The sequence below is a fragment of the Pseudoalteromonas sp. AS84 genome, assembly GCF_038900255.1.
Taxonomy (GTDB): Bacteria; Pseudomonadota; Gammaproteobacteria; order Enterobacterales; family Alteromonadaceae; genus Pseudoalteromonas.
Genome location: NZ_JBBMQY010000002.1, coordinates 286833 through 402175 on the forward strand (window position 1 = coordinate 286833; position 115343 = coordinate 402175).

The following is a 115343-nucleotide window of genomic DNA, read 5'->3' on the forward strand; positions in this document are numbered from 1 at the left end:
ATGGTGACTTTGATTTATACATAAGTCGTGCTAACCCATTACAAGCAGGGGATACGTTTTTTGATGCTAAAAGCCACACATTTGGTTTTTACACTAAGCGTGGGCCATTTAAATATGATGACTTACTTATTGGCGATACGCTCAATATAGTTAACTACCAATCACCTTATCCAGACCAAGATGTGTTTGTAGGTGAAGGCACTTATAAATATAAATTTGAAGGTGAAATACACAGCGGTCAAAACGTCAATATTGTTAGCAGTAATGGCCTAGGATGGGCCGACACTCAACCTAACAAAGGCTTGTATGTTGGTTATATGGGGAATAATAAATGGCGCATGGCGGGTAATACCTTTTCACCAACAACAGGTGTTGTAACCGGTGTTAAGCACTATACGGTTAATAAAAAACCAGTGGCACCATCGGATTTACTGCTCAAAAATGAAAGTGGAAAATTTGTTGATGTGAGTGGTGAAGCTGGCGTAAAAACAAATTTAAATACGACCGGCGTAAGCGTGGGAGATTTTAATAATAACGGCTATCAGGATTTGTTTGTTGTTAAACAAGGCAATTTGGTAACGCCTACATCGCAAATACTGTATTTAAATAATGGCGATAACACATTTAGCCAAGCTCCTCACTCGGGATTAATAACAAACACCTTAGGTACTATTGGCTCAGGCGCAAATGTATTTGATTACAACCTAGATGGCCAGATCGATATTATTATGAATAACGACAGAGGTCAGTGGCACTTATTTAGTAACCAAGCCAATCACAATAATCACTATGCATTACTGCGTATAAGTAATTCACTTAAGCATAATGCAAGCCCAATTGGTGCTATAGCGACACTTAAAGGCTGTGGTAAAACCCTAACAAGGCGAGTATCGCCTGATGCAGCACCTTATACACAATCATTTGATAACGTGGTGCATTTTGGTTTAGGTCAGTGCAATGAAATTGATAGCGTTAGTGTGCGTTACAGCAATGGCGAAGTAATCAGTAAATCTAAGATTGGGACAGATCAAGTAATCAATTTTTAATTTCAGCGTTTGATTACAACAGAGTTAACTATGAGAGGTAAAAAGCAAGGTTTGGTAACAAGCCTTGCTTTTTTTTCGCAAAAAATTAAGAGCAAAAGAGAGCAATAATGAATAAAAACAACATCACTCATCTTAAAAATAAATTAGCGGGTTTAGTGTGCTTTTTTACTGTGTTTGGTTGCAGTACTCAAATAAGTCAAACAACGCAAAACAATAATAAAAATATAAATAAAGAGGCAGCTAGTACATCTTTAGAGTTTGTAAAAACGCCTAATACAATGTTTGATAGTGCGAATTTATTTGCATTACTTCCTGATTATTGCCCAACCCCAGACGCTTTTGCTGTCTCTCCTACAGGTGAGCTTACTTTGTCATGCGTTAACTATGCTAATAAAGGGCTACAAGCAGGTGTATTAGTTAATATTAATGATGATAAAACGTTTACTAAAATAGCCCAGTTATCGGGGCCAAACAATAAAGGGAAGGGCCGCCCTATGGGGCTTGCCTATGCCCCCGATGGCTCGTTATTTGTAGCCGATAACCAAGGTGCTGGCAAAGCTCGATTACTTAAACTCACCTTAAAAGATAACAAAGTCATTAATACTCAAATAGTAGCAAAAGGCATGAGTTCGCCAAACGGTGTGCGCTATCAAAATGGCTATATTTACGTGACTCAATTGCGTGTGCCAAGTAAAAACAAGGCTGAGACTCTCAGCGGAATATATCGCTTTAAAGCAACCGATACTAATGTATTAGTAACTAACAGCACAGATGATTCGCATTTATTGTTTTTGGCTAAAACAATTAATAAGCAACGTAAATTTGGACTTGATGGCTTAGTGTTTGACGCACTAGGTAACTTGTTTGTAACCAACCTAGGTGACGACTTAATTTATAAATTAACGTTTGATACAAACAACAACCTGCTTAGCCAAAGTACCTATGCAACACTTCCAAAAGGAAGTGGACCTGATGGCTTAACTATAGACCCTCAAGGTAATTTATACGCCGCAGGCTTTTTAACTAATCAAGTTATAAAAATTGATACGAACCAAAATGTCACCGTTATTGCATCGTACCCCGATAACAATTCAGAAAATGGCGAATTAGACCAACCCGCCGATATTATTTATTATAAAGGTTCTTTGCTTATGTCGAATTTTGACCTGCTTACAGGCCCAGGCATTACCAATACTGGGCATGGCAAACCTTATACGGTAAGTGAAATTAAGTTACATAATAAGTAAGTGCTTAATTTAAGTTAAGCGCTTAAATTAAAATCGTGTGTATTGCCTTGTATGTTTGGGCTTTAGATTTATGGGCAATACATTTGGTTTACTGATTTCAAAACTGCTGATTGGCAGCTTTTGATAGCGGTAAATACTCTAATGAGCATAAATTAATATTATAAACCCTCGTAAATTTCTTTCTGAACAACTCAATTTTGGTCATTTTCAACATCATTTTTTTGTATAAAAAAATACCTATGTCACTTTCACTTAAATATTAATGCATTTAAATTTTTAAAAACAGCGTCTTAAATTACATCGACTGAAAAAGAAACAAAAATGTAAAAATCCAAGTAAACAGCTTGTAAATACAAACATCATATGTTTAACTTGGTCACAAGTTAAACAAAGCTCTGAAACGAAATTAGGATACCAGGACGTTCATTCATTATATCTGTGGCGCTTAACTAACAATAAAAACAGACAACATCATCACACACTGGCATTGGGGAAATCGATGCCGATAAACAGGAGAGCACACAATGCAGCATAACTTTAGGTTATCAGCAGTCTCTGCAGCTATTATTGCTTCGCTTATTTCATCATCTGCTTTTGCACAAGAAGATGAAGAAAAAGAGAAAATAAAACTACAAAAAGATATCGAAATAATTGAAGTCCAAGGGATCAAAAGTAGCTTACGAAAAGCGGTAAACGCAAAGCGCTTTTCCGACAATGTAAGTGACTCAATTCATGCTGAAGATGTAGGTAAATCAACAGATCAAAACATCGCTGATGCACTATCTAGAGTAACAGGGGTGAGTATTCAAGAAGAGGGCGGTGAAGGAACTCGTATATCAGTACGTGGTGCAGGGCCTTCTTTAAATCAAATATCAATGAACGGTGTAGCACTTACCGGTGGACTAAGTACCGATGGCTCTAGTGCGGGTGCTACTAACGATAACAGTGTTGATTTAAGCTCTTTTTCGTCAGATATATTGTCATCTATCGATGTAATTAAAACATCCTCTGCTGATAACGATGAAGGCTCACTCGGCGCAAGTGTTGTGCTTAGAACTGTAAAACCGCTAAATTTAAATAAACCACGCCGATCTTTTACAGTTGAAGGGCGCTACAACGAGTTTTCTGATGAAAGTGATTCACGCATTAATTTTAGCTTTTCTGATAAATACTTCGACGACACCTTTGGCTTTATTATAACCGCCTCTAAAGATACCCAAAAAACACGACAAGATCGCATCAATACCGATTGGGCTAACGGCGCAATTCCTATTGTTGATTTAGATGATGCGACTGGCCGTACAGCACATGACACCGTTACAGGCAAAGCAATCAGGGTACTTGGCAATCAACGTGATACTGATGGAAATAAGCTTTTTGGAGAAAATGGAGAAGCGTTATTAAATCCACTGAGTTCACTTAATAATTACGATCCTGAAACGCAAATATTACATGAAGGTGATTTATTTGTTTTAGCCCGTGAGGTTATTGACTTTACATTGAATAATGATCAACGAGATCGCTTGTCAGTGTCTACAGGTTTTCAATACCAACCAACAGAGTCACTCGATATTCAGCTAGATGTAACTCATACAGAGCAAGATGTATTAACCGACAGTCAACGACTGCGTTTAAATATGAGCCCTGTTGCACCTTTAATTTATGCAGGTGATGACAACACCGCACTAAATGGCGTTGATTTATCAACCAATACATTAGAGCAATCAAGTAGCCGCTCTACAGGTGGTAACTTTGTTCGCTCCTACGGACTTAGAGAAATTGATACTAATGTAGCGTCACTTGATATTGATTATCAGGTAACTGATTCATTAAATATGAATGTAAGAGCTGGTTTTTCTAAAACAACAGATGAAACACCAGACGATGATGAGAAAGATCGTTTTATCTCTATTAGTACAGCTACATGGGGCACGGCAGGCAGGCAAATAGTTGAATCAATGCCCGATGGTAGCCACGAAATGGTTGGCTACGACTGTGGCGGTAATGGAGAATGTAGTTACTCTACAGGGGTTACACCTGCTGAGTTTGATGCGTTTGATGGTACGTCTAATGCAGTATACAGCCGCTTTAATCCGTATGACATGCAGCACAATCACTTAGGTAGTTTAGTGCTTCGTAAAAATAAATTAGCGGATACAAACAAGTCGCTTTTTGTTGATTTTGACTATGCGCTTGAAGGCGATTTTATTAGATCGCTCGAGTTTGGAGTTAAGTGGTCAAATCGTAAAAAAGATGTCTCTATTCAAAATAGAGCAACTACAAATGGCAGTGATTTAATAGATTTAGAAGACCCAGATCAAGCGTTTGAAGTACGTGGCCTTGGTACAATTCGCTTAGCCGATATAGTGGCTGATAGTGCCTACCCTTACGATAACTTTGGTGAAGATATTCAATCAGACCGCTCTGCACAGTTTTTTAATGGCTGGCCGTTACTAGATGCCGAAAAAGCGCTTGAAATTGTTTCAGGTAAAGATGCAGGCGAAGTAGGTATACGCGAAACCATTACAGGCAGTCGTAATATTGAAACCGAAACAAAAGCCGCTTATTTTAAAGCAAACTTTGAGCTGATAGATGGCAAGCTAACAGGTAACTTAGGCCTTAGGTATGTAAAAGATGACACAACAGCAACAGGTGTAGGCGGTATTAACTATACGCGTTTTCCACAAATGGTTGATGCGTACAATTTGTTAGTTGAGCGTGGTTTAGCAAATACAAATTTAGATGCCTGCCCGGCAGCTGTTATGGGGATTTCTGACACGGGTCAGCCTGATCATCGTTACACTCCAGCAAATGATGCTGAGCTACAAAACTGTTGGGCATGGCAAATCACCCATGCGTATAACCGCTCAAACCCTGCTACTTTCCCTGTTGATCCGCAAACGGGTCAGTTTGTAATTCCTGGGGCTGATGGCAACACCGGGCTGGGTGTAAATCAGCAAGTGTTTGTAGATGAAAATGGCAACATTATAGCTAACAATGCACTACCTTCTCTAATCTACGACAGTAACGGAAATTTAGTTCCAACGTCAGCTAATGCGTGGGCACACTTTGCAAGTAACGGACAAATTTGGCCATTTTTAGACAGAACAACCTCATTTACAGGAACACAAGGTAGCGGACGTGAAGTACAAGACCGCATTGCATGGGTAACTAAAAAAGGCGGACACGATGCTTATTTACCTAGCTTAAACTTAAATTATGCAGTTAACGAAGAGATGATTGCACGTTTTGCCGTTAGTAGAACAATGACGCGTCCTCGTTTTGATTCATTAAACCCACGTACACAAATATTTGAGCAACAATGGGACTCTGCTAATGGCTCTGCAGGTAATGCAAATTTAAAACCGCTTAAATCAACCAATCTCGACTTGTCTTATGAGTGGTACTTTAGCGATTCTGGCTTGCTGTCGGCAGCGTTCTTTTACAAAGATATGAAAGACTTTGAAGAAACTGTTGTTGTTCCGTATCACTACAAAGACGTAAGAACTGAATACGATTTGCAAACAGCCGATTTATTACTTGATTACGATGAGAATAGAGCACCAGGTGGCGAAGAAGATTGTATGCCACTTAGGCAAGTTGCGGGCTTTTTTGACCAATGGCGCATTGAATGTGACGTTGTAAACGTAACCACAGTAACCAATGGTAAAGGCGCAGATATTAAAGGCGTTGAACTAGGTTACAACCAAAACTATGACTTTTTACCAAGTTATTGGGGTGGCTTAGGTTTAAACATGAATTATACCTACCAAGATTCAGAATCTGATCGTCAGCAGGTAGGTAATACCGATATATTTTTAAAACCACTACCACAACCTTACACTCCAAAGCATTCTCTAAATACAACACTGTATTGGGAACAAAAAGGGATTCAATTACGTTTAGCGAGTCGCTACACCGGGGAGCAATTAGTTAACCGAGGTTTAGTTGGCGGCGCTACATGGCAAGAGGCAACCCATCGTTTGGACTTTAGCTCAAGTTATCAAATTAATAAAAACTTTAGCTTAACTTTTCAGGCACTTAACTTAACGGATGAAACTAACCGAATTTATTACACCAGTTCATTTACGCGTAATGCGTTTGAAGCTAACTCGCAAGAGGTTGTGCTTGATGAAGGCAATGCAATTGAAGATGGCAGTGTAACTACTTCGCGTACAGCATCAGTTTGGAAAACAGGTCGTCAGTTCCGTGTTGGTCTTCGCGGTACCTTTTAATTGAGAAACTATTAGCAGCGGGCCATCTTAGGAGCGCTGCCTTACAAATTTTGGAGAGTAAGATGAAACATAACTTACTAATAAAAACAGCAATTAGCAGTGTTATATTTTCAGTATTAACAGGGTGCGGCGGAACGGATGAAGGTTATGATCCACAGTTCAAATCTGATTTAGCACTTGTAATCGATACCGCAGTGATCACGAGCACATTAAATGAAGAGTCCGGAGTTCAAGAAATTGATTTACTGCAAGGCGTAACAATCGACGGTAAACCAGTCTCTGAGTCAGGTGCAACCATAAACGTAAGTGAATTAGAGTATGTGGCTAATAATAATTTCACTACCCCACAAACAAGTGCTAATACCATTGCGTCACACCGAATTTCACCTTTCACGCAATCAAGTGATAGCACTAAATTAGTTGTAAATACCGATGCGTTTTCGGCGGCATTAAGACAATGCGACCAAACCGATATAAGAGGCGCTTTAGATGGCGATGGTAATCCTATTGCTGATGGTAACTTAGACTTTCCGAGCCAAGTTATTTATAACATTACATATTCTATCAATAATGGTGCAGCTATTGCTGCGGGCGGGGCACTACCTACACGCACATTACAATTAACTGTCAATGCGATTGATGATGTTGTAACTGAGGTCAGCGTTTCGCCGGTTGAAATCCCTGCCGGTGGTCAAGCAAGTGTATTCGCATCAGCGATACCAAGTTACGCGTGTAACCCCGCACTTATTTACTCAATTGCAGATGAAGATATTGCAACCATTGATGAAAATGGCCTTATTAGCGCTAAAAATACCGGTGAAACGACTATTACAGCCACAAGTGTTGATAACCCCGAAGCTTCAGCAAGCGCCACACTTACAGTGACAGGTGCTTTTAGTCTTGCAATAACAAACGACGATAAAAACGAGTTAGGCGCTTCTTCAGGTAACAAGGACGTTCCAATCTGTGTGGCCAGTGGTGTAGAAGTGCAGCCGGCTTTACTAAACGCAGAGTTAAGCGGCGAATATACTTTTGATTGGACACTTAACGATGAAGTTTCATTTACTAAAAGCTTAACCGCCAAAAGTGGCTTTGGGGAAGTACTTGCCGTTAAAGCACCTACAACAATAGACAACTCAAATACGGTAACGGTTGAACTTATTGATGGCGATACAGCAAGTACACCTTTATCACTTATTTCGCAAAAAAGTATTACGGTTAATACCGTTAATAACCAAATGTGTGAGCCGGGTGTGTCAGATCATGAAGCAGGCTTTAACACCGATTTTAATTTAGATGGCGAGGGCGCACCTTACCAAGGTAATGCCACTTATAGCGTATCGGCAACCTCTGTGTCGGGTAATGGTCGTTCGCTTGAAATTATAGCGGGCACTGCTACTCAAGGTGAAGCGAATACACCGTACTCTTTTGCAACTCAGCAAGTTTGGAATAAACAACGTAACTGGTATAGCGCCAACTATGGCCGTGGTGCCGAGTCTGTAGGTAAAACATACCGTTATGCCGTGTGGGTTAAGTTAAATCAAGTTCCAGTTGAACCCGTTACATTACGCCATGTTGTTGTACCGTGGGTTTATGACGGTATACCAGAGGATGCACAAGGCTTTACAGGGCGTTACTCAGAAGCTGGCTTATTTAGCGCAGCACTCGCAGCTACTACGCAGTGGCAATACATCGAGTTTGTAGAGGATTCAACTAATAAACGCGACTGGGCTATTCCAGCACCATGGAGCTCAATTACCGATGTGTTTACCCTTTGGGAAGTGTATGGACTGCCAACGGGTGATTCAATCTTGATTGACGATTACGCCGTTACACGTACCGATATTTAAGCGAGTACTAGACGCATAACATAATATTAATTAAAACGGCTTTAAACTAAATAGGTTTAAAGTCGTTTTGTTTGCTTATAAGCCACTAAAAATCTATAAGCCACTAAAAATCTATTTATTTACGTATTAATTTTTAACTTTCACACAAATTTACATACAAAATAATGAGACATCATGAACAACACACAAAAAAATATAAAAACACATAAATTGACGCTCACAGCAGCATTATTGTCGGTAATAACCATTGGCGGTTGTAGCAGCGATGCGACGACTAATATGCAAAAGCTTCCCCAAACTAAAAATAACCTACTGCCATTAACCGATCCGCAGAATACCGGTAAATGGGTTTTAAACACCCAAGTAAGTGATGAATTTGAAGCCAGCACTATTGATGAAGAACGTTGGTACATTGTGGGTAAACTAGAAAACGGTAAACCTGTTTATAAGCACCCAGATAAGCCAAATAAAAAAGTATGGAAAGGCCGCGCACCTTCGCAGTTTTCGGGTAATAACTACCGATTAGAAAATGGCAAACTAAAGCTAGAAACACGTTGGGAACCCGACTTTCCTTTTGAAGAAAAAATACATAAGCCTGTGTTTGGCGATGCACTTAAATACGAAAATCTTACAACAGCATGCTTTATTGGCAGAAAGTCATTTCAGTACGGATACATAGAAATTAAAAGCAAAGCGGCTGATGCACAAATAAGTAGTGCATTTTGGTCTATGGGTGAAAAGTTAGAAGTTGATTTTTTTGAACTGTTTGGTGATTCACTCGATCCTAAAAAAGACCACATTGACAGTGAATTATGGTGGTCAATACGCGATTGGAATAAAAAAGTAAAGGGTAAACCCACTTACACAGAGCGTAAAGACTTAGGTTTTAGAGTAGCCGATGACTTTCATGTGTATGGAATTGATTGGAGCGCTGATGGAATTAAATATTATGTTGATGGTAAGTTATTTAGCGAAGTATCTGCTGCACAAGCTGATGCCTGGGCTAAAGAGCACCGCGGGGTTGATAAAGGCTATGTGGCCACTAAGCCATTATTTTTATGGCTTGATCAGGAAACTTTTCCTTGGCATGGCGTACCAAAAAGTAAAGAAGATCTCGAACGTAATAGTCCAGAAGGTAAAAAAGATGATGGTGTAGTCGACTTTGAAATTGAATACATCCGTGTTTGGCAGAAAAAACCATTACAGTCGGTTAAGTAAGGAGTGGATTAAATGAAAAAAAATATTAAGCCATCAAGCACATTATTTTGTTTATCACTGATTGCTTCAAGTATTCTGCTTTATGGGTGTAACACTACTCAAAAGGTAAGTAATGAAACGCTAAGCGACAACAGTAGTAATAAAGTAATGTTTAGCGAAGCGCAAAATATTATCCCATTTGAGCCGCTATCGCGCCGTAAATGGGATAGTGCGCTGATTGCTGACTTTGATAAAGATGGCTACCAAGATGTGTTAATTACAGAGCATACAAAAGAAGTAAAAATATTTTGGAATAATAAAAATAATACTTACTCGGCTCCCCAAGTTATTAAAAAAGGGGATACACATGGAATAGCAGCGGCTGATTACGACTTAGATGGTCGAATAGATTTAATAATCGCCCAAGGCGGAGGTGGAGGGCTAAAACCGCGTTTACCTGTATCGTTTCAAATAAATCATGATCGCACTGTTGAAGGCGGAAAAACATTTGATGATTTTGAACGTACACGCGGACGTGCGGTTAAATTAGTTGATGGTAATAACAGCGGCGTTCTAGATTTAGTACTTTCTGCTTTTCCATTAAATAGGCAAAAAAAGGGAGCGAACCATATATATAAAAACGAAGGACATAATCATTTTAAGTTTGTCGATTACTTACCTAATGCTAAATGGCTTGGTTATAAAATCTTAGTTAGTGATTTTAATAATGACGGGCACGATGATTTATTTTTTTACGGTGGAGATGACATTATTGCAGTGCAGAGCAAATATGATTTAGGCTATAAAAATAAAAGTAAGGCTGTATTAGGAAATAACCGCAATATTAGTCATGTAAGTAGCATGACCGAAATCGACTTTGATAATGACGGTGATTTTGATTTATTTTTAACGCGCGCTAAACATCAATTTGAACAACACACCTTTTACGACGCTCAATCTCAAAACTTTGCTTTTTTTGCTCGTAACGAAGCATTTAAATTTGAAGACTTTAAAATTTCGGGTGACTTTGAAATAGAAAACCTGCAAATGGCTTATCCTCATTTTAATGTGTTTATTGGTAAAAATAGTGCGCCTTTAACATTAAAGGGGCACGGCGGCAGTGAACGTACGGTACATGTAACGAAAGAGCAAGCTGCTGGCTGGCCTAAAAAACTACATAAAAAAGGTTTATATATAGGTTACTTATGTAACGATACCTGGCGTGTCGCGGGGGATACTAAATCGCCTACAGCGGGTGTTATTAAAAGAGTGACTAATTCACCCAAAGTAAAAGGGCTTGAGCCATTACCAGCGGTATTATTAGAAAACCAGCATGGTAAATTTGTTGATGCAACAGCCAAGCTAAATATCGACCTTAGCGAACCTACAACAAGTGCTGTAGCTGGGGACTTTAACAACGATGGTTGGAGCGACTTATTTGTATTACGTTATGGTAACCCCGCAAAAGCCAACGAGCAGGTACTGTATTTAAATCAGCAAGGACAAGGGTTTGAGGCTTTACAAAATCATGGCCTTATTTCAACTGAGCTTGGAGCAACCGGGGGGAGTGCACAGGCCTTTGATTACGATAATGACGGTGACCTTGACTTAATCTACTCAAACGAGCGGGGCCGTTGGCACCTATTTACTAATAACAGCGTTTTAGACGCACAGCATAATTTTTTAGTCACTAATATTGGATACTCACCTAACGCTGGCGTGTCGGCATTGGGAGCTACTGCGACTATAAAAGCGTGTGGGCAAACTTATAAACGTGTTGTAGGCGCAACGAGTGCTGGGTTTTCTCAAAGTGAAAATAACAAGCTACACGTTGGTTTAGGTATGTGTACACAGATAAATAATGTATCGGTTCGTTGGAGTAATAATGAATATATAGATATTAGTAATGCGGTTATAAATGATGCTAACGGTGAGTTAATTGGAGGAAAAGAGCCGCTGTAAGTAATTAAATTTAAATAATAAATTACAGATATAAAAATAGCGCTTATTAAGCGCTATTTTTATATTGCTAGTTCAATTAAAAGCTATATTGAACGCTTGCACCCACATAACGACTCCAGTCACGAGGATAGAATGCTTCCCCAAAACCTTCAGAGTTTATACGTTGACGAGTAGTGTACGACTTATCAAATAAATTTTTAATGAATACACTAAACTGTAGGTTATCTTTGCTTACACTTAAATAACCATCCCATATGCTTGACGATGGATTTGCCGATTCGCCAAAGGCAAGTTCATTAATTGATTGCGTATGGCTACCATTATAACGCCAAACTGCACTAGTATTTGCTTTCCAGCCAGTATCAGCAATTTGCGTATTGTATGAAATAGTACTTAAAAATTGTTGCTCAGCATTATTAGGGAAAGATAAACCCGTTTGATCAAAGCTCTGACGACCTGTTGAATCAGTAGTACAGCGAGAAGCAAGTAAACCACCATCACCAGCAGGACAATTTATAGGTGTATCAGCAAAGTTTTCGAAGCGTGCATCAAAGTATGCGTAGTTAAATGACCACTTTAATTTATCTGATATTTTAACCACTACATCGGCTTCAATGCCGGTTGAGCGCGCTTCATTTGCGTTTACGTAGCCTGCAAAAACAATATTATTTTCTTCATCTATTGTGCGTGTTGCGCGTACTTGATAGTCGTCAACCCTCATATCAAAGTACGTAAAGTTGAACAATAAGTCATTATCGAAATAAGCAGATCGTAACCCCACTTCAAAATTTGATGAGTGTTCAGGATCGGTCGGGAAGTTGTCTACATCCGCAGGATCTGTATTTGTTGTTACAAAATAAGATGCGCCTTTATAGCCGGTAGAATAATTTACATAACCGCGAATATCAGCGGTAAAGTCATACCCAACAACTGCTTTATATATAAAGGCGGTATCTGAGTTGTCAAATTTTGTTGGCGCATCTTGGCGCAAAATAAGCGATGGATCAGTTTGAGCAAGTTCTAATACTTCATCAAACGTTTCCATTCCAACACCGGTAGAAGGTGTTGCCAGATCTGTACGGGCAAAGGTCGCATTACTTTTTTCGTGTAATAATCTAAAGCCAAAAGTAGCATCTAATTGCTCAGTTATTTGATATTCAAGTTGTCCAAAAATAGCGACGTTTTCAAAACCAGTTGTAAAATCACCACTATTTAGTAAACGAGAAGGCGTCAATAATGAGCGGTCGTCATCGCCAGTGGCTGCATAATTAGCTAAAAAAGCATCTGTTGACTGTCTTGAATAACAACCAGTTAATTCGCCTCCTTCAATAAATCCTCGATTACCTGCAATACAGCCATCGCGTACCTCTGAGCGTTGCCCGTCAGTATCATGGTAAAAAAGGCCTAATACCCAATCAAACTTTTCATTGTTAAACGATGAAATACGAAATTCTTGTTGAAGTACATCTACCGATTCGTTTCCACCAAAGGCGGTACGCTCTACAGGGAAATTAATAGTGAAAAATGCTGAACTGTTATATAAATCAAAATCTCTGTAGCTACCATTATAGCTAAGTGTAATCTCATCATTTAGGTAGTAATCAGCAGATATAGAAAAGCCAAAATTCTCTGTTCTACCAAAATTACCTTCAGCGTTTCGTGATGTAACTGGGCCGCCAGCTTCTTCAAAAGTAGACTCAGGATTAACACGGTTATAAGTGGTGCCTTCAATAGTGCCATCGTCTTTTACATTGACGATTGGGCGAGGACCAAAATCTGGATTTATTCCACCTAAGCGAGTAAGAGAGCAACAGTTTGTGTCTGTCTCTGAATATTCTAAGCGAAATAGAACGTTTAGTTCTTCACCGTTATCGTATAAAAGTTGGCCGCGACCAGCTTTCGTTGTTTTTGCGCCAATAGTGTAATCTTCTTCACCAGGCATGGTGTTTTTTATCCAACCATCAATATCACTGTATTGCGCGTTGAATCGAGCGGCCCAGTTTTCGTCAAGTGGTACATTTACAGTACCGCTAAAATCAGTGCCATCAAATTCAGTAACTTGTGCTCTAACCGTGCCTGAAATTCGGTCATCTAATTGCGGCTTTTTAGTTACATAATGTAATAGGCCTGTTGATGTGTTTTGGCCAAATAAAGTGCCTTGCGGCCCGCGCATCGCTTCTACACGCTTTACATCTGAAATTGGTAAATTAAGCATTGATTGACGTGGTAGCACTTCGCCATCTATAACGACTAAGTTTGAGGACTGTAAGCCAATGGAGTTTGTAAAAGTGCCTATACCACGTGTTTTTAATGTTGTAGTTCGTATTTCACTGCTGTCATCAATGCCAAAACCAGGTAAGTAGGTGACTAAATCAAACCCATTATCTATGCCAATTTCTTGAATTAAATCACCGCTTAGCACTTCGATTGAAGAGGGAACTTCTTTTAATGCTTGATCGCGTTTTTGTGCGCTTACTAAAATAACTTCAAAATCGTCTGAATTGCTTTTAGCTTGCTTTGCGGTTGTTTCTTCTTGTGCATATGCAGTGTGTGTGAAAGCTGATAAAGAACAACATGCAAGTAATATTGCTGTATGCAATTTACTGTGTTTAAGCATTTTAACTACTCCGTTTCTTCATAATTACTGTGTGTGCAGATAATGCAACGGCAGTATCTGTTATTTAGAATCAGGCTAATTAAACAGCGATCCTTAATTGCGATAAAGCTATAAGCAATCAAGAAATGTAAATAATCAGGAACGATTCATTCTAACAATTTAAACATATGATGTTTGCAAGTGCAATGTGTTGATTACTTGTTTATTAAATGTTGCTTATAATATTGAGGTTATAACCTTGTATTACCGTTTAAGTAACACAAGATTATTAAGTTAAGTGTTTGAATTTTAATCTCTAATCTAAAGTACAGATTCAGAGTGAAAAATAATTTATTTTCAAAAAATTATTTTAAACGAGAAAAAAAGTGGTAATCCTCAGCATTTTTAAGCTTTTGAGCAAAGCTCATTCCTAAGGTTTTGAGCTGCTGCGCATTATTATAAGCACCAATCTTGAGCTTTAATTCACTCACGGCCTGGGCTGTTGAGCCAATGCTATCAAGTGCTAAAAAGTACAAATAAGCGTATTGCACGTTATTATTCTCAAGTGCCATTGCGTGTTTAAACGAGTCAACAGCAGCGGGTTTGTTACCGTTTCTAATAAGCGCCATACCGTTTGCATAATGTAGCGGCGCAGAAGTAGCTACTGCCTTTAAACCACTATTCAATGTTCTTTGCATTTGTACTGTTTGACCAAGTCGATAATAAATGTCGGCTAAATTCACATAACTTGCATCAAAGTAAGGGTCAACGCTAATGCCTTTTTGTAACGACTTTATAGCGCCGTTTATGTCTTGTTTGTTAAGCGCGAGCATACTTTGATTGATGTTACCTTCACCGCGCCATGTATTTACAGTATTAGCGTGTGCAAGCTCTATAATTGATTGATTAAGCCCATTTAACTGCGCTGTTGTTTGGCTTAGGTTTTGCGCTGCAGCAACACGCACCGACTTTAATTTGTCGGTTAATAGTTGCTTATAGCTTTTTAAGCGCTCTGCTTCGGGCAGCAAAAAGCCTACTTTAGCAATCGCCAAGCGAATAAGCGGAAGCGGTGAATTAACCCAGCTTTTTACTGTGGCATCGTTTAGCTCAGCCCCTGAATCGCCTAAATAAGCAATCGCACTGGCGCGATCTATTTCGTTTAACGAAAAGTCATTAATTAAGCTCATATGTGCATTTTGCGATATGGCTTTTAATGAGCGCAACTCAAGCATACTGTGCTCGCTTGCACTTAATGCCGGTGCTTTACCATGCCATTTTTCAAGCGTGCTTGCTGCCCATTCGTTTGTTTGGCTGTCATGGCATTGCACACACGCATTGGGTGTATCGTATTTTATTGATATGTCAGGGCGCGGAATTTTAAAGCTGTGGTCGCGCCTGTCATCAACGCCCATGTATCTGTTGGTTGGCATATGGCAGTTAACACATTGCGCCCCGGTTGATTGTTCTTTATGACGATGATGCTCGGGTTTGTTGTATTCGCTGGCACTGTGGCACTGTAAGCACAGCCCATTCGTTTTTGTTTTAACTTTCATGGTGTGTTTATCGTGGCAGTCAACACAGTTAACCCCGGCTTTGTACATTTTACTTTGTGCAAAAGAGCCAAACACATACACTTCTTCTTTAATTTGGCCATCGGCGTGATACAAATTTGGTTCTAAAAATGAAGGGCTAAATTGGTCTAAAAACGCTTGGCTGTTATCAAAACCATCAGTAAGCGGGCTTCTAAGCGAATGACACGCATAACAGCCTTGCATAAAGCTGTTATCGCGAGGCTCACCTTGCCAAGTAGCAATTTTGTTATCGCCAATTATTTTCCACTGCGACATATTGGTAGGGCTTGTTTGAGCTGTCTTTATTTTTTTTTTAGTTTTATGTTCATCCGTTATATCGCTGTGGCACGATTTACAGCCCACATTTATATTCGAGAAGTTCGTATCAAAGCTTTCTTTTTCAGTAGTGTAATTACGCTTTAAATTATCTGAGTGGCAATCGGCGCACATGCCGTTCCAGTTTTGTAGAGGTTGCAGCCAATGGAGGCGGTCGTTGGGTTTTACATCCTCGTTAGCGTAGTTGGCGTACCAACGCTGGCCGCCTAGTGATTTAGCGCGACTATCCCATGCAAAAGGAAATACCTGGTAGTTGCCTTTTTCAACTTCAATTAAATACTGTTGCAGTGGGTTAAAGCCAAATACATAACTTACGGTGTAAGTTTTTTTAGTACCTTGCTCGGTCAAATCAATTAAAAAGGCATCTTTTTCTTTATAAAACACGGCTTTTTGGGAAAAGTGGGTAGTAGTTACATTATTAAAATCACCAAGCACGGTATCTTTATTGGCTAAAGCCATTGAACTTGCATGGTCTGATTGTTTCCAATCACTGGTTTGTTGTTGATGGCAAGACTGACACTCATCATTTGCAATCGCTGAAAAACAGCTGCATAAAAAAAGAACAACAAAAAGGCTGTTTTTTATATTTATCATTTTAGAATCCACCTTTAATAGCACACCAATGCATACTTAAAATTAAATAACGGGCCGCAGCTAAGCTCTCAATAAATGGGCTTTACCTTTAAGCTGAGACTGTTATTAGGCTTAAGTAATAGTGAGAAATTGAAAAATTAATTTCAAAATATCATACATCATATGTTTGCAATATTGTTATGTTTTGTTTAGTGTAGCGATATTGTGATTTATAAACGCATTATTTACAACTCAACCATAAAATTAACTAGCCGTAATAGTCTAATATAACCAATATGTTAGCTATGGTGTAATTAATGTTTTTTAGCTATGTGCTTAACTATTATATTAAATAGGAAACTGTGATGAATAAGCTACTTGTTCTTCTTTCTGTATGTTTAGGCTTTTGCGTTAGTGCTAATGCAATGGCAAAAGCACAAACAGAAAAACCTAATATTGTTTTAATTTTTGCTGATGACGCAGGTTTTGGTGATTTTGGCTTTCAAGGTAGTACGCAGCTTAAAACACCTAATTTAGATAAACTCGCCCAAAGCGGTGTCCGTTTTACCCAAGGTTACGTAAGTGATTCTACTTGTGGTCCTTCACGCGCAGGTTTAATGACAGGTAAGTACCAGCAACGCTTTGGCTATGAAGAAATTAACGTACCAGGTTTTATGAGCGATAACTCGGCACTTAAAGGTGCAGATATGGGCTTGCCATTAGATCAAAAAACAATGGGCGATTACCTTAAGGAGCAGGGTTATAAAACAGCGGTATTTGGTAAGTGGCATTTAGGTGACGCCGACAGATTTCATCCTTTAAAACGTGGTTTTGATACCTTTTTAGGATTTAGAGGTGGCGACAGAAGCTACTTTAACTATTCAGAACAAGAAATGAAAAATGGAAACAAACATTTTTTTGATAAAAAATTAGAACGCGACTTTGGTAATTACGAAGAGCCAAAAGAGTACTTAACTGATGAGTTAGGTAAAGAAGCCGCTAAGTATATTGAACAAAACAAAGATGAACCCTTTTTTATCTATCTAGCTTTTAACGCGGTACACACTCCGCTTGAATCAGATCCTAAAGATTTAGCTAAGTTTCCAAACTTAACGGGTAAACGTAAAGAGCTTGCTGCAATGACCCTAGGGTTAGACAGAGCCAGTGGTTATGTACTTGATAAACTTAAAGAGCTAGGTTTAGATGACAATACCATAGTGGTTTTTTCAAACGACAACGGTGGCCCTTCTGATAAAAATGCCTCAAATAATGCACCACTTGCAGGGACTAAATCAAATCAGTTAGAAGGGGGCATTCGTGTACCATTTTTAATTAGCTGGCCAAAGCATATTAAACCAGGTTCTGTTTACGACTATCCAGTAAGCACACTCGATTTACTGCCTACTTTTTATAGTGCCGCACAAGGTAAAGCGTTAGGTAATGATATTGATGGCGTTGACTTACTTCCTTATATTCAAGGTAAAAACACAGCACGCCCACATAAAGTGATGTACTGGAAAAAAGAAAACAGAGCTGTTATTCGTGATAACGACTGGAAGCTTATTCGTTACCCAGACAGACCTGCTGAGCTATACGACCTAAGCTCTGACATTAGTGAACAAACAGATTTAGCAGCAAAAAATCCTGAACGTGTTAAAACTATGTTTAAATCATTGTTTGAATGGGAATTAACGTTAGAGCGCCCGCGGTGGTTATTAAAAAGAAAATACGAAAAATACGATATAGACCGCATGGATAAATACCGTTTGCCAGCAACTCAACCTTAATAACGCATTAGGTAATAATTATGAAAATAGAATCCGTTGAAGCGCTTTTAGGCTGCGTAGGAAAACGTAATCAGCTGTTAGTAAAAGTAGTAACTGAATGTGGATTTGTAGGCTGGGGTGAATCGGGCTTATCAAATAGAGAGCAAGCTGTTATTGGCGCAATAAAACACTTTGCTGGCTTTTTAAAAGGGCAAGATCCGCGTAAAATTGGCCGTATTTGGCAAGAGCTTTACCGTAGCCATTATTTTGAAGGGGGCCGTGTAATTACGGCTGCTATTTCGGCGATTGATATTGCCCTTTATGATATTTTAGGTAAGTCATTACAAGTGCCTGTTTATCAGTTGTTAGGGGGCAAGCAACGCGATCACATAGCGTGTTTTGCGTGTTGTTATACAGAGGCCGATCCGGATAAATTTGACGATTTAGTTAAAGAAGCAAAAGCACTTATTGCACTCGGTTGGACAACAATAAGAGTGATACCGAGCCGTTTTGACGACCCTATATTTTTTGAACCACAAGAGTCTATAACGCGCACAGCGCGCTGCTTAAATGAACTACGTAAAGTACTAGGGCCTGATATTACACTTGGTATTGATTACCATCACAGATTAAGCGTGGCTGAGGCAGCTTCATTTTGCCAACGTTTAAAGCCCGATACACTCGATTTTATTGAAGAACCGATTCGTCATGAATCTCCAGATGCGTATAAAACGCTGCGTACTTTAACGCATATTCCTTTTGCCATTGGTGAAGAGTTTAGTTCTAAATGGGCAGCTAAGCCTTATATAGAACAGGGGCTTACTCAGTATTTGCGTGTGGATGTGTGTAACATTGGTGGCTTAACAGAGGCGATGAAAGTGGCTGGTTGGGCTGAGGCACATTATATAGATGTTATGCCACACAACCCACTTGGCCCTGTGTGTACAGCAGCAACAAATCACTTTGCAGCAGCGCTACCAAACTTAGGCTTAATGGAAACACACCAAGGTCCGTTTAGTGAGTTTGGCGCCCATGATCCACTTCTTTTTCCTCGACAGCATGAATTAACAGGTAATAGGTTTACTATTCCTGAAGTACCTGGTTTAGGTGTTGATGTGAACGAAGCCGCCTTTAGAGCGGCTACCCCTGTAGAAACCGAAGCGCCGCACTTATCAAAGCGTGATGGTTCACATACTAACTGGTAACTTGTTTAGAGAATTAAATGAATACACTTACAGCGACTGTTTTTGATGACACACTAAATTTTGTAGGCGAGGGCCCATTGTGGCACCCGATCACACAAACGCTTTATTGGGTTGATTTTCCAAACCATATTTTGCACAGCAAAAAAGGCGACCATAAAGTTGAGAAACGCTTTGATGATATGGTTACCGCTCTGGCTTGGGTAAACAATGAAACCTTATTACTAGCAAGTGATAAAGGCCTAAATACTTATAATACCAGTACGCATAAGCAGACTTTTTTGTGCAGTGTTGAAGCAGATAAACCTGACAACAGAAGTAACGACGGACGTGCCGATCCGTGGGGTGGGTTTTGGATAAGCACAATGCACGGCGATGCTAAAGAAAACGAAGGGGCTATATATCGGTTTCACAACGGCGTACTTACTCAAGTTGTTAGTGATTTAACGATACCCAATGGTATTTGTTTTGATAAGTCGCGTGCTAGAGCTTATTACGCAGATTCAAAAGCGCAAAAAATTTACCGATTTGACGTCGACTCACTTACGGGTTCGCCAATAGGAGAAAGTGTGTTGTTTTTTGACTATTCAAGCTCAGCTGTATCACCTGATGGCGCTGTAATTGATAGCGAAGGCAACATGTGGATTGCACTTTGGGATGGCGCACGTGTAGATTGCATATCGCCCGAAGCTAAGGTAATTCAAAGCTTGGCGACTCAAACACCTCGCCCTACCTGCCCAGCGTTTGGCGATGACGGTACAACACTTTACATAACGTCAGCACAATGTGGCCTAGAAGATACCCCATTTGATGCTATACCTCACGGCGCTACGCTTGCATTTAAAAATGCGGTAAAAGGCGTATTTGAGCCTTGCGTTAAAATAGATGGCTTTTAATTTTAAGTATTAACTTTAAATATTAATTTTTTGTTTTTTCCTCTTACATTAATTTGATGTGAGAGGAAAAACACATTGCACACATAAACATCATATGTTTATATTGTTTTTACTAATTCTATCAATGTTATTCTTTTATATGTTGTAGAGCACTCATTACCAACACAGTAAAAGTATAAAAATAAAACTAAGGGTAATACATTGAAAGACACACACACACAATCAACAAAAGCAATTAAGTACTCCCTCATTGCAGCATTTGGCGGACTTGTATTTGGCCTAGATGCGGCCAATATATCGGGGGCGTTACGCTATGTTAGTTCGCAGTTTGAGCTAACCAGTTTACAAACAGGTAATGTAGTAGGTTGCGCCATTGTTGGCGTAATCATCGCACTTTTTTTTACTGGTACTCTATGCCAAAAATTTGGTCGTAAAAAGGTACTTGTTGGCATTGCTTTAACGTATTCACTCTCTACGGTTATTTCTGCTTTTGCGGTAAGTTACCCCATGCTGGTTGTTGGACGCTTTATAGGAGGGGTCGCATTTGCCTCTATAACTGTCTCAGCCATGTATATTGGTGAAATTGCACCCGCTAATAAACGTGGCCAATTTGTATCAGTTAATCAGTTGCTTATAACGTTAGGTAGTTTATTTGCGTTTGTTGTTAATTACTTTTTTGTTAAAAACATGGGCTCAATTGAATGGTTAAATGAAGCCAATATTTGGCGTTATATGCTTGGCTTTGAAATTGTGCCTAATATTATTTGGTTTTCGTTATTAATGACGATTCCTGAATCGCCGCGCTGGTTAATGAGCAAAAAACGTGATGAAGAAGCACGCGCTGTATTCAAAGGTATGGGAATCAATAACGCCGATACCGAAGTAGTACTTAATGATATTAAAGCAACCATTCAAGAAGATTCAAAAAACAGTGCACTAGAGCAACTTAAAGTACTGTTTAGTAAGCCTATGCGTTTTGTTGTATTACTTGCTGTATGTTACGCGGTAGTGCAGGGCGCAACCGGCATGAACGCCGTACTGTTTTATGCACCTACCGTGTTTGAACAAATAGGTATGAGCGTCGAAAACTCATTTTTACAAACAATAGTGCTTGGTGCGGTATCGGTATTATTTACATTAGTCGCTATATTCTTTGTTGAAAAACTCGGCAGAAGAACATTAACAATTACCGGTTTGCTGCTTATTGCTGTTGCGCATGTATCAATTTGGTATGGCTTTGAAAACGCCACGTACTCACTTAACAGTGAGGCAATAACCAAAGTTGCAGAGCAAAAAGTAGATATTACAAAGTTGCACGTTTTCGAAAATAAAATATACAGCACCGATGTTGCGCTAAAAGCAGATTTAGCCACTATTTACAGTAAAAAAGAGCTACCAGTTGTTACCGGTGCAATTATTAATGCCTCTATAAATATTAGCCCAGCGTATGTTTTATTTGGATTATTTGCATTTTTAGCCGCCTTTAATATGTCGATAGGGCCAATAATGTGGGTGATGTTTTCAGAGATATTTTCAAGTCGAGTACGCAGTGTCGCGCTACCCTTTGCCGCCTTAGTACAGAGTATTTCTAGCTGGAGTATTCAGCAGTTTTTCCCTTGGCAATTAGAGAACATGGGCGCAGCAAATACGTTTTTATATTACGGAGGCGTCGCTATTGTAGGCTGTATTGTTATGGCATTCATACTTCCCGAAACTAAGGGCAAGTCTATTGAGGCCATTGAACGCGATTTGGTCCCTGAGCTCAATAAATAAGGAATATAACTATGTCATCACGATTATTAAACGAAGTTGCTATTGTCACTGGCGCAGCCGATGGAATTGGAAAAACAGTAGCACGCGTATTTTGTGAGCAAGGCGCTAAAGTGTGTGTTGCTGATATAAATAAAGAAATGGGCGAAAGTGTTGTAGCAGAGCTAAAAAGCAAAGGGTTTAATGCTATTTTTGCTCATACCGATATTAGCGACGAAACGGCTATAAAAAACATGGTTGAAAAAGTAGTTAATGAGCTTGGTAAGCCCAGTATTTTAGTTAATAATGCGGCTTTAATTAGCCCCGGGCGAAACGTAGATGACGTTACGCCACAAATGTGGAGTGATAGCTTTGCAGTTAATGTTGAAGGTATGTGGCAGTGTGCTGTAGCCGTACTTGAGCATATGAAAGAGTTAGGCCGTGGCAGTATTATAAATGTAGGTTCTGTGCATTCTTATAAAATTGTACCGGGATATTTTCCGTATGCGGTAACTAAGCATGCGGTTATAGGGTTAACTAAAAACTTAGCTGTTGAATACGCAAAGCACAACATACGAGTAAACGCATTGTGCCCAGGCATGATAGAAACACCTATGGCGTTTAAGTCGTGGGAGCAAACAGACGATCCGCAAGCTTCACGCAAAGCAATGGGCGATGTACATCCACTAAAACGAAATGGAACAACTGAAGAAATTGCTTACCCAGCCGTGTTTTTAGCCAGTTCAGATTCGAGTTTTATGACAGGGCAAAGCTTAATCATTGATGGTGGCCGTTCTGTAATTTATCACGATTAAAGTGCTTAACTTAACACACTGTAAGGCTCATGGTTTTGAGGCTATTTTGCTAAAAAATAGTGAGCTTGCTATTACACTTATTCCTCAGTTGGGTGCAAAAGTCATCTCTATTGTAAGCTTAAAACACAATAGAGAATGGCTTGCTCACGATAAACAAATCACTTTAAAACCTGCAAAAAATAATGATTTTTCTGAGCATGATAGCGGTGGTTGGGATGAATGTTTTCCGGGTATTTATTCTCAGTTGTACGAACATATCCCCAATAAAACGTATTTCTCACATGATCATGGTGAGTTGTGGTGCCAAGCATGGCAAATAACTAATACCCATATTAGCGATGAAGAAATAATACTTAGCCTACAAGCTGAGGTTTTTGACTCTACTTTTACATTTATAAGAACGTTTACCTTAAAAAAACACAGTAAGCGGCTGCTTGTTGATTACCACGTAAAAAATAACACAACTCATAATCTCCCTTTTGTTTGGTCAGCGCATCCTATTTTTGCCATAAAACCAGAGATGCGTATTTTAATAAATAACAAACATATGGAGTTTAAAGTTGATGAAGGGCTAAGTCATTTTTATAACGTTAATAGTGCCTTTATTAACTGGAGTGAGTTCTCAACTAAAGTCCCTCCGCTAAATAAAGTTATGCCCTATAACAGTAGTTTTGCAAGTAAGGTTTTTAGCAAACACTTAAATACGGGCACTCATAAAGATCAAAGTATAATTGTAAAACTGGTTGATGATAAAGCTCAGCAAAGCTGCGGGTTTGAATTTTCATCAACAAACATAAGTCACTTAGGGCTTTGGTTTAATTACAACGGTTGGTCTGCCAATGAGCAGCTACCCCCTTTTTTACTTGGGATAGAACCTTGTATAGGTAATAACGATTCTTTACACAAAGCCATGGCGAGTGAAGAGGAAGGCTTAATTAAAGGCAATGCTCATAAATCTTGGCATATGAGTTTTTTTGTTAACTAAATGTATTTTGTGTTTGCTCAATCAAACATCATATGTTTAAATAGTTATTATGTATTGAGGCATGTGTGTCTTACTTTAGTCATTTAGCCCTTAGGGTGTTGTAGATAATAATGGAGCGACAGAATGCTTTCTAAACAACTGTATATCGGTGGAAAATTAATAACGAGTGACGCAACGACCGAAATTATCAATCCTGCAACACTCGAAGTTGTAGGCGAAATTTCGGCTGCAGGTATTAATGAGGCAAACATGGCCTTAGAGTCTGCGCAAGAAGCATTTTCAAGTTGGTCAACAACGCCTGCAACAGAGCGTGCTCAATGGATGCTTAAACTGCGTGATGCAGTAATTGCAAACGAGCAACACTTACGTGAATGCGTGCATTTAGAAATGGCAAAACCATGGCAGTCAACCGCTGACGACTTTCAAATGTTAGTTGATAGCCTTAATTTTTACGCTGATGCCATTGTTAATATCGCCGATGAAGAATTAAAAGATAATGAAGGTACGCACAGCCACGTTCTTTCGCGTGAGCCTGTGGGTGTAGCGGCTGCATTTTTAGCATGGAATTTTCCACTATTAAACTTGGCTTATAAATTAGGTCCAGCAATGGCTGCGGGTTGTCCGCTTGTAGTAAAACCGTCAAGTAAAACGCCTTTGTCTGCTTACGCCGTAGGCGAATTATGTGAACAAATCGGCTTGCCAGCAGGTGTGGTTAACATACTTTCGGGCACGGATAGCACCGTAGGCGATGCCATTTCAGCGTCAACTATTCCCTCTGTACTTACTTTAATTGGTTCTACTAATGTGGGTAAGCATGTAATTGCAACAGGTGCTACGTCAATCAAGCGTTATTCAATGGAACTTGGTGGTAACGCACCTGCCATTGTATGTAGCGATGCGAATTTAGATAACGCAGCCGATGTAATTTGTGGTGTTAAGTTTGCCAACGCAGGGCAAATTTGTGTTACCCCAAATCGTGTATTTGTACACGAAAGCGTTGCAGACGAATTTATTGAAAAAGTACTTACTCGTGCAAAAGCAGTAAAAGTTGGTTTTGATAAAAACGAGGCCATTGATATGGGCCCCGTTATGGATGCTAACTCATGGCAACGGATTGATGAGCTAGTTAAAGATGCACAGCAAAATGGCGCACAATTGCAATTAGGTGGTAAAAAACCTACAGGCGTTAATGGGTATTTTTACGAACCAACCGTGCTCACAAATGTTGATTCGAGCATGAAAATATACAAAGACGAAATATTTGGCCCCGTTATTAGCATTATTATATTTAGCGATAACGAACAAGTGCTTAGCGATGCAAATGATACTGACGCTGGTTTAAGTTCATTTATTTTTAGTAGTAACGAAGACACGATTTCTTACTTTGCAAAGCATTTACGTTTTGGCGAAGTTCAGGTTAACGGCATTAAATATAGTATTAATTTACCTCATTTTGGTATTAAGCAATCGGGCGTGGGTGTTGATTGTTCGTTGTTAGCTTTAGATGACTACCTTGCATATAAACGTGTTTCTCGCGCGTTAAAGGTTTAAGGAACAGACTATGAAAATCACACAAATTATTAGCCACGTTTTACAGTACGACCTAGAAGAAGAACTTGGTTATTCTCAGCAGTATTACGCTAAACGTACCGCACATTTAGTAGAAGTACGTACCGATATAGGTATTACAGGTTGGGGCGAATGCTTTGGCGGTGGCGGTGTTGCGTTTGCCAATAAAACAATTGTTGAGCATGTAATTCAGCCTATGATTTTGGGAATGGACCCACTCGACAGAGAAGTGATTTGGCATAAAGTTTATAACTTACTGCGCGATCATGGCCAAAAAGGCATGCCTATTCAGTCTTTATCTGGTGTAGATATTGCTCTGTGGGACATTGCAGGTAAATTTTTAGATCAACCCGTTTATAAGTTACTAGGGGGTGCTTTTAGAGACCGCATTCCGGCTTATGGTTACGGCATGATGCTACAAAAGTTTCCAAACCTGGAAGAGCGCTTTACCGAAGAAAGCCAACGTATTAAAGAAATGGGCTTTACGGCCATGAAAATGAAAATAGGCCTTTCGCCAGACCGCGATATAAAGCTTGTTGAAGCTGTTCGTAAAGGTATTGGCCGCGATATGCGCCTAATGGTTGACGCTAACCATGCATATACAGCGCGCGAAGCTATTCCGCTAGGTCGAGAGCTGCAAAATTTAGGCGTGTACTGGTTTGAAGAACCGGTTGCACCAGAGGATCATCAAGGCTATCGCGATTTATGTGAAGCACTTGATATGAGCATTGCCGGTGGCGAAGCCGAATTTACTCGCTGGGGCTTTAGAGACTTAATTAAGAACCGCTGCGTTGATTTACTTCAGCCAGAAGTGTGTGCGCTCGGTGGTATTACCGAATATCAAAAAGTATTAGCTATGGCACACGCGCATTTTGTGCCTGTTATAAACCATGTTTGGGGCTCGGCTATTGCGGTAGGTACTAACCTACATTTATTGGCTGCATTACCTGATTTACCAGGTGCTGCACACCCAGTACAACCTATGCTTGAGTACGATACAACGCCAAACTTATTTAGAGAGCAGTTGCTGCAAGAGTCTCTAAACATAAATGAGCAGGTTAAAAATAATAACGGGACTGTTGCGCTACCACAAGGTCCAGGCCTTGGTATTGAGCCCGACCTTGATTTTATTAAACATTACGAAGTATCAATTTAATAAATAAGGGCAGAGTTCATGAGCGATAACAAAAGCAACTTACCAGCATTAATTGTGGTTGATTGGGGAAGCTCTAACTTTAGAGCTTTTTTAGTCGATGGCAAAGGCAGTATTTTAGATACTGTTAATGGTGAGCAGGGCGTACTTTGTATTAAAAATGACTGTTTAGAAACCGTATTACTTAGTTATATATCAGGCTGGTTATCAAAACATAAAACGCCGATTATTATGGCAGGTATGGTAGGCGGTGCTATTGGTTGGCAAGATACAGGGTATGTAAATGCGCCAGCTAATCTCGGTAGTATGAGCGCAAAGCTTTGTAAAGCAAATAATAAAGCAGGCTTACAAATTAGTATTGTGCCGGGTGTTAAATACGTTATGGAGAATAATGTATGCGATGTAATGCGCGGTGAAGAAGTACAAGTATTTGGTGCCGTATTAGATGTAGAGCAAACAGCGGGTGAGCTAAGTAACCAAACATTGAGTGAGACTATGTTTTGCCTACCCGGTACTCACTCTAAATGGGTTCAAGTTGCAAAAGATACTCAACGCAAAACGGTTATTACGAGCCTTAGTACGTTCATGACCGGTGAAATGTTTGATTTATTGACTAAACAAAGCATTTTAGGTGAAGGATTAGAGGCACTAGGTAAAACACCAACAGATATGCCAAGCTTTTTAAAAGGCGTTGGTGTTAGTCAAGTTCAGAGCAGTTTATTAAGTGCATTATTTAGTGCGCGTACTTTAAAGCTAGATAAACAATTAACGCTGCAAAACGTACCTAGTTACTTATCTGGTTTACTTATTGGCGCTGAGCTTGCGGGTATTAAAAGTAAGCTAAACGACATTAAGCATGTTTATTTAATTGGTAACTCAAGTTTAAACACTCTGTATTGTGAAGCATTAAAAGAACTCGGCTTTACTTCTTCTATTTTAAGCAGTGCAACTGCATCTACTAAAGGCATGTTTACACTAGCTGTACAGGCCGGTTTGGTCACTGAAAAGGAAACTCAATTATGTCATTAATTTCGTTAACTCATGCTATGAAGCAACTACCGCTGGTTGCTATTTTACGCGGCATTACACCAAGTGAAGTGCTTGATTATGCAAAGGTACTTATTGATATTGGCTACCGCGTTATAGAGGTACCACTTAACTCTCCTGATGCATTAAAAAGTATTAAGTTATTAAGTGATAAATACGCAGATATAGCCATTATTGGCGCAGGCACGGTTGTTACTAAAGACGAAGTTGATCAGGTGATTAAAGCGGGCGGTCGTATTATTATATCGCCGCATAGCGATGTAGAGCTGATCCGTTTTAGTAAATTAAAAGGACTGTACTGCGTACCAGGATTTTATACACCCACTGAAGGATTTGCTGCATTGCATGCCGGTGCAGACGCGCTTAAGTTTTTTCCAGCAGATACAGCAGGTCCAAAAGGCTTAAAAGCAATTACAACAGTGCTTTCGGGTATTGATATTTACCCTGTGGGCGGTGTATCGCCACAAAACCAGGATGAATTTGTTAATGCAGGGGCATCGGGTTTTGGTTTAGGAAGCGGCTTGTATAAAGCCGGAATGGGTTTAGAAGAATTTACGACTAATGCTAAAAATTATGCTGAATATTATCTTTAATTAATTTTTAATTAAATTGCGATAAAACGTTGTTGTGCTTGCATCGCTACTCATCATTCCTCTCACATTAAATGATGAGTTAGCGGTGCTATTTAAAATAAATTAAATATCCATTAACTTAGCTAAATTTGCTTTAGCATCTGCTAAAAGCTTTTCTGTAAGGGCTTGTGCTTTTTCGCTATTACCGGAGGCAATAGCATCAAATACTTCTCGGTGAAACGGAATAGAAGCATGATTACTTTGTGCACTTTGGTTTGTTACTTTAATACTTACAAGCAACGCTGAAAAAATAACGCATTCCATCGAAATAAATAGCTCATTATGAGAAGCGCGTAAAATAGCGCCATGAAAATGTGCATCAGCAATAACAAACTTATCTAAATCGCTTACCGAGCTTTGCATTTCATTTAATGCATCTTCAATGGCTTTAATATCTTCAGGCTCTGCGCGCAGCGCGGCAACACTGGCTGCTTTTGGCTCAAATGCTAAACGAAATTCCATTAATTGAGTTAAAAACTCAGGATTAAGTGGGGCGCTTAAATGCCACGCAAGAACATCATCGTCAAGCAACGCCCAGTTATCACGGGTTTTTACGCGAGTGCCAATGCCTCTGCGTACATCTAAAAGCCCTTTACCAACAAGAATTTTTACTGCATCACGAACAACAACTCGACTTACTTGAAAACGTTCAGCTAAACGGTTTTCATCATCAATCAGTGTGCCAGGAGTATATGTGCCAGCAACAATTCTACGGCCTAATTCTTTAGCTACCTGTACAGGTAAGCTAGGTGACATGGCGCTGCTGCGTCTTAGATCGTAGTATGTTAATTCGCTCATAGTATCTTAGTGTCCGTATTATTTATTTATACGTACTATTTATATGAATTTGCGACAATAAACAATGGCTATTTGTTATTTACTGTCGCAGAAAGACGAAAACTGGCATCTTTTAGGAGTTTTTCGGTGAGGAATTCGGCTTTATCGCCATCTTTTTCAGCAATGGCTTCGTACACTTCACGATGAAATGGAATAGACGCACCGTTATCACGGGGGTCTTTATTTGTTACTTTAATACTAACCAAGAGTGCAGAATAAATAACGCCTTCCATAGAAGCTAAAAAGCTATTTTGTGCTGCTTTTATAATGGCCTTATGAAATAAAGAATCAGCAATAATAAAATCTTCTGCGCTGTTATCTGTTTTAGCCATGCGCTCGCATGCGGCTGCAATTTCAATTAAATCTTCAGGGCGTGCACGCTCAGCTGCCCAACGTGCTGCTTTTGGTTCAAACGCTAGGCGCACGTCCATTAGTTGCTCTAAAAATTTACGATTAGGTGGTGCTGATAAATGCCATGCTAATACGTCATCGTCTAGCATATTCCATCTATCACGAGGTAGTACACGCGTACCAATACCTCTGCGTACATCAAGGAGGCCTTTGCTTACTAAGATTTTTACCGCGTCGCGTACTACTACACGGCTTACTTGGTAGCGTTTAGCGAGTGCATCTTCATCATCAATTAAACTGCCGGCTTCAAATGATCCAGACACAATGCGTCTGCCAATTTCTTTAGCCACCTGAACAGAAAGGCTTGCTGCCATTCCTGATGTTTGTTTTAGGTCGTAATATATAAGTTCGCTCATATTTTTAATATAAACATATTATGTTTGGCTGGTCAATGTAATGTGTACAAAATAGAGGGGGTTGCAACTAATTTTAATCGCTGTTTATATGTTTAAACGTTATCTAGTGGGAATATGATAAAGATCGCTGATGAGCGATCTTTATAGCAATTTGGGCTACTTCAATAAAGCGTTAAAACTTAACGCGTAAACCAATTCGGTAACGCGGACCAGTATATTGGGTATTAATAACGCGCTCTTTTACATCGGCATACTGATAGGTACGTTCATCAGTTATATTTATTGCCTCGCCTGTTAGCGTAAAGTTATCGTTAACCGCATATGACATGCTAAAGTCTAGCTGACCATAAGCTGCAGTATGTTCTGGTAATCCACCACTGCGTATACCAGCTCGGCTACTTAAAAAGTCATCTCGCCAGTTGTAGGCTAAACGCCCTTGAAATGCACCTTTGTCGTAGTAGGCAACAATGTTATAAGAGTTTTCGGCAAATCCCTCTAATTTATCACCTGGGTCGGTCACACCTGGAAGCTCTATTTTTTGTGTGTTTTTATTTGTTGTATCGGCCCATGTATAGTTTGCTTGTACACCTAAGCCATTTAAAAAACTCGGTAAATAATCCATATTATGTTGTACAGCAAGCTCTACTCCAGTAATTGAACCACCAGATTGGTTTTGTTTAGTATTAATAGTTTCGTTTACATTGCCGTATCCATCAATACTTACTGATGAATCAACGTATTGCGACCCATCCCAAATATCAGGCGTATTATCTAAATAAGTTATTTGTGCAATTGTGCTAGATATATCCTTTTTGAAAAAGTTAACTGCGTAAGCATCGCCGCTATCACTATAATATTCAAAAGATAAATCGTATTGATTAGCTTTATAGGGAGCTAAATAAGGATTGCCACCTGTTTGAGAAAAGCTACCTGCTTGCATATCGGTATACGTTGTTTGTACGCCAATATCGTCAATGGCAGGGCGCGACATAACTTTAGCTGCTGCGGCTCTTACCAATAAGTTGTCACTTAAATTAATACTAAAATTAGCGCTAGGTAGCCAGTTAGTGTAACTATTTTTGGCTTTAAGGCTTCCTGGGTCTGTGTAATCAACAACTAATAAAGGTTGGCCATTATCAAGCTCTCCCGTATAGCCTAGGCGCCTTTTACCGTAACCACTTGAGCTTGTATCTGTTTTTACGTAACGGACTCCCACATTACCGCGCCAATCGTAATCATTAACTAAACCACTAAAATTAAACTGACTGTAAGCACTTATTTTTTCTTCAGTTACTTTTGATGATGCGATTTCGTTATATTGCTCGTTTGGCCAATTTGGATTTTTGGTCATATCACTAATAGCGCTATGGTATTTATTTATATCAGCAAACAAAAAATCACGCGGAAAATTACCCGGCTCACTACTTAAAAAATCTGAATAGGGACTTGCTGAAAAGATGTCATCAGGCATATCTCTAAGTTCGCCACAAATATCGGCATCTGGTGCCACTAAACCACAGTTATCTTCATGGAATGTTTCAAAGCGATCTCTTACTTTTTCACGGTCTGAATACGCAATACCAAAATCGATTGAATCTAAGGTTAGGCTTTCAGCGAACTCTAAGTCGAGTAGGTATTTCCCTTTTGTTTGTAGCTCCGTAATCGTGTCTTCTAATTCGTAATGTGAAACTTGATTCCAATGTGCTCTCACGCTTGTCGGCGAAGTGTAATCAATGGTTGTGTCTAAATTAACGGTATCAGTGTTTCTAAAATCAAAATTTAAACTGTCGTTTCGCTCCGGTGAAATATAATTAGGAACTAATAAGTCGCTACGCGGCGTTGATTTTGATGTTGAATGGCTTATATCAAACTCAAGCGTTAATACATCAAACTCTTTTACAGAATTAAATCCAAATGCCTGTGTTTTTGATTTTGACTCCAGCTCTTGAAATAAACCATCAATTCTAAAATCAACATTTTCACCGGTTCCGCCCAGTGTTCTTCCCGAAAACTTAGTGCCTGATAAAATTGTACCGTTGTCTGACACGACCACATTTCGCCAATTAGGATATTGTAAACCGGCTTGTAAACCCTGAGTTTGAGTTTCTACCGAGAGGTCGGTATACATGTAATCAAATGTATTGGTAAAACTTGAATCTGGTGCCCACTGAAAACTGGTATTAATACCAATACGTTCGCGATGCTCTTGTCCTAATGCGTACTCAATTCGACCTGCATGGCGAAGCATAGTTGGCGTAACCACATTGCCATCTAAATTATGAATGTCGCCTTCAATAACACCTGGCTCATTATTGAGTAATAGCCAGCGAGTTGTACCCATTGAGTCGTATCGGTTATCACTTTTTTGTTGCGAAAGAGCAATATTAAAACCAAATGTTTCATCAGCAAACGTATTGCTAAATAACGCAGAGTATTCAGGACTTGTTTCGCCAGAAAGTTCACTGTATTTGGCATTTATAGAGCCAAGTACATGCAATCCAGGGTTATCTAAAGGGCGTGCTGTTTTAACGTTAACATAAGCACCAATACTGCCTTCAGGCGTTTTAGCGGTGGGAGACTTAACTACATCAGCACCCGATATTAGCTCTGCTGCTAATACTTGAAAATCAAATGAGCGACCAATTTCAGAGGTTGCTAATGTACGTCCGTTTAAAGTAACAACGTTAAATTCTGGGCCGAAACCACGAACGGTTATTTTTGAGCCCTCACCATTTACACGGTCAATTGAAACACCTGGAATGCGCTGCAAGGATTCGGCAACGTTTTGATCTGGAAACTTACCAATATCTTCAGCAACAATACTATCTTGAACACTATCACTGTAACGTTTTAATGATGACGCAGCCTCGAGACTTGAACGCACGCCAGTCACTACAATCACTTCTGTATCATCATTGTCTTTAGTTGGTACAGAAACATCTGAAGCCTGTGCGTACGAATAACTTGATAGTGAAGTTAATATAGCAAGTACTAGTTTCTTTTTATTGTGCATTGTAATTCTCCTTATTGTTATAGATAGAAGTCAGTGTATAAATAGTAAAACCGCAGTCATACATTTCATTAATCTAAACATCATATGTTTTCACGTCAAGTAAAGAATCTCTTTAGCTTTTTCTGGGTATGACAATTTAAGTAGTTATTTACAAACATTTGAATTAAATGCTTTGTAGTTAACTCTTTAGTTACAATTTATTTCTGGTTTATTTGTTGTATTTATATAAACATACTATGTATAGTTTTTGGGTATAAGGTGAAAGGGTGTGATAGATAATCTGTTGACGTGGGATGTATTTTTGCGCTGTATAGTTCCGATGTTAGTCGCAACTGTTTTTTTTACTGCGTTTGTGTACTTTTCTATAGAGCGACGCCGCTTTGGTTCGTCGTATAACTACTTCGCTGTATTTTTTGTAACATTTATTTTTTATTTATGCGGCCCTGCTTTTAATATTCTCCCTATTGAGTATGCCAAGCCATTCATCCAATTAGGACGAACTATTTTATTTTTTTGGTTAGGTTTACCTTCTTTGTTAATTGCACTTTTTAGATATTCGGATGTTAAATTACCTAAACCAGTCACGTATTTTAGTTACAGCTTTGGGTTGGCTTTTTCAGTGTGTTTTTTAGTTTTAACGGAGTTAGCACACCCTAAAATTAACGTACTTGAAGGTTTTGGGATAAAAATAACTCCCATTGATTGGCTTAAACTAACTCATATTTACTATTTCCAGGTCGTCACCTTTATGGTTTTGTTAATTATCCCATGTAGCTATCTATTGCTGCATACGCATAAATCACAAAACAAAGGTTATATATATAGCGCTATAAGTTTAGGTGTTATCGCGGTTTTAGGCAGTATGGCGGAGCATTGGGCTACGTACTATTCAGGCACCAGTCTATGTGGATTAATTTGGTTAGCTACCATGTTTAAAGATATACAAACAGCAAATTACGCTGTTGCAACTAAAAGTAACTCTATTACTTCTTCGCAAATAGCTGCTTCTCAAAATAACCAAATACTTAGTTCTACTCCTGAAACTAATAAAATTAGTTTTAGCAGGCAATTAAATCCGCTAACTCCAGAGCTTTTTGAGAGTACATTGCACCAGCAAGATAATAGCCAGTGTAATAGTAATAAGGCAAAGCAGACTCATATTAATAGCTGCGTCGTAAAAAATGCGCTTTTGTATATAGAAAACAATTACTTCAAAGATATAAATATAGACACGGTTGCTCTTTCTGTTGGTGTAAGCCGCTCATGTCTTGTTAAGCAATTCAAGTTAGCAACTAACGAGACAATCAATAATAAAATTATTGAAGTAAGAATAGAGCAAGCTAAAAAAGTACTACTAAAAAAGTCTGTTACAGAAACAGCTTACGAAGTAGGTTTTAATAACTCAAACTACTTTGCTACGGTTTTTAAAAAACGAACAAACTGTACCCCTAAGCAATTTAAAAGTACTTTTACCCGCTAAAACTACAACTAAATAACGAATAAAAGCCATTTTTAGAGAACAATAAAACCATTTTTTGAGGTTTGGTGTTGTATATCAATATTAAATATACCGACCCGCTAAGTTTACTTTTAATTACTAGCAGGTATGAGAGTTAAGTTTACAGCTGTGGAAGCATATCTGTGAAATTCAATATATTAAATATAACACTGTAACCATTGCTGGTTCTGACTCAGCTTACACAAACAATTAATGGATATAAAATGAAACCTATAAATTTAGTAACCTTCCCTTTATCAGCATTAAGTCTGCTTATATTAAGTTCAGCATCTCAGGCGGCTGATATACAACCACCTATTGCTAAATCTGGCGAGACGTGGGTCTTGCAAGCTAAGCGCTCAGATGAGTTTGACGTAAAAGATACTACAAAGTGGAACTTTCAAACCGAAAATTATGGTGTATGGTCGTGGAAAAATCAAAATGCGACAGTATCTAACGGTAAACTAAAATTGACCACTAAGCGAGAGTCTCATCAACGTACATTTTGGGATGGCTGTAATCAACAGCAAATTGCTAATTATCCACTTTATTATACATCGGGTGTTGCAAAATCAAGAGCTACGGGTAACTACGGTTATTACGAAGCACGCATTAAAGGGGCGAGTACATTTCCCGGTGTATCACCTGCATTTTGGATGTATAGCACAATTGACCGTTCTTTAACGCAAGAAGGGGATGTTCAATATAGTGAAATAGATGTAGTAGAGCTTACTCAAAAAAGGGCAGTTAGGGAGTCTGATCATGATTTACATAATATTGTGGTAAAAAATGGTAAACCAACATGGATGCGTCCGGGGTCTTTTCCTCAGACAAATCACAATGGATATCACCTACCTTTCGATCCACGTAATGATTTCCACACCTATGGTGTAAATGTGACTAAAGACAAGATCACTTGGTACGTAGATGGTGAAGTTGTGGGTGAAAAGGACAATTTATACTGGCACCGTCAAATGAATCTAACATTGTCTCAAGGTTTACGCGCGCCACATACTCAGTGGAAATGTAACCAATTTTACCCATCAGATAATAAGTCGGCAGAAGGTTTCCCAACATCAATGGAAGTTGATTATGTAAGAACTTGGGTAAAGGTAGGCAATAACAATTCGGATCCAAGCGAAGGTCAATCATGTCCTAACACCTTTGTCGCTGTTAACAATGTGCAAGTAAGCGCACCAAAACAAACGCTACGAAACGGTCAATCTACAACGCTAGCAAGTACAGTACTACCAAATTGTGCAACCAACAAAAAAGTCATTTATTCATCAAGCAATAAAAACGTGGCAACTGTGAATAGTGCTGGAGTTGTAAAAGCTAAAAATAAAGGCACAGCCACAATTACGGCTAAAACTAAGAATAAAGGTAAAACAGATAAATTAATCATAACGGTGAATTAAGCTAACTAAAGCTAGCCTCAAAGGATTGAGGCATTTTACTTGTAGGATCTCAGGCTTCTACTTCTTTGGAGTGGGTATGAAAAAATTAAATTTACACGGCAAGTGGGTTATTGGTACTAGTTTACTCATCGTCATCAGTTGTTATGTTTGCATAATAAAAACAAACGATAATGGGCAGATTTATAAAGAAACCCCTGTACAAATGGACATCGAAATAAAAGATACAAAGCAATCAAAAATAGCAATTAATCCTATTACTGCACGTGCAATAGACTTTGAAATAGAACAGCCAACATATACGACCATACTTAATAAAGCATTGTTAATAAAAGACACAGAATTACGTATAAAAACCATAAGCAATCATTTACTTAATTGGGCCAAAGAAGCGCCATATGAATGTGTCTATTGGCTGGATGATCAATATAAAACTCCGGAACAAACTTTATACATAAGCAAAGTAATACACTTTTTAATTGCAGAGAATTTACCGGTAGCTGGAAACATTATTTCAAACTTTGAAGCACTTCACTCTGATCTAAGTATTGTAGACGACTACTTAAGTACCCAAGTAGCAGTATCACCCTATGAGGGACTTGAATGGTTGAATAGTTTAAATAATAACGAAGTTAAACAAGAGGCAGAATTAAGACTTTTACAAAATTGGGCTGTAATAGACCCAACACAATTATTAAATTACCTTGAGGTACACACTGAGATACCAGCTAACAAACGTACTATTATTCAGCACCAATTAGCGCAAGCATTCATCGAAAAAAACTCACAGCAAATACAGGATGAGTTTTACAGTTACCCTCCATTATTTCAACCTAGCCTAGCTTATTCTGTAATTAGCCAATGGCCAGAACACAAGCTAAGTGATGCTCGGGAGTGGATATATATGTTAGAAGGGGAGCAATCGAAGTTTTACGCTATAAAAAGCTATATTGACTATACCGGATCTTCCAGCGTAAACGTGAACGAATTAATTGAGCAAATCCGTAGCCCTAAATTACGCGCACGTTTGCTTGAAAGATTACAATAAAGCATAAAATAAAAAAGTATTATAAACATAAAGGTAGTATGTTTTTAAATGTGTTCAATGTATTATTTAACGCTATAACATAATCTTTTACGTTATTACTAGATAGCGTACTACCTAAAGGCAATTAAATGGAAAAATCAGAAAAGTTTAGGCATATAGCAGCACACTTATTAAGTAAAAGAGAGAGTGGTAATGGTGCATCAGATTTCCCTGAAGGTTTAACGCTTGACTCGATTGAAGACGTTTTAGCCATTCAAAAATTAATGATAAAGCTAAATGATGAGACCGTTTTCGGTTGGAAATGTATGCTTCCATCGGATGATGGCACGATAACCCTAGCGCCGCTTTTAGATGCACCTGTTAAATCTATGGGGCGTTGTGCTCTTTTTACAAAAAATAATAAAGCGCTCATTGAGCCAGAAATTGCATTTGTGCTAAACAAAGACCTAGCACGCTATGGAGAATATAAAGATGAGGAAATAGATAATGCTATCGGTAGCGCCCATTTAGCGTTGGAGCTTATTCAAAACAGATTTCCAGTGGGCTACCAAGCAACACACTATGAAAAACTGGCAGATGGATTATCTAATCAAGGTGTTTATTTAGGCCCTAAAGTAGATGTTAAAAAAGCATACGAGAGCAGTGATATACATATTACTGTTAAGCAAGGCGGTAGGAAGTCAAACCATGTTGGTAAACACCCAGCTCACTTGCCACAGGAGCCACTTTATTGGGCTATAAATTTCTTAACGGCTAATGGATTTGAATTAAAAACAGATCAAATTTTCATTACCGGTTCTTATAACGGCGTGATGGAGTTAGATATAAATGAGATAACGTCAATTAAATATGAAGGTTTAGGCGAGTTTAAAGTCGAATTTTCATGTTGATACACTGAGGTTCTGTAGGTTAGCAAACGCTTTTAAATTACGTTGTATAGCTAACCTACACGTGTATTTTGATTTTACGGTATACAAAATTCAAATTATTTAAAACTCAAACGTAAAACCAAACTCTCTTAATTTTTCATATACGTTTATGTCAAAACGGTACAATGTAGCAGCTCTATGGGCTACGTTGGTTTGTTTTTCTTTGCAGTTTATTAATAAGTTCATTTTTTGAAACTTACGTCTAAAGTTAGGCTTATCGAGTGATTTATTTAAAATCGACTCGTAAATTCCTTGTAGCTCAAGCAGGGTAAATTTTTCTGGGAGTAGGCTAAAACCAATAGGCTCGTGTCTTACTTTATAGCGTAAATAATCTAAGCCGCTTTTTAAAATATCGGCGTGGTCAAACATTAAAGCCGGCACATTATTTACATCAAACCATTCACACTCTAAAGCATTGTCGCCACTCACAAGGTTGGTTTCTTCAAAGCGAACGAGCGAATAATAAACAATAGTGATAATACGTCTAGCAGGGTAGCGGTCTACGTTACCAAATGCACCTAACTGATCTAAATACAGGTTTTCAACACCGGTTGTACTTTTAACGACACGAAGTGCGGCTGAATCTAGGTTTTCATTCTTTCGAACCCAATGACCAATTAAACCCCACTGGCTTGTTGCAAGGCCGCGGTTATATTTAACCAGCAACACCTTTAATTTACCTTCATGAATAGCAAATACAATATTATCTACGGTTAGATTACTAATACAGTCATCAGGAATCGATTCTTCGTCGATGTTGTTAGAAATGCTTGATGTTTTATAGTGCATAAATTACTCAGCCAAAGCTATACGTAGATATTGTTATAAAGACTATTAAGGGTATATAAAAGGTGGGTAAAGCGCAAATAAAAAGCTTTTATAATTCCTATTTAAAACAATCACATCTATTTAATTACTCACTTCATAAACTGTACCTGTTTTTACGCGTTCACGCCGATATTCGACTTTGGTTTGGTATTGGTTTTTTATTGAACGGATAATACCTTTGTATGTTAGTAAATTTAACGGCTAATTAGCGTCGTGTATTAAATACATTACTAGAAAATTAAAAATGTAACATAAATGTTTACATGCGCTAAAAATGCATATAGTATTTTTGACTATATCGATTTGCATTGAAAATTGAGCACACATGAACAACACAAAACACACACTCACAATTAAAGAAAAAATAGGGTACGGCCTTGGTGATACGGCCAGTAATATTGTATTTCAAATGGTCGCTAACTTTATGTTGATATTTTATACCGATGTTTACGGTTTATCTGCAGCCGCTGCGGGTACCTTATTATTAGCGGTTCGTTTATTTGATGGAATTACCGACCCAATAATGGGCAGTATTGCCGATAGAACGCGCAGCCGTTGGGGCTCTTACCGACCATATATATTATTTTTAGCCGTGCCTTACGGTGTGTTTGCTTGCTTAGCATTCATAACTCCAGATTTTGATTCTACGGGCAAGCTTATATATGCTTACTTTACTTACGGGCTTTTAATGACGTGTTATACCGCCATTAATATACCGTACGGCGCACTTGGCGCAGTAATGACAAACGACCCTAAAGAGCGTGCATCGCTTCAGTCATATCGATTTGCAATGGCAATGGCTGCACTGCTTGTAATTGTATGGGCTTTGCCTAAGCTGGTTGCTTTTTTTGGCGACGGTGACGATGTAGTAGGTTACCCGCTAGCAATGGTGTTTTTAGGCGGACTTGCTGCGGCTTGTTTTTTACTGTGTTTTAAAATGACCAAAGAAACCAAACAAGTTAAACCCGTGCAAAGTAAAAAGAATGCCTTCCTTGAATTTTTAAGCTTATTTAAAAACGATCAATGGGTTGTTATAGCCGTTATAAGCCTTGCAACATTAATATTAATTGGCGTTAGAGCCTCAGTAGCACCGCATTATATTAAGTACTACGTAGGAGAAGCCTCACTTACTTCTAACTTTTTAACACTCTCAGCAATTGGCTCAGTACTCGGCGCTGTGTCTACCAACTTTTTAACCAAATTTATTGAAAAGAAAACGCTATTTATAGTCGCTTTAGTGGTCGTAATTATTTCTCACAGCATGTTTTACGTACTTGAGAGCGACGCCATAGTCACCATTTTTATTGTCTACTTTATTGCTAACTTTGCTCACATGATAATTACCCCAATCATGTTCTCAATGGTGGCAGATACGGTTGATTACGGCGCATTAAAAATTGGCCGTAGATTAACTGCAGTTACGTTTTCGGGGCATTTATTAGCAATAAAATTAGGCTTTGCAATCGGCGGTGCGATTGCTGGCTGGATATTATCAGGGTACGCATACGTGCCTAATCAAGAACAATCAGAACACACGTTATCAGGCATTTTACTCGCCTTTGCTGGCATTCCAGTAATTTGTACCGTGGCATGTTTAATTTTTATAACACGTTACAAACTTACCGAGCCTGAAGTAAAGCGCATTCAAACGCAGCTGGCTGATAACAAAACCATAAACTAATTTAGCAGCCCACTTTGCACCTTTTAAAAGTATAAAGTGGGCAGGCAATACTAGGAGTAAAAATGCAAAATACAGCGCAAGCAGCACCCCCATCTAATGGATTAAGTGACGCTGAACTTAAACAGTTAAAAGACTTACAACGAGCCAACTCGTTAATACAAAATCATAATGTGTTAGTTGATCACATGTATACCGCCGATCCGTCTGCGCATGTGTTTAACGGCAAAGTGTATATTTATCCATCGCACGACATTGAATCAAAAAATGAAATTAATGATAACGGCGACCACTTTGCAATGCGCGACTACCATGTGTTTTCCCTTGACGAAAGCTCAGGCAAAGCCATAGACCATGGCGTAGCACTTTGTGTAGATGACGTAAAATGGGCAAGCAAGCAAATGTGGGCACCCGATGCAGCGCATAAACTTGGTCAGTATTACCTTTATTTTCCGGCGCGTGATCAGCAAGGTATTTTCAGAATTGGCGTTGCAAAAAGTGACAGCCCAACAGGTCCATTCAAAGCAGAAGATGATTACATTCAAGGGACGTTTAGTATCGACCCAGCTGTATTTGAAGATGACGACTCAAGCCATTATTTGTATTTTGGTGGCTTGTGGGGCGGGCAATTACAAAATTGGCAAACGAGCGAATTTAACAATGAAGACACCTATCCCAAAAATGGTGAACCTGCAATCCCTGCGCGTGTAGCAAGATTATCTGAAGATATGATCAGCCTAAGCGAAGACGTAAAAGAAGTTGTTGTACTCGATGAAAGCGGCTCGCCAATTACAGTGTGCGATAATAACCGCCGCTTTTTTGAAGGCCCTTGGGTACACAAACACAACGGTGTTTATTACTTTTCGTACTCAACGGGCGATACGCACAAAATTGTATACGCAACAGGCGATAACCCATACGGACCATTTACCTATCAGGGCGTTATTTTAAACCCGGTACTAGGTTGGACCACGCATCACTCAATTGTTAAACACAATGGTGATTGGTTTTTATTTTATCACGACAGCACGTTGTCGGGCGGACAAACCCATTTACGCAGTATGAAAATGGCTAAGCTTGAGCACGACTCAAACGGAAAAATTCAAACAATAAGCCCATATGAACACGCTTAATAAAAATAGTTACAAACAATGCAAATTATCTGCGTAAGCACCGCTACGGCTTTTATTTGCATAAAAAAGATATAGTCAATATGACCATTAATTTTTATTGTTAATGGTCAAAATAAGAGGAAGCTGAGGACATATGACAAAATGAAAATATTTTAAAGCAAAAAATTAGCACAAAGAATTAGCATAAACGTGCTGTTATTTAACGGTTTTTAGTTAAGTAGCACATGTTTAAAACTGGTTGTGGTCTTTGTAAAACGTTTAAAACATACACACACAATAATTATTTATTGACCGTAAAATGAAACAAATAGTTTACAATTATGTTTCGAGTAATTCTTAAAGTCTTGCAGTACGTCAATAATAATTAAATAAGAAAAAGGCATCATGATGTTTAAGAAAAAGATAATTTCAACAGCCATACTCGCTGCAATGGGTACCGTTACGCTTCCTCACCAAAGCTACGCTGCCGAAACTGTTGCCGATGAAGATGTAGAAATAATACAAGTAACCGGCATTAGAGGTTCATTGCAACGCTCTATGGATGTTAAACGCGATTCTTCTGGTATTGTCGATGCAATTTCGGCTGAGGATATGGGGAAATTTCCTGATACCAATCTTGCTGAATCGTTACAACGTATTACCGGTGTATCAATTGATAGAGCGGGCGGTGAAGGTAGCCGCGTAACAGTCCGTGGATTTGGACCTGCTAATAACTTAATTACTATTAATGGTCGTCAGCTTCCTAATACAACAGGTGACCGCACATTTGATTTTGCAAATGTCGCATCTGAAAGCGTATCGGGCGTACAAGTTTATAAAACATCAGACGCAAGTGTTACCTCAGGTGGCATTGGCGCAACTATAAACTTAACAACAAATAGACCTTTAAATAGCCCAGGTATAAAAGCATCGTTTGGCGTAAAAGCTGTAGACGATCAATCAACCGACGAGGGTAGCATTACACCAGAGGTAAGCGGTTTATATTCGCAAACATTTGGGGATGACAAGTTTGGTATTTCGATTTCAGGTAGCTACCAAGACCGTGAAAGCGGTATGCAGCAGTTTATTCAAGATCAAGGCTACAGAGCATCTGATTACACAAATACAGGATGGGGCGGTGTACCTGCAGGCGCAGAAGGCGGAGCAAACAGACCTATATCAGGCATTTACTCAAACCCGCAACAACCACGTTATGTGTTTGAAGAACGTCAACGTGAACGTGTAAATGGTCAGTTGGTATTTCAATATCAGCCTGTTGAAAACATTACAGCAACCCTTGATTACACCGGCTTTAAAACAACCGTTGAAGAGCAGCACACTGACGCCTCAGTTTGGTTTAACTACGCTGGCGACAGAAGTGAATCTGTTTGGGCGGGCGAGCCTAACGCGTACCCACTCATTTACTCAGAAATTTATGACATCCAAAGTGATGCCGATTTCCGCGATACGTCGCTTACGGTAGGTTCTTGGGGTCGCGAAGAAAAAACAGATTCATTAGGCTTTAATTTAGAGTGGACAGTGTCTGATCAACTTAACCTAGAGTTTGATCACCACAGTTCAAAAGCCTCAATGAAAGCAACTGATCCACGCCACGGTACACGTAACAATATTCAGTTACCATCTTACACACGTTCACGTACCGGGCTTGATCTAACCGGCGACTTACCCGGTATTGCTATTGGTAACATTGAAAATTTTACCCCAGAAACCATGCGTTTATCGGGTAGCTGGTTTGCAAACGACAAATACGATTCAGAAATCGATCAAACGCAAATTTCAGGTAAGTACTTTTTTGACGACAGTTTAAGTATTGATTTTGGTGTTGCAGTTAATAAAGTAAACAACCATTATCGTCATACACAAGTGCAGCGCCCAGATTGGGGTGGAGTTGGTGTTGAGGGCGACTTTGCTGATATCGATTGGCGCCAAGATACTATTTTAGATAAGTTTCAAGCTAAAGCGGGTAACTTTGAAGGCACTGCAACACAAGGCGAATACGATTTATTTAATACAATCTTTTTTGCTGACTTTGATGCGATTGTAAATGCAGCAGAGTACGCAGATCCTATTGCCAACGTAGATAACCTTTATGGTGATTGTAAAGCAGCCGACGGCGCAGCGGCAGGACCAAACGGCGAAGGACAATTTTGTGCTTCAACCGACTGGGATGCAGCAACAAACCGCTTTACTGAAGAAAAAACGCAATCTGCTTTTGCACAAGTAAACTACAAAGGTGAATTGAGCGGCATGTTCTTTGACCTGCAAATTGGCTTACGCTACGAAAAAACAGACGTATTTTCTAAAGCAACCGCACCAGGTTACAGCCGCGTAGAGTGGAACGAAGATACAGCCACATCAGTAACCGGTGTTACCGGTATTGAAACGCTAAGCCAATCGGCAGATTACAGCCAGTTCCTGCCAAATATTAACTTTAATATTGAAGTTGTTGAAGATGTAATGATCCGTGCAGCAGCGAGTAAAACTATTTCAAGAGCGGGCTACGGTCAGCTGCAAGGCGGTACAACTATTAATACCGGTGGTAGTTTAAGTGGTTATTCGGGTGGCTCTGGTAATCCAGGTCTTAAACCGCTTGAATCAATTAACTACGATTTATCAAGTGAATGGTATTACGACGAAGGAAGCTATATTTCGTTTGGTTACTTTAAAAAAGACGTAACAAATTGGATCACTACAGGCACTATCGACTCAAATATATTTAACTTATATGACCCATTAAATGGTGAAAAATTTAGAGCTGCATCAAGTGCACTAGGTGGTAATGCATCTAACGAAGACATCAGAAATTACATTTTTGAAAACTTTGCTGATGATCCAAATGTGCAGCCTAATTTTGATGAAGATGGTGAATTAGACGGTGGCACAATTGTTGGTGACCCAGACTCAGATGATCCAATTAACTTTAGAATAAACGTGCCTGTAAATGGCGACCAAGAATACACTATTGATGGCTTTGAATTTAATATTCAGCATTTATTTGGTGAGTCAGGTTTTGGCGGTATTTTTAACTACACTATGGTTGACTCAGGCCTTGAATACGACAACGACTCACTAGAGGATACAGAAGCACTAGTAGGGTTAAGTGACACGGCAAACGTGGTGTTCTTTTACGATAAAGAAGGCTTACAAGCGCGTATTGCGTATAACTGGCGCGACTCGTTTTTAAATGAGCGTCGTGTAAATGGCGATTTAACCGCACCAATTTACACCGATGAGTATTACCAAATAGACTTTAACGTAAGTTACGAAGTACCAGCAGTAGAGGGATTTACCGTATTTATTGAAGGTATAAACATTACTGACGAGTACGTAACATCGTACGGGCGTAAGCAAGAGCTAATTTATAACATCACTCAAACTGGCTCTCGTTATGGTTTAGGTGTTCGTTATAATTTTTAATAAATTACCCTAGTAGCAACCTTATAAAAGCCGCATTTTGCGGCTTTTTATTTGCCTAAATTAACCTAGTAATAATAATACTCAGCTGTTATAGTCAATGTGAATTTAACTTATTTGTTACATTTAACTCGTAACAGTAAGTAAAGGCACACAACAACAATTGGAGCACACAATCCATGGCCAATCATGCATTATTAAATAATGTTGAGCATCAGCATTTAAAAATAAACCCTGCACGCAGCACACTCTTAGGTGACGGGGTTTGGTATAGCGAAACATTTGTGAGCGAATTTAGAGTCGCTCAAGCACATTATCCAATATTTTTTACCAAGGACGATACAACAAATACATTTTCGCCGGTGTGTTTGTACGGCATAAATAAAGACGAAAATTTATTTTTAGTAAACCAGCAATGGCAAGCACACTACATTCCGTTAAGTATGCAGCGACTGCCTTTTGCTATTGCTACTCAAAATACAATGCAAAACGGTGTAGCAACGCAAGAGCGCATGCTTAGTATTGATTTAGACTCGCCAAAAGTATCAACAAAGCAGGGTATTAACTTATTTTTAGAACACGGCGGGAATAGCGATTACCTCGAAAACGTAATAAATGTGCTCGACAACCTGCATCATGGTTTACAACAAAACCAGCCCTTTATTAAAACCTTAATTAAACATGGTTTACTTGAGTCGGTATCCCTAGAGCTTGATTTAGTAAACGGGCTTAAACATAACTTACTCGGCTTTTACACCATAAACGAAGACACGCTTAACCAACTAAGTCGCGATGCAATTGCGCAGCTGCACTCACAAGGGTATTTAGCGTGTATATACATGGTCATTGCCTCGCAAGTACATGTACGTGATTTAGTCGCGCTTAAAAACGAGCAACTTATGCTACAAAAGCACGCTGTATAAGTGCTTAACTATGGAAAATTTAGAAAATAAAATTCAAACGCTTAATGGCTTAACTCCCAGCACGTTGCCTAAAGAGTTTTTAAACTCGTCTGTGCCTATTGTACTAAAAGGGTTTGTAAGCGATTGGCCCGTCGTTATTGCCGCTAAAAAATCTGATGCAGATGTAATTGATTATTTAACACCGTTTTACGAAGGTTTTTTAGTTAACACTTGCACAATACCCGCCAGTCAAAGCGGGGTTGTAGGGTATAACCCCGATATGAGCGGTTTTAACTTTACTAATCAACAAGCGGCATTTATTAATGCGCTTGAGCAAATAATGCAAAGTGCAAATAACCCACAAGCCGACACTTTATACATTGGCTCTACTAGCATTGCACAGTGCTTACCTGGTTTGGTTAATCACTGCCAAGTTAACGCATTAAACGAAGGCTGTTTATTTAATGTATGGGCAGGCGGAAAAGTTACCGTACCAGCACATTACGACGTAGCGCAAAATTTAGCATGTTGCGTTGCAGGTAAAAGGCGTTTTACTTTATTTGCCCCCGATCAAATAGACAATTTATATATAGGTCCGCTTGATAAAGCACCCGGTGGTCAGCCAATAAGCTTAACCACTACAACTGCACCTAACTTTGAGCAGTTTCCTAAGTTTGAGCAGGCAATAAAAGCGGCAATTACCGTTGATCTTGAAGCCGGCGATGCCCTTATATTGCCCAGCATGTGGTGGCACCAAGTAGAGGGGCTTGGCAGCTTAAATATACTGTTTAATTATTGGTTTAAAAATACGCCTGCGGTTTATGGTCAGCCTACTAATGCGTTGCACCTTGCTATTTTAAACATACGTAATTTACCAAAGCATGAGCGCGCAGCATGGCAACGTTTGTTTAATTACTACGTATTTTCCGATAACGAATTTACTCACATCCCAGAGCCTGCACAGGCTATTTTAGCAAAGCCAATGGATGAGCTTGCAGCGCGTAAATTAAGAGCCGAATTACAAAATAAATTAAGACGCTAAGCGTACTTGTAAGGTTTGAAATATGAATCAAAATGCAATTAAAAAAATAGTAATAGCAGGGGGCGGCACCGCTGGTTGGATGTGCAGCGCTGCAATGGCAAAGCTGCTAGGTAAAAATATTGAAGTGTGCTTAGTTGAATCCGATTTAATTCCTACCGTAGGGGTCGGGGAGTCTACTATCCCTACGCTGCATATATTTCATGATTTACTAAAAATCAGCGAATCAGAATTTATGGCAGCCACTAACGCCACGTTCAAATTAGGCATATCGTTTGAGGGTTGGAAACAAAACCAGCAAAGCTACTTTCACTCATTTGGTTATGTCGGGCAAGGCTGTTGGGCTGCAGGTTTTCAGCACTTTTGGCTAAAAGGTATGCAACAAGGTGTTGCAGCCGATATTGGCGACTATTGCACAGAGCACGTAGCAAGTCGCTTGGGTAAATTTGCCGTAGTACCGAATCAAGACCGTAACCATGCTTATCAGTTAGATGCCGGTTTGTACGCTAAATTTTTACGAAATTTTGCAGAGCAAAACGGCGCTAAACGTATAGAAGGCATGATAAGCAAAGTTAATTTAGAGCCCACCAATGGCTTTATAAAATCGCTTACTTTAGGTGACGGGCAAATTATTGAGGGCGATTTATTTATAGATTGCACCGGCTTTAAAGGTTTATTAATAGAGCAAGCGCTACACACCGGATACGAAGATTGGAGCCATTGGCTCCCGTGCGACAGCGCAGTAGCAGTACAAACAGAATTAGTAAGCCCAATTGTGCCATACACGCGTGCAATGGCACATAAATGTGGTTGGCAGTGGCAAATACCGCTGCAAAGCCGCCGTGGTAATGGTTTTGTGTTTTGCAGTAAATACATGAGCGATGATGAGGCAAAAATAGCGCTACTCAATAACGTAGAAGGCAAACCTATTAATGAGCCGCGCGTTATTAAATACCGCACCGGTACACGGCGTAAACATTGGAACAAAAACTGTGTGGCTATTGGCTTAGCAAGCGGTTTTATTGAACCGCTGGAGTCAACCAGTATTCATTTAATTCAGCAAAGCATTATTAGATTAATGCAAAACATGCCAACCAAAGCAATCGAGTCGTGCTATCAAGATGACTTTAATAACAAAATGCGCTTTGAAGCCGAAAACATTCGCGACTTTATTGTGCTTCATTACCATGTGACGCAGCGCACCGACAGCGACTTTTGGCGTTACTGTAAAAATATGCCAATTCCAGAGTCGCTTGCCAAACGCATTGAGCTATTTAAGCAAAGCGGGCATGTATATAAAGCAGATCAAGAGTTATTTGGCGAAGCATCGTGGTTACAAGTTATGTTAGGGCAAGGGCTAATGCCACAAAATTATCACCCCATTGTAGATAGCATGAGCGATGATGAGTTAAAACGCTTTTTAGAGTCAATAAAAAATCATGTGGCTAAAAAAGCAGATAGCTTACCGAGCCACATTGATTTTACTAATTATTATTGCAAGGCTAAGTAAGTATTATGCTAACACTTGGCAATAACTTACAGCCGCAATATGAGTTTATAGGGCAAGAGCAAACGCCAATTATTATAATTGACAACTACCTGAGCGAGCCGCAAAAACTTATAAACCTAGCGCAAAATGCTGCTCAAAGTAATGGGGAGTTTAAACCCGACGAACTCACTCAATACCCAGGTTTACGCATGCCGCTTCCAAAGCAATGTGTGGTTGATTACTTAAAGCCTCTTATACAGGGGCTTTATAACGTATTTAATATTGGGAAAACACTTACCCCATACCCAAAAGATAATACCTTATCGTTAATTACTAAAACGGAGCGGCAGCTATCACCAATACAAACCTTGCCACACTTTGATACAAACGATCCAAACTTAATTGCCATTATTCATTATCTTGGAGGGGGAGCGCACGGCGGCACTGGATTTTTTAGACATAAAAAAACAGGGTTTGAATCAATAAGCTCAAAGCGCAAAAACACGTATTTAACATATGCTCAGAAATACCTTGAATTAGATAATGCAAAGCCTAGTTATTGCACCACGCAGCACAGTGAATTTGAGTGCTACAAGCACATAGAATATAAGCCAAATAGGCTTATTGTGTTTCCTGGATATTTGCTGCACACCAGTTTACTTAATACATCTACCGATATTTCGTCGTGTCCACAAACAGGGCGGCTAACGGCCAATATGTTTGTTCATTTTAAATAGGATTACTATGTCTTTTTCTTTACCTCGATTCGCATATAAAGGTTGGCTATTAAGCTTTGTTGTATTGGCGCTGAGTATGGCAACAGTGCAAAAAAGTCATGCTACAGGGTTTGATACCCTCCCTAAAAAGCAATTTAATGTGCTGCTATTTACAAAAACTGCAGGGTGGCACCATAAGTCGCAAACCGAAGGCGTTAAAGCGCTAGAAGGCTTAGCCGATAAGCACTTTTTTAACTTAATTTGGCACGAAGAAAGCCATTATTTTAACGACGATTACTTAAAAAATGTTGATGTAGTGGTATTTTTATCAACCACGGGCGATATTTTAAACCCAAAAGAGCAAGCCGCGCTTGAGCGATTTGTAAAAGCAGGCAAAGGCTTTGTTGGCATTCATAGCGCATCAGATACCGAATACGATTGGTCTTGGTACCAAAAGCTGGTGGGGCGCACCTTTAATATTCATCCTGTTATTCAAACTGGTGTATTAAGTAAAGTGCCTAATACTAACTTTATTGGCTTAAATCACATGCCGCAGCAGATGCTTTGGACAGACGAGTGGTACGAGTTTGGGCCAGAGCTCACTAAGTTAAACTACTTACTCACCGTTGATGAGCAAAGTTACAACCCAACTGCCGATTGGGGTAATAACAAAACAGGCTCGGGTATGGGGGCGTTTCATCCTATTTCGTGGTATCACAATTACGATGGCGGACGCTCGTTTTATACAGCCCTTGGGCATACTAATGCGGTGTATAGCAGTGAGTTTTTAACCGAGCATATTTATGGCGGAATTTATTGGGCTGCAACGGGTAAAGGATTAAAAAAGTAGTAATTAATAAATAACTAATAAATACGCTTTTTAGCACAATTCATGTCGATTCAGGATACTTTTTTAAGCGGCCTTTTATATTTAAGCATTTCTTAAGCACCTCACACATTTCTCTTAGTTTATAAAACAGATAAATAGTTTTGAGAACCTCTTGATCAAATGGTCAAAAAGACTATATTGAATTGCACGCTGTTATAATTCAAATAAAGAGGATAAACATGAAAGTATTTTTTAAAATAACAACTTTATTGTTAACACTAATAAGCTATCAATCACTTGCTGTATTTAATAATAACCCATCGAGTGTAGGCGCCGACAGTTCAGGAGCATACCGTAACCTCGCACAAGAAATGGGTAAAACAAACATACAACAAAAGGTGAATAGTACTTTTGACAATATGTTTGGCTATAACAATACACAACAACTTTACTACCCGTACACAGAAAACGGTGTTTATAAAGCACACTACATAAAAGCAATTAACCCTGACGAGGGTGATGATATAAGAACAGAAGGGCAATCGTGGGGAATGACCGCTGCTGTCATGCTTAATAAACAAGAAGAATTTGATAACCTATGGCGCTTTGCAAAAGCGTATCAAAAAAATCCAGACAACCACCCTGATGCTAAAAAACAAGGCGTTTACGCGTGGAAACTAAAGCTTAATCAAAACGGCTTTGTTTATAAAGTAGATGAAGGCCCCGCTCCGGATGGCGAAGAGTACTTTGCTTTTGCACTACTTAATGCCTCCGCTCGTTGGGGTAATTCGGGGGAGTTTAACTACTACAACGATGCAATTACAATGTTAAACACAATTAAAAATAAGCTGATGGAAAACCAAATAATCCGCTTTTCGCCTTATTTAGATAACTTAACAGACCCTTCTTACCATATACCTGCGTTTTACGACTACTTTGCTAATAACGTAACTAACCAAGCAGACAAAACTTACTGGCGACAAGTAGCCACAAAAAGTAGAACCTTACTCAAAAACCATTTTACAAAAGTAAGTGATAATCCGCATTGGAACTTACCTACATTTTTATCGCGCTTAGATGGCAGCCCTGTTATTGGCTACATTTTTAACGGCCAAGCAAACCCAGGTCAATGGTATGAATTTGATGCATGGCGTGTAATTATGAATGTGGGTTTAGACGCGCATTTAATGGGTGCTCAAGCGTGGCATAAAAATGCAGTTAATAAAGCACTTGGCTTTTTAAGTTATGCAAAAACAAACAACAGTAAAAACTGTTACGAGCAAGTGTATTCGTACGGTGGTGCGCAAAACAAAGGCTGTGCAGGCGAAGGTCAAAAAGCCGCGAATGCAGTAGCGTTACTTGCTTCAACAAATGCTGGGCAAGCAAATGAATTTTTTAACGAGTTTTGGTCTTTATCGCAACCAACCGGTAGCTACCGTTACTACAATGGTTCGCTGTATATGTTAGCTATGCTGCATGTATCGGGCAATTTTAAGCTTTATAACAACACGTTTAATTAAAATAACGGTGCTTAAGTAGCAAAAACCTAAGTAGTAAAAGCTTATGCAGCAAAACCTAGATAATAAAAAACCGGTGTAACCAAGTTACACCGGTTTTTGTGCTTAACTAATAAACTTAACTTTCTCTTTAATACGTTGCTTAACTAATTTAACTAATTAGCCAAACCAGCTATTTTTACATCAAGTGTAAATAACCCCTTAGCGGTAGTTATTAATAACGTTTTTCGGTTTTTACCACCAAAGGCAAGGTTGGTTACATTAGGGCCAAGTTCAATTTTATCGATAAACGCGCCACTTGGCGTGTAAATATTAATAACGCCTTTGCTGTGGCTACTTACGTAAATATTGCCAGCGGAGTCTACTTTTATGCCATCGGGCGAGGTTACTTTAATAAAGTCTTCGCGTGGTGAAATATCACCGTTTTCATCAATAGTGTATTTGCTGACGCGGTTACTAAAGTCGCCAATATAAAGGGTACGTTGATCGGGCGAGAGCGCAACACCGTTGGGCTTTTCAAGCGTAGCGTCAATTAAACTAAGTGTGCCCGTATTACTTAACTTATACACGCCGGTATAAGGCATTTGTTGAGTGCGTTCGCCTATTTGCCAGTTAGGATCGGTAAAAAATATATCGCCATTTTTATGCATAGTCATATCGTTTGGCGAGCTAAAGCTTAGCCCATCAAATTCGCTAACTATTACGGTATTAGTTTTACTTTTTATATTAATTTTAGAAAGCGACTGCGTACTATGGTTAAGCGTATAGAGGCTCTCTCCTTTGGCATACAATCCGTTTGTACCACTGTGTTTTAAATAAGTGGTGAGAGTATTGGGCAGCACTAATTTATAAATGGTGGAATCAGGGCCAAGTGCTTGCGAGCTTGCAAAGTTCATTTCTGAAAAATAAAACGCATTGTCTTGGCTTGACCACGTTGGGCCTTCTAAAAATAAAAGCTCGTCACTAACAAGTGTGGGTTTTACGCCCTTTATTAATGGCGACTGCTCATTGCTTGGGTTGTTTACAGCGTTTAACAAAGGCGGGTTTTGAGGTTGTTGTGCCAGCGCTGCTTTATTAAAACAGAGCATTAATACAACTAAGCTTAGTATTTTTTTGTGTGTTTTTAGCATGGACGTTTACTCAGGTTTGTTTAATTTATAATTTAATGGTCATTTTGACTATATCATTTATTTTTTTCGTTGTATGATATTTATCGAAAATAATAACGATTCAACGGAGCACACACATGCATAAAAAACACACACTCAGCCTGCTTTTACTTGCAGGGTCATTAAGCGTAAACGCTGCACAAGACCAAGCTCTTAAAAACACCTTTGCAGACTCATTCAAAATGGGGGTTGCTGTAAACCAAGATATAGTGACAGGCAAAAACGCAGCCGCGCAGTCAATTATTGCTAAGCAATTTAATACAGTCACCCTAGAAAACGCCATGAAAGCAGAAGTAATTTACCCACAGCAAGGTAAGGTCGATTTTAGTGGTGCAGATGCGTTTATAGATTTTGCCAAGCAAAATAACATGTTTACCGTAGCCCACACCTTAGTGTGGCATAACCAAACGCCTGACTGGTTTTTTACAAATAGCAAAAATGAGCCAAATACCCCAGCACAGCAGCTTGAGCAAATGCGCAAACACATAGAGCTTGTAGCAGGGCGCTATAAAAACAAAGTAGATGCGTGGGATGTAGTTAACGAAGTGATTGCTGATGACGGCTCTTATCGCCCAACTGTGTGGGTTAACCGCGTTGGTGATGGCGATACGATGGTAAAAGCCGCGTTTAAATACGCCCAGCAGTATTCACCTAGTACCGAGCTTTACTACAACGACTTTAATGCATGGCGACCAGAAAAAAGAGACGGCATTATACGTATGATCAAAATGCTGCAAAAAGAAGGTATCCGCATTGATGGCATTGGCATACAAGCGCACTGGGGGCTTAACTTTCCTAAAATGCAATACATTGAACAAGCCATTGACGCATACGCCGCACTGGGTATAAAAGTGATGATCACTGAGCTTGATATAGACGTGCTGCCTTTAACAAAAGAAGGGCAGATTACCGGCACCGATATGATGAAACCGCAGTTTCAGCTAGAAGAGTTTGAAACCTACCTCGACCCATACAAAAATGGCTTGCCAAGCGACGTAGAGGCGCAATTAAACGCCCGTTATAAAGCCTTGTTTGAACTGTTTTACGCAAAGCGCGACAAGATAGACCGCGTAACCTTTTGGGGATTACACGATGGTATGTCGTGGAAAAATGACTACCCAATCCCAAACAGAACAAACTACCCATTACTATGGGATCGTAATTTAAACCCTAAGTCAGTTATTAAAACAATTACTGAAGTAGTTCAGTAAATCGCATTGTGTAGTCAAAGCCGAGTATTTTTAAATACTCGGCTTTTTTTGTTTGCAAATTTTTATATGGAGGCAAATAAAAGTCATTTTACTAAGCGATGAGCTGGTAAACCTTGATCTTACATAAGTAATACAAGCACACGTATCACTTACACCTTCTATTTAATTATTTTTATCAGACTCAAATCAAACTCAAAGCATACTCAATATGAAACGGGTCAAATTTTAGCCTTGATCCTTATTGTTAATTGGACTATAACGGTGTTGGTTTTAGGTTAATTTTATGATTGCATATTCACACACACGATATAAAACAATAAATTTTAATTTAAACCTTAACTATAACTTTATGATTTTAAATTTATATTTGTACCGTTGTACAAAGTAAATATTAACGTTTGAAGAGATATTAAAATAATAAATATAAATGACTGTTTGTTTTTCTAATTAGTTGTAGTCATATTGAATAATAGCTTTTGATGATGCAGTAGAAATACTCTTATCATATTTTATTCACTCAAATGGCTTTACTGCACCTAGTTTAAAAACAACTCATTTATTGCTTTAGTCTAAGGAATAAAAAATGAATAAATCGATTTTTCGTAACACCGGATTAGTGACCTTAGTATCACTATTAATGGCGTGCGGGGGGGATAATAAAGATACACCGGTGCCTGAATCTATACCGGAAGTAGTAGCCCCTGATACTCCAGCGCCTGAAGCGCCAATAGCAGCTGAAATAGCAAATGGTGGGTTTGAAGAAGACACTACAGGGCAAACAACGCCCGTCGGAAATTGGGTATTTAGACCAGATCAAGAATCAAGCGCTACTTCTACTATAGAGATAATTGAATCGCAAGAAGGCGTTAATACTTACAAAGGCACCAAAGCAGCTGAGGTTATTGTTAATACATTGGGTGACAACCCATGGGGAATTGAAATAGCTTATGAAGACCTTCCTATCACTGGAGGTAAAAATTACGAGTTTAGTGTTTGGGCCAAAGGTGAAGAGGGAACCAGTGCCGATTTTTGGATTCAAACACCTGCGCCAGATTATGGTCAACTTAGCCTAGTAAAAGAAACACTCACAGGCGAGTGGCAAAAAATAACATTAACAGCCGCAACAGCCGAAGCTGACTCTTTAGTTAGGCTGGCAATTCACTTTTCAAAAGAAGAGAACATTAACAAGTCTATTTACCTAGACGAATTTTCAGGCTTTATTTTAGACGATGTACCAGCAGAAGAAATACCTGATGTTCAATACAGCGAAGTGACAGCACAAAGTTTAAAAGCATTAGCACCTAATTTTAATATTGGTGTAGCTGTTCCTGCGGGTGGATTTGGTAACAGCATAATAGACAGACCAGAGATTAAAACGATTATTGAACAACACTTTAATCAACTCTCTGCTGAAAACATTATGAAGCCTACCTATTTACAACCAACCCAAGGTGAATTTTTTTACGATGATTCTGATGAGCTAGTTAACTACGCCAAAGACAACTCACTCACGGTACATGGTCATGTTTTTGTGTGGCACTCGCAAATTGCACCTTGGATGCAAAGTTTTCAAGGTGATAAAGCTGCGTGGATAACCATGATGGAAAATCATATCACTCAAGTTGCCACTCATTTTGAAGAAGAAGGCGATAACGATACGGTAGTTAGCTGGGATGTAGTTAACGAAGCGTTTATGGAAAATGGTAAATACCGTGGTGAAAAAACCACAAACGACAGCGCCGACGAATCTGTGTGGTTTGAAAATATAGGTGCTGAATTTTTACCGTTATCCTATAAAGCAGCAAGAGCGGCCGACCCTGATGCCGACTTATACTACAACGATTACAACCTGATTTGGAATGCTGATAAATTAGATGCTGTTATCAATATGGTTAACGATTTTCACAACAATGGCGTGCCTATTGATGGTATAGGGTTTCAATCTCATATTTCACTTAACAGCCCTGATATTTCAACCATTCAGGCACACCTTCAAAAAGTGGTCGATATTCGGCCTAAAATAAAAGTGAAAATTACCGAGCTAGATGTTCGTATGAACAACGAAGGCGGCATTCCTCTAACTTACTTAACCAGTGAAAGAGCAGATGAACAAAAGCAGTACTACTACGATATTGTTAAAACATACCTAGAAACTGTACCTGAAGATCAACGCGGTGGCATAACTATTTGGGGCGTAATTGACGAGGATAGTTGGTTACAAAACTGGCCAGAGCCAACAACAGAATGGCCACTGTTATTTTTTAATGACTTTACTGCAAAGCCTGCCTTGCAAGGATTTGCTAATGCATTAAAAGAGCTAATTGAAGTAGCTGAGCCAGCACCTTCATCAGAGCTGTTAACTAATGGCGACTTTGAAGCCGGACTTGATTCATGGCAAGCCCGTGGTAGTGCAAGCATTACTTTAGATGCAACCCAAGCCCACAGTGGTAATAATAGCGCTTTAGTACAAGGGCGTACGGAAACGTGGAACGGTATTCAAAAAGATGTAAAAGGCTTATTTACAGCAGATAAAACCTATAACGTATCTGCGTGGGTTAAGTTATCTGACGACAGCACTACTGTGTCGCCAGGAATAAAACTAACGCTACAAATAGAGCACACTAGCACCGAGTACCTTGAGCTTACACCCGTCACTATCGTTAACGCGGGTGACTGGGTACAGCTTTCGGGCACTTACACACATTCAATCACAACGCAGGAAAGCGCCGCTTTACTTTATGTGGAGTCAAACGAACTGACTGCTGATTTTTATGTAGACGACGTATCGGTCACTTTGGTTGAATAATAAACCTACCTAAAAGTAATTAACCCCGGATTAAATAGTCTGTATTTTTTATACAGACTATTTTTTTGCGCGGGCTTTAATTGTTTATGCAGGATGCAGCAGGGTAATCAGCGTTGTCTTTTGAGGATTATATGCATGGTGTACCTTAATAAAATGCCACTCAATTCCAAGTAGAAAAAATTACTCATTGTCATGATATTACGATTGAAATAATTGTTTTTTTATTTTTAATTGAAGAAGCAATAATATATAAGGCAGTTTAATTATCTAGGAGTAAAACGTTGAAACCTGCAATTTATCTTGATTTGATAGCAAAATCATCAGAAATTAGCAGTGGAAACTGTATTTTTAAAGAGGCAATTGAAATACACTTAACTTTAAACATATTTGTACCCAAAATTATGTTCTTAATAAGGATGTTTAGTGAAAAAAATAACAGAAAAACAACGTCGATGCGATGTCAGAAGAATCATTTATGAGCGGAACGGTCATCCTAGTTCAAATAAAATGAGAAATGTTTCTGAGAGGGAGCAACAATGTAATGCATCTGTTTGGCAAGATGTAAATGAATGGGTCTCAAAAGAAATTGGCGACGGGCTAAAAGTTACCAATGATATGAGGGGGAAAAAGCTAAAGTATAATGGGCTTGTTATTCATTTACCTGAAACGATGAACTTCTCTAATAATCAAGATGAAACAGTTCAGTGCTTAACTGCAATAAGAAAGTTAGTTTCTGTTTTTGAAGTTTATAAATCTAGAAAAATCCCTCACAAAGCATATAAGCTGAGAAGTGTTAATTTTGATTCTTTGGCCAGTATCTCAACATCGGCAGCCCTTGTGCTTACTGCTGAAGTGTCAAAATGGAATATTTCGATCAAGAAAAAATTAAAACCACAGGTTGAAAAATGGCACGAAGATATATATATACAGTTTGAACAGTTAGGATTTTTTGATCTTTTTAATAATAAGCCTGAAAAATCAGTTATTTCTCAAAAAAGTTCTCCCGACGTAGATTTTGTAAGATATGTTCGAGGTCAATGTGGTAATTCTGATGAGGCTAAAGATAAGAAAAAAGAATTAAAAGCTGAAATTTCTAAACTTGTTGGTGCAAAAGTAGATAAGTGGACTATTTTGCATAGTGGTCTAACTGAAGCCGTAACAAATGTAACACACCATGCGTATCCAGGAAGTAAATCCTGCGAAGAAAAGTCTTGGTATTTAACAGGGTCTTTTAATAAATCGACCAATGAAATGAAAATTGCTTTTTATGATCAAGGCGTAGGTATCCCAAATTCTTTACCCGCATCAGAAATATGGGAAAAAGTGTTAACTTATTTTACTAAGCTTAATATTCCTTCAGTAGAGCATAAAAAACATGCAAGACTTCTAGAAGCTGCGGTTTCTATTGATCGAACAAGCACAATGCAAACAGATAGAGGGAAAGGTTTACAAGACTTATTAGAGTTTATTCGAGAAAGAAAAGCAGGTTATTTGTCTATCTTAAGTTATCATGGACTCTATAAATGTTGGATTGATAAAGGTAAAGAACAATCAAAAACTATAAGTATGGAAAGGCCTCTAAATGGTACACTTATAGTCTGGAACGTAAAACTTAGCTAATGGCATATTTAAAATGAAGACTCTATTTATTGGCAAGCAATTCTCAGATGATCCAGCTGGAAGGTATTACACTGATGGAGATGGTAATGGTGAAGAATTTAGAGAAGAAGTTCTAAAACCAATTTTAGCTGCAGGAAAACCTTTTAAAATCAATATAGATGAAAATGTCGAGGGTTACGGCTCTTCATTCTTAGTTGAAGCATTTGGAGGCTTAGTCAAACATGGTTACTTTGATAAAGAGTATATTAAGTCAAAAATTGAGGTGGTTTACCAAGATACTGATTTCGAATTCTACGCAGATAAAATTTATAAGTATCTCGATGAAGCTAAATACAACTCGATGAAATATATCTCATCTAAAAAAGCAGCAGTCGATGAAAAAAGATACAATGATTCGATTGATAAAAATTTCATAAAAGAATTCTTGTAGGTAAATAGTATGAGTTATACGGAAGTAACAAATACGAAGGATGTTGATAAAACTATAGAAAGTTTAATTAACGAAAATTATGATAATGAGATAATAACAACTGCAGATTCATTTACGGATCTTAAGCATTATCTTGAAGAAGAGCTTTGTGGATTAAATGAAAATATATCTAATTTAAATACTGCTTCTGTTGAAATAAAAAGAAATATGATTGATAAGGAATATTATCAATTATTCATAAATAAGTTAGATACTAGTTTTATTCAGTATTCTGAAAACCAAAAAGAAAATACATCAAAACTAGTTGAAGCAATCTCAAGTGTACCAGATGGTTCATATTCCCTTGCTATAACCTCAGGTGTGATAGGAGCCATCGTAGCTGCTATTGCAGCTTTATCTGTCAATTATGTTTATCAAAAATATATTAATAATGAAAATAAAAAATCACATTTTGCAGATATTTCAATTTCTATTTTGGATAGTTTTGAAAAAACAGCAATTTTATATTGGATTGAAGATAAAATTGCTGATGAAAAAGCTGATAACTATAATTCAAAGGAAATGGAGCGTTTAGAATTAAAAATAAAGTCTGAATTTACTGTGCTTAGGGCAAGTTTAGGTGAGTTTATTTCATCTTTGTCGGAAAAAGAATTTCAACAAAAAACTAAAGTAACTGAGATCATTGAAAAAGTTTACGACCTAGCTACTGGTAGTAGTTTTGAAACTGTAGATAAGAAATGTGATAAATCAATAGCTACAAAAATATCTACTCAAACGGCTAGGTTAAAATCTATACTTTTGAAGTTTTCCCAGCATACAAAATAAAATTCCGAAGAGCTAAACACTACTTGTAAAAAACAGCCTGATCTAATATCAGGCTGTTTATTTCCTCTAAAAGCGAAGCGTCTCTTAACCTCTTTGTGCATCATTCTCTGGTCTTTTTCACTTTCACTTAAAAAACCACTCAAAACTACTTAGCCTGATACCTCACTACCACAAACTTAAGTGGCACATCGCCGTTGTTATAAATACCGTGTAGGTCATTAGGGGCTGCAAATAAAATATCTCCGGTGCGTGCTGGTTGGCTTTTGCCATTAAGTGTCCAGGTACCTGAGCCCTCTAGAATCATTAAGTATTCTTCATCGGGATGCTGGTGGGCGGGATGTATTTCGTTATTAGGTTTAATAACCGCAACGCCCGTAATAGCGCCTTTGGTGAGTGGTGTATCGCCATAAAAGTAGGTATGAAAATCGCCGCCTTCGTAGTGACTAATGTGTGCGTCTTTTTGACTCACAATAGCTGATGTAAGTTGTGTGGGTTTATCTGCTGCGCTGACAGGTAATGCAGCAGTTAATGCGACCATTAATGCAAAAATGGCTACGGCTGTTAGTGATAAGGTGTTTGTTGTGTTTTTCATGTGTGTCCTTGCTAATTTATTTACTAATTATCTTGCTAGTTAGGTATGCAATTAAGAAATGTATGCTGTGTTATTTTTGTTCAGTCTATTTTAATAAAACGTTGTTGTCAAAAGGACTATATGGTGTTAAGTTTACGTTGCACACTAAAAAACACACAACAGGTACATCATGCATAAAAATAAACTTACGATTGCTATTTTATTAGGAATGTCGAGCCTTGCACTTGGCTGTAATGGCTCAGCAGAGCAAAGTAAACCGACATTAAAATCGCAAAAAGCGCCGGAGCAATTAACGCTTAAAGCGCAATTTAAAGACCACTTTAAAATTGGTACAGCGATTAGCCGCGACCAAGTGTTAGGGGCTTTGCCTGAAGATTTAAACGTAGCTAAAGCGCAATTTAATACTTTTACGCCAGAGAACTCAATGAAGTGGGAGCGTATACACCCAGAGCTTGAAACGTATGACTTTGAAGCTGCTGATGCGCTAGTTCAGTACGCACAAGAGAACAGCCAAGAATTAGTTGGGCACACATTAGTGTGGCATTCGCAAACCCCTGATTGGGTTTTTGAAGACGAGCAGGGCGAGCCGCTAACGCGCGATGCATTACTTAAGCGCATGCAAAACCATATTAATGCTGTTGCAGGGCGTTATAAAAACCGCATTTTTGCTTGGGACGTGGTAAACGAAGCATTAAACGAAGACGGCACACTGCGCGAATCTAAATGGAGCACCATTATTGGTGACGACTTTATAGAATACGCGTTTAAATACGCTAAACAGGCAGCACCTAATGCCAAGTTATATTACAACGATTACAACTTGTATAAGCCAGAAAAAAGAGCTGGTGCAATTGCGCTTATTAAAAATTTGCAAAGCAAAGGTATTCAAATTGATGGTATTGGTATGCAAGCGCATTACTCGCTTGATAACCCAGAGCTTTCGTTAATGGAAGACTCTATTTTGGCATACGCAGCCACTGGCATTGATGTGATGATAACCGAGCTTGATATTTCGGTATTACCGTTCCCTGAAGGTGAAGAGCAAGGCGCTGATATTTCGTTAGATATTGCCTTGCAAGAGCGCTTTAATCCATACCCAGATGGTTTACCTAGTGAAGTAAACACCCAGTTAGGCGAGCGCTATAAAGCCGTGTTTAACATACTTAAAAAGCATGACGATAAAGTAAGCCGCGTTACATTTTGGGGCATAAGCGATGCACGCACTTGGCGAAACGATTGGCCAATGCAAGGGCGCACCGATTACCCATTATTAATTGACCGTGAGCTTAAACTTAAAAGCTTTGTAAGCGATTTATAATCGCACTAAGTATTTAACCTCCCGCAAAGGATCGCTTAATAGCGATCCTTTTTTGGTTTACATAGTAGTTAAGCAGTAACTAATATGCGTTTGCAAAGGCACTTGTGGTGTTAAATAGCTAAATGGGAAGTGTGGGTTATTAGGGCTGTCGGGGAAAAATTGGGGTTCTAGGCATATACCGTCGTATGCATTAAACGGAGTTTTTAAATGCTGCCCTGTATAAACCTGAATGGCAGGGTAGTTAGAGAATACACTCAGCACTAGTTTTGTATCGGCGCTTGTAAGCTCTGCGTGTTGCTTATTGTTTTGCAGGTTAAGTGTTTGTTCGGTTACAAAGTTATGATCGAGCTTATCGGTTTTATTAAGCACCCGCGCATTTGTGTAGTCAAAAGTGGTATTTGCTACAGGCGTTATTAAACCTGTGGGAATGGCGTTTGTATCTACGGGGGTATAATGCGCGGCGGCCAGTTTTAATGTATGCCCTTGTGCGCTGTTAGTAATGCCATTTAAATTAAAATATGGGTGTGCTGTTGGCCCTGCAATGGTTTTTTTATTACTGGTAATTGTAAATTTAATATCAAGATTACTGTGGCTTTTACTGTTAGTGGTAAAGGTATACAGCACGTTAAATGTAGTTTTACCTGGGTAGCCGTTGTATCCATCGGGTAGGGTAATACTTAAACTTAATGCATTTTTGTGATGATAATCGAGCTGCCAAAACAAGTCGCTTAATGCTTTTTGGCCGCCGTGAAGTTGGTTTACTCCTTCGTTTTTATTAAGTGCATAGGCTTTATCATCAATGCTTATTTGGGCGTTACTTAGCCTGTTTGCATAAGGGCCGGCTACAGCGCCTAAGTAAAACGTGTCGTTTAAATAGTCATTAATATTAGAATAGCCAAGTACAATATTTCGTTTTTTATTATCAACATGGGTAACCCAGCTGGTAAGCCGGGCACCGTAGTTAATAATAGAAATAGTGTCGTTTGCTTCATTACTTAGTGTGTATTGAACAATTGAAGTTGTCATGTTGGTTACTCTTTTAATTGTTCGTTCTAGCTTTATTAATTTCTTCTTTTACGATTGGGAACAGATCGTATGTTGGATAAAACTCAGTGCTGTAAGCTTTCCAACCATAACGTTCAATCGATAAGTTTACTTTTGGTAACAACGCTGCCGGAAAGCGCAAAGTGACTACTTGCCCTATGCCCATCATTACTTTCCAAGATTCTACCGTTGCGCCCTCTGGCGGAAAATGTTTGTAAAAGTTAGCGTTATTGAGTATTTCTTTTATTTCAGAGAGGTTTTTTGATTGGTCGTGTTTTAAAAAAATCGTTAGCATTAGTTCATCATTTTGCTCGTCATTTGCCCATGCGTTAAAACTAGTACTCGCACTAAAAAGCATAATTAATAGTAAGTATTTCATAGTTCACCTTTGTTGGTTAATTGTAAAAATGCGCCGAGCTTTGGGAGGCTTAGCGCATTAATTGGATAAAGTTTGGATTATTTAGCGCATTACGCGTACTAAATATATTAAGCGTTGGCTTTAATTAACACCTGCGCGGTGCTCACTACATTTTTGGTGGTAAAGCCAAAATGCTCTAATAACACGTTACCTGGCGCCGACTCACCAAAAGTGCTCATACCAATTACTTTGCCTTGTAAGCCAACATATTTAAGCCAGTAATCTTGGTGTGATGTTTCAATTGCAATACGGTTTGCTACCGAGTTTGGCAATACACTTTGCTTGTAATCGTCTGATTGCAGGTCAAACAATGTGGTGCTTGGCATTGATACCACACGCACTGCAACACCTTGTGCTGTCAGCTCTTTTGCGGCTTGCATTGCTAAATCAACTTCAGAACCCGTTGCAATTAAAATAAGCTCAGGTGCTTTATTGCTTTCGCTAAGAATATAGCCGCCTTTTTCTATGTCGCTAATTTGCTGAGCGCTACGTGGCTGGTGGTTGAGCCCTTGGCGACTAAAAATAAGCGCGGTAGGTTGCTGCTGATTTTGTATCGCGTTTTTCCACGATACAGCAGTTTCTACTGCATCACACGGGCGCCATGTGACTAGGTTTGGCGTCATACGTAGGTTGGCTAGTTGCTCAATAGGTTGGTGAGTTGGACCGTCTTCACCTTGGCCTATAGAGTCGTGGGTATACACAAATATATTTTGAATACCCATAAGTGCCGACATTCTGACTGCGTTACGGGCATATTCCATAAACATTAAAAATGTAGCGCCGTAATTAATAAAGCCACTGTGCAGTGATATGCCATTCATAATGCCGCTCATACCAAACTCGCGTACGCCATAAAATAGGTAATTACCGTTGGCGTCATCTGCGCTTATGCCTTTAGAGCCAGACCACAGCGTTAAATTAGAACCAGCTAAATCGGCAGAACCACCCAATAACTCTGGTAAGTGCGGGGCAAAGGCTTCAATGGTGTTTTGCGAGGCTTTTCGGCTTGCAATGTTGGCAGCGTCTTTGTTGCACTGTGCAATGTAGTCGTTTGCAATAGCTTCAAAACTTTCAGGCAGGGTGCGTTTAATTACGCGGCGTTCAAATTCTTTGGCAAGCTCAGGGTGGCTTTTGGTGTAGTCACTAAACAGTTGTTGCCATTGTTTTTGTTTTTTATCACCGCTTTGTTTAGCGTCCCAATGGGCGTAAATATTATCACTGATACTAAATGCTTCATTTGGGAGGTTTAAAAATTTGCGCGCCGCAGTTATTTCGTCATCACCTAATGGCGAGCCATGGCAATCGTGCGAGCCTGATTTATTTGGCGAGCCAAAACCAATCACGGTTTTACAACAAAGTAGAGTAGGTTTATCGCTCACTTGTTTTGCTTGTGCAATGGCGCTGGCAATTTGCTCTGGGTCGTGGCCGTCTATATCTTTTATTACATGCCAGCCGTAAGCGTCAAAGCGTTTAGCGGTGTCGTCGGTAAACCAGCCCTCAACGTGTCCGTCGATAGATATGCCGTTATCGTCCCAAAAAGCAATAAGTTTACCCAGGCCTAGTGTGCCTGCAAGCGAACATGCTTCGTGCGATATGCCTTCCATTAAACAGCCATCACCCATAAAACAGTAAGTGTAATGATCTACAATATCAAAACTCTCTTTGTTAAATTGTGCTGCTAGGGCTTTTTCGGCAATGGCCATACCTACAGCGTTTGATAAACCTGCGCCAAGCGGGCCTGTGGTTGTTTCAACACCTGGGGTGTAACCGTATTCAGGGTGGCCTGGGGTTTTTGAATGCATTTGTCTAAATTGTTTAAGCTCGCTTAGTGGTAGTTCGTACCCGCTTAAATGCAATAAAGAATAAATAAGCATAGATCCGTGACCGTTACTGAGTACAAAGCGGTCTCGGTTTGCCCAATTTGGATCGTTTGGATTATGGTTTAAAAAATCGTTCCACAGTACTTCGGCTATATCGGCCATACCCATAGGTGCGCCCGGATGCCCTGAATTTGCTTGCTGTACCGCATCCATGCTAAGTGCGCGAATAGCATTTGCAAAAGGCGCACGAGAAGAAAGCTGAGTCATGTATTACCTCAAATAAAATTAAAAAAGCCTGCACATAATATGGCAGGCTTGAGGGAAATTAGTTTAGTAAGTCTTCAACCAATTTAGCCAAAATACGCTGATCTTTGGCAAAGTTACGAATACCTTCACCGAGCTTTTCGCTGGCCATTGCATCTTCGTTGTGCTGCCATAAAAATTGCTCGTGGGTGAGTGGGGTTATGTCACTTTGCGGTGCTTTGGCAATATTTGCAGCGTCAAGCTTAGTAACCAGAGTACCTTCTTGACTTTGTAAATCATTGAGTAATGATGGCGAGATAGTCAGTAAATCGCAGCCAGCAAGTTCGATTATTTCTTCAGTGTTTCTAAAGCTTGCGCCCATTACCACTGTTTTATAATCGTACTTTTTGTAGTACTGATAAATACCTGTAACCGACTGCACACCAGGATCTTCGCTTGGAGTGTATTCTTTGTTTTCAGCCGCTTTGTACCAATCAAGAATACGCCCAACAAACGGAGATATAAGCGTTACGTTAGCTTGTGCGCATGCAATGGCTTGAGCCATCGAAAAAAGCAGGGTTAAGTTACACTTAATACCTTCTTTTTCTAACTGTTCGGCGGCTTTAATGCCTTCCCATGTTGAAGCAAGTTTAATAAGTACGCGGTCTTTTGAAATACCCGCTTGCTCGTAAAGCGAAATAAGCTTACGCCCTTTGGCAATACTTGCTTTGGTGTCAAACGATAAACGCGCATCTACTTCGCTTGATATACGGCCAGGTATTACCTTTAGTATTTCACAGCCAAAGTTAACAATAAGTTGGTCGCAAATAGCGTCAACGTCGTTGCCAGCTTTGCTTATAGCATCACTAATTAAATGTTTATACTGAGGTAATTTTGCAGCTTGTAAAATTAACGAAGGATTGGTTGTTGCATCAACCGGTTGTAGGGCTTTGATTGACTCTACATCGCCACTGTCGGCAACGACCGTGGTTACTTTTTTGAGTTGTTCTAACAAGTTCATAATGATGTACGCCTCGGCTTTAAAACCGAGGCGATGTCCTTATACGTAGCGGTTAACAATATTCTCAAGCAGTTCTTGGCGACCAGAAACTTGCTTAGGATCGATGTTGTTCTCGTGTACTAAGGCTGAAAGGCTCTCAAGTGATTGCTCACCATTTAGAATGCTTTGACCTAGGTCTTCTTTCCAGCCTGCGTAACGTTTTTCAACAAAGTCAGACAGCTCGCCACCTTCAATCATTGCTGCTGCATTGAGTAATGCTTTAGCCATCGTATCCATACCGCCAATGTGGCCAATGAATAAGTCATCGCGTTCACACGATTGACGACGAAGTTTAGTGTCAAAGTTAAAGCCGCCCGTTGTAAAGCCACCCATTTTTAAAATTTCGTAAACAACAAGTGTGCACTCAGCTACATCGTTAGGAAATTGGTCTGTATCCCAACCGTTTTGCATGTCGCCACGGTTAGCATCAATACTACCCATAATGCCTTCTGCGCAAGCAACTGCAATTTCGTGATGGAAACTATGACCCGCAAGTGTTGCGTGGTTTGCTTCAATGTTTACTTTAATTTCGTCTTGTAAGCCGTGCTTGTATAAAAAGCCTGCAACTGTTGCTGTATCGTAATCGTACTGGTGCTTAGTTGGCTCTTGTGGTTTTGGCTCAATTAATAATGTGCCTTTAAAACCAATTTTTTTCTTGTGCTCTACAACCATTTTCAAAAAGCGTGCGTACTGTTCGCTTTCTTGTGCAAGGTCTGTATTTAGTAGCGTGTCGTAACCTTCACGACCACCCCAAAGTACGTAATTTTCGCCGCCTAAACGATGCGTTATTTCCATTGCATGTTTAACTTGTGCTGCTGCATATGCATACGTATTAGGATTAGGGTTTGTTGCACCACCGGCACAAAAACGCTGATTTGAGAATAAGTTAGCAGTACCCCACAGTAGTTTTACACCTGTGCGCTGCATTTCTTTTTCGATAATGTTAGCGATATGCGTTACGTTATCGTGGCTTTCTTGTAGTGTTTTGCCTTCAGGGGCAATATCAACATCATGAAAACAAAAGTAAGGAACGCCTAATTTTTCATAAAATTCAAAGGCTACTTTTACTTTTTGTTCAGCAAGTTCTAATTGGTTGCCCACAGGTTGGATCCAAGGACGGTCAAACGTACCTTCACCAAAAATATCAAACCCTGTAGAACAAAAGTTATGCCAGTAACAAGCTGCAAAACGAAGGTGCTCTTTCATTGTTTTGCCAAGCACTACTTGGTTTTCGTCGTAGTAACGAAATGCAAATGGGTTTTTAGAGTTTTCACCCTCAAATTTAATTTTTTCAACGTTTGTAAAAAATTGCTCGCTCATATTGTGCTCCATTAATTTTATAATAGTGTATTAAAAGTATGTTTTTACACTTTGATAAAGTGCTTTGTATGTTGTGTATTGCTGTGCGTAAAAGTTTTGCATGATTGGGTCTGGCTCAATGGTTTGCGTTACTTTGCCGTTAACACACACTTGTTGTGCAGAGAGTTGTGTTACTGCTATTCGGGCAAGTCTTGCAGCGCCAAATGCGGGACCAACTTCTGAGCCTTCTCGGTAAATTAGGGGGCGGTTAAGTACACTTGCGATGATTTTTCCCCACAGTGGGCTTTTAGCGCCACCACCAATAACGGTTACATCGTCAATTTGTGCGCCGGCATCAAGCAGTACTTGTTGGCCATCGGCAAAGGCAAAAGCAACGCCCTCGAGTACTGCGCGGCCAAGGGCTGCTGCATCGGTATCACTGTCTAAACCAAAAAACACGCCTTTGGCATCGGGGTTATTATGCGGCGTACGTTCGCCAGTTAAATAAGGCAAAAATATCACTGAGCTTGGTTTGCTAAAGTCGCATTTACTTACTTGTTCAAGCAATGCACTTTCGTTTTCAAAACCAGTTAATTTAGTGACCCAGGTTAAACAGCTTGCTGCGCTTAACACCACTGACATTTGGTGCCAGGTGTTTTCAATGCAATGACAAAAAGTATGTACAGCACCTTCTGGGTTAGGCAGGTATTTTTCGTTGGCAACAAAGTAAACGCCCGAAGTACCTAATGATAAAAACGCTTGTTTTGGCTTTACTACGCCTACACCGGCAGCGCCTGCGGCATTATCGCCACCGCCAGCAACAACAGGTACTTGCTCCATTCCCCATTTAGCAGCAACTTGGGCTGTTAATTTGCCTGTAATTTGTGTGCCTTCAAAAAGAGTAGGCATGTGTTGCTCTTTTAAGTCGCAAGCACTAAGCATTTTTTGCGACCATGCTCTTTTTTCTACGTCTAGCCATAATGTGCCTGCAGAGTCAGACATATCTGATGCAAAATCGCCGGTCATTAAAAAGCGTAGGTAGTCTTTTGGTAATAATACTTTGGCTACTTTTGCAAAATTTTCTGGCTCAAACTCTTTTAACCACACCAATTTAGGTGCAGTAAAACCAGGCATTGCTATGTTGCCGGTAATATTACGAGAATTTGGTTCGCGTTTTTCAAGCTCGACACATTGTGCAGCACTACGCCCGTCGTTCCATAAAATGGCTGGGCGAATAATATTATTGTTTTTATCAAGCAGCGTAGCGCCATGCATTTGCCCAGAAAGGCCCACAGCCTTTACCGAATTTAGTAATGCAGGGTGAGTATTTTTAAGATCCTCGATTGCACTACATGTAGCAAGCCACCAGTCTGTAGGGTTTTGCTCAGAAAAAAGTGGTGCTGGGCGTGAAACGCTTAAAGATCCACTTGCTTGAGCAAGCAATTGGTCTTGCTCGTCTAAAATAATTACTTTTACACCTGAAGTGCCTAAATCGATACCAAGGAACATAAATGTGATACTTAATGTTGTTTTAGTGTTAGCGCTAACATTAATGATTTGATATTGTTAAGTCAAGCTAGTTTTAAACTATGTTTAACAATTAATTTGCAAGTTTATTGCTTGGTTGTTGGAGTTCACTTAAATTTCTTTTTAAGATCATAAGGAAACACTATGAAAAAAATAAACTGGGGTATTGTTGGTTGTGGCCGAATTGCTGCACAATTTTGTGAAGACTTAGCCCATACCAATAATGGTGTTGCGTACGCGGTTGCAGCAAGAAGTGGGGAAGATGCAAGCGCTTTTGCGAGCAAGTATGGCGCGGCAAATGCCTACGAAGGGTATCAAGCATTATTTGACGATAAAAACGTTGATGTAGTTTACATTGCCACCCCGCATAACTTTCACTTTAAAAATGCCAGTGATGCTATTAAAGCAGGCAAACATGTATTGTGCGAAAAGCCTATTACGGTTTCGGTAGAAGAGTGTAAGCAGTTGTCTTTACTGGCTAAAAAGCACGACGTATTTTTAATGGAAGCCATGTGGACGTACTTTTTACCTGCAATACAAAAAGCAAAACAATGGGTAGAGCAAGGGCGAATTGGCACTATTAAACATGTTAAAGCTGACTTTGGCTATCCTGTGCCTTTTAACCCCGACGGGCGTGAATACAACCCAGATTTAGCGGGCGGTTGTTTACTTGATATGGGGATTTATCCGCTTGCGATTGCCAATTACTTTTTAAATAACGACCTTGAAAACTTATACGTAAGAGCAAATATTCGCTACAAAGGCGTGGAAGACGATGTACTTATTACTGCTAATTGTGGCGATGTAATGGTGAGCTTAGCAACGTCATTTCAATGCCGGTTAGGGAATGGTGCGTATATTATTGGCGACAAAGGCTATATAAAAATACCCGATGCATTTAGAGCTTATGAGTGCTCTTTGTATGAGCTTGATGATTTAATAGAGCATTTTGAAGATGGCAGGCAGTCACAAGGTTATAGCTTTGAAGCCCAAGAAGTAGGGCGCTTACTGAGCGAAAATAAACGAGAGAGTGACATTATGAGCCACTCTCAAAGTTTACTTTTACAATCGCAAATGGAGCGTATTAAAGCCCTGTTTTAAAATGGTTTTAAGAGAACTTTAAAAGAGCTTTAAAAAGCTTTGGAATGGTTTTATATCAGCTTTAAATCAACTAATAAACTTAACTGGCGGCGATTTATTCGCCGCTAGTTTCGTCATAATTAAAAAATGAAAAGTGAGCTTCTTTATTTTGTCCCGATAAGTCTTGGCACGCCATACCAATAAAAGCACCAGTAAAACACGGTCGATACCCTTGCGGTGATTGCTGCACGTAATCATCAGATAAAATACTGCCATCGAGCACTGGGCCAAACTCTATCCAGCGGTTTTTTTCGGTGGCGTAGTAAAACTGCAGCTGAGCGCCATTAAAATCAGCTTTTAAGTAAACAGGCTTGTTTGTTTTAAGCAAAAGCGGTGCAACAGGCGTGCTTGTTTGGTATTTATCGCAGCTTATTACATTTAAATAACGTGGTGTGGTTTCATCGCCTAAATCGCCGCCGCTTATATGTAAATAGTAGTAATGAGCGGTGTTGTAATAACATACAAGCCCCGCCATTTGCTGAAAACTGCTCGGCGCAAAATCAACGCATGTGCTGCTAACAGTATGATGAGCTTGTACACGCCTGGCAATAAAACTTTGCTGATGCAATGAGCTTAAAGACTCTTTCCCCACTAGGGTGAGCGATGATTTTTGGATGTTCTTATACACCCAATTTTTGCACATGGGTATGCGCAATGACTGAAAATCAACAGTAAGCCCATCGTTACTAAAATCAATATGTGTTGAGGGTTGAGGCTGTGGATTTGGCATTAAGCCCTCAACGGGTACGTGTATTCTCGGGACTTTATTTGTGTGTTTTGCATAAGGCCAGCCATCGTCTTTCCAGATTATTTGCTCAACCCCTGTTTCACGCCCTGTAATGCAGCGGCCACGCTCAGATAGTGGTCTTGATGTTAAAAATACAGTGTACCAATCACCGGTTTGTGTTTGAAAAAAATCTCCATGGCCACATTTTTGTAGCGCATTACTCGGCTCGTGGGCTGCTGTAATAACGGGGTTGTACGGGTGTACTTGGTAAGGGCCAAATACGTTTTTAGAGCGCGCAATACTAATGCAGTGTTCATACCCTGTGCCACCTTCAGCGGTAATTAAATAGTAGTAATCGCCGCGTTTTAAAATATGCGGGCCTTCAGTGCAACCAAGCTCTGTGCCTGCAAATATAGGTTTAACATCGCCTATTAATTTATTGGTTTTTAGGCAAAGCTCTTGCATTACTATGCCACCAAATAGTGCGTTGTTGCGGTGATCAACCAGCATGTTTAGCAAATAACTTTTACCGTCATCATCGTGAAAAATAGACGGATCAAAACCGCTAGAATTTAAGTAAGTCGCTTGTGACCAGTTACCGGTAATATCAGTGGTTGATACAAAATAGTTTGGCGTGTCTTTCCATGGGCCATCAAAGCTTTTTACATTGGTATACACCAAATAAAAACGCCCATTGTTGTAGCTAAGTTGCGGTGCCCATACACCGCAAGAGTCGGGCACTCCTCGCATATCGAGTTGCTCTACGGTGTTAAGTGCTTGGCCTATAACTCGCCAATTTACTAAATCGGTAGAGTGGTGAATTTGCACACCGCCAAACCATTCAAATGTTGAAGTGGCTATGTAGTAGTCGTTATTAACTCTGACAATGTTTGGGTCTGGGTTAAAGCCTCTTAGAATTGGGTTTTGCAGCATGCTCATAATATAGGCCTTTTTAAGTTTTTTATATTATTGGGTGTGAATATTATAAATTTGTTGTTAGCGCTAACATCTTCAGTGTAGTATAAGACTTTGTCAATAAGTAATCATTTAAAACGCGCTGTAAACAATATCAAGCTTCGCAATTATGTATAATGAAAATTAAGAAAGTTAATTATAACAATCCACTGATTGTGAGTAGGTAATAACAGTAATGGCCGATCCTAAAAGAGCAAGAATACAAGATGTAGCCGAGCAGGCTGGTGTATCAATGATGACAGTTTCGCGCGTGCTCAACCAAGACAAAAAAGTAAGCGACAAAACCCGCGAAAAAGTAATGGCTGTTGTTGAGCAATTAAATTACAGGCCAAATGTGTCTGCTAGGCGCCTTGCTAGTACTAAGTCATTCTTTTTAGGGCTTTTATACGATAACCCAAGTGACTCTTACATAAGCCAATTTTTATTGGCAGCGCTTAAAAAATGCCGTGCATTGGGCTACCACCTTGTTGTTGACGAAGCGCATACCGATATTGACAAAACAATTGAATCGGTAAAGCAACTTATTGATGTTACACAGGTTGATGGCATGATTTTACTGCCTCCTATGTGCGACAACGAACAGGTTTTAGATGTACTTACTAAAGCAAATATTCCGTTTGTAAGAATAACGCCAGATACAAAATTAAATCGCTCCCCTTATATATGCATGGACGATTACCAAGCAGCGTTTGATGTTACAGAGCATTTAATAAATCAAGGGCATAGCAAAATTGCACATATTATTGGCGACACTAAACAAGGTGTTAGCCGTTTGCGTTACCAAGGTTATTTAGATGCACTGCGCTCTAATAAAATAATAACGCCACCTGAGTATATAGAGCAGGGCAGTTTTACTTATCAATCGGGCATGGAAGCGGCAATAAAATTACTTTCACTTGATGATAAGCCTACAGCTATTTTTGCAGCTAACGATGACATGGCAGCCGCTGTAATCTCAATAGCTCAAAAACAAGGTATTAATATTCCAAGCGAACTGTCGGTTGTTGGCTTTGATGACACGCAACTTGCAACCATAGTGTGGCCAAATATTTCTACGGTAAAACAGCCCATTAATGAAATGGCTGAGCTTGCCATTACTTTACTAGCATCGGGACAGTATAACGATTTGAGCAATGTAAAAAGTTTAGACTTAAGACATATTTTAGATTTTGAATTAATAGAAAGAGAATCAAGCTCAGCCAATAAAAACAACTAAATAAGCACACCCTTTTGAGCTTCAAAATCTATATAAAATAACAACAACACACAATATGGATACTTATGAACGAGAAAGAAAATGTACTTTTAATAGTACTGGTCTGCTTTGTTGCGACCATTGGCGGGTTTTTATTTGGGTTTGACAGCGGCGTCATTAACGGCACGGTTGATGGATTACAAACGGCGTTTGGCTCCAGTAGTGCGGGTACGGGATTTAACGTATCGAGCATGCTAATTGGTTGTGCAATTGGTGCGTTTTGCGCAGGTCGGTTAGCTGATAAATTTGGTCGGCGTCCGATATTACTTTTTGCCGCTGCTTTATTTATTATAAGTGCTTGGGGGTCGGGTGTGTCAGTCACCTCGTTTGAATTTGTGATTTATCGCATTTTAGGTGGCTTAGCTGTAGGGGCTGCGTCGGTTATGACCCCAGCTTATATTAGCGAGATTGCCCCCGCACGATACAGAGGCACGCTCTCTACACTGCAACAAGTGGCTATAATTTTTGGTTTGTTTAGCGCATTTGTAAGTAACTACTTTTTAGCAAATACGGCTGGCGGTTCTACGGCGTTATTTTGGCTCGACTTTGAAACATGGCGTTGGATGTTTTGGGTTGAGTTATTACCTGCATGCTTGTTTTTAATCGCTTTGTTTTTTATCCCCGAAAGCCCTCGATACTTAATTATGGCTGGTAAAAAAGACGCTGCTGCACGTGTTTTATCGTCATTATATGGCGATGAAACTGCCGCTCTTAAATTAAATGAAATAGCAGAGTCTCTTGCTGGCGATAAACACCAACCTAAATTATCTGATCTTATTGATAAACCTAAAAAACGTTTACGCCCCATTGTTTGGATAGGAATTGGCCTAGCTACATTTCAACAATTAGTAGGCATTAACGTTGTTTTTTACTACGGCGCGGTACTTTGGCAAGCTGCCGGTTTTACTGAATCTGACGCGTTACTTATTAATATAATAAGCGGCTTTGTAAGTATTTTAGCGGTGTTTATTACCATGTATTTTATAGACAAAATTGGCAGAAAACCTTTTTTGTTAACCGGCTCAATTGGTATGACGGTGACACTTTCGGTTATTGTTTATGCCTTTTTAAATGCAGATATTGGCTCAACAGGCAACTTAGAATTAGGAGAGCAGGGCATAGTTGCTTTAATAGCCGCTAATGCTTATGTGTTCTTTTTTAATTTATCGTGGGGCCCTGTAATGTGGGTTATGTTAGGCGAAATGTTCCCTAACCAAATTCGCGGCTCTGGCCTTGCAGTTACCGGCTTTGCCCAGTGGATAGCTAACTTTTTAATTACTTGGTCGTTCCCTGTCATGCTCACAGGCATTGGTTTAGCTGGGGCTTATGGTTTTTACGCATTTTGTGCGTTTGTTTCAGTTATATTTGTATTTAAGTTTTTACACGAAACCAAAGGCAAAGAGCTTGAACAAATGAAAGGGTAAATATTACCCCTTTAATAAGCGCCAAAACTATTGTAATGGTTTTGGCGCTTATTTTATTAATTTTCATATCTGCAATAATAAAGTGAGGTTATAGTTACCTTTGTTTTTTCTATAAAAGTCTCTCAATTGATAAAGCCATATTTAGGAGTCGCTAATTTCCTTGCTTACACTGCCAAAAACCTTACATAAATTATGCTGGCTAAGTAGCTATGATAATAGTTATCCTATTTGAATGGTTGTTTTAGCAAACTTAAGAGGTTGTAATTTAGGTCTTGCAAAACAATACGCAAATGTCAGTGGACCAACTCTGCCAATCAGCATAAGTAAAATAATTATTAGTTGGCTTGGCAAGCTTAAGCTACTAGTAAAATCCCGAGATAGCCCTACGGTACTCAATGCCGAGATCACTTCAAAAGTAATATCTAAAAGTGACGCTTGCTCAATTTTACTCATTATCATAATGCTCAAAAAAGCCGTAAATAAGTACAAAATTACAACGCTTAGTGCTTTTATCACAAGTTTGTCGCTTAGCTCTCTGTTAAGTACGGTTACCTGTGGTTTTTGGCGTAAATAGCTATACATAGCAAGTAGTAAAATAACAAAAGTTCCAATTTTAATACCGCTTGCTGTACTTACCGAACCACCACCTATTACCATTAATAACAATGTAAGTAATGTTGAGTCGGAAGTTAGCTGGCTAATAGGTAAAGTATTAAAGCCTGCAGTACGCGGTGTTACAGCTTGAAACCAGGCTGCAATTACTTGCTCGTTAAAAGGTAGGTTGGCCAGTGTGGCTGGATTTGAATATTCAAATAAAAAAATAAGCAAAAATGCACAGCAATTAATTACAGCACTCGCAATTAATACAATACGTGTATTGATTGCTAATTTATGCCAGCGACGTTGTTGATATATATCTATTAAAACGGTAAACCCCAAACCACCGATTATAAATAATGCACTGATAATAAGATTAACAGATATATCACTTTTAAAAGCCATTAAGCTATTACTGTCTAGCGCAAACCCGGCATTGTTAAAAGCCGAAATAGTATAAAATAGACTTTGGTAGGCGCTACCCGCAATACCATAGTCATCTACCCAGCTAATAAAAAGTAAGCAAAATGCTATAGTTTGAATTATTAGCGAGTAAGTTATTACACATTTAGCTACATGGATCACTCCATTTAAATCGCTTGTATCGAATGCTTGGCTTGCAAGTAGACGTTGTTTTAAGCCTAAATTTTTACCAATACTTAAAAACGAAATAACGGCTACGGTCATAAAGCCGATTCCTCCAATTTGAATAAGCACCATCACAACACATTGCCCAAATGTGGTTAGCGCAGTACCTGTATCAATAACAACTAAGCCTGTTACTGTAACCGCAGAGGATGCAGTAAAAAAAGCTTGAATAAAGCTAAGCGATTCAACACTTGCAAAAGGTAATAGTAATAAGCAAGTGCCGAAAATAATGAGTGTAAAAAAACCAGCAGTTAAAATTAAAGGGGGATTAACAGGCCTTTTAAAATTATTTAAACGGCGATTAAATTGCTTTGGAAGTACGTTTGCTTGCCAGTTGATCATAAGGCTTTAAACCGTTTGGTAAGTTTTGTTAAATAATGCTTGGAGCCTAGTAATACAAGGCTATCACCATGGCGTAACTCGGTGTCGAGTGTTAGGTCTGTATTAAAGTTGTCATCTCGGCGTAAGGTAAGCGGCTTTATGTCTGAGTTACGCTCTTTTAATAGCCAGCCAATATTGCGCCCAGATAAATGTAAATCTATGGCAAGCTCAACAATGAATGTAGATTGTGTAAGCGCAAAGTACTGGCTAACCATAGGGTAGTTAAGTGCATGGGCGACTCTTACACCCATTTCTTCTTCTGGGTGAATAATACGGGATACGCCAAGTTTGCTTAAAATTTGATGGTGGCTTTTAGAGCACGCTTTAACCCATATTTGTTCAACACCAAGGTTTTTTAAATGCAGCACGCATAAAATACTCGCTTCTATATTTTCACCAATTGCAACTAATACAGCTTGGCAGCTAGTTAAGTCGAGTCGAGCAAGCTGTGTTTCATCACTAGCATCTAAAATGACGGTGTAATTTAACTGATTAGCAAACGCGTTAATGGTGCTTTCGCTTATATCGGCTGCGCAAACGTGATGCCCCTGATTAGCAAGCTCAAGCGAGGCGGTAACACCAAAACTACCTAATCCAATTACTGCAAACTGTGCCATGTGTGTTCCTATTAAAAAAATACGACATAGCAAAGACTATGGAATTTTAAAAAAGAGTCACCCCATATCAATTAAGCTTTATAAACATTTAACACTACAGCCAAAAATCTTTATAAAAACTTTATACACAACGTATTAAAAAGCAGTAACCTATAAAAAGAGAATTTTATGGGAGTGCACAAATGGGTATTAATAAATGGCTTAAGCCGCTTTTATTAACAACAATTGCGCCTATTTTTATTGTGCTGGCTATTTTTCCAGTTCGAGAGTGGCTAACGACCACCGACATTGTCATGTTGCAATTACTTTGGGTGGCATGGGTTGCGGTGCGTCAAAATGCAGCCTTAGCGGGAATTACAACGTTAGTTAGTGTGGCATGTACCGACTGGTTTTTTGTACTGCCGTACTTTACATTTCATATCGAAAAAATTGAATACTTAGTCACTTTTACTGTCATGCTTATAGTTGGCTTGATGATAAGTAAATTGGCGGGCGAGCTAAGTAAAAACGTTCGTGATACCCAGTTACATGCCAGTAATACACGATGTTTATATGAGTTAGCTAAGGCGCTTAATGGGCTTGATGATATAAACGCTCAGCGCCAAGTATTTACAACATCAATTAAAAACCATCTAGGTATTACACTTCGTTGGAACAATAATACAATGGATAATGGAGAGTACTTCAATATCGAACAAAACACACAATGGGGCGGCTTTATTTCAGATGCCGAACTTAGTCCTGAAAACCGTGCATTTATAGATACGGCACTGTCTTTGTTGTTTCAGGTCCACGAAAACTCAAATCTTAGAAACCAGTCGGCATCGATGAAAGTACAAGCAGAGTTAGAACGTGCTAAAAACGCATTGCTGCGTAGTTTATCTCATGATCTACGCACGCCTTTGGCTACTATTATGGGCTCATCAAGCATGTTAGCTGACGAAAATATTGAGCTGAGTAAGGCATCAATTACAGAACAAGCAAAAAATATTTATGAGCAAAGTGAAATCTTAAATCAGCATTTTAATAAAGTGATGGAGCTTAGTCGGGTAAATAAAATAGGAGAGCAGCTAGCATGGCAAGCTATCAACGTACATACACTTGTTACTGAGGCTAAAGCACGCAGGCAGCAGCAATTAAGTGGTTTTAACTTAGCGTTAGTCTTTGATAAATCTACTTGTTGTATAGGTGATATAACACTTTTAGAAATCGCGCTTGCGAATATATTCGAAAACGCAGCACGTTACGGTGATGGAGTGGCGACAGTGGACTTTAATACTGAGCGAATTGGTAACATAACACACTATAAAATAGCCATAAGCAATCTCATAGTTACTCATCCAAGCAGTTCGGATGAAGGAGTTGGGCTTGGTAGCGTAATTTGCGATGTAGTTGCGCAATTTCATCAAGGCGAATTTGTATTAGCTATTGATGAGCTGACCCAAGTAGCTACAGCAATACTTAGCTGGAGTGCAAAGAATGATTAATGTATTGGTGCTAGAAGACTCACCTGCACTGCAAAGTTTTTTAAAAACATTACTAGGTGCCAGTGGCTACAACGTATCAATTAGTGCGAAAGGGCTTGATGGTTTTTCATTAATGAGTGAGCAAAGCTTTGACTTAGTGTTACTTGATTTGGGATTGCTTGATATGGATGGACAGGCTTGGTTACTTGAAGTACGACAATGGAGCGAAATACCAATATTAGTGCTTTCGGCTCGCGATGGCGAGGTGGAAAAGGTTACAGCCCTTGATAATGGGGCAAACGATTATATAACCAAACCTTTTAGTGCAAATGAACTTCTGGCAAGAATGCGTGTGCTACTAAGAGTAAATACACAGCCCAGATTGGCACTGCAATGCGGTAACATCATTATAGATCCGCATAAGCACACAGTTACGCTTAACAGTAGCGATATAAAGCTCACTAATAAAGAATATAAAATTTTGCTTATGTTATTTCAAAATAAAGATAAAGTGCTTACTCATAATGCTATTTTAAGTCAGGTATGGGGGGATCAATACATTAATAGACCTGAGTATATACGTGTACATGTTGCGCAACTAAGACAAAAGCTTGAGGTAAACCCTGCAAGTCCTATTCATATCTTAACTGAGCCAGCGGTAGGTTATAGATTAGTTGGGTAGGCACTAAAAAATTATCGTCCTAAATTTAGCTATTTAGGACGATAAAGTTATACGTTTTCTAGCTTTGTTCCTTTGGTTTCTGTTACTAAGTAAATAACAAAAAGCACCGATATTAATGCGAAAAATGCATAGAGCGAATATGCGAGTACAAGCCCTCCACCGGCTAGCAATATAGGAAAGGTCATAGTGACTAAAAAATTAGCCAGCCATTGAGCAAGCCCTGCAACTCCTAAGCCTAATCCTCTCATGTTATTTGGAAATATCTCGCCTAGCATTACCCACATTACGGGACCCCATGAAAGGTTAAAAAAGAATACATATAAGTTGGCTTGTACTAGTGCAGTAAAGCCCCAGTCGCCAAGTTGTAATTGTCCTTGAGCGTCTATAGTGCCGTTAGAAAATGCGACAACTAAACCAATGAGTGAGAAGGACATGCCAATTGAACCGATTAATAAAAATGGTTTTCGGCCTAATTTATCAATAAGCGATAAAGTAATAAAGCAGGCAACTAAGCTAATTACGCCACTAATAATATTGATTAAAAGCGCATCCGATTCTGAAAAGCCAACGGCCTGCCATAATATAGCACCATAATAAAATACCACGTTAATACCGACTAGTTGCTGTAATGTTGCAAGTCCAATTGCAATATAAACGACTGGCTTTAGCTTGAATGTGTGTGATTGAAATAAGTTACTTATCTTAGGTTTTTTACTATTACCTAATGACAGCCTGATTTCTTCCCACATTGATTTGGCGTTTTTAGAACCAAATAGCTGCGATAGAATTTTCATTCCTGCTAGTTGTTTATTTTTCATTGCTAAATAACGCGGGCTTTCTGGAATAAAAAATAAAGTGACTAAAAAAATAGTTGCAGGGATTAATTCTATCCAAAACATCCATCGCCACGTATCAAAGCCTGACCAAAGCACTTCGGTTGAGTTCCCAGATATTTGTACGAGTAAATAGTTACTTAAAAAAGAGCAAAATAATCCTAAAATAATAGCAATTTGCTGAATAGAAGTAAGTGTACCACGTAAACGTGCCGGGGCTATTTCACTTATATAAGCGGGCGTTAGTATTGAAGCTGCTCCTACCGCCAAGCCGCCAATTAAGCGATAAATTATAAATTCCCCCGACGATCCTGCAATGCCTGAGCCCCAGGCACTGATGATAAAAAGAACAGCAGTTGCAAGTAATACCTTTTTACGACCAAAATGATCGGCGCTTTTACCTGCTATTAATGCACCAATAGCGCAGCCTAGCAGCATACTCGCTACATTAAAGCCGGTTACTACGCTATCAGAGTTAAAGGCATCTTTAAGTCCATCAACTGTGCCATTAATTACACCGCTATCAAAACCAAATAAAAATCCACCAATCGCAGCTACGCACGCGATAAAAAATATACGTAATAAGTTCTCGCTTTCGTTATTCTCTAACTGAATAGATTCACCACTGAGCGTGGGATCTGTCGCTGTATTTTCCATTTTATTATTCCTAGATTTTTATTATTTTTTATAAAACAATGTTAGACACTGTAAATTTATCTTTTGGTATTTTAATACCTTGCCCAGAGCCCACCGTAACAATTAAGCGTCCTTTGTACGCAACAGCAATACCTTGCTCATTGATATAAGTGAGTTTATTTTTAGGAATTGTAAATTGGACGTCGTTTTGTGCTTTGTTTTTAAGAGTAACGTGCTTAAAACTCACTAATTGTTTATTAGGTGTTCTAATTGGCGCGTCGGGCATAGAAATATAAACTTGAGCAACATCGTCAGCTGTAAAACTGCTTTGGTTAGCGATTGTTGTTGTTAGGTTTAAATCGCCAGTGTCTGCGTTTATTGAATGACGTGTGTTTTTGTATTTAAAGTCTGCGTAACTTAAGCCATAACCAAATGGGTAAAGTACTTCACCTTCATAATATTTGTATGTACGGTTTTGCATTGAGTAGTTTTTAAAGTCAGGTAAATCTGAAACTGATTTATAAAAGGTGATAGGCAATTTACCTGATGGGCTAAAGTCGCCGTAAAGTAAACCAGCTAGCGCGCTTCCTGCTGCCTCACCTGGATAGAAGCCCTGCACAATAGCGTCTATATTTTCGTTCTCCCAATTTAATGCCATTGCACTACCGCTCATATTTACAAGTACGATAGGTTTACCGGTCTGCTTTAGCTTTTTAAGTAAATTAAGTTGGCTTTTAGGTAAATTAATATTGGTTCGATCTCCGTGAGAAAACCCTTCAATTTGCAGTGGCATTTCTTCACCTTCAAGATTGGCACTAATACCGCCTACAAATACAATAACATCCGCTTCATTGGCATTGATCAGCGCTTGTTGAGTAAGGTTTTGAGGGTTTTTCAACCAGCCTAAACTCGCTGTTGGGTTAATAACGTTGCTATGCCAAAAATGATTGAATTTAGCTTGTGCAGTTAATATATATTCTTCATTTTTATTAAGCGTTATAGCGCCATTAACAGTTTTACCATTAAGTGTAAAACTTATATTGGTGGCTTTAAAATAGTATTGTGCTGTTTGCTCAGGTTTAATTATTCCGTCCCATTTAACAGCAAATTCTTGCTCAATAGAGTTGTCGATAGGGGAGCGTTCCCAGCTAAAATCGATATTTTTATCTATTTGTCGTTTAGCTGGTTGACGGTCAAAATTACTCGCTGGGTAATACTGGGCAATTAACCCTGGCTGCATTTGATTATTATGATCTAGATGAAAAAAATGCTTTGCCTCAATAGGTTGGTAATGTGTATAAACCTCACCGGTAATGCTTGAGCCTGCAGAATATGTAAGTTTATTTTTACCTAGGCGTTTTTCTAATGCGTATTTAGGAGTAATGGGTTTGATAGGTGTGCCGTTGTAATTTCCTAATAAAATAGCGGTGTTATTTGCATTCGGGCCAATTAACGCTATTTTTTCGTTACCTTTTAAAGGCAGCAATTGTTTATTTTTAAGTAATACTAATGATTTTTGAGCTGCTTCTTCGGTGAGTTTTAAATGTTCTGCAGCTCCAACTAACGTCATCGGTTTTTTAGAAAAAGGCACATTGTTAGCATCATCAAACATTCCTAATTTAAAGCGCGCATACATAAGGCGTTTTAATGCTATATCTATATCACTTTCTTCAACTAATCCTTCTTGTACGGCCTGAGTTAAATAACTATAGGTATTTCCATGATGATCACCGCAATTTAAATCGGTTCCTGTTTTAAGCGCCATCGCTGCAGCTTGTGCTTCTGTACTGACTATATTGTGTGATTTTACGTCGTAAAAATCGGCTATAGCACCACAGTCAGACACGATGTAACCCTTAAAATTAAATTCATCACGTAATTTATTTTGAATTAACTCGTTGTTACCACAAGCCGGCGTGCCATTTACGCTGTTATATGCACACATTACTGATGCTACATCCGTTTGTGCTATTACATCTTTAAATGCGGGTAAATAGGTTTCTGCTAAATCTTTTTTAGATGCAGTGTAGTCGTCACTGTGCCTTGAAACCTCCGGGCCGCTATGTACTGCATAATGCTTAAGTGTTGCTACAGATTTTAAATACTTAGAGTTATCATCTTGTAAGCCGTTAATAAAATTAACCGCAATACGGGTTGTTAAATAAGGGTCTTCACCGTAGGTTTCTTGACCACGGCCCCAGCGTGGATCTCTAAAAATATTTATGTTTGGCGACCAATACGTCAGCCCTGTATACATTGAGTGGTTATTTTCATTTAAAAAGGCATGATGCTTTGCTCTGCCTTCGTCAGAAATAGCCGTGCCAACTCTTAATATTAAGTCTTCATCAAATGTGGCAGCAAGACCAATCGCCTGAGGAAAAACAGTTGCTTTACCGGCTCTTGCTACACCGTGAAGCGCTTCGTTCCACCAATTATATTTTGGTATATTTAAGCGCTCAATCGCGGGGGGTTTATCAAATAGTTGAGCTACTTTCTCTTCTAATGTTAAGCGATTTACTAAGTCATTTACGCGCTCGTCAGTTGTTGCCGCTTCATTTAGATAAAGTGGTGTATTTATATCTGTACCTGTATTTAATTGTTTATGGGGCGCACAACTAACTAAAGTAGCGATTGCTGTAAGTGCAATAAAGCCTTTTATATTTTTGTTAACCATTGTTATCAACTCTTTATTGGTGTGTGATAAAAATAAATTAACAGAGGTTATTATTAGAGTCGTCTAAGGGTAAGATTAATATAAATTTGAACGTTTAAATGAGCGTATTTACGTAAGTTCATACTTTTATTCCCTAAATAATAGGTATTAAGCTGCAAATACGTGTTAATTACTATTTAACAGTATGATTTTCAGTCCCTATGTATTAATCCATTTATAAAAACTAAGTATGTATATATAACCAAAGTAGCTTAATAAAGCGTTCAAATAGCGGTATGTGTGGTTAGTTAGGCGATTTTTGCCTTTAATTTTATTAAACCTATACCTGCACGATAACCACATACACAAAAAAGACAGGATAAGAATTTTAAGTGCTACGTGAGTAGTCTTTAAATTCTGATTGGGGAAATAAGAATGAAGAACATAAAACAGAGCCGTAAATTTAAGTTGTCGATAATTGCCACTGCAATTATGGCATCACCATTTTCTTGTAATGTATTTGCAGCACAAGAAGAAGCCGTAGCAAAACCTAATGAAGATAATATAGAAATTGTGATTGTAGAAGGGACACGCTCAAATCTCATTAATGCCCAAAATATGAAGCGAGAAGGCGAAACAGTACTCGATGCTATCTCAGCAAAAGATATTGGGTCTTTACCTGATCGAAGTGTACTTGAGGCAATTACCCGTTTACCGGGAGTGTCTATTGAACGCTTTGCAGCTGCAAATGATCCAGATCATTATGGTGTTGAAGGTAGCGGTGTTGTTGTTCGTGGATTAACACATACACGCAGTGAATTTAACGGCCGTGACACTTTTACTGCAGATTCAGGGCGAGGATTAAGTTTTCAAGATGTACCGCCAGAATTAATGGGGTCAGTTGAATTATTTAAAAACCAATCGGCAGATATGATTGAAGGCGGTATAGCTGGTACCGTCAATTTGGTTACACGTAAACCTTTTGATGCCGACGGCCGAGTAATCGCTTTTACTTTAGATGGAACATATAGCGAATTTGCAGATGAAACAACACCGTCATTTTCTGGTTTATATAGTGATATATTTGATTTAGATAATGGCAGGCTTGGCGTATTAGTAAATTATTCAAACTCTAAACTAAAGGCGCAGTCAGACGGTACACAAATAGGCCGTTACGAAGAGCAAAATGAACTTGTTAATGGGCAAGCTGTATTTGTGCCTCGTACTACGCGTTTAACCCGAAAAGAAGATGACAGAGACAGAGAAGGTTTTGCAGGAGCACTACAGTTTGAAAATGAAAGTAAAACGCTTTTAGCTACAGCCCAATTTATTCGCTCTGATTCGTCACTAGCGTGGACCGAACACGCTATAGAAATGGCCGATGATGCTGTTATTAATGATTTAGTGGCTCTTGAAGGTACTGAGTTTGATATTACTGACCAAGGGCTTTTTGAGTCGGGTTTTATTACATCAAATGCAGGTTGGCGTGGTAATGATGCGCAGCGACAACCCCCAGGTGAATTTGGTGCACAACATGCGATGATCACACGTTTTAGAGATCAAGATAACGTAGTGGACGATTACGGCTTTAATCTTAAGTATCGACCTAACGATACATGGTCGTTTAATTTTGACGCTCAATATGTAGAGTCTACATCAGAGATTTTTGATTTTTCTGTTATGGGCGCAACTCGCACTGTAATTGGTATTGAACAAAACGGCTCAGAGTTACCTGATATTACTTTACTTGACCCAGCAAATAGCGGCGATGCAGGATTTTTTACCGATCCTCATAACTATTTTTGGCGCAGTGCAATGGATCACATATCTGATAATGATGGTAAAGAAGTTGCCTTTGCAGGTGATACACAATACACATTTGATAGTGGCTTTTTTACTAGCGTAAAAGTTGGTGCTCGTTATGCTAAGCGAGAGCAAACTACACGTCAGTCTACTTTTAATTGGGGATGGCTGTCTGAGGCGTGGGCAGGTAATGGCAGTGCATGGTTTGATGCACAAGGCGACGAGCTAGGTGCTAGTTTAGGCGATAGCTATGAGGAAGTAACTTTTGATAACTTCGCCAGAGGCGGGGTATTAAATGTTGCCTCAGAGGGAGCATTTTTGTTTCCTAAAGAGTCATTTGTAAAAGACTACAATAATGCAGAATCTGCCTTTGCGTCTTTATCACCAAATTGGCAACGTTTGTCGAGCAGAGACGGCGCGGTTGGAGATTTTTTAAATAACGAAATTAATGAAACGTCTGAGGTGAATAATGCGTTTTATATTAAAGGTAATTTTGAAGGTGAATTAGGTGACATGTTTTATAGCGGCAACGTGGGCCTACGCTATGTAAAAATAAAAAACGAAACAGATGGCTTTTTAACATTCCCAGATACCGTTGGCGATATTAACGATGCATCCGATCCCGATAATTTTTTACCCTCGGATCAAGCGGCCTTTGGCAATGCAGGATTTACAGAGCAAACTGCAAACAGCGAATACACAAATATACTGCCTAGCTTAAATGTAAAATTAAACTTGAAAGATGATTTAATTTTACGCTTTGGCTTTTCAGAAGCTATAGCACTGCCGGCTTTAGGAAACCTAAGAAACTTCGTAAAAATCACGCCTGAAGACTTAGTGATCACCTACGATGAAAGCTCAGATGAAAGACAAATTCAAGACGCACGCTATTCACGCTATACAGCTAACTCGGGAAATCCATTTTTAAAACCAATGGAGTCGTACAACTACGATTTAGCGCTAGAATGGTATTTCTCTGAAGGAGTGGGTTCACTTACATCATCATTCTTTTATAAAGATATGAGTAATTATTTTATTAATGGCTCAGTAGATAGAGAGTTTGCTAATAATGGTGCTACTCAGGTAGTACAAGTAAACGGTGCTACAAATGGTGATGAAGGTTCTGTGCAAGGTTTTGAGCTGGCTTACCAGCAGTTTTATGACTTTTTACCTGGTGCCTTTAGTGGTATCGGGATGCAGTTTAACTATACCTATATTGAAGAAGAAGGATCACCAAATGCAGGGTTATCACCAGATAAGCCTGATTCAACAGAAGGCGCCGATGTTGCATTTGATGGATTGCCTCTTGAGGGGCTTTCTAAAGACAACATAAACATTGTAGCTATGTACGAAAAATATGGCATAAATGCACGCTTAGCTTATAACTGGCGCTCTGAATATTTGCTAACCAGTAAAGATGTAATAACTCAATTACCTATCTATAACGAGGCGGGTGGTCAGCTTGATGGTTCTGTATTTTATAATCTCACGGACTCATTTCAAATTGGCTTACAAGGTACCAATTTAACTAACGAAGTGGCGCGTACTTCTATGCAAATAGACAACGATAATAATCGTATATCACGGTCTTGGTTTGCCAGCGAACGTCGATTTAGTATTATTTTAAAAGGTAACTTTTAATAAATACCATTAGTACATAAATAAACGCTATGACTGCTTATTAAGCAGTCATAGCGTTTTGTTATATAAGGTAATAAAAAATGAGTGATTCAAGAATTAAGTCTATTGTTATAGTCGGTGGTGGTTCAGCAGGATGGATGAGTGCCTCGGCGTTGGCTAAAGTTATTGGCTGTGATAATTATAGCATTACACTTGTTGAATCTAGCGAGATAGGCACTGTGTCGGTAGGTGAGGCTACTATTCCGCAAATTCAGCTATTCAATACAATACTCGATATTGATGAATCTGAGTTTATTCGCTCTACAAATGCAACGTTTAAACTAGGTATTGAGTTTATAGATTGGAAGGAAAAGGGGCATCGCTATTTTCATCCTTTTGGAAATTACGGTACTAATATGGAGGCGCTGCCTTTTCATCATTTTTGGTTGAAAATGCAAGATGACCCCAAATTTAAAAAAACTTCCAACTTATCTAACTACTCACTGGCATCGGTAGGTGCTTACGCCAACAAATTTATGCACCCGTCTACCCAGCAAAATACACCGCTAGCAGGTATTAATTATGCCTACCACTTTGACGCTACCCTTTATGCTAAATTTTTAAGCAAATACGCGATAAATAAAGGTGTTAAGCGTATTGAAGGTCAGGTTGATGAAGTAAAAACCAACCCTGTAACAGGAATGTTAGAGTCGTTAGTGTTAAACGATAACACGGTACTCAGCGGTGATTTATTTATTGATTGCTCAGGTTTTAAAGGATTGCTAATTGAGCAAGCACTTAAAACAGGCTACGAAGATTGGACCCATTTACTTCCTTGTAATAAAGCGGTTGCAGCGCCTTGTTTATCTACAAAATCACTAAACCCTTATACACAGTCTACGGCGCAGAGTGTGGGCTGGACTTGGCGAATACCGCTGCAAAACAGAGTAGGTAATGGGTTTGTGTATTCAAGCGAGTTTATGGATGACGATAAAGCGCAGAGTTTATTATTAAACACACTGGAATCAAGCCCTCTAAATGATATAAATAGCTTACAGTGGGTTACAGGTATGCGTAAAAAAAGTTGGAATAAAAACTGTATTGCTATTGGTTTATCGGCAGGCTTTGTTGAACCACTTGAATCTACAGGGTTACATTTAATTCAGTCGGCTATTGCAAAACTGATGACGTTGTTCCCAAGTAAAGCTTTTACGCAGTGCGATATTGACTTGTTTAATCAGCAAACTGAAACAGAGTATCATCGTATTCGCGATTTTATTATTTTGCATTATAAGTTAACAAATCGCGATGATAGTGAATTTTGGCGTTATTGTAAAAACATAGAAATGCCAGATTCGTTAAAACAAAAAATAGATATGTTTAGTGAAAACGGGCGTATTTTTAGACATGACAACGAATTATTTAACGAAACATCTTGGCTTGCTGTTATGCACGGACAAGGCATTAAACCTAAAAGCTACCACCCACTAGTTGATAGACTAAGCCATGATGAAATAGAGCGTAGACTAAAAAATATTGAATCAGTAATTAGTCGCTCAGCAAATGTAATGCCCGATCACCAGGCGTATATTTTAAAAAATTATACGCCATAATGCATTGTTGTAGAGAGTTGTAAGTGGACAACCTAAGCTTTTGCTTGGCGTTCCCAATGCTCTTTTCTAAATTGAGTGGGTGTTATACCCACTAGTTTTTTAAAAAATGTATTAAAAGTCGCTTTGCTGTTAAATCCTGCTTTATCCATAACGTCTAACATGGTCACTGTTTTATTTTCTTCTAAAAGTAGCAGCCGTTTACTTTCTTCAATTCTGTAGTGATTTATAAACTCAAAAAAGTTTTTACCAAAGTGCCTATTAATTATTGATGAAAGGCTTCTTGACCCCATTCCTAATTGGCTTGCTAGGTTATCTAGTGTGAGTAAATGGTTTAAATAAGGCTTGTTTTGTAGCAAGTAGCTTTCAATTTTTTGTATTTTTTCGGGTTCAAAGACCTCTGGCAATTTACTTTGTTCGGTAGTGAGTGTGTCGTCAATACCTTGGAATATTCTTGAATGACCTGCACTAAAAAATATTAGGCTCGTTATTAATAAAAGTACCGCGTAGTTAGAGGTAAGCCCCAATAGCTCGTGATCGACAATTATCCCAATGTCATAAGACATAATAATGCCAAGCGAGACAAATATTGCGTTTAAATGAACAACTAAAAAGCCAATAACTAAGACTTTTAACCAAGTCAGATCGACACTTTCTAGTTCTGCAAATTCATTTTTGATATTTTTTTGATATTTTTGTAGTTCTAAAAAGCATAAAACACTAATAGAAAAACGAAAACATTCCCGAGAAAAATAAATTATACGATCAACGATAGGTGTAGTTTCAATGGTACCGTTTTGGAGTGCATCTAATTTAACGCTGTTGTCGAGCATAAGCCAATCTAGTGTGAAATAGATGGCATAAAGTATAAAAGGAATAAAATACAGTGCGTCAATTTTTTTAACTTCATAATTTTTATTAACTAACGATTTTATATAGAGTAAAAGTAGCGGGACTTCTAACCAAAATGCTAAGCCGAATGTATAAAACAAATTTGGCGATAAATTTAATGCAAAAGGTCTAAATGCTTCACCAAAGTTTATAAGATTATCCATAGGGATAGCGGCTTGAGCTAATAAAAAGCAGGCAAGTAGGCAGTTACTTAATTTATTCCCTTTTTTTAATGTGATTAAAAATACGCTAAACGATAAGCATATAAACATTGTAAAAATTAAAGCGAGATCATGAGTGTTAAAAAGTACTTCTTTCACAATTTAATACACCTTTATTAAAATTCTTATTTGGCACATCTGTGTCATTCGTGTGGGTATGTATTATCGAACAAGTTTAAATATTTAAAACAGGTTTAGCGTTCAAATAAAGTGTATTACACGTATTAGAACGCCTAAAACCTCTATTTGAACGACATTATAGTGTATTTGTAATAAAACTATTCGCCACACTAACAAAGTATCAGGTTATCAATTTAATGAAAAATATTTATTCTTCATTTGTTTTAGGTTCATTTTTGAGCATGTCATGCTCAGCTGCATTTGCTAAAAATGATATAACGCTATGGCCAAAACAAAAACCCGCAATAGAAAAAAATGCAGCGCTAGAAGCGGACATTACACGCTTAATAAATAAAATGTCGCTGGAACAAAAAGTCGGTCAAATGGTTCAAGCAGAAATAACATGGGTAACCCCGCAAGACGTTAAAAAATACCATTTAGGATCAGTTTTAAATGGAGGAGGTACATTTTTGCATAATGACCGCAATGCAAGTGTGTCTGATTGGGTGTCGTTTATGGATGAGTTGTACTTAGCCTCAATGGATACATCCGCTGGTGGTTTAGCTATTCCTGTTACGTATGGCATTGATGCCGTACATGGAAATAATAAATTTATTGGCGCTACTTTATATCCTCATAATATTGGTTTGGGTGCAGCGCATAACCCCGCGTTAATTTATAAAATTGGTGAAGCAACAGCAAAAGAAGTGCTCCTTGCAGGAATCGATTGGACCTTTGCACCTACATTGGCAGTTGCCAGAGATGATCGGTGGGGGCGAACCTATGAAAGCTATTCTGAAGATTCAGAGATAGTTGCTTTGTATTCAAAAGAGATGATTGAAGGGCTACAAGGTCAAGTAAATACATCTAACTTTTTAGATGACGACCATATCTATTCTACCGCTAAGCATTGGGTGGGTGATGGTGGTACTTATCAAGGGGTTGATCAAGGCGATAATAGAGAAACCGAAAAAGATTTAATTAAAAACCATGCTGCGGCTTATTTCCCAGCTATAAAAGCGGGTGTGCAAAGTATTATGGCTTCGCATAATATGTGGAATGGACTGCGTTTACATGGCAGTAAATACCTGCTTACTGACGTGTTAAAAACTCGACTCGGTTTTGATGGCTTTATAGTAGGTGATTGGAATTCGCATAGTAAAATACCTGGCTGTACTAACGATAGCTGCCCACAGGCTGTAAATGCTGGGCTTGATATGTTTATGGTAGTCGAAGATTGGAAGGCTTTTATAGGTAATACAATAGAGCAAGTTGAGAATGACATTATTCCCATTGAACGTATTGACGATGCCGTTAGGCGTATTTTGCGCGTAAAAATGCGTTCGGGGTTATTCAATAAAGGGCTTCCATCAAAACGCAAATACGCTAACCAAAAACAGTTATTAGGTGCTCCTGAACACAAGGCGATTGCAAGGCAAGCTGTACGAGAGTCTTTAGTGCTGCTGAAAAACAATAATAATTTGTTACCGCTTAGCCCAAATAGTAAAGTTTTAGTTGCTGGTGACGGCGCTGATAATATGAGTAAGCAAACTGGCGGTTGGACAATTAATTGGACCGGCGAAGGTAATGTTAAGTCTGATTTCCCTGGAGGCACATCAATTTTTGATGGTATTGAGCAGGCAGTAAACAAGGCAGGTGGCAATGCTGTGCTAAGTCCTGATGGCAGTTTTAATGAAAAGCCTGATGTTGCAATTGTTGTTTTTGGTGAAAACCCATACGCAGAGTGGATTGGCGACTTGAAATCGATTGCTTATCAGGCACATTCTCATCGTGATGCTAGATTAATTGAGTCATTAAAATCGCAAGGCATAAAAGTGGTGTCGATATTTTTATCTGGCCGGCCACTTTGGGTTAATAGAGAAATAAACGCATCTGATTCGTTTGTTGCTGCTTGGCTTCCAGGTAGTGAAGGCGTTGGCGTAGCTGACGTGTTATTTACCAATAAAAAAGGAAATACTGAGTACGACTTTAAAGGTAAGCTCTCTTTTTCATGGCCTAAATATGCGTCTCAAGTTGTATTAAATAGATTCGACAAACCGTACGACCCATTATTTGCTTATGGATTTGGCTTAACTTACAAGGATAATGTAAATCTTGGTAAGTTAAATATTCACAATGATTTTGTATTTGAAGTACCCACTAATACACCCTATGTAATTATGCAAGGTAGGGCAAAAGGTGATTGGAACTATCAATTGCAAACTGAGCAAGAAACAAAAGATATCCAAACTCCGGTTGGTAAAATTCAAGGCTTAAGCATGATTGAAGCTGACAAGGAAATTCAAGGAGACGCAAAAGAATTCACTTGGACTGGCAGTAATCATGCATCTGCATTAATTAGCTCAACATGGTACAGAGAGGATTTATCGCAGTACTTAATCAATAAAAGTGCTTTAACATTTGATATACGTATAGAGGCTTACCCAGAAAAAGCGTTAAATGTTCAAATGGGCTGTGGTAAAAGCAAGTGTGGTTCGTTTGACATAGCGCCTATTATTAAAGAATTTAAATTAAGTACATGGCATAAAGTATCGATAGACCTATTGTGTTTTGCTAATAAGGGGGTTGAATTTGAACGCTCTAGTGCGCCATTTGTTTTATCAAGTGAAGGCGCAGTTAAAGTACGCGTTGCTAATGTTCAATTTGAACCTAAAGCAAAGGAAACAGCTAATATAAAATGCGGTGAATAAATGGCGCAGGGTGCATATAAGTGCACCCTTGTTGTATTTTCGTTTAAATTTAAGCACATAAGGAAAGGGCATTATGAAAAATGTTGTTTTGAAATTAACGTTAATCACTGTGTTTTTTTTGAGCGCATGCTCGGCGGTAGTAAAAGGCGATTTTAGTAAACTGAGCACAGAGTCATCTAATCAAAAAATAGCAGTTAATCAGCTTGGTTATTTAGTTAATAGCGAAAAAATAGCAATAGTGCCAAATGTAACCGCAACTACTTATGATTTAGTGGATGTAAATACCAATAAAGTAATACGTAGTGGCCAGCTATCGCACGCTAAAATGTGGGATAACGCAGGGAATGACACATTTAAACACGCTGATTTTACAGATATTGTAACACAAGGAAATTACCTTCTACGTGTAAAAGGAGTGAGAAATTCTGCCGTATTCTCGATTAATAATCATGTATATGACTCAGTTCATACAGCGGCGTTAAAATACTATTACTTAAATCGTTCAAGTATTGAAATAGAGAAAAAGTATGCAGGTATTTATGCGCGGCCTTTAGGGCATAAAGACTACGACGTGCTTTATCATTCATCAGCAGAGCAAGGTGATGACTTTAAAGCGAAAGAGGTGCAATCTCAAAAAGGCTGGTACGATGCGGGCGATTATGGCAAGTATGTTGTTAATTCTGGCATTGCAACTTACACATTGCTTGCGGCATTTGAGCACTACCCTGAAGTGTATCAAAAGCAAATATTAAACATCCCAGAATCGTCAGATAATGTCCCTGATATTATAAACGAAGCACTATGGAATCTTGAATGGCTGATCACTATGCAAAGCAAAGATGGGGGTGTTTACCACAAACTCACAACGCTAGAATGGCCAGGTTATGAAATGCCGCATGAAGATAAAAGAGCGCGCTACCTGATTGGTAAAACTACAGCTGCTAGCCTTAATTTTGTCGCTACGCTATCAGCAGCAAGTCGAGTAATTGCTCCGTATTACCCTAATAAAAGTAAACAGTATTTAGGCGCTGCAATTAAGGCGTGGAAGTACTCGCTTGAAAATCGAACCCAATATTATGAGCAACCCGCTGATGTTAAAAGCGGCGAGTATGGTGATAATCAGCTAAAAGATGAGTTTGCTTGGGCCGCTGCAGAGTTATTTATAACAACTAGATATAAAGGTTTTTATAATACTTACAATGAGATAAATATTCATTATTCAGCTCCTTCATGGAGAAATGTATCGTATCTTTCTTTAAGCAGTTTACTGTTTAAGGCAAAAGATTTATTGAGTGAACAAGAATACGAAGATCTTAAAATAAAGCAAAAGCACTTAGCTGATGTGTATTTAAAACAACATAAAAATAGCCCATATATTGTTGCGATGGAAAAGTCTGACTTTGTGTGGGGAAGTAATTCAGCAGCATTAAATAAAGCGATAGTTTTGCTACAAGCCGCTCAGTTAAATAATAATTCGCAGTACTTAAAGGCTGCGCAAGGGCTCGTTGATTACATTTTAGGACGCAACCCAACAGGGTATTCGTTTGTTACTGGTTTTGGTGATAAAACACCACAACACCCGCATCATCGAATTTCACAAAGTGATGACATTACAGCTCCAGTACCAGGTATGTTAGTTGGCGGTCCCCAAGCTGGGCAGCAGGATGAGTGTAATTATGATTCTAATGAACCTGCAAAATCGTACAGCGATAGTTGGTGTAGTTATTCAACGAACGAAGTGGCAATTAATTGGAACGCGTCACTTGTATATGTGCTGGGAGCATTAGTTAGCCGGTGATACTTACTTGAATCTTTTTATAATAGCTATAATTCACTGGTATAAAGCTTTAGCTTTCCAGTTGTGTTCAATAGTAGGTGGTTTGTTTCCTACTTTACGCTAGTAAAAGTAGAACAGATAACTTAGAGCTGTCACTCCCTGTTGTGCACCATTTATACATTGCCATACAATCTTATAATTTTACTTGTAATTATCAGGGGTAGGGGTCTAACTTTGAGGAAGATTAAAGAGCAGAAAAAGTGGTTTGGGCGCTTGGGCACAAGTTTGGGCACAAAACGATAAAAACTGGGATTTTTAGGATGATCTTTTAAGGCTTGGCTCTCGTTATTTTTAAATTTTGAATACAAAATAATAAAAAACTAAAAATTTAAGTTTCAACAAAAAATTAAACGAGTAGATTGAATAGGTAATTTAACTGTTTGAAATATAGAGTTTAATTGGTACGACCGAGTGGATTCGAACCACCGACCTCTACCATGTCAAGGTAGCGCTCTAACCAGCTGAGCTACGGTCGTACAATTTTTTAGGATTCTTAAATGTTGGTACGACTGAGTGGATTCGAACTACTGACCTTTGGACCGGGTGATCAAGAGTAGGTAGTGCTTTTTCCTTCAGTGATACTTTTTTCTTAAATGTTGGTACGACTGAGTGGATTCGAACCACTGACCCTTGGACCGGGTGATCAAGAGTAGGTAGTGCTTTTTCCTTCAGATGTACTTTTATTTATTTTACTTAAATGTTGGTACGACTGAGTGGATTCGAACCACCGACCCCTACCATGTCAAGGTAGTGCTCTAACCAACTGAGCTACAGTCGTATTACTTTATTTAAGTAGGTGTTAATTGCTTAACAACGGCGGCTAATATATAGCGTGGCGGTTGGTGAATCAAGCAAGTTTGTTGTTTTTGAGTTTATTTGCCGTTTTTTTATTCATATTGGGCTTATTTCGCACGTTTTATAAAAACCTTGCCACCAAACCACATGTTTTTTAGCTGAGCTTTTTAGTAAGTTCAGTAAGTTACTTGTCGAGCCCGTTTTGACTAAGTTATTAATTTGAGGACTTGAGATACTTTCGTTAAACCAAAGCTCATTATAAAGCGGTTGTAGTGCCTCTAGATAACCAGTTAATTGCGCTTGATAGGGCTGAATATCTTTTAAATAAAATTTTTGAAATACGTTACTTATGATTTTTGCGTTTTTATTATTTTTACCCTCTGGACATAGGGTATTAAAGTTTAGTGTTTTTACAAGCTGTGTGGCGTTGTTGTTTAACACTACCTGTTTACGGGCTGATTGAATGAGTGCTTGGTTAAATTGAAATTTATTAAGCTGCTCGAGTGCACTAAAAATAGAATCGCTATTAATTTTATTAAATTCTTTGGCGTTTATTTGCTGCTTAATGAGTACAAGTTGCTTTAGGGCATGTACGGTATCGCTAAAACCTGCTGGTTCAGTAGTAAGCTCGTTTGAGGTGAGTTGCCATGTGCGATTAAGCTCTGGCTCTTTAAATAACATGGCGTTAAAAGAGTGCATTAGGTGTATTTGTTTGTAGTTTTTGGCTGCGAGTATTTTTGTGTAACTAGGACTATTTTTATCAAGGCTGTTTAAGCAAACCTGCGCACTTTTAATAAAGTTTATTTGATATTTTAATTGCCCAGCAGCGCTGGCGGTTTTTCCTAATTGGTTATTGTGCTCACTTATAAGCACGTTTAGCTTACATTGGCTAATGCCTGCAAGCTCAACAATGCTCAGTGTTAGGTCGCTTTGTGCTATTGGGGGAGGCTGCAGTAAGGGGAGTTGCTTGAGTGGCGCAGGCTCTGTGGTGCTTGTATCAACTGTGCTACTTAAGCGTTCAATATAAGTAGCGTTTATGCTACTTTGTGGTTTGCTGCAGCCAGTAAGCGTTAAAAAACACATTACCAACATTGCAGCTGGTAATGTTTTAAGGCTGAGTTTATTAGTTTTGATTGAGTGCATCAATTTTAAAAAATTCATATTTTAAACGTTTTTTTACCGTTAGCATTAATAAAATAGCAGCGACACTAAGTCCCACTATTATCCCAGCCCAGAAACCGTGTGGCCCCATAGCTGGCACTATTATATCTGTTCTTGCCAATACGTAACCTAAACAAAAGCCGATTAACCAATACGATATAAACGTAATATACGATATAGGCGTGGTGTATTTTAACCCACGAAGTATGCCATTTGCTGCAACTTGCAATGCATCAGGTAATTGGTAAATACACGCTAAAATCATAATTGATGAAGCCAATGCCATAACAGCGGGGCTGTCGGTATACAGTTGGCTAATTAAATCACGACCGGTGAACGTAATAAGCGCTAAAAATAACGCCACAGCAATGGCTAAAATATAGCTGGTAGAAACCGCAACTTTTAATTGAGTCATGTTCTTTTGGCCGTATAAGTTACCTATACGAATGCTGATAGCGATTGATAGGCTCAGCGGCATCATAAACAGCAATGTAGTTACACTGGCTGCTATTTGATGTCCAGATATAGCCACTGCACCTAAATGCGCTATAAATAGCGGTATACACGCAAATAAAGTGACTTCAAAAAAGGTGGCGAGTGAAATTGGTATACCTAACTTAGTAATAATACCAATGGTAGTGAAATTAGGTTTTTCGAATGATGAAAGCAGGCCTTTAGCATCTACTTTTTTACTCATTTGGCAGTAAGTGACTTGTGCTATTGCCATAACAGATAAAACAATGGCTGTTGCAATACCACAGCCCGCGCCGCCATAAGCAGGAAAACCAAATAAGCCATTTATGAAAATATAATTTACCGGAATATTAACAGCTAAACCTAATAGGCTTATGTAAAACGCGGGCTTGGTCATTCCCATGCCTTCGGTAACGTTTCTGTATACCGTAAAAATTAAAAATCCAAATACACCCCATTTCACAAAGTGGATGTAGTCAATAGCAAGGCTTGCAATAGCAGGCGTTGTATCGAGCTTAAAAATAATAGCATCCGCTAAATGGGCAATTCCAAAGCCTGTAAAGCTCAAAATAGCGGTTAAATAAAGCGCTTGTTGAAAATAGTGGCTAATGCCTTTATGGTCATCACTGCCCGAAAACTGCGCAATAATACCAGTAAGCGCTAATAAAATACCTTGAAGGCCAAGTAATAATGGGTTCCATATTCCTGTTGCAATAGAAAGTGCCGCTAAGTCAGTAGGGCTAACTTGGCCTGCCATAATTGTGTCGACGACCGACATTAAAATAAGTGTAATTTGCGCTAAAAAAACAGGTAAAGCGAGGGAAAGTAAACGCTTGGCTTCCCAATTGCAAAAGGTCATAAAAACAGCTAGTTGATAAAATAGGGCGTAATTGTAATCTATTGGGGTTTAAATAAAAATCACAGGAGTGAATGATTTTATGAGTTGATACGTTAAACTAGCACTTTGTAATAATTTAAAGTGATTTTATGTTTACAGGAATAGTGCAAACGCAAGCTACCGTGGTCTCAAAAACTCAAACAGACGGTGTTTTACGCTTAGTTGTATCGGTAAGCGATGAGTACGTTAAGCATTTAGATTTAGGCGCAAGCATTGCTATTAATGGCTGTTGTTTAACAGTTGTGCAAGTTGAGCTAAGTAATCACGATGTGGTGGCGCAAGTTCATTTTGATGTGATTGACGAAACTCTAAAGCTAACTAATTTAGGGCTGCTTGAGCTAGGTAGTTTAGTTAATTACGAACGCTCTGTTACGTTTGGTACTGAGCTAGGTGGGCATATAGTGTCTGGGCATATTCATTGTACGTCACAAATTTCTCAACTAGTGAAGCTTGAGAATAATTGTAAAATTCAGTTAAGCCTGCCAAAAGAATGGCAAAAGTATGTGTTGTATAAAGGGTTTGTTGCGATAAATGGCGCAAGCTTAACCGTGGGCGAAGTTGATGAACAAGGTTTTTGGTTACACCTAATTCCGGAAACGCTCGCCATTACAAACATTGGTGCAGCGCAAGTGGGTGACAAGTTTAACACTGAAGTTGATCAGCAAACTTACACTATTGTAAATACGGTAGAAAACTACTTACGCCATCAGGCTTAAGTTAAAATATTTGTTCGTCATCACTGTCTACGTGTAGCTCTAATTTATTGTTAGCATGGTCTATATGCATATTTAAATGAATTGGGTTACAGCAGGCAGTGCAATCTTCTATATAGTCTTGATCGCCGCTGCTAGCGTCTAGGTCTAAATGAATATGGTGTCCGCAGTGTGGGCACGTTATTCGTTGTGATAAAAAATCTTTCATAATCACTCCAGTTATAAATAATTAAGTTAGGCTCAACTTAATCGCTTACAGATGAACGTCTACTTACTCATTAAATATAGTGCTGAAATGCAGCTTATGACACTTATTTTATGCCTTCAAATACTAGCTTTTCTATATGTTGTTTAGCTTCAGTAAGATAGTGACCGGCAAAGATGTTAGCGTGATTTAAAATAGGGTATAGCTGGTATATTAACTTACGTTTTTCGTAATTTTGAGAAAGCGGGTAGTGCGCGTTATAGGCGCTATAAAAGTCTTTTGGCAGTGGCGCAAATAGTTCGCTCATTGCAATATCGATTTCCCGATCACCATAATAACAAGCTGGGTTAAATACCGTAGGCTCTGCTTTTAAAAAGCCCATATTTCCACGCCAAAAATCGCCATGCAGTAATGATGGCTCAACTTGATGACTGTGCAGCTGTTCTTTAACGGCATTAATTAAGCGCTCGGGTTCAATAAAGTTAATGCCTTTTTCAGCGAGTAGCTGTAATTGCCACCCTATACGTTCTTCGGCGTAAAATACATCCCATTTTTTGTGCCATCGGTTGGGTTGTATGGTAGTGGCTATGTAATTGTCTACATCAAAGCCAAACATGGCTTGGTCGTGTTTTTGATGCATTTTAGCGAGGCTGCTTCCCATAGTTGCCCACGTGTTGTGGGGTTGTTTATCTAAAATAAGCCACTGTAAAACAATAAATGAAAACTCTATATTTGCACCGGTTGTAATACATTCAGGGACTTTAAAATTACTATTTTGCGCCAAAAGCTTTAAGCCAATAAATTCACTTTCTAAACGCTCGAGTTCGCTTTTTAATGCTATTTTAACGAAGAAGTTATGCGTACCATTGGTAATATGAAATAGTTTGTCGGTATTTGTACTTTGTAATTGGCGTTTATAGGTGTGTTTAAAGTCAAAATTAATAGCTTGGCTGATGTGCTCATTTACTGTTTTCCACATAATAATTGTTCACCTTTTAAACAGATACTTAAACTATGGCAAAAAGAGATTAATTTAACAATCTAATCGTTGTAAAATTGGCGGCTAGGTTTAAATAAATAATTACAACGACTGTAATGGAGTAAAAATGAACAAAAGTTTAATAACCAATTTGCTAGCGGGTTTATGTGTTGTTGTTGGTTTTATGTTTAACCAAGCAATTGTGTTATCTGTTGGTTTATTTGCACTTTCTGGCGCGGTAACTAATTTATTAGCTATTCATATGTTATTCGAAAAAGTCCCGTTTTTATATGGCTCAGGCGTTATAGCGCTTAAGTTTGAAAGCTTTAAAGTCGCTATACGAAACCTAATATTAACGGAGTTTTTTTCAGAGCAAAAAATTAATAATTTACTCAATAAAGCGCAGCCTAATATCGATTTTGAGCCAATAATTAGTAATGTTGATTTAAACCCTGCATTCGACAATTTACTTGTCGTTATTGAAGAATCTCAGTTTGGTAGCATGTTAGGTATGTTTGGCGGCACAGCGGCAATAGAGCCAATGCGTGAAAAGTTTATTGAAAAAATGCAATTGTCGCTTGGTGAAATCTCTCAAACTGACGACTTTAAAGCATTAGTAACCCAAACACTTTCACAAGGTAATAGTGCTGAGAGTTTACATAAAACGGTACTTAAATTAGTAGATGAGCGCCTAGATGAGCTTACCCCTAAAATGGTTAAAGAGATTATTCAAACCATGATCCGCGAGCACCTAGGCTGGCTTGTAGTATGGGGTGGTGTGTTTGGTGGTTTGTTTGGTTTAATTGCAGCGCTTATTTAAGCGCTGTTCTGTGTTAGGTGATATCTGTAAAATAATTAAATTAAATGCTTTTTTACGGCTGACATATTTTTTCAGGCTGTTATTATCGCCCCCATAATTTAGTCGTGTTTTTTAGGAGCAACGGTGAGCAAAACGTTAGCCAGTTATTACCAGCAAGCATACGCTTGCGATCAGCAGCATTTTAACCAGTGTTTTTATTGTGGCTGTGAAGCGACAGAGCGCGACCATTGTCCGCCGCTGCATATGCTACAAAGCATTGTTGATTTAGGTGAAGAGGCTGACTTTATATCTATTGCGGCTTGTTATGAGTGCCATGCACTTTTACATAACGAAAGGCTGATGACGATTGATGAGCGCTTTAGTAAAATGAAAAAAAAGCTTGCCACTAAATATGCAAAACCACTGCGTGTTTATAATATGTGGGAAGAAAACGAACTTGGCGATATGAGCGACGAGTTTGCGCATAGTATTGCAGCGGGTATGAAATTAGGAAAAGAAGCCGCTGAGCGTTTAGCGTTTACTGGTTTTAGTTATGCCACAGAAGATGCCAAAGTAGCAGTGCGTGAAAAAACGAAAGAGTTTGATGTAGAGGGCATGATATTTACCGACTTTAAAGAGGCGCTAAATTATTGCATTAACGATTTAAACGTACAAAAAAGTGATTTTTATAAAATTTTGGTTGAAGACTACCAAGGTGATTTTAATAAAGCATTGAGCCAGTATCGCCACCGACATGACAAAGTAACTGCAGCTAAAGACGGTAATACACTTATTAAAGATTTTTCTAAGCTACATAAGCAAAACTCTGATTTTGTAACGCGTACGGTTAAGCACTTTATTAGCAAAGATCCATCGCTTACAACCGAAGGTGCGCTTGAAAAGTTGTATAACAATTATATAAAGAAATAATCACAGAAATTCATCTTAATTAACTGCGTTTTCACCTGTTTTTTTGGCTTTATTCCTTAGCTTTCGCTAAAGTAGCAAAAAAACAGGAGATCCAAACAACATGCAAAAATTTGCACCTTCTTTATTAGCGGTTGGCTTAGCTGCCGCACTTGTCGGTTGCCAAGAAAATGGCCCGCAAGACGATAAAATAACAATCAACAAAAATCCTTATCCAAGTACTTATCAGCCCGTTTCTACATCAAGCACACTTATTACAAATGCAACAGTACTTACAGGTACTGGTGAGCGTTTAGATGATGCTGATGTATTACTTGTTGGCGGCAAAGTACAACAAGTCGGTAAAGACTTAAATGCGACTGCTGATATTACAATTGATGCACAAGGCAAATGGGTAACACCAGGTATTATCGACGTACATTCACATTTAGGCGCTTACCCAAGCCCATCGGTTGAGTCGCATCAAGATGGTAACGAAATGACAAGCCCTAACACTGCAGAAGTGTGGGTTGAGCATTCTGTTTGGCCACAAGATCCAGGCTTTAATCGTGCACGTGAAGGCGGCATTACTTCTCTGCAAATTTTACCAGGATCAGCTAATTTATTTGGTGGACGCGGCGTTACGCTTAAAAACGTCCCTGCACATACTATGCAAGGTATGAAGTTTCCTGGTGCGCCATACGGTTTAAAAATGGCGTGTGGTGAAAACCCTAAACGTGTTTATGGTCGTCAAGGTGTATTGCCTTCAACCCGTATGGGTAATATGGCTGGTTACCGTATGGCGTGGGCTGAAGCCGCTGAATACAAACGCGCGTGGGATAAATACGATGCCGATTATGAAGCCGGTTTAAACCCAGAAGCACCAGTACGTGACATTAAACACGATACACTTCGCGGTGTGCTTGAGGGCGAAGTACGTATCCATAATCATTGTTATAAAGCTGAAGAAATGGCAATGATGATTGACCTGTCAAAAGAATTTAATTACGACGCGGGCACATTCCATCACGGTGTAGAAGCATATAAAATTGCTGACCTACTAGCCCAAAATGGTTCGTGTGCTGCACTTTGGCCAGACTGGTGGGGTTTTAAAATGGAAGCCTACGACATGGTTCAAGAAAACGTAGCTATTGTTGATGCGGTTAAAAACTCGTGTGCGGTTGTTCACTCAGATTCAGATACTACTATTCAGCGCTTAAACCAAGAAGCTGGCAAGGTTATGTACCGTGCTAACGAAAACGGTTTTGATATTTCTGAGCAACACGCTATTAAATGGATCACGGCTAACGCTGCTAAATCGTTAGGTATTGATGACAAAACAGGTTCACTAGAAGCGGGTAAGCAGGGCGATGTGGTTATTTGGAATCAAAGCCCATTTAGTGTTTATGCTAAAGCTGAACAAGTGTTTGTTGATGGTGCAAAAGTTTACGATAGAAACGACAGCGCGTATCAAGCAACAAGTGATTTTATGTTAGGTCAACAATAAGGAGCACCCAGAATGAAAAATTTATCACGTTCGTTTTCGCTTTCTCTGGTTGCTGCAGGATTATTAGCATCTGGTGCTGTAAGCGCACAATCGCTAGCAATTATTAATGCAACATTGCATACGTCATCTGATCAAGGTGTATTAGAAGCGGCAAGCATTGTAATGACAGATGGCAAAATTACAGCGATTAACCCAACTGAAATTAAAGTAGATGAAATTATTGATGCAAAGGGCCAAATTGTAACCCCAGGCTTTATTGCAAGTATTAATCAACTTGGTTTAGTTGAAGTAAGTGCAGTTGCAGGCTCTCGCGATGCAGGCGAAGAAAAAGCAGGTATTGATTTTGACGTAAGCCTTGCTTACAACGCACATTCAAGCTTAGTTCCTTATGCTCGTAAAGGCGGTGTAACACGCGATGTAATTACCCCTCATGGTGGTGATAGCATCTTTTCGGGCCTAGCGAGTGTTGTTGATTTAAGTGGTAGTTTTGATAGCGACATGCAAAAACAAGCAGCTTTAATTGTTTACTTAGGTGAGCGTAGTAAAGGTTCTCGTGCTTTTACTTTGCAAACACTTATTAATAAGCTTGATGAGCACGAAACTAAAGCCGGTAAAAAAGCTAAAAAAGATGACGACAAGCCAAGTACTGAAGACAAAGTAATGGCAAAAATACTCAGTGGCGAAATGCCATTAGTGGTTGGCGTATCACGTGCGGCAGATATTATTGAGCTTATTAAAGTAAAAGAGCAATTTGGTATTAACTTGGTACTTAATGGCGCACAAGACGCTGTTGTAGTAAAAGAGCGAGTTGCTAAAGCAAATATCCCAGTGATCGTTAGTGCAATGGATAGCTTACCAGCAAGTTTTGATTCGCTTCATGCGAGTTTAGATAATGCAGGTGTGCTTGAAAAAGCAGGGGTTAAAGTATTATTAACGGTAGGTGGCGATGCAAGCCACAATATCTATCAGCTGCGTTTTGATGCTGGTAATGCAGTATCGTATGGTATGAGCCAAGAAGGTGCGTTAAAAGCGGTTACATCAAACGTTGCAGATGTATTTGGTATCAATGCCGGTAGTCTTGAAGTAGGTAAAGCCGCTGATGTAGTAATGTGGAGTAATGACCCGTTTGAACTAAGCAGCCACGTGAGCAAAATGTTTATAAATGGCGTTGAGGTATCTACACAATCTCGCCAAGATAAACTGCGTGACCGTTATACAACTGATTCAAAAATGCCACGCGCCTATACAAAATAGTATTGCCTACTATTTTTATTTAGGTAAAAGAAAAGGCTGCAACTGCAGCCTTTTTTTATGGTTACAAAAAAGCCGCTTACTTTTACAAGTAAGCGGCTTTTAAATTTAAACCAATATTTATACTAATTTAGCAAGAATATCGTTAAATGTAGTGCTTGGACGCATCGCTTTAAAGGCTGCATCATCGTTAGGCTGGAAGTAACCGCCTAAATCAACTGCAGGACCTTGCGCATCGTTAAGTTCACTTACGATTTGCTCTTTATTAGACTCAAGGTCGCTAGCAATTTGAGTAAACTGTGCTTTAAGTTCACTGTCATCATTTTGCTTAGCAAGTTCTTGTGCCCAGAATAAAGATAGGAAGAAATGAGAACCACGGTTATCAATTTCTTTCACTTTACGTGAAGGAGACTTGTTTTCTGCTAAGAAAGTGCCTGTCGCTTTATCTAGCGTATCAGCAAGTACTTGTGCTTTGTTGTTACCCGTAGTTACGCTTAGGTGCTCAAGCGATGCAGCAAGTGCTAAAAATTCACCTAAAGAATCCCAACGTAAGTGGTTTTCTTTTTCGAATTGTTGAACATGCTTAGGTGCAGAACCACCCGCGCCAGTTTCAAATAAGCCGCCACCGTTCATAAGAGGAACAATTGAAAGCATTTTAGCACTCGTACCTAGCTCTAAAATTGGGAATAAATCTGTAAGGTAATCACGTAATACGTTACCTGTTACAGAAATAGTATCTTTACCTTCTTTAATACGCGCTAATGAGAACAATGTTGCTTCAAGCGGTGCTAAAATTTGAATATCTAGGCCAGCTGTATCGTGATCTGGTAGGTATTTGTTTACTTTTTTGATTAGCTCAGCATCGTGCGAACGATTTTCATCTAACCAGAAAATAGCAGGAACGCCTGTTGCGCGTGCACGATTTACTGCAAGCTTAACCCAATCTTGGATTGGTGCGTCTTTAACCTGACACATGCGCCAAATATCGCCTTGCTCAACACTGTGCTCAAGTAATGTATTGCCATTTGCATCAACAACACGGATAGAACCATCTGCTTTAGCTTCAAACGTTTTATCGTGTGAACCGTATTCTTCAGCTTTTTGAGCCATAAGGCCAACGTTTGGAACGCTACCCATAGTTGTTGGATCAAACGCGCCATTTACTTTACAAAAATCAATAGTTGCTTGGTAAATACCTGAGTAACAACGATCTGGAATTACAAAGCTTGTGTCTTGTAATTTACCATCGTTATTCCACATTTGGCCGCTTGAACGGATTGCAGCAGGCATAGACGCATCGATAATCACGTCACTTGGTACGTGTAGGTTTGTAATACCTTTATCAGAGTCAACCATAGCAATAGCAGGGCGGTTAGCGTAAACAGCTTGAATGTCTGCTTCAATTTCTTCGCGCTTAGCATCATCTAATGTTTGAATTTTAGAATATACATCGCCTAAACCATTATTTACATCAACACCTAGCTCTTCAAAAAGCTCACCGTGTTTTGCAAATACATCTTTGTAGAATACTTTTACAGCGTGACCAAAGATAATTGGATCAGATACTTTCATCATTGTCGCTTTCATGTGAAGCGAGAATAAAACACCTTTTTCTTTAGCAGCGTCAATTTCAGCAGCTAAGAAAGCTTGAAGCTTAGAAGCGCTGATGCTTGATGCATCAATAACTTCGCCAGCTAAAAGAGGCGTGCTTTGTTTAAGTACAGAAACGTCGCCGTTAGTTGCAACATGTTCAATGCGTACATCAGTGGCCGTATCAACAGTTACTGACTGTTCTGAACCAAAGAAATCGCCTTCGCTCATGCTTGCAACATAAGACTCTGAATCTTTGCTCCACGCACCCATTGAATGTGGGTTGTTACGTGCATATTCTTTTACAGAACCTGGTGCGCGACGATCTGAGTTACCTTCACGTAGTACAGGGTTTACTGCACTGCCTTTGATTTTGTCGTAAGCCGCTTGAATTGCTTTTTCTTCATCATTTTTAGGTTCAACAGGGTATTCTGGAAGAGCGTAACCTTTTGCTTGAAGCTCTTTAATTACAGCGCGAAGCTGTGGTACAGATGCACTGATGTTTGGTAATTTGATGATGTTTGCTTCTGGTGTTTTAGCAAGCTCGCCAAGTTCAGCAAGTGCATCACCAATGCGTTGTTCTTGTGTTAAATAATCAGGGAAGCTAGCAATTACACGACCTGCTAATGAGATATCGCGAGTTTCAACTTCAACACCGGCCGCATTTGTATATGCTTGGATGATCGGTAGCAACGAGTAAGTTGCTAGTGCCGGAGCTTCGTCCGTTTTTGTATAGATAATTTTTGATGTCATCATCATTCCTAGATAGTAGACCGATAAGGTCTTATTCAACAATGCAAAGAAAATCATTACTAATGAGTGAGTACATATTATTAAACAAGTTAATGAATACATACGCTCGTAATGAATAGTTTGTTAGGTGTTGGTACTCAGCGTTGCTCTTTTATAAAAGCAGAATAGTCACACCTGACGAACTGGAATTGTATTTATAGCTAAAAAATTAACAAAAATAAATCAGCCTTTAGCCTAGTACATATAGAATAGGCGACAAGTTGGATTAGTTGCTGCGTTAATACGCAATTTTTAGCACCAAGAGTGTAACAAGCTTAAATAAAAAGGGCTAGGGTCTGTTGATCTTTGCGGATTAAAATTTGTTCAAACTAGGGGCTATTTTATCGCGGCGCGAGGTTTGTAACCTAGTGGGCTAAGTAAAAACCGAGCAACAAAGAGTAAATAGCCCCTAGGAAGAACCCTTTGGGCAGCGCCTGTTTGGCATTAATGCTACGTTATCGCCCATTTATGGGGAATAACCACACTACATAGGCGCTGCCTTGCCTAAATACCAAACAGACTGCTGCAAATTTAACCTTGAAAGATCAACAGACCCTAGAGTTTGAGCATGCCCAATAAGCAGTTAAACAATCAACTCTTAGAACATTGGGGTATATAAAATAAATTCAAGGAAAAGGGTTGAATTTGGATGAAAAGAGGCAATAAATAGAGGAGAAGAGATAAGTTAGTGTGCTTAAGGAATTAAGCGAGGATCTTAAAAGGTCACTCGCTTTAGTCGAACAAAACAATAGTCACTCAATAATGTCACCATCTGGGGCAATATTTTTAGCGTGTAGACCTTTAGGTCCTTGTTCTAATTCGAATGTTACATCTTGACCAGCTTTAAGCGTTTTATAACCGTCCATTACAATTGTTGAGTAATGAGCGAAAATATCATTCTCGCAGCCGTCTTCCACGATGAAACCAAAACCTTTAGCGTTGTTGAACCATTTAACTTTACCGCAAGCCATACTTCTACATCCTTCAATAAGTTGACTAATTTAGTTATTCTAAATTGTATTATTTGCTAGACTGACTAAGGTTTAATCAATCTACGTTTGACTGTAGTTTATTTAGCCAACCAGTCAAGTGTTTTGAGTTATTTTTTTAACATTTTATTTATTTTTTATTCAAGTTTGCTTGAGTTACAAAGACAAGACTATATTTAATTATGAGTGGTATGAAAGATTCAGGTGTTATCGACACAGTTCGCGACAGTGAAAAGCAAAAGCTACAGCCGCCGCGAAAATATAAAGTTGTTTTAAATAACGACGACTACACGCCGATGGACTTTGTAATAGAAGTTTTAACGACGTTTTTTAATATGGATAGCGATAGAGCAACCGACGTGATGCTTCAGGTTCATGAAAAAGGTAAGGGTATATGCGGTGTTTACAGCGCTGACGTAGCCCACACCAAAGCTGAACAAGTTAACCGCTACGCGCGTGATAACGAGCATCCACTGCTTTGTAGTTGTGAGCAGGAATAATACCAATTTAATACAATTGGTATAAATACCAATTAGGGTGATCAAACATCCGATTGTTGTGGTATAAATTATTATCTCAGTAAGGGGTTGCCAATGCTAAACAAAGACTTAGAACTCACATTAAATGCCGCGTTTCGTGAAGCGCGCACTCGCCGTCATGAGTTTATGACCGTAGAGCACCTTTTACTTGCGCTGTTAGATAATCCTTCTGCAGGAGAAGCCCTAAACGCGTGTGGTGTTAATATTTCTGGTTTAAAAACCGAATTATTAGAATTTATTGACGAAACAACACCTGTCATTCCTGATTTAGAAGAAGAACGTGAAACTCAGCCAACACTTGGTTTTCAACGTGTATTACAACGCGCTGTATTTCATGTGCAATCGTCAGGTAAAAATGAAGTTACTGGCGTTAATGTGCTAGTTGCTATTTTTTCTGAGCAAGAAAGCCAAGCTGTATATTTACTTAAAAAGCATGATGTATCGCGTTTAGATATCGTTAACTTTATTTCGCATGGAATTTCTAAAGCAGATGATGATTTAGGCAACGACAGCGACGATATTCATGATGAAGTGCAAGAAGTTCAAAATGAAGAAGCAAGCAAGCTAGACAGCTTTACAACTAACTTAAACGTTCAAGCAAGTGAAGGTAACATTGACCCACTGATCGGGCGCGACAGCGAAGTAGAGCGCACGGTACAAGTATTGTGTCGTCGTAAAAAGAATAACCCATTACTTGTTGGTGAAGCGGGCGTTGGTAAAACAGCAATTGCTGAAGGCTTAGCGTATCGTATTGTTAATAAGCAAGTACCAGAAGTAATTGCAGACGCTGTTGTGTACTCGCTAGATATGGGTGCATTGCTTGCGGGTACTAAATATCGTGGCGACTTTGAAAAGCGCTTTAAAAGCTTACTTAAAGAGCTGCAAGCTGAGCCAGGCTCTATTTTATTTATTGATGAAATACATACCATAATTGGTGCCGGCGCGGCGTCTGGTGGTGTTATGGACGCATCAAACTTGCTTAAACCACTCCTTTCAAGTGGTAAGCTACGTTGTATGGGTTCAACCACTTACAATGAGTATAAAAATATTTTTGAGAAAGACCGTGCATTAGTTCGTCGCTTTCAAAAAATTGATGTACTTGAGCCAAGTGTTGCCGATACCACTAAAATATTAAACGGCTTAAAAGAGCGTTACGAAGAGCACCATGGTATTCGTTACACTCAAAAAGCATTAAAAGCAGCTGCAGAACTGAGTGCTAAATACATTAATGAGCGTCACTTGCCAGATAAAGCAATAGATGTAATTGATGAAGCCGGTGCAAGTCAGCGCCTGCAACCTAGCTCTAAACGTAAAAAAACCATTGGTGTGGCAGATATAGAACTAATTATATCTAAAATGGCACGTATTCCTGCGCAAAGCGTCTCGTCAACAGATAAAGAAACGCTTAAAAACCTAGACCGTAACCTTAAAATGCTCGTGTTTGGGCAAGATCAATCTATTGACGCGCTTACATCAGCGATTCGTTTATCTCGCTCTGGTTTATCGAGCGAAGAAAAACCTGTAGGTTCGTTCTTGTTTGCAGGGCCTACCGGTGTGGGTAAAACAGAAGTAACTAAGCAACTGGCTAAATGCATGGGTGTTGAGTTTATTCGTTTTGATATGTCGGAGTATGTAGAGCGCCATGCAATAAGCCGATTAATTGGTGCACCACCAGGGTATGTTGGTTTTGAGCAAGGCGGTTTATTAACAGAAGCCGTTATTAAAAACCCACATGCGGTTGTACTTTTAGATGAGATTGAGAAAGCGCATCCTGACATTTACAACATTTTGCTACAGGTTATGGATCACGGTACGTTAACCGATAACAATGGTCGTAAAGCTGATTTCAGAAATGTAGTGGTTGTAATGACTACCAATGCGGGTGTACAAGAAACTACACGTAAGTCGATTGGTTTTACAGAGCAAGACCATACACATGATGCAATGGGCGAAATTAATAAAGTATTCTCGCCTGAATTTAGAAACCGTTTAGATAACATCATTTGGTTTAATCACCTTGAACGTGAAGTTATTTTACTGGTGGTTGATAAGTTTATTGTGGAACTGCAAGCGCAGCTTGATAAAAAATCGGTTAACCTTGAGCTTACGTCCAAAGCACGTGAGTGGTTAGCAGATAAAGGCTACGATAAAGCGATGGGTGCACGTCCAATGGCGCGTGTTATTCAAGAAGAGCTTAAAAAGCAATTAGCTAACGAAATATTATTTGGTGAACTTGTTGATGGCGGTACGGTTAAAGTATCGGTTAAAGATAAGAAGATTCGCTTTGATTACGAGAGTAATTTAACACCAGCTTAAACGTTAATTAAATAATTTAGTTAAATAAAATGGCCCGCTACATAATAGCGGGCCATTTTTTTTGCCCTTTTTATAGGCAACAAAAAACCCAGTAAAAACTGGGCTTTTTGTTTATTAAATGTAATTGCTAGTCAATGTCTATCAATTACATTTAATAAACGCTTAAAGCTAGTTAAATACTAGCCAAAAACTAAATCTCGTTTACGCACTTACTTAGCGAGCACGGAATACGATACGACCCTTTGATAAATCGTAAGGAGTCATTTCTACCGTTACTTTATCGCCGGTTAAAATACGGATATAGTTTTTGCGCATTTTGCCTGAAATATGAGCCACAACTACGTGACCATTTTCTAGCTCAACTCGGAACATTGTATTTGGTAAAGTATCAAGGACAGTCCCTTGCATTTCGATTACGTCTTCTTTCGCCATGTTTAGCGTAACACCTCTTTAATAGTTAAACGCTGCAGATTTTGCCCAAAATACTCCAATAAGTAAAGGCGCAGGGGCTATATTTGCAAATTAAATAGCCACCCACTCATCATTGAGCTGTTTTTGAGCAGGTAAAAACTGAGTTTTGTACTTCATTTTGTCGCATTCATCAATTTGATAGCCCAAGTACACGTATTGTTTATTTTGTTCTTTAGCAAACTTTAGCTGCTCTAATATCATCACAGAGCCTAAACTATAGTGTTCAAAGTCGGGGTCAAAAAAGGTGTAAATTGCAGAAATAGCGCTATTCATACAATCGGTTACAGCAACTGCGACTAAAGTATCTTGGTGCCACAGTTCAATAAATGTGATCTTAAGCCAACTGCAAAGCAAAAAACTTTGAAACTGTTCTTTTTCAGGAGGATACATACTTCCATCCTGATGACGCATCGTTATGTACTTGCTATAAAGCGGATAGTACTCAGGTCGCTCTTGCGTTGAATATTTTACCTCAAACTGTGTTTTTGCTTTGTTTAGTTTACGTTTTTGCGATTTTGAGGGCATAAAGTCTTGTGCTAATACACGTACAGAACTACATGCGCTGCATATTGGACAGTGCGGACGGTATATTTGATTACCACTGCGACGAAATCCTAAACCTAATAAAGACTCAAATTTGTCGGTGCTGTAGCAACTGGGATCAAGAATAACTAAAAGTTGTTCTTGTCTGTTGGGTAGATAACTACAGTCAAACTCTTGGGTTAAACCAACACGTGCAGGAAGTTGTTCATTCATAGATTGCGTCAAGTTCTTGTGGCTCCCACATAATAGGGTTAACAGTATAGTTATGTGCAGCTTTTAGTTTAGTCAAAAATGTGGAACGGGGGATTACTTGTGCACCCAGGGTCATTAAATAAGGGTTTTCTAGCTGGCAATCAATAAAATGCGCATTATGACGTTTAAGCCAATTTACAAGTGCCCACATAGCAAGCTTGGAGCAATTGGTTTGATGATGAAACATTGACTCACCACAAAAAACACCATTTTGCATAATGCCGTATAAGCCACCTGCAAGCTCCCCGTTACTCCACACCTCTAAACTATGTGCAATGCCAGCATTGTGTGCATTAACGTAAGCGTCGAGCATGTCAGAGGTGATCCAGGTGCCATCGGTATCAAGGCGCTGATCGCGACAGGCTTCTATCACCTCTTCGAAGGCATTATTAATGGTTACTCTTACAGGGTGCTTTTTTAAATGCTTACGCAGGCTCTTACTTATATGAAAATCATTAAGCTCAAAAATGCCTCGCTCGCTAGGCGACCACCACATAATAGGCTCATCTTCGCTAAACCAAGGGAATATTCCGCTTTTGTAGGCATTACTTAGGCGAGGTAAGCTCAAATCTCCGCCAATTGCTAGCAAGCCATCAGGGGATTCTAATGCGTATTCCGGATTGGGGAATGCTATATCGGTTTCACTTAATTGGTATAGCTGATTTCTCATACAGTACTTATTTTATAATTGATCGTAAAAGTGTAACTATATTTTAGACATAAAAAAAGGGCTGAATAATCAGCCCTATAATAATTTATTTAATTGCTTATAAATTATCTAAGAAACGCTCTGCATCAAGGGCAGCCATACAGCCTGTACCCGCAGATGTGATTGCTTGACGGTAAATGTGGTCTGACACATCACCTGCAGCAAAAACGCCTTCTACGCTTGTTTGAGTCGCGTTACCGTGAAGGCCAGACTCTACAACTAAGTAGCCATCTTTCATTTCTAGTTGACCAACAAACATATCTGTATTTGGCTTGTGACCGATAGCAATAAATACACCGGCTAAATCAAGTTCTTCAGTTGCATCAGAGTGTGCATCTTTAATGCGCACACCGGTTACGCCCATTTGATCGCCTAATACTTCGTCAAGCGTACGGTTGTAATGCATTACAACGTTACCGTTTGCTGCTTTTTCAGCAAGGCGGTCAGCAAGTATCTTTTCACTGCGGAAACTGTCACGACGATGAATAACATGTACTTCGTCAGCAATGTTAGATAAGTAAAGCGCTTCTTCAACCGCTGTATTACCACCACCAACAACCGCTACTTTTTGACCTTTATAGAAAAAGCCGTCACAGGTAGCACACGCCGAAACACCACGGCCTTGGAAATTAGTTTCAGACTCTAGGCCTAAGTATTTAGCAGAAGCACCTGTTGCAATAATTAACGCATCACATGTGTAAGTACCTTGGTCACCAGTTAGTGTGAAAGGGCGCTTAGATACATCTACTTTATTGATGTGATCGAATATGATTTCAGTTTCAAAGCGCTCAGCGTGCTCTTTCATACGATCCATTAACGCAGGACCTGTTAAACCGTGTGCATCACCAGGCCAGTTTTCAACTTCAGTAGTGGTGGTTAATTGGCCACCTTGTTGAATGCCTGTAATTAAAACAGGGTTTAAATTTGCACGTGCTGCATATACTGCGGCAGTATAACCAGCTGGGCCAGAGCCTAAAATTAGTAGCTTACAATGTTTTGCTTCAGTCATTATTTTTCCTAAACGTTTAATACTGTGTTCAATATGCTCATTAATGCGCTTGATTCTAAGAAAAACAAGGCAGATGTAAACAAAATCCGCGATTATTTTTTTTCTCAAATCGAAAAGCTGTGCAGTATTGTGTACTAGAGCTCTATGCTTTTACAGCTAATATGTCAAAGTAGCTCAATAAATAGACTAACAGGCAATAAAACAGCGTTAATTCATGACCCCTTTGATTTTTTTTGTTATGTTTTACCTAATTTTATTTGTCACTGATAGATTATGTGACCTAAGCAAATAGGCAACTATGTTATTTTGGCAGGAAAAACCCGCATTCGGGTTGACTTCAAAAGACGTTAACGTCTTAACCAATGCGCAAGATTACCGAACGCAATTGCTACGTTTGATAGCTAACGCAAAAAAACGAATTTATATTACGGCGTTGTATTTACAAGATGACGAAGCAGGCCGCGAAATTTTAGAAGCGCTGCATCGTGTGTCATTGGCAAACCCCGCACTTGAAGTAAAAGTGCTGGTGGATTTTCATCGTGCGCAACGTGGATTAATTGGCGCTGATAAGTCAGACGGCAACGCAAGTTTATACTGTGACGATTTAGAAAAGTTTAAATCGAACGTACAAGTATATGGCGTACCTGTAAAAGCTAAAGAGTTATTTGGCGTATTGCATTTAAAAGGTTTTGTAATTGACGACACCTTACTTTACAGCGGCGCAAGCTTAAATAATGTGTACTTGCAATACAGCGAGCGCTACAGACTCGATCGCTACTTTTTAATAACGCAGAGCGAGCTGTGTGACTCGGTAGTTGATTTTATTGAGACTAAGCTGCTTAGTTCAGTTGCTGTACCGCGCATAGACACTCGACCGCTTAAGCGTTTGCATGACTTTAAGCTTGATCAAAAGCAATTAATGCGTGATTTAAAAGTAGCAAGTTATAACGCAGCAGAGCAGCTAAATACCAAAGCATTAGGTATTCGCTTGTTTTTAGGGCTCGGGCGGCGTAACAACGAACTGAACAGACTAATAAAAGCGTTATTTGATACCACAGAACAAGAGCTTGTGTTGTATACGCCATACTTTAATTTTCCGGCACCGCTTATGCGATCACTGCGCCGATTATTAAAGCAAGGTAAGCAAGTGACTATTGTAGTAGGGGATAAAACAGCAAATGACTTTTATTTACCGCCAAGCGAGCCGTTTAGTAAAATAGGGGCATTACCTTATTTGTACGAAACTATTTTGCATAAGTTTGTAAAAACGCAAAAGCGCCATATCGATAACGGTAATTTAAATGTGTATCTGTGGAAAGATGGAAGTAATTCGTTTCATTTAAAAGGTATATGTTCAGATAGAACAAAGCATTTACTGAGCGGGCATAATTTAAATCCGCGTGCATGGGGTCTTGATATCGAAAACGGTATTTTAATAGAAGATCCAGAGCAAACAATTATGGATGCTATTGATAACGAAAAGCAGGAAATTTTACAACACTGCCGACGTTTAACAGGCCCAGATGATTTAGAGACGATGGATGATTATCCGCAGCCAGTTAAAAAACTACTTGGCCAAGCTAAGCGCGTAAAAGTAGATTTTATAATTAAGCGTTTTATCTAAACTATTTTATTTAAACCAGTTTATATAAATCTGAAATTTAAATACAAAAAAAAGCAGCTAATTAGCTGCTTTTTTTTATGGGTTGTAGTTAGGTTGCTACATTACTAAATAATAACCTAACTACAAAACGCTAAATTATGCGTTTTCTACCGCTGTGCGTGGGTCAACATATTCCATGTTGAACGCTTCAGCTACTTCTTTGTAAGTTACTTGGCCTTTAATTACGTTTAAGCCTTTTAAGAAGTGAGCGTCATCTAGTAATGCCTTTTTATAACCTTTGTTTGCAAGGTTAATGATGAAAGGCAATGTTGCATTGTTAAGTGCAAACGTAGATGTACGAGGAACAGCACCTGGCATGTTAGCAACACAGTAGTGAACAACTTCATCAACGATGAAAGTAGGATCAGCATGCGTCGTTGCTTTAGAAGTAGCAATACAGCCACCTTGGTCGATTGCAACGTCAACAATTGCAGAACCAGGTTTCATTGCTTTAATGTGCGCAGCAGTTACTAATTTAGGTGCAGCTGCACCTGGGATTAGTACGCCACCAATTACTAAGTCAGCTTCTAGTACGTGTTTTTCTAATGCATCAGCAGTTGAGTAAATAGCTTTTACTTTATTACCAAATTGCGCATCTAGTGCACGTAATACGTCGATGTTACGATCAAGCACTACAACTTCAGCACCAAGGCCAACAGCCATTTGAGCTGCGCTACGACCAACCATGCCGCCGCCAATAACAACAACTTTAGCAGCTTCAACGCCTGGTACGCCACCTAGTAGCATGCCACGACCGTGGTTAGATTTTTCAAGCGCTTGTGCACCAGCTTGAATAGACATACGACCAGCAACTTCGCTCATAGGAGCTAGAAGCGGTAAACCACCGCGAGAGTCAGTTACAGTTTCGTATGCAATACAAATAGCTTTACTTTTTACAAGGTCTTCAGTTTGTGGAAGATCAGGTGCAAGGTGTAAGTAAGTGAAAAGAATTTGGTCTTCACGTAGCATTGCACGCTCAACAGCTTGTGGCTCTTTTACTTTTACAATCATGTCTGCTTTAGCGAAAACGTCAGCAGCTGTTGCTAAAATTTCAGCACCCGCTAGCGTGTAATC

Annotated in this window: 83 protein-coding genes and 2 tRNA genes (2 of these 85 cut by a window edge); 52 read left to right on the forward strand and 33 right to left on the reverse strand. The window is 39.0% G+C overall.

The window, feature by feature from the left end; all coding sequences use genetic code 11:
• From WNY79_RS03680 to WNY79_RS03705, 6 genes are all read left to right on the forward strand, one after another.
• Positions 1 to 1046, forward strand: the 3' portion of a protein-coding gene (locus WNY79_RS03680; RefSeq protein WP_342875163.1) for a CRTAC1 family protein. 826 nt of this gene lie to the left of the window's left edge; the window shows 1046 of its 1872 coding nt (coding positions 827–1872); the start codon falls outside the window, past its left edge; the stop codon is at positions 1044 to 1046.
• Positions 1047 to 1153: 107 nt separating this feature from the next.
• Positions 1154 to 2293 carry an SMP-30/gluconolactonase/LRE family protein gene (locus WNY79_RS03685; RefSeq protein ID WP_342875164.1) on the forward strand — a complete coding sequence of 380 codons (1140 nt, stop codon included), beginning with the start codon at positions 1154 to 1156 and terminating at the stop codon, positions 2291 to 2293.
• A 524-nt stretch (positions 2294 to 2817) separates the two neighbouring features.
• Positions 2818 to 6528, forward strand: a complete 3711-nt coding sequence (locus tag WNY79_RS03690) for a TonB-dependent receptor (protein WP_342875165.1) — start codon at positions 2818 to 2820, stop codon at positions 6526 to 6528.
• Between the two features lie 62 nt (positions 6529 to 6590).
• Positions 6591 to 8378, forward strand: coding sequence for an Ig-like domain-containing protein (locus tag WNY79_RS03695; RefSeq protein ID WP_342875166.1), 1788 nt, complete (start codon positions 6591 to 6593; stop codon positions 8376 to 8378).
• A gap of 174 nt (positions 8379 to 8552) precedes the next feature.
• Positions 8553 to 9596, forward strand: coding sequence for a family 16 glycosylhydrolase (locus WNY79_RS03700; RefSeq protein WP_342875167.1), 1044 nt, complete (start codon positions 8553 to 8555; stop codon positions 9594 to 9596).
• Positions 9597 to 9608: 12 nt separating this feature from the next.
• Positions 9609 to 11537, forward strand: coding sequence for a CRTAC1 family protein (locus WNY79_RS03705; RefSeq protein WP_342875168.1), 1929 nt, complete (start codon positions 9609 to 9611; stop codon positions 11535 to 11537).
• A gap of 76 nt (positions 11538 to 11613) precedes the next feature.
• Here WNY79_RS03705 and WNY79_RS03710 read toward each other — a convergent pair whose 3' ends face one another.
• Positions 11614 to 14154: a TonB-dependent receptor gene (locus tag WNY79_RS03710; RefSeq protein ID WP_342875169.1), complete on the reverse strand. Its 2541-nt coding sequence runs from the start codon at positions 14152 to 14154 to the stop codon at positions 11614 to 11616.
• 344 nt (positions 14155 to 14498) lie between these two features.
• Entirely contained in the window at positions 14499 to 16634 is a 2136-nt protein-coding gene (locus tag WNY79_RS03715; RefSeq protein WP_342875170.1) for a multiheme c-type cytochrome, read from the reverse strand.
• A gap of 344 nt (positions 16635 to 16978) precedes the next feature.
• Here WNY79_RS03715 and WNY79_RS03720 point away from each other — a divergent pair, with 344 nt between their 5' ends.
• The 10 genes from WNY79_RS03720 (at position 16979) to WNY79_RS03765 (ending at position 28388) form a co-directional block, all read left to right on the forward strand.
• Positions 16979 to 18400 (forward strand): sulfatase, encoded by a 1422-nt coding sequence (locus WNY79_RS03720; protein ID WP_342875171.1) that lies wholly within the window; start codon positions 16979 to 16981, stop codon positions 18398 to 18400.
• 20 nt (positions 18401 to 18420) lie between these two features.
• On the forward strand, positions 18421 to 19584 hold the full coding sequence (locus WNY79_RS03725) for a mandelate racemase/muconate lactonizing enzyme family protein (protein ID WP_342875172.1): 1164 nt from the start codon (positions 18421 to 18423) through the stop codon (positions 19582 to 19584).
• A 17-nt stretch (positions 19585 to 19601) separates the two neighbouring features.
• Positions 19602 to 20477 carry an SMP-30/gluconolactonase/LRE family protein gene (locus tag WNY79_RS03730; protein WP_342875173.1) on the forward strand — a complete coding sequence of 292 codons (876 nt, stop codon included), beginning with the start codon at positions 19602 to 19604 and terminating at the stop codon, positions 20475 to 20477.
• A gap of 201 nt (positions 20478 to 20678) precedes the next feature.
• Complete coding sequence (locus tag WNY79_RS03735) at positions 20679 to 22250, forward strand: sugar porter family MFS transporter (RefSeq protein ID WP_342875174.1); 1572 nt, start codon at positions 20679 to 20681, stop codon at positions 22248 to 22250.
• Between the two features lie 11 nt (positions 22251 to 22261).
• A complete protein-coding gene (locus WNY79_RS03740; RefSeq protein WP_342875175.1) occupies positions 22262 to 23041 on the forward strand; it encodes a glucose 1-dehydrogenase in 780 nt (259 codons plus the stop codon).
• 46 nt (positions 23042 to 23087) lie between these two features.
• A complete protein-coding gene (locus WNY79_RS03745) occupies positions 23088 to 24026 on the forward strand; it encodes a hypothetical protein (RefSeq protein WP_342875176.1) in 939 nt (312 codons plus the stop codon).
• Between the two features lie 123 nt (positions 24027 to 24149).
• Entirely contained in the window at positions 24150 to 25577 is a 1428-nt protein-coding gene (locus WNY79_RS03750; protein ID WP_342875177.1) for an NAD-dependent succinate-semialdehyde dehydrogenase, read from the forward strand.
• Positions 25578 to 25587: 10 nt separating this feature from the next.
• Entirely contained in the window at positions 25588 to 26751 is a 1164-nt protein-coding gene (locus tag WNY79_RS03755) for a mandelate racemase/muconate lactonizing enzyme family protein (protein WP_024594150.1), read from the forward strand.
• Positions 26752 to 26769: 18 nt separating this feature from the next.
• A complete protein-coding gene (locus tag WNY79_RS03760; RefSeq protein ID WP_342875178.1) occupies positions 26770 to 27777 on the forward strand; it encodes a 2-dehydro-3-deoxygalactonokinase in 1008 nt (335 codons plus the stop codon).
• Positions 27768 to 28388, forward strand: coding sequence for a 2-dehydro-3-deoxy-6-phosphogalactonate aldolase (locus tag WNY79_RS03765; RefSeq protein WP_342875179.1), 621 nt, complete (start codon positions 27768 to 27770; stop codon positions 28386 to 28388). Before WNY79_RS03760 ends, WNY79_RS03765 begins: the two co-directional genes overlap by 10 nt.
• Before the next feature lie 102 nt (positions 28389 to 28490).
• Here WNY79_RS03765 and WNY79_RS03770 read toward each other — a convergent pair whose 3' ends face one another.
• The 3 genes from WNY79_RS03770 to WNY79_RS03780 form a co-directional block, all read right to left on the reverse strand.
• On the reverse strand, positions 28491 to 29225 hold the full coding sequence (locus WNY79_RS03770) for a FadR/GntR family transcriptional regulator (protein ID WP_342875180.1): 735 nt from the start codon (positions 29223 to 29225) through the stop codon (positions 28491 to 28493).
• A gap of 68 nt (positions 29226 to 29293) precedes the next feature.
• The gene (locus WNY79_RS03775; RefSeq protein ID WP_342875181.1) at positions 29294 to 30031 is read right to left on the reverse strand and encodes a FadR/GntR family transcriptional regulator; all 738 of its coding nucleotides are present in this window, start codon (positions 30029 to 30031) and stop codon (positions 29294 to 29296) included.
• A 172-nt stretch (positions 30032 to 30203) separates the two neighbouring features.
• A complete protein-coding gene (locus WNY79_RS03780; RefSeq protein ID WP_342875182.1) occupies positions 30204 to 33044 on the reverse strand; it encodes a TonB-dependent receptor in 2841 nt (946 codons plus the stop codon).
• 268 nt (positions 33045 to 33312) lie between these two features.
• Between WNY79_RS03780 and WNY79_RS03785 the strand changes: the two genes are divergently transcribed.
• The 4 genes from WNY79_RS03785 to WNY79_RS03800 all read left to right on the forward strand — a co-directional run bounded on the left by WNY79_RS03785 (position 33313) and on the right by WNY79_RS03800 (position 37895).
• Positions 33313 to 34524: a helix-turn-helix domain-containing protein gene (locus WNY79_RS03785; RefSeq protein ID WP_342875183.1), complete on the forward strand. Its 1212-nt coding sequence runs from the start codon at positions 33313 to 33315 to the stop codon at positions 34522 to 34524.
• A gap of 242 nt (positions 34525 to 34766) precedes the next feature.
• Positions 34767 to 35960: a family 16 glycosylhydrolase gene (locus tag WNY79_RS03790; RefSeq protein WP_342875184.1), complete on the forward strand. Its 1194-nt coding sequence runs from the start codon at positions 34767 to 34769 to the stop codon at positions 35958 to 35960.
• 76 nt (positions 35961 to 36036) lie between these two features.
• Positions 36037 to 37005 (forward strand): hypothetical protein, encoded by a 969-nt coding sequence (locus tag WNY79_RS03795; RefSeq protein WP_342875185.1) that lies wholly within the window; start codon positions 36037 to 36039, stop codon positions 37003 to 37005.
• A 128-nt stretch (positions 37006 to 37133) separates the two neighbouring features.
• Entirely contained in the window at positions 37134 to 37895 is a 762-nt protein-coding gene (locus WNY79_RS03800) for a 2-keto-4-pentenoate hydratase (protein ID WP_342875186.1), read from the forward strand.
• 99 nt (positions 37896 to 37994) lie between these two features.
• Here WNY79_RS03800 and WNY79_RS03805 read toward each other — a convergent pair whose 3' ends face one another.
• A complete protein-coding gene (locus tag WNY79_RS03805; RefSeq protein WP_197185809.1) occupies positions 37995 to 38723 on the reverse strand; it encodes an NUDIX domain-containing protein in 729 nt (242 codons plus the stop codon).
• Positions 38724 to 39087: 364 nt separating this feature from the next.
• Here WNY79_RS03805 and WNY79_RS03810 point away from each other — a divergent pair, with 364 nt between their 5' ends.
• The 9 genes from WNY79_RS03810 (at position 39088) to WNY79_RS03850 (ending at position 51482) form a co-directional block, all read left to right on the forward strand.
• Positions 39088 to 40443: an MFS transporter gene (locus WNY79_RS03810; RefSeq protein WP_342875187.1), complete on the forward strand. Its 1356-nt coding sequence runs from the start codon at positions 39088 to 39090 to the stop codon at positions 40441 to 40443.
• A 62-nt stretch (positions 40444 to 40505) separates the two neighbouring features.
• Complete coding sequence (locus WNY79_RS03815) at positions 40506 to 41573, forward strand: glycoside hydrolase family 43 protein (RefSeq protein ID WP_197173590.1); 1068 nt, start codon at positions 40506 to 40508, stop codon at positions 41571 to 41573.
• A gap of 387 nt (positions 41574 to 41960) precedes the next feature.
• Positions 41961 to 44990: a TonB-dependent receptor gene (locus WNY79_RS03820; protein WP_342875188.1), complete on the forward strand. Its 3030-nt coding sequence runs from the start codon at positions 41961 to 41963 to the stop codon at positions 44988 to 44990.
• A 176-nt stretch (positions 44991 to 45166) separates the two neighbouring features.
• Positions 45167 to 45910 (forward strand): SapC family protein, encoded by a 744-nt coding sequence (locus WNY79_RS03825; RefSeq protein WP_342875189.1) that lies wholly within the window; start codon positions 45167 to 45169, stop codon positions 45908 to 45910.
• Between the two features lie 10 nt (positions 45911 to 45920).
• Positions 45921 to 46931, forward strand: coding sequence for a cupin-like domain-containing protein (locus tag WNY79_RS03830; protein WP_342875190.1), 1011 nt, complete (start codon positions 45921 to 45923; stop codon positions 46929 to 46931).
• 22 nt (positions 46932 to 46953) lie between these two features.
• Complete coding sequence (locus WNY79_RS03835; protein ID WP_342875191.1) at positions 46954 to 48438, forward strand: tryptophan halogenase family protein; 1485 nt, start codon at positions 46954 to 46956, stop codon at positions 48436 to 48438.
• 5 nt (positions 48439 to 48443) lie between these two features.
• Positions 48444 to 49154, forward strand: coding sequence for a DUF6445 family protein (locus WNY79_RS03840; protein ID WP_342875192.1), 711 nt, complete (start codon positions 48444 to 48446; stop codon positions 49152 to 49154).
• Between the two features lie 7 nt (positions 49155 to 49161).
• Complete coding sequence (locus tag WNY79_RS03845; protein ID WP_342875193.1) at positions 49162 to 49983, forward strand: ThuA domain-containing protein; 822 nt, start codon at positions 49162 to 49164, stop codon at positions 49981 to 49983.
• A gap of 218 nt (positions 49984 to 50201) precedes the next feature.
• Positions 50202 to 51482: a glycosyl hydrolase family 8 gene (locus WNY79_RS03850; RefSeq protein ID WP_342875194.1), complete on the forward strand. Its 1281-nt coding sequence runs from the start codon at positions 50202 to 50204 to the stop codon at positions 51480 to 51482.
• 152 nt (positions 51483 to 51634) lie between these two features.
• On the opposite strand, the gene WNY79_RS03855 is transcribed toward WNY79_RS03850, so the two are convergent.
• The gene (locus WNY79_RS03855) at positions 51635 to 52609 is read right to left on the reverse strand and encodes an SMP-30/gluconolactonase/LRE family protein (RefSeq protein ID WP_342875195.1); all 975 of its coding nucleotides are present in this window, start codon (positions 52607 to 52609) and stop codon (positions 51635 to 51637) included.
• Between the two features lie 116 nt (positions 52610 to 52725).
• On the opposite strand from WNY79_RS03855, the gene WNY79_RS03860 reads away from it, so the two are divergent.
• From WNY79_RS03860 to WNY79_RS03880, 5 genes are all read left to right on the forward strand, one after another.
• Positions 52726 to 53859, forward strand: a complete 1134-nt coding sequence (locus WNY79_RS03860; RefSeq protein ID WP_342875196.1) for an endo-1,4-beta-xylanase — start codon at positions 52726 to 52728, stop codon at positions 53857 to 53859.
• A 583-nt stretch (positions 53860 to 54442) separates the two neighbouring features.
• On the forward strand, positions 54443 to 56665 hold the full coding sequence (locus WNY79_RS03865; RefSeq protein ID WP_342875197.1) for an endo-1,4-beta-xylanase: 2223 nt from the start codon (positions 54443 to 54445) through the stop codon (positions 56663 to 56665).
• Positions 56666 to 57088: 423 nt separating this feature from the next.
• Entirely contained in the window at positions 57089 to 58285 is a 1197-nt protein-coding gene (locus WNY79_RS03870) for a hypothetical protein (RefSeq protein WP_342875198.1), read from the forward strand.
• A gap of 13 nt (positions 58286 to 58298) precedes the next feature.
• Positions 58299 to 58715, forward strand: a complete 417-nt coding sequence (locus WNY79_RS03875) for an STAS-like domain-containing protein (protein ID WP_342875199.1) — start codon at positions 58299 to 58301, stop codon at positions 58713 to 58715.
• A 9-nt stretch (positions 58716 to 58724) separates the two neighbouring features.
• Positions 58725 to 59540, forward strand: coding sequence for a hypothetical protein (locus WNY79_RS03880; RefSeq protein WP_342875200.1), 816 nt, complete (start codon positions 58725 to 58727; stop codon positions 59538 to 59540).
• A gap of 145 nt (positions 59541 to 59685) precedes the next feature.
• Here WNY79_RS03880 and WNY79_RS03885 read toward each other — a convergent pair whose 3' ends face one another.
• Positions 59686 to 60132, reverse strand: a complete 447-nt coding sequence (locus WNY79_RS03885) for a cupin domain-containing protein (RefSeq protein WP_342875201.1) — start codon at positions 60130 to 60132, stop codon at positions 59686 to 59688.
• 169 nt (positions 60133 to 60301) lie between these two features.
• On the opposite strand from WNY79_RS03885, the gene WNY79_RS03890 reads away from it, so the two are divergent.
• Entirely contained in the window at positions 60302 to 61450 is a 1149-nt protein-coding gene (locus WNY79_RS03890; protein WP_342875202.1) for an endo-1,4-beta-xylanase, read from the forward strand.
• A gap of 57 nt (positions 61451 to 61507) precedes the next feature.
• Here WNY79_RS03890 and WNY79_RS03895 read toward each other — a convergent pair whose 3' ends face one another.
• The 6 genes from WNY79_RS03895 to xylB form a co-directional block, all read right to left on the reverse strand.
• Positions 61508 to 62476: an aldose epimerase family protein gene (locus WNY79_RS03895; RefSeq protein ID WP_342875203.1), complete on the reverse strand. Its 969-nt coding sequence runs from the start codon at positions 62474 to 62476 to the stop codon at positions 61508 to 61510.
• Between the two features lie 13 nt (positions 62477 to 62489).
• Positions 62490 to 62873, reverse strand: a complete 384-nt coding sequence (locus WNY79_RS03900) for a hypothetical protein (RefSeq protein WP_342875204.1) — start codon at positions 62871 to 62873, stop codon at positions 62490 to 62492.
• Between the two features lie 107 nt (positions 62874 to 62980).
• Positions 62981 to 64999, reverse strand: coding sequence for a transketolase (gene tkt, locus WNY79_RS03905; RefSeq protein ID WP_342875205.1), 2019 nt, complete (start codon positions 64997 to 64999; stop codon positions 62981 to 62983).
• 58 nt (positions 65000 to 65057) lie between these two features.
• Positions 65058 to 65996: a transaldolase gene (tal, locus tag WNY79_RS03910; protein WP_342875206.1), complete on the reverse strand. Its 939-nt coding sequence runs from the start codon at positions 65994 to 65996 to the stop codon at positions 65058 to 65060.
• Positions 65997 to 66035: 39 nt separating this feature from the next.
• A complete protein-coding gene (xylA, locus tag WNY79_RS03915; RefSeq protein WP_024599023.1) occupies positions 66036 to 67355 on the reverse strand; it encodes a xylose isomerase in 1320 nt (439 codons plus the stop codon).
• Positions 67356 to 67385: 30 nt separating this feature from the next.
• A complete protein-coding gene (gene xylB, locus WNY79_RS03920) occupies positions 67386 to 68843 on the reverse strand; it encodes a xylulokinase (RefSeq protein WP_342875207.1) in 1458 nt (485 codons plus the stop codon).
• Between the two features lie 162 nt (positions 68844 to 69005).
• Here xylB and WNY79_RS03925 point away from each other — a divergent pair, with 162 nt between their 5' ends.
• Entirely contained in the window at positions 69006 to 69962 is a 957-nt protein-coding gene (locus WNY79_RS03925) for a Gfo/Idh/MocA family oxidoreductase (RefSeq protein ID WP_342875208.1), read from the forward strand.
• Positions 69963 to 70056: 94 nt separating this feature from the next.
• On the opposite strand, the gene WNY79_RS03930 is transcribed toward WNY79_RS03925, so the two are convergent.
• Positions 70057 to 71667, reverse strand: a complete 1611-nt coding sequence (locus WNY79_RS03930; protein ID WP_342875209.1) for a glycoside hydrolase family 43 protein — start codon at positions 71665 to 71667, stop codon at positions 70057 to 70059.
• A 211-nt stretch (positions 71668 to 71878) separates the two neighbouring features.
• Here WNY79_RS03930 and WNY79_RS03935 point away from each other — a divergent pair, with 211 nt between their 5' ends.
• Together WNY79_RS03935 and WNY79_RS03940 are read left to right on the forward strand one after the other, a co-directional pair.
• A complete protein-coding gene (locus WNY79_RS03935) occupies positions 71879 to 72919 on the forward strand; it encodes a LacI family DNA-binding transcriptional regulator (RefSeq protein WP_197118744.1) in 1041 nt (346 codons plus the stop codon).
• A gap of 53 nt (positions 72920 to 72972) precedes the next feature.
• The gene (locus WNY79_RS03940; protein WP_342875241.1) at positions 72973 to 74382 is read left to right on the forward strand and encodes a sugar porter family MFS transporter; all 1410 of its coding nucleotides are present in this window, start codon (positions 72973 to 72975) and stop codon (positions 74380 to 74382) included.
• A gap of 219 nt (positions 74383 to 74601) precedes the next feature.
• Here the strand turns inward: WNY79_RS03940 and WNY79_RS03945 are convergent, their stop codons facing one another.
• Positions 74602 to 75969 carry a TrkH family potassium uptake protein gene (locus tag WNY79_RS03945; protein WP_342875210.1) on the reverse strand — a complete coding sequence of 456 codons (1368 nt, stop codon included), beginning with the start codon at positions 75967 to 75969 and terminating at the stop codon, positions 74602 to 74604.
• Positions 75966 to 76625, reverse strand: a complete 660-nt coding sequence (locus tag WNY79_RS03950; RefSeq protein WP_303440464.1) for a TrkA family potassium uptake protein — start codon at positions 76623 to 76625, stop codon at positions 75966 to 75968. Before WNY79_RS03950 ends, WNY79_RS03945 begins: the two co-directional genes overlap by 4 nt.
• A 182-nt stretch (positions 76626 to 76807) precedes the next feature.
• Between WNY79_RS03950 and WNY79_RS03955 the strand changes: the two genes are divergently transcribed.
• Complete coding sequence (locus WNY79_RS03955; RefSeq protein ID WP_342875211.1) at positions 76808 to 78112, forward strand: DUF4118 domain-containing protein; 1305 nt, start codon at positions 76808 to 76810, stop codon at positions 78110 to 78112.
• Positions 78105 to 78773, forward strand: a complete 669-nt coding sequence (locus tag WNY79_RS03960) for a response regulator transcription factor (protein WP_303440460.1) — start codon at positions 78105 to 78107, stop codon at positions 78771 to 78773. Before WNY79_RS03955 ends, WNY79_RS03960 begins: the two co-directional genes overlap by 8 nt.
• A gap of 47 nt (positions 78774 to 78820) precedes the next feature.
• Here the strand turns inward: WNY79_RS03960 and WNY79_RS03965 are convergent, their stop codons facing one another.
• Both WNY79_RS03965 and WNY79_RS03970 read right to left on the reverse strand, forming a co-directional pair.
• Positions 78821 to 80263 carry a sugar porter family MFS transporter gene (locus WNY79_RS03965; RefSeq protein WP_342875212.1) on the reverse strand — a complete coding sequence of 481 codons (1443 nt, stop codon included), beginning with the start codon at positions 80261 to 80263 and terminating at the stop codon, positions 78821 to 78823.
• Positions 80264 to 80291: 28 nt separating this feature from the next.
• Positions 80292 to 82916 (reverse strand): glycoside hydrolase family 3 C-terminal domain-containing protein, encoded by a 2625-nt coding sequence (locus WNY79_RS03970; RefSeq protein WP_342875213.1) that lies wholly within the window; start codon positions 82914 to 82916, stop codon positions 80292 to 80294.
• 414 nt (positions 82917 to 83330) lie between these two features.
• Between WNY79_RS03970 and WNY79_RS03975 the strand changes: the two genes are divergently transcribed.
• Both WNY79_RS03975 and WNY79_RS03980 read left to right on the forward strand, forming a co-directional pair.
• Positions 83331 to 86339: a TonB-dependent receptor gene (locus tag WNY79_RS03975; RefSeq protein WP_342875214.1), complete on the forward strand. Its 3009-nt coding sequence runs from the start codon at positions 83331 to 83333 to the stop codon at positions 86337 to 86339.
• Between the two features lie 80 nt (positions 86340 to 86419).
• Positions 86420 to 87931 carry a tryptophan halogenase family protein gene (locus WNY79_RS03980; protein ID WP_342875215.1) on the forward strand — a complete coding sequence of 504 codons (1512 nt, stop codon included), beginning with the start codon at positions 86420 to 86422 and terminating at the stop codon, positions 87929 to 87931.
• A 32-nt stretch (positions 87932 to 87963) separates the two neighbouring features.
• Here the strand turns inward: WNY79_RS03980 and WNY79_RS03985 are convergent, their stop codons facing one another.
• On the reverse strand, positions 87964 to 89139 hold the full coding sequence (locus WNY79_RS03985) for an AraC family transcriptional regulator (RefSeq protein ID WP_303440450.1): 1176 nt from the start codon (positions 89137 to 89139) through the stop codon (positions 87964 to 87966).
• A gap of 218 nt (positions 89140 to 89357) precedes the next feature.
• Here WNY79_RS03985 and WNY79_RS03990 point away from each other — a divergent pair, with 218 nt between their 5' ends.
• The gene (locus WNY79_RS03990; protein WP_342875216.1) at positions 89358 to 91871 is read left to right on the forward strand and encodes a glycoside hydrolase family 3 N-terminal domain-containing protein; all 2514 of its coding nucleotides are present in this window, start codon (positions 89358 to 89360) and stop codon (positions 91869 to 91871) included.
• Between the two features lie 73 nt (positions 91872 to 91944).
• Complete coding sequence (locus WNY79_RS03995; protein WP_342875217.1) at positions 91945 to 93669, forward strand: glycoside hydrolase family 9 protein; 1725 nt, start codon at positions 91945 to 91947, stop codon at positions 93667 to 93669.
• Between the two features lie 438 nt (positions 93670 to 94107).
• On the opposite strand, the gene WNY79_RS04000 is transcribed toward WNY79_RS03995, so the two are convergent.
• The 4 genes from WNY79_RS04000 to WNY79_RS04015 all read right to left on the reverse strand — a co-directional run bounded on the left by WNY79_RS04000 (position 94108) and on the right by WNY79_RS04015 (position 96997).
• Positions 94108 to 94184 (reverse strand) — tRNA-Val (locus tag WNY79_RS04000).
• A gap of 225 nt (positions 94185 to 94409) precedes the next feature.
• Positions 94410 to 94486: transfer RNA gene (locus tag WNY79_RS04005), tRNA-Val, on the reverse strand.
• A 113-nt stretch (positions 94487 to 94599) separates the two neighbouring features.
• A complete protein-coding gene (locus WNY79_RS04010) occupies positions 94600 to 95664 on the reverse strand; it encodes a DUF3080 family protein (protein WP_342875218.1) in 1065 nt (354 codons plus the stop codon).
• Positions 95627 to 96997, reverse strand: coding sequence for an MATE family efflux transporter (locus WNY79_RS04015; RefSeq protein WP_342875219.1), 1371 nt, complete (start codon positions 96995 to 96997; stop codon positions 95627 to 95629). The genes WNY79_RS04010 and WNY79_RS04015 overlap by 38 nt, the downstream gene beginning before the upstream one ends.
• A gap of 128 nt (positions 96998 to 97125) precedes the next feature.
• Between WNY79_RS04015 and WNY79_RS04020 the strand changes: the two genes are divergently transcribed.
• Positions 97126 to 97752, forward strand: a complete 627-nt coding sequence (locus tag WNY79_RS04020; RefSeq protein WP_342875220.1) for a riboflavin synthase subunit alpha — start codon at positions 97126 to 97128, stop codon at positions 97750 to 97752.
• A 1-nt stretch (position 97753) separates the two neighbouring features.
• Here the strand turns inward: WNY79_RS04020 and WNY79_RS04025 are convergent, their stop codons facing one another.
• Together WNY79_RS04025 and WNY79_RS04030 are read right to left on the reverse strand one after the other, a co-directional pair.
• A complete protein-coding gene (locus tag WNY79_RS04025; protein WP_002962509.1) occupies positions 97754 to 97957 on the reverse strand; it encodes a CPXCG motif-containing cysteine-rich protein in 204 nt (67 codons plus the stop codon).
• A gap of 103 nt (positions 97958 to 98060) precedes the next feature.
• Positions 98061 to 98933 (reverse strand): fructosamine kinase family protein, encoded by an 873-nt coding sequence (locus tag WNY79_RS04030; RefSeq protein WP_024599031.1) that lies wholly within the window; start codon positions 98931 to 98933, stop codon positions 98061 to 98063.
• Between the two features lie 127 nt (positions 98934 to 99060).
• Between WNY79_RS04030 and WNY79_RS04035 the strand changes: the two genes are divergently transcribed.
• From WNY79_RS04035 to WNY79_RS04050, 4 genes are all read left to right on the forward strand, one after another.
• Complete coding sequence (locus WNY79_RS04035) at positions 99061 to 99753, forward strand: DUF445 domain-containing protein (RefSeq protein ID WP_197185786.1); 693 nt, start codon at positions 99061 to 99063, stop codon at positions 99751 to 99753.
• 123 nt (positions 99754 to 99876) lie between these two features.
• A complete protein-coding gene (locus WNY79_RS04040; RefSeq protein ID WP_024599033.1) occupies positions 99877 to 100662 on the forward strand; it encodes a hypothetical protein in 786 nt (261 codons plus the stop codon).
• Between the two features lie 100 nt (positions 100663 to 100762).
• On the forward strand, positions 100763 to 102145 hold the full coding sequence (locus WNY79_RS04045; RefSeq protein ID WP_342875221.1) for an amidohydrolase: 1383 nt from the start codon (positions 100763 to 100765) through the stop codon (positions 102143 to 102145).
• A gap of 12 nt (positions 102146 to 102157) precedes the next feature.
• Complete coding sequence (locus tag WNY79_RS04050; RefSeq protein WP_342875222.1) at positions 102158 to 103399, forward strand: amidohydrolase family protein; 1242 nt, start codon at positions 102158 to 102160, stop codon at positions 103397 to 103399.
• Positions 103400 to 103516: 117 nt separating this feature from the next.
• Here the strand turns inward: WNY79_RS04050 and WNY79_RS04055 are convergent, their stop codons facing one another.
• Together WNY79_RS04055 and cspD are read right to left on the reverse strand one after the other, a co-directional pair.
• On the reverse strand, positions 103517 to 105739 hold the full coding sequence (locus WNY79_RS04055; RefSeq protein ID WP_197185784.1) for an NADP-dependent isocitrate dehydrogenase: 2223 nt from the start codon (positions 105737 to 105739) through the stop codon (positions 103517 to 103519).
• Positions 105740 to 106530: 791 nt separating this feature from the next.
• Positions 106531 to 106749 (reverse strand): cold shock domain-containing protein CspD, encoded by a 219-nt coding sequence (gene cspD, locus WNY79_RS04060; protein WP_002962500.1) that lies wholly within the window; start codon positions 106747 to 106749, stop codon positions 106531 to 106533.
• A 209-nt stretch (positions 106750 to 106958) separates the two neighbouring features.
• On the opposite strand from cspD, the gene clpS reads away from it, so the two are divergent.
• Both clpS and clpA read left to right on the forward strand, forming a co-directional pair.
• Complete coding sequence (gene clpS / locus WNY79_RS04065) at positions 106959 to 107267, forward strand: ATP-dependent Clp protease adapter ClpS (RefSeq protein ID WP_007585109.1); 309 nt, start codon at positions 106959 to 106961, stop codon at positions 107265 to 107267.
• 93 nt (positions 107268 to 107360) lie between these two features.
• A complete protein-coding gene (clpA, locus tag WNY79_RS04070; RefSeq protein WP_170070794.1) occupies positions 107361 to 109622 on the forward strand; it encodes an ATP-dependent Clp protease ATP-binding subunit ClpA in 2262 nt (753 codons plus the stop codon).
• 213 nt (positions 109623 to 109835) lie between these two features.
• Here clpA and infA read toward each other — a convergent pair whose 3' ends face one another.
• The 4 genes from infA to trxB all read right to left on the reverse strand — a co-directional run bounded on the left by infA (position 109836) and on the right by trxB (position 112606).
• Entirely contained in the window at positions 109836 to 110054 is a 219-nt protein-coding gene (gene infA / locus WNY79_RS04075; RefSeq protein ID WP_002962494.1) for a translation initiation factor IF-1, read from the reverse strand.
• 90 nt (positions 110055 to 110144) lie between these two features.
• Positions 110145 to 110849 (reverse strand): arginyltransferase, encoded by a 705-nt coding sequence (locus WNY79_RS04080; RefSeq protein ID WP_010552618.1) that lies wholly within the window; start codon positions 110847 to 110849, stop codon positions 110145 to 110147.
• On the reverse strand, positions 110842 to 111558 hold the full coding sequence (gene aat, locus WNY79_RS04085) for a leucyl/phenylalanyl-tRNA--protein transferase (RefSeq protein ID WP_170070795.1): 717 nt from the start codon (positions 111556 to 111558) through the stop codon (positions 110842 to 110844). Before aat ends, WNY79_RS04080 begins: the two co-directional genes overlap by 8 nt.
• Before the next feature lie 97 nt (positions 111559 to 111655).
• On the reverse strand, positions 111656 to 112606 hold the full coding sequence (trxB, locus tag WNY79_RS04090) for a thioredoxin-disulfide reductase (protein ID WP_008168643.1): 951 nt from the start codon (positions 112604 to 112606) through the stop codon (positions 111656 to 111658).
• Positions 112607 to 112904: 298 nt separating this feature from the next.
• On the opposite strand from trxB, the gene pssA reads away from it, so the two are divergent.
• The gene (gene pssA / locus WNY79_RS04095; RefSeq protein WP_076924545.1) at positions 112905 to 114230 is read left to right on the forward strand and encodes a CDP-diacylglycerol--serine O-phosphatidyltransferase; all 1326 of its coding nucleotides are present in this window, start codon (positions 112905 to 112907) and stop codon (positions 114228 to 114230) included.
• 135 nt (positions 114231 to 114365) lie between these two features.
• Here the strand turns inward: pssA and ald are convergent, their stop codons facing one another.
• Positions 114366 to 115343, reverse strand: the 3' portion of a protein-coding gene (ald, locus tag WNY79_RS04100; RefSeq protein ID WP_024599039.1) for an alanine dehydrogenase. 144 nt of this gene lie beyond the right edge of the window; the window shows 978 of its 1122 coding nt (coding positions 145–1122); its start codon lies off the right edge, out of view; it ends in the stop codon at positions 114366 to 114368.

Bases quoted from the DNA above. Each gene is read 5' to 3' on its own strand.
- WNY79_RS03765 (WP_342875179.1), top strand. From the start codon at position 27,768: ATGTCATTAATTTCGTTAACTCATGCTATGAAGCAACTACCGCTGGTT.
- cspD (WP_002962500.1), bottom strand. From the start codon at position 106,749: ATGGCTTGCGGTAAAGTTAAATGGTTCAACAACGCTAAAGGTTTTGGT.
- WNY79_RS03845 (WP_342875193.1), top strand. From the start codon at position 49,162: ATGTCTTTTTCTTTACCTCGATTCGCATATAAAGGTTGGCTATTAAGC.
- WNY79_RS03875 (WP_342875199.1), top strand. From the start codon at position 58,299: ATGAAGACTCTATTTATTGGCAAGCAATTCTCAGATGATCCAGCTGGA.
- WNY79_RS03975 (WP_342875214.1), top strand. From the start codon at position 83,331: ATGAAGAACATAAAACAGAGCCGTAAATTTAAGTTGTCGATAATTGCC.
- WNY79_RS03840 (WP_342875192.1), top strand. From the start codon at position 48,444: ATGCTAACACTTGGCAATAACTTACAGCCGCAATATGAGTTTATAGGG.
- WNY79_RS03995 (WP_342875217.1), top strand. From the start codon at position 91,945: ATGAAAAATGTTGTTTTGAAATTAACGTTAATCACTGTGTTTTTTTTG.
- WNY79_RS03865 (WP_342875197.1), top strand. From the start codon at position 54,443: ATGAATAAATCGATTTTTCGTAACACCGGATTAGTGACCTTAGTATCA.
- WNY79_RS03815 (WP_197173590.1), top strand. From the start codon at position 40,506: ATGCAAAATACAGCGCAAGCAGCACCCCCATCTAATGGATTAAGTGAC.
- tkt (WP_342875205.1), bottom strand. From the start codon at position 64,999: ATGACTCAGCTTTCTTCTCGTGCGCCTTTTGCAAATGCTATTCGCGCA.
- WNY79_RS03710 (WP_342875169.1), bottom strand. From the start codon at position 14,154: ATGCTTAAACACAGTAAATTGCATACAGCAATATTACTTGCATGTTGT.
- WNY79_RS04045 (WP_342875221.1), top strand. From the start codon at position 100,763: ATGCAAAAATTTGCACCTTCTTTATTAGCGGTTGGCTTAGCTGCCGCA.
- WNY79_RS04015 (WP_342875219.1), bottom strand. From the start codon at position 96,997: ATGACCTTTTGCAATTGGGAAGCCAAGCGTTTACTTTCCCTCGCTTTA.
- tal (WP_342875206.1), bottom strand. From the start codon at position 65,996: ATGAACTTGTTAGAACAACTCAAAAAAGTAACCACGGTCGTTGCCGAC.
- WNY79_RS04030 (WP_024599031.1), bottom strand. From the start codon at position 98,933: ATGTGGAAAACAGTAAATGAGCACATCAGCCAAGCTATTAATTTTGAC.
- WNY79_RS03860 (WP_342875196.1), top strand. From the start codon at position 52,726: ATGCATAAAAAACACACACTCAGCCTGCTTTTACTTGCAGGGTCATTA.
- WNY79_RS03855 (WP_342875195.1), bottom strand. From the start codon at position 52,609: ATGCTAAAAACACACAAAAAAATACTAAGCTTAGTTGTATTAATGCTC.
- WNY79_RS04050 (WP_342875222.1), top strand. From the start codon at position 102,158: ATGAAAAATTTATCACGTTCGTTTTCGCTTTCTCTGGTTGCTGCAGGA.
- WNY79_RS03740 (WP_342875175.1), top strand. From the start codon at position 22,262: ATGTCATCACGATTATTAAACGAAGTTGCTATTGTCACTGGCGCAGCC.
- WNY79_RS03900 (WP_342875204.1), bottom strand. From the start codon at position 62,873: ATGAAATACTTACTATTAATTATGCTTTTTAGTGCGAGTACTAGTTTT.
- WNY79_RS03950 (WP_303440464.1), bottom strand. From the start codon at position 76,625: ATGGCACAGTTTGCAGTAATTGGATTAGGTAGTTTTGGTGTTACCGCC.
- WNY79_RS03730 (WP_342875173.1), top strand. From the start codon at position 19,602: ATGAATACACTTACAGCGACTGTTTTTGATGACACACTAAATTTTGTA.
- WNY79_RS03945 (WP_342875210.1), bottom strand. From the start codon at position 75,969: ATGATCAACTGGCAAGCAAACGTACTTCCAAAGCAATTTAATCGCCGT.
- WNY79_RS03790 (WP_342875184.1), top strand. From the start codon at position 34,767: ATGAAACCTATAAATTTAGTAACCTTCCCTTTATCAGCATTAAGTCTG.
- trxB (WP_008168643.1), bottom strand. From the start codon at position 112,606: ATGACTGAAGCAAAACATTGTAAGCTACTAATTTTAGGCTCTGGCCCA.
- clpA (WP_170070794.1), top strand. From the start codon at position 107,361: ATGCTAAACAAAGACTTAGAACTCACATTAAATGCCGCGTTTCGTGAA.
- WNY79_RS03885 (WP_342875201.1), bottom strand. From the start codon at position 60,132: ATGAAAAACACAACAAACACCTTATCACTAACAGCCGTAGCCATTTTT.
- WNY79_RS03890 (WP_342875202.1), top strand. From the start codon at position 60,302: ATGCATAAAAATAAACTTACGATTGCTATTTTATTAGGAATGTCGAGC.
- WNY79_RS03805 (WP_197185809.1), bottom strand. From the start codon at position 38,723: ATGCACTATAAAACATCAAGCATTTCTAACAACATCGACGAAGAATCG.
- WNY79_RS03800 (WP_342875186.1), top strand. From the start codon at position 37,134: ATGGAAAAATCAGAAAAGTTTAGGCATATAGCAGCACACTTATTAAGT.
- infA (WP_002962494.1), bottom strand. From the start codon at position 110,054: ATGGCGAAAGAAGACGTAATCGAAATGCAAGGGACTGTCCTTGATACT.
- WNY79_RS03700 (WP_342875167.1), top strand. From the start codon at position 8,553: ATGAACAACACACAAAAAAATATAAAAACACATAAATTGACGCTCACA.
- WNY79_RS03880 (WP_342875200.1), top strand. From the start codon at position 58,725: ATGAGTTATACGGAAGTAACAAATACGAAGGATGTTGATAAAACTATA.
- WNY79_RS03795 (WP_342875185.1), top strand. From the start codon at position 36,037: ATGAAAAAATTAAATTTACACGGCAAGTGGGTTATTGGTACTAGTTTA.
- aat (WP_170070795.1), bottom strand. From the start codon at position 111,558: ATGAGAAATCAGCTATACCAATTAAGTGAAACCGATATAGCATTCCCC.
- WNY79_RS03960 (WP_303440460.1), top strand. From the start codon at position 78,105: ATGATTAATGTATTGGTGCTAGAAGACTCACCTGCACTGCAAAGTTTT.
- WNY79_RS03820 (WP_342875188.1), top strand. From the start codon at position 41,961: ATGTTTAAGAAAAAGATAATTTCAACAGCCATACTCGCTGCAATGGGT.
- WNY79_RS03925 (WP_342875208.1), top strand. From the start codon at position 69,006: ATGAAAAAAATAAACTGGGGTATTGTTGGTTGTGGCCGAATTGCTGCA.
- WNY79_RS03770 (WP_342875180.1), bottom strand. From the start codon at position 29,225: ATGAGCGAATTAACATACTACGATCTAAGACGCAGCAGCGCCATGTCA.
- WNY79_RS03725 (WP_342875172.1), top strand. From the start codon at position 18,421: ATGAAAATAGAATCCGTTGAAGCGCTTTTAGGCTGCGTAGGAAAACGT.
- WNY79_RS03750 (WP_342875177.1), top strand. From the start codon at position 24,150: ATGCTTTCTAAACAACTGTATATCGGTGGAAAATTAATAACGAGTGAC.
- WNY79_RS03970 (WP_342875213.1), bottom strand. From the start codon at position 82,916: ATGGTTAACAAAAATATAAAAGGCTTTATTGCACTTACAGCAATCGCT.
- WNY79_RS03990 (WP_342875216.1), top strand. From the start codon at position 89,358: ATGAAAAATATTTATTCTTCATTTGTTTTAGGTTCATTTTTGAGCATG.
- WNY79_RS04025 (WP_002962509.1), bottom strand. From the start codon at position 97,957: ATGAAAGATTTTTTATCACAACGAATAACGTGCCCACACTGCGGACAC.
- WNY79_RS03685 (WP_342875164.1), top strand. From the start codon at position 1,154: ATGAATAAAAACAACATCACTCATCTTAAAAATAAATTAGCGGGTTTA.
- WNY79_RS03780 (WP_342875182.1), bottom strand. From the start codon at position 33,044: ATGCACAATAAAAAGAAACTAGTACTTGCTATATTAACTTCACTATCA.
- WNY79_RS03810 (WP_342875187.1), top strand. From the start codon at position 39,088: ATGAACAACACAAAACACACACTCACAATTAAAGAAAAAATAGGGTAC.
- WNY79_RS04080 (WP_010552618.1), bottom strand. From the start codon at position 110,849: ATGAATGAACAACTTCCTGCACGTGTTGGTTTAACCCAAGAGTTTGAC.
- WNY79_RS03720 (WP_342875171.1), top strand. From the start codon at position 16,979: ATGAATAAGCTACTTGTTCTTCTTTCTGTATGTTTAGGCTTTTGCGTT.
- WNY79_RS03760 (WP_342875178.1), top strand. From the start codon at position 26,770: ATGAGCGATAACAAAAGCAACTTACCAGCATTAATTGTGGTTGATTGG.
- WNY79_RS03695 (WP_342875166.1), top strand. From the start codon at position 6,591: ATGAAACATAACTTACTAATAAAAACAGCAATTAGCAGTGTTATATTT.
- clpS (WP_007585109.1), top strand. From the start codon at position 106,959: ATGAAAGATTCAGGTGTTATCGACACAGTTCGCGACAGTGAAAAGCAA.
- WNY79_RS03895 (WP_342875203.1), bottom strand. From the start codon at position 62,476: ATGACAACTTCAATTGTTCAATACACACTAAGTAATGAAGCAAACGAC.
- WNY79_RS04010 (WP_342875218.1), bottom strand. From the start codon at position 95,664: ATGAATTTTTTAAAATTGATGCACTCAATCAAAACTAATAAACTCAGC.
- WNY79_RS03690 (WP_342875165.1), top strand. From the start codon at position 2,818: ATGCAGCATAACTTTAGGTTATCAGCAGTCTCTGCAGCTATTATTGCT.
- WNY79_RS04020 (WP_342875220.1), top strand. From the start codon at position 97,126: ATGTTTACAGGAATAGTGCAAACGCAAGCTACCGTGGTCTCAAAAACT.
- WNY79_RS04035 (WP_197185786.1), top strand. From the start codon at position 99,061: ATGAACAAAAGTTTAATAACCAATTTGCTAGCGGGTTTATGTGTTGTT.
- WNY79_RS03830 (WP_342875190.1), top strand. From the start codon at position 45,921: ATGGAAAATTTAGAAAATAAAATTCAAACGCTTAATGGCTTAACTCCC.
- WNY79_RS03930 (WP_342875209.1), bottom strand. From the start codon at position 71,667: ATGAGCATGCTGCAAAACCCAATTCTAAGAGGCTTTAACCCAGACCCA.
- pssA (WP_076924545.1), top strand. From the start codon at position 112,905: ATGTTATTTTGGCAGGAAAAACCCGCATTCGGGTTGACTTCAAAAGAC.
- WNY79_RS03965 (WP_342875212.1), bottom strand. From the start codon at position 80,263: ATGGAAAATACAGCGACAGATCCCACGCTCAGTGGTGAATCTATTCAG.
- WNY79_RS03715 (WP_342875170.1), bottom strand. From the start codon at position 16,634: ATGATAAATATAAAAAACAGCCTTTTTGTTGTTCTTTTTTTATGCAGC.
- WNY79_RS03705 (WP_342875168.1), top strand. From the start codon at position 9,609: ATGAAAAAAAATATTAAGCCATCAAGCACATTATTTTGTTTATCACTG.
- WNY79_RS04055 (WP_197185784.1), bottom strand. From the start codon at position 105,739: ATGACATCAAAAATTATCTATACAAAAACGGACGAAGCTCCGGCACTA.
- WNY79_RS03775 (WP_342875181.1), bottom strand. From the start codon at position 30,031: ATGAGCGAACTTATATATTACGACCTAAAACAAACATCAGGAATGGCA.
- WNY79_RS03825 (WP_342875189.1), top strand. From the start codon at position 45,167: ATGGCCAATCATGCATTATTAAATAATGTTGAGCATCAGCATTTAAAA.
- xylA (WP_024599023.1), bottom strand. From the start codon at position 67,355: ATGAGCGAGCAATTTTTTACAAACGTTGAAAAAATTAAATTTGAGGGT.
- WNY79_RS03955 (WP_342875211.1), top strand. From the start codon at position 76,808: ATGGGTATTAATAAATGGCTTAAGCCGCTTTTATTAACAACAATTGCG.
- WNY79_RS03850 (WP_342875194.1), top strand. From the start codon at position 50,202: ATGAAAGTATTTTTTAAAATAACAACTTTATTGTTAACACTAATAAGC.
- WNY79_RS03935 (WP_197118744.1), top strand. From the start codon at position 71,879: ATGGCCGATCCTAAAAGAGCAAGAATACAAGATGTAGCCGAGCAGGCT.
- xylB (WP_342875207.1), bottom strand. From the start codon at position 68,843: ATGTTCCTTGGTATCGATTTAGGCACTTCAGGTGTAAAAGTAATTATT.
- WNY79_RS03980 (WP_342875215.1), top strand. From the start codon at position 86,420: ATGAGTGATTCAAGAATTAAGTCTATTGTTATAGTCGGTGGTGGTTCA.
- WNY79_RS03755 (WP_024594150.1), top strand. From the start codon at position 25,588: ATGAAAATCACACAAATTATTAGCCACGTTTTACAGTACGACCTAGAA.
- WNY79_RS03835 (WP_342875191.1), top strand. From the start codon at position 46,954: ATGAATCAAAATGCAATTAAAAAAATAGTAATAGCAGGGGGCGGCACC.